The organism is Chitinophaga varians (assembly GCF_014529945.1).
In the GTDB taxonomy this organism is placed as follows: Bacteria; Bacteroidota; Bacteroidia; order Chitinophagales; family Chitinophagaceae; genus Chitinophaga; species Chitinophaga varians.
The window spans coordinates 461,373-576,715 of the sequence record NZ_JACVFB010000004.1 but is presented as its reverse complement, the minus strand read 5'-3'; the positions used below and the strand labels follow the sequence as shown (position 1 = coordinate 576,715).

The window sequence follows — 115,343 nt, the reverse complement described above, 5'->3', positions numbered from 1 at the left end:
CACAGAAGAGGAGTATGAAGCCCTGCGTAAACTGATCCGGGAAACCGGCCTGAATATGATCCAGTGGCGCAACTTCAACATCGATCCTGACTGGTACCTTGGTAAACTGGGCATTACGGAGCCTGGTCCCTGCATGGGCATCAAACAGTTACAGGAAATGATACACGAAGAGTTTCCCGACCTGAAGTTTGGTTATTTCAACCCGCCCATGGAGCGCATCAAAGGCGACTACATGGCTGATTTCGCTCACTAAAGCGCTACTTCCTCCCACTCACTGATAAAGCCGCTCCTCTGCGCGTTCTCTTGCCCGAAACGGTATTGACGCGCATAGGCAGACGGTGACATGCCCGTCACTTTCCGGAATACCCGGTTGAACGTAATGGGATTGTTATACCCCGTAGCATATGCCACCGAGGCAATACTTTCCGCATCGCCATTGATGATTTTCTTGCAGGCCGCGTTGATACGGATTTCGTTGAGGAATTCGAGGTACGTTTTACGGGTGTGTTTCTTGAAGTATTTACAGAACGCGTAGGTAGTCAGATGTGCCACGGAAGCTATTCTCGCCAGAGAGATATTTTCGGCATAGTGTTCCAGCGTATACTGGTAAATGTCATTCATGCGCAACCCTTCTGATTCACTATAGGCATGACGCAGGAAGCCGGTGGACAGTGATTTCCAGTCCTTCACCTGCCGGGAGAAATAAGTCAGCAGCGACATGAAGGCAAACAATCGCTCCGCCCCGGTAAGTTTACAAAGCCGCATAATTTCCGCGGCAGTTTTCTCTTCATAAGCAGCCGGCAGCTGCAGGCTGGAACGGGTCAGTTGCAGGAACTTACGGACAGACTCCAGCTCCGGCAATGCCAGCATGCCTTTCAGCGCGTTATCATGATCAAAGAAAATATGGATGGCGTGGATGTTCTTCTCTTTCAGGTTTTCAAAGTAGCGGGCATCGCCTTTGAACATGTGTGGCTGGTTGGCGCCGATCACGTAAATATCGCCGGCTTTGAACGGCTGGGTATAACTACCTGCAATCAGGGTGCCTTCCCCTTTGATGATGAGGGTAAGCTGCGCCTCTTTATGACGGTGCAGGTAATTGTAGAAATAAGGAAGTATGTCCTCCTGGATGACCACAGACCCTTCCTCAGCTACCGGAACAGTAAATTGAATTACTTTCATTTACCAATTTTACTCCTTTTTGGGCAAAATTAGTTATTCCCGGACAATATCCGTTAAGTGTTGAACAATTACGCTGCTATCATTTTTTCAGCACGCGCCCGCTTCTGTTGCAGCCACCGGAACCCTAAAGCAGACAGGACACAGCCTCCCGCGGTAATGGCCCACCAATACGTAAAGCCTACGTGCTGCACCACAAAAGCCCCGCTGGTAGGCGATACTACAGTAGCCAGTGAATAGGAAATGGTATAGAGCGCCGCATATTGTCCACGGTTATGGTCCTGGCTCCGGCTAATCCAGAAACTGTTCATAAAAGGCAGACAGAGCATCTCCCCAAAAGTGACTACTATCATAAACACCGCGGCGATACCCCATACCGGTGGCAGCACACAGAGCAACAGATAGGCTAAACAGACCATCATGGCTCCCCGGGATACATAAGAGAGGTTGGGAAGTTTACCATCCAGGTGATGGATCATGACCATCTCCACCATCACAATCAGCAACCCGTTGAGTGACATATTGAGCCCGATCGCCCATTCCTGCATACGTATTACTTCTTTGAAATACAACGGGACCATACTGGAGAACTGGAAGAGGCAGATGGCATTGATCATGCCGAACAACAGGAACCAGAGATACAGGCTGTCCTGCCATACATTTTCTGTTTTTCCGGTAGCGACAGTCTTTTCCGGTTTAGCGGGCGCCGGCACCGGCGGCAGGAAAATACGCATCAGCACAGCCGCCACGATACAGGTGCCACCATCCACCCAGAACAGCCATTGGTAGCTGATGCTGGCTAATATCCCACCCAGTGCGGGCCCTACAGACCAGCCCAGGTTGACCGCCAGGCGGTTGAGCGAATAAGACCGGGTACGGTTCTGCGGAGCGCTGTAGGCTGCAATCGCAATGCTGTTGGCCGGCCGGAAAGCATCTCCCACAGAGCTTAGCACAAATACGCACCCGCATATCTGCGGGAAGGTGCGCATCTGTCCCAATAAAATGAGCAATAAACCGTTAGAAAGGAGGCTCCAGAACTGTACCTGGTAAAAGCCGATGCGATCAGACAGCCAACCGCCCAACATGGCGCCTACAATAGCGCCGGAACCGAAACAGGCCATTACCAGTCCGGCCTGGGCGATGGAAAAATGCAGATGAGCTGTCAGATATACTGTCAGGAAGGGAACCACCATAGCGCCGCTGCGGTTGATCAGCAACACCAGTGACAGCCACCAGGTAGCCGGAGAAAGTCCCGTATAGGCGTTCTGGTAAAGACGGATAGTTTGTTTGAGCAAATTCATACAACAGCCGCAAAATAAAATGCAACAATTAGGATTAACAGCATAGTTTTTGCAAAGATGATAAATTCAGATCGCTGTATCTATATTTTTTTTCATTCAAAAGTTTAACTTTGACGCTTACTGGCGCTTAATCAGCTATCATGGAGGAAAACAACCGCAAAAAAAATATTCAGGCATTAGGAGTAACGATCGGCGTACATGCGCTGCTGTTAGTAGCACTGGTATTTGCCGGTTTCTCGGCGCCACCACCCCTGCCCGACCAGGACCTGGGGATGGAAGTAAACCTCGGTACCTCCGATGACGGGATGGGCGATGAACAGCCACTCAACCCCAATCCTCCCAGCGCAGCGGAATCCACCCCTGCTCCCGCGGAAAGCGAACAACCCGCTGCCACTGAAAAAGATAACAGCGCGCCGCAGGAAGTGGCCACACAGGATGATGAAGAAGCACCTGAAATAAAAAAGCCGGAGAAACCGGTAGAAAAACCGAAGGAACTGCCTAAAAAGCTGGAACCCAAGCCGGTAACCAAACCGGTGAAGAAACCGGCAGCAGAGCCCAAACCAACTCCCCCTGCACCCAAACCTCAGCCTAAAGCGGTTTATTCCGGCGGCACCAGCACCAACGCCAATAGCGGCAATGGCGCGCAGGGGTCCAATAACTCCACGGGTGAGGGTAATACCGGCAAGCCCGGCGACAGAGGCCAGCTCAATGGCGACCCTAACGCCAAAGGCTATACGGGCGGTGGCCTCGGTGGCGGACGTTCCGATTTCCGCCTCAATGGACGTAATCTTATCAGCCGGCCGAGCGTTACCTACGACGGCACCGAGTCCGGTTACATAGCTGTCAATATCAAAGTAGACCAGAAAGGAAATGTGATCGCTGCCACGTTCAGCATGAAAGGGTCTACCCTCAGCAATCCGCAACTGATAGACATTGCGCGGAAAGCTGCACTCAACGGTCAGTTAAAATACAATGCCAATCCGGACGCGCCGGAAGTGCAGTTCGGTACCATCCGCTTTTATTTTAAAGCCGAATAGCCAATACGTTGTAATTTTTTGATGGAAGGATTTTTTGATTGGAAGTGAGGAAATCAAAAAATGTCCTTTTTATGTCCTATGCTATCAAAAGTAGATCATAAACCTTTTTGAGAAACCTGTTTTTTTATTCGCCAACGATGAGAATGCACCGAATCCTGTTCAGCACTATGTTATTTTTATGGCCGGCCTATGCCGCCATGGCACAATCATTTCCCGGTTATAATACCAGCAACTACGCCGGTATTTACGGTGTACTCTCCAACCCCGCCAGCGCGGCAGGGTATCGTTACAAGTGGGACGTAAATATTATCGGCGCCGACGTGAAAGGTGGCAACACCTACGTGAAAGTGCCCAAATCCGTCCTGTTAAATCCTCCCCCCCGCAACAAATGGGTACGTAACCAGGACTATTTTCTGGATACCACGGCCAACCGGAAACAGAACGGATGGGTAATGGCCGAAATAGTAATGCCTTCTGTGTTGTATGCCATCGATGAGAAACAATCCGTTTCCTTTGTATGGCGGGTACGCGCCAGCGCCAGCGGAGGTAACCTGCCCACGCCACTCGCCAACTTCTTCGGGAACGACTTCCCCAATCTGCAATACCGCGGAAAAGACATGAGTATAGAAAAAGTAGGCGTAGGCGCACATATGTGGAATGAACTGGGTTTCAGCTACGCCCGCACCATTCATGAAGGATATACCAGTCGCTGGAAAGCCGGTGTTACGGTAAAACTGCTGAGCGGCATTGCAGCGGGTTACTCACAGGCTGCCGACGTTAATTTTGTACTCAACACCAAACGCAACGCAGACATCACCAGTGGCACCCTCCGTTACGCCTACAGTGAAGAGCTGGACCACTGGCAGAAACCCGACACCCGTAATCTGCAGCTCTTTCACAACAACGGCGTAGGCTTCGATCTCGGCGTGATCTACGAATACCGCCCGGACAACGGCGGCTTCGGCAAGTATGAGGGCACCGATGCCGACGACTATAAATTCCGCCTTGGCTTGTCCATCAATGACATCGGCCGGATTAAATATAAAAAAGGCGCTTACAACACCGATCTCGATCTAACGAAAGACAACTTCAATCCGAACGATATCACTTACAAAAACAATGAAAGCCTGAAACAATACTCCCGCCGGTTGAACCGCTATTTCACCCCCATTGCCGGTGAGGACAGCAGCTTTGTGATGGTTTTGCCTGCCTCTCTCAACCTGATGGCTGATTACAACATCGACAGCCGCTTCTTTGTCAGCGCCAACGCTGTCATTGCCCTCAATGCAGGAAAAAGCGGCCTGGCCAGAACATATGCCATGACCCAGTTGTTAATTACACCGCGCTACGAAACAGAACTGTTTGGCGCCTATATGCCGTTTGTTATTAACCACAACGGGCAGGCAGATGTAGGCGCCGGCTTCCGTATCGGTCCGTTGGTGGTGGGTTCTTACAGTCTTTTTACCACGCTTTTCCAACACCGCATCAACCATTCGGATGCTTTCGTAGCTTTGCGGCTCAATCCGGGCATGCTGGGCAAGCGCAATAAAGGCAAAGGCCAGCTGGGATGTCCGGTAAATTATTAATTTACCTTTATGAACGCATATCAGGAAGCACTGGATTATCTCTACGCACAACTGCCCATGTTTACCAAAGTAGGGGCCAGTGCTTATAAAACAGACCTGCACAATACCGTCGCTTTATTAGCGCAGCTCAACAATCCGCAGCATACTTTCAAAACCATACACGTTGCCGGCACTAACGGTAAAGGCTCTACCAGTCATATGCTGGCAGCTATCCTGCAACAGGCGGGCTACAAAACAGGCCTGTATACCTCGCCACACCTGCTGGACTTCCGGGAGCGTATCCGTATTAACGGGCAGGTAGCGTCGGAAGACTTTGTAGTGGACTTCACCAACAATATGCGACCGTTCATTGAAACCATTGCACCCTCTTTTTTTGAGTTGACCGTAGCCATGGCTTTTCAATATTTTTCACAGGAAAAAGTGGACATCGCTATTATAGAAGTGGGGCTGGGCGGCCGATTGGACAGCACGAATGTGATTACGCCGGAACTCTCTCTCATTACCAACATCAGCTTCGACCATAAAAATATTTTAGGAGACACCCTCCCACTAATTGCCTCCGAGAAAGCCGGTATTATCAAAGCCGGGGTGCCGGTGGTGATCAGTGAAACGCAGTCCGAAATACAATGGGTGTTCCAGGGCAAGGCAGCTGAAACAGGCTCCCCTATTCATTTTGCAGACCAGGAATGGATGGTGGACGGCAGCAATATCAAAGACAACCATCTGGATCTAACGTTGCTGGATACACGACAAAACAAGATGTATCATTTCAGGCTGGACCTCAGCGGGCAATATCAGGAAAAGAACGTGATGGGGGTTTTATCAGCCGTCAGGTTATTACAGCAACAGGGGTGGCACATCACCTGGGACCACGTATCCGCTGCTTTATCGCATGTGCGCAAGCTGACCGGGCTGCGGGGGCGCTGGGAAGTAGTGGGCGAACATCCGCTCACGGTGATGGATGTAGGCCATAATGAAGCCGGTATCAGAGAGGTAGTGCAGCAACTGGAGCATGTCAACTACCAGCAGCTGCATATTGTTACGGGTTTTGTAAAAGATAAAGAGGTAGAAAATGTACTGCCGCTTTTCCCTTCTACGGCCACTTATTATTTCTGCAGGGCGCAATTGCCACGGGCGCTGGATGAAGTAGCGCTGGCTGAAATGGGCGCCCAACACGGATTGCAGGGACGGGCTTACGAGTCCGTACAAGCCGCGTTGCAGGCAGCCCGCCAACATGCCAAACCGGAAGATATGATCCTGGTATGCGGCAGCTTCTTTATCGTGGCAGAAGCGATGTAATTATTTCATCTCCATACGTCCCATGTGTAGCAGCGCATACATCAGGCCTGTCACATGCAGGCTGTGAACAATTTTATTGTCCAGTATCAGCTGCTGCACTTCGGGAACGGACATCAGCACCACCTCAATTTCCTCGTTATGGTCCAATTGTTGTTCTTTCACTTTACGGCCGCCGGTAGCGAGGAACATATGGGTGTAGTTGTTACTGGAGGCGGTATTGGCAGCCACTTTCCCCAGTGATATCAATTCTTTGAATTCATAGCCGGTTTCTTCCAGCAGTTCGCGTCCCATCGCAAATTCAGGCGAAGGATCTGTTTTGTCCATGGTGCCACCGGGAATTTCGAGCAGTGTCTGACCGATACCCTGGCGGTATTGGCGGATCATGATCACCTGGCCATCTTCCGTGACAGCCACCGCATTTACCCAATCGTTATATTCCAGTACGTAGTAAGGTTCAACAATTGTCCCCTGTGGGGTAATGCATTTGTCTTTGCGCGCGGTTAACCAGTCGTCTTTGAAGAGATATTCAGACGACAGCAGTTTCCAATCCATATTCATAATAATACTTTACCAGTTCATGCGTTCCTTCAGTCCCTGTATATGGCCGAGGTGGTGCTTTCCGTGCCAGGCATAGTTAGCGGCCACGGTTTTCAGGTTAAAGCGCCGGCCATGTTCCGGGTGAATGAAAGAACGTTCCCATTGTTCGGGCGTCAGGCGGTCCATGAGGTTGGCCCAACGGGTGTGCAGGGCGTGCAACAGTGTGACAGACACATTGATGGGTGTGTTTTTCACGTCTTCCAGCTCCGCCCAGGCAGCTTCATCGTATGGTTTAATAATAGGTTTTTCTTCTGTCAGTGCCATTTTCACACGGGCAATAGCATTGATATGGCTGTCTGCCAGATGATGTACCACCTGTTGGATATTCCAACCGCCGGGCCGGTAAGGCTTCTGCAGCTGGAAAGCGTCCAGGTTTTGCACGGCCAATTCCACCAGGGTGGGCAGGTCGCGGATATCATTGATATATTCCCGCAACATGGCGGGACTATAATCCGGCAGCGGTTCAAAACGACCGATAGGATATTGTAATGCTTCCATAAGCGGGTTTATTAAGACTCGCGAAGATCTTTTCCGGTAAGATGGATGAATACATCTTCCAGATTGGCCTTCTTCACTTCTTTGCTGCGCTCGAACCCTTTAGACACGAGGTTATCGATGAGGGCGTCGGGCGAGTCAATAGCGATCACCTGTCCGCTGTCCACGATGGCGCAACGGTCGCACAGGAATTCAGCTTCATCCATATAGTGGGTGGTGATCACAACGGTAGTTCCCTGTGCCCGTACCTGCAGGATAAGGTCCCACAGATTGCGTCTTGCCTGCGGATCGAGGCCGGTAGTGGGCTCGTCGAGGAAGATGATGCGGGGCTTGTTGATCAGGGTGGTGGCGATAGAGAAACGTTGTTTCTGGCCACCGGAGAGTTCTTTGTACTTGGACCTGGCCTTGTCTTCGAGGTTGAAGAGGCGTAACAGTTCCATGGGTTCCACCGGCTGGTTGTACAGGCCGCCGAACATCTCGATCAGCTCTACCAGGTTCAATCCGGGATAGTAGCCGGAGCTTTGCAGCTGTACACCGATGATTTTTTTAATATCGTTAGGGGCGGCGTCCAGATCGAATCCACCGACGGTCACTTTGCCTTCTGTTTTGTCGCGTAATGTTTCAATGATCTCCAGGGTAGTAGACTTACCGGCGCCGTTAGGGCCTAACAGGCCGAATATCTCATGTTCGTACACATCAAAGCTGATACCCTTTACTGCGGTGAATTCCCCGTATTTTTTCACCAGGTTCTTCACCTCAATGATCTTGTTCTTTTCCATGCCACCAAATTATAAAACATTTACGGATTTACGGATTTTGGAATTTTTTGATTTCGGGATTTAAATTGGGAAGAGATCATATATTTTGACAATCAAATATTTAAATATTGAAATAAAAATTGTTTTCCCGTTTAAATCCCGAAATCAAAAAATTCCAAAATCCGTAAATCCGTAAATCCGTCATTCAGCTAGTGCTTAATAAACACCTGCGTAAAGAAGGTAATTCTGCCTTTTCCGGCGGTGCCTATACCGATCAGGTTATAGTCACCCAGCATGTTGCGCCGGTGGCCGGGGCTTTTGATCCAGCCATCCACTACTGCTTCTGCGTCGAGGGTGCCATAGGCCACGTTTTCAGCGGCGGCTCCTACGCGGCCCATCTTTTTGGAGACGATAGCCACGCGGTCCTCAAAACCTTCGTGTCCAAAACCGGTACTGCCATTGGCCATGTCCCGGCTGTGGCGGCGCGCCTGCTGGCTGATGGTTTCATCCAGCTGCAGGGGTTTCAGGCCTTTGGATTGACGGAATTTGTTCGTGTAATAGAGGATCTGTTCTTCGAGACTTCCTCCTGTTGTGGTGGTGCTGTCTGCACGGCTGGTGGCACGTGAACACGCGCTTACCTGAAATGCGGCAAACAGTGCGAGCAGTAATACCAGGATACTGCGGCTTTTCAAAATGGACATAAAAACTGATGGTTAATAATGATAATATTCAGCATGCAAGCAAGTGCCGTACCAAATTATCGAGCGTGGATAACTTTATTACAGCTTATTAAAAAACGAAGACCCGGACGTTGCTATTGCACGCCCGGGCCTCTTTTGATATGCAATTAACAAAGCGTGTTCCGCTATTTGTTCATGATGTCTTTCCAGGTCTCCATCATATTTTTGGAGCCGATGAAAATAGGCACCCGCTGATGCAGCTGCGCCGGTTTCAGCTCCAGCAGGCGTTGACGGCTGTTGGCCATTGCCATGCCGCCTGCTTTTTCCATGAGGAAAGACATGGGATTACACTCATAACAGAGCCGCAGACGGCCCGACTTGTACTTACCGAAAGCGGGGTACATGAAGATACCGCCCTGTATCAGCGTACGATGGATTTCCGCCACCATACAGCCTACGAAACGATGCCGGTAGATACGGTCGTTTTCATCCCGCGCCATAAAATGATCGATGGACTGGCGTACTCTCTCTTCATACAGGTAATAGTAACCTACATTGACGGAGAAGATGTCGCTTTCCGGCGGGCATTTCAGGTTGGGGTGCGACAGGCAGAACTCCCCGATGGAAGGATCGAGTGTGAAGCCCTGTACGCTACGACGCGTAGCATATACCATCATCGTGGAAGACCCGTAGATGATATAACCGGCCGCGATCTGCTGCGTGCCCGGCTGCAGGAAATCTTCCAGGTTACACTCCTCTCCTTCCGGCGACAGGCGGCGGTAAACGGAGAAGATAGTGCCGATGGAGACATTCACATCGATATTGCTGGAACCGTCCAACGGATCGAGCAATACCACATATTTGGATTTCTTTGAGTGTTCGTCGGTGAAAGCGATGAAGTGCTCCTCCTCTTCAGAGGCCAGCCCGCAGCAGTAAATGCTGGTACGCAGCGAATTGATAAACTGTTCATTGGCAAATTCGTCGAGCTTCTTTACGGATTCCCCCTGAACATTGGTTTTCCCGGCTTCGCCCAGAATATCGGCAATACCGGCCTTGTTTACCTCCACATTTACCCTTTTTGCTGCCAGACCAATATCACGCAGTAAACCTGACAACTGGCCGGTAGCACCGGGATAGTTACGTAATTCCTGGATGGTGAATTCATCCAGCGTCATTACTTTTTCCTTGTGATTCATAATGTTATTTCAGTTTTCCGGAACGAAATTAAAGGAATACGCGCTTATTTTAAGGGAAATGTCATTTATCTGTAAACAGATTTTAAAACAATTCTAAACTTGCCTTACTTTGCCAAATAATTTTTTAAAAGGACAAACTATCATATGAAGGTTTTCAAGTTTGGCGGCGCAAGTTTAGAAAGTGTTGAACGCATTAAGCAAGTAGCACAGATCGTCCAGTCATTTCCGGATGATAAACTCCTGATCGTTATCTCAGCCATGGGTAAAACGACCAATGAACTGGAAAAGGTGGCGCAGAACTTTTACATGCGTAAAAGGGAGATCGCTGCGCAGTTGCTGTACAATGTGGAGCAACACCATATCCAGGTGGCCGAGTCCCTGCTGGGTTCCCGTCAGCATCCGCTTTTCCAGCAACTGCAACAATTCTTCACCGAAGCGGAATGGACGCTGGGCGAAAAACCGATCAGGGCTTATGATTACTACTATGATCAGCTGGTAGGCATGGGCGAACTACTCAGTACCGCTATCGTCAGCGCCTTCTTTAACACCATAGGTTTATCCAATACCTGGGTAGATGTCCGGGACGTGTTCCGTACCGACGATAACTTCCGGGATGCCAATATCGACTGGGCCTTTACCCAGAAACAGGTGACCGAAAAAGTAGTGCCGTTGTTTAATCAGACCAACATCGTGATTGCACAGGGCTTTATCGGCAGCACCGACCAGAACGAAAGCGTGACGCTGGGCCGGGAAGGTTCCGACTACTCCGCCGCCGTATTCGCCAATATGCTCGATGCTGAAAGTCAGACTATCTGGAAAGACGTGGAAGGCCTCAAAAATGCCGACCCTAAACTGTTCCCCAATACCGTCAATATTCCGGAGATCAGCTACGGGGAAGTGATTGAAATGGCTTACTATGGTGCCCAGGTGATTCACCCGAAAACCATCAAACCCTTACAGAACAAACAGATCCCGCTGCTGGTAAAATGTTTCCTCGATAAGAACCTGCCCGGCACCATCATCAAGGAACAGGCAGACACCCGGCAGCTGCCTCCTATCATTGTGCTGAAAAGGAACCAGGTATTGCTGACCCTTACTTCCAAAGACTACGCTTTTATCACAGAAGATAAGATCAGCGATATCTATGAAACTTTCCACCGGCTGAAAGTGAAGATCAACCTGATGCAGAACGGCGCCATCACCTTCTCCTGCTGTATTGACCATAATCCGGAAAAGATTGAGCTGCTGATCAAAGCGTTGCATAACGACTTTAAAATCTCTTACAACGAATCCCTCGAACTGCTGACCGTGCGTTACTACCAGGACGGCCTCCTGGAAGACCTCAGCAACCACCATACGGTGTTGCTGGAACAGCGCTCTCAGGTAACCGTACAACGGCTGCTCAAGAAGTAGGGTTCACGCAAAGGCGCTAAGCAGCAAAGACGCAAAGAATAAATCTTTAAGAATTATAAGAAAGCAAAGGAGCGGAGATCAAATGTGATCTCCGCTCCTTTGTTTTCTCTGTTCGCTTGCATCATCTTTGCGTCTTTGCTGCTTAGCGCCTTTGCGTGATTTCTTTGCGAGAACCAACCGCTTATCCCCGGATTTTAACAACCATACCATTCCCCGTTCCTGAATCAATTCCCTGCTTAATTTTATATTGGTTTCCACTGCTTTGAGATTGGATATGAGCCCCTGCACCCACTGGAAAAAAAATTTTTTGCCCGGAGGTGCAACCTTTTTTCAGACAAGTCGTCTTTAAGATGTTAAATGCGCTATGATATGAAAAAAGTCGCCCTGTTGCTGATTGTTACCTGCTGTATTGCATTGGTTGTGGCCTGTAAGGGCCTGCTGAAAGATATGGCGCCGGTACAGAGCAGTCCGCCAGACATGCTGCCTTTATTTGTGATAACACATGCCAATTGCCCTGGTATTCCACCCACCGCCCAGGTCAATGCCACCGTTAGCCCCGATAATGTGCAGCTGAGGACTGAACCCATTCAAGATGCTGTAAAAACTATATTCGATATATACCGTTCACAAAACCAGATCCGGCAGTAACCAATAGACTGTCTTCCTAATCAACTTGTTGGAATCGCTTCTGAGAAAAATCTAAACGATAGTATGAAAAAGTTCATCGTCGTGCTGGGGATACTCATGTCCGTTATCATGGGTACTTTCGCACAAAAAAATCCTACCGGCACCATCTCCTTTAAAATAACAGACGCCACCGGCAAGCCACTTCCCTTTGCCAGCGTACTTTTGCGCAAGACGCAGGATTCCGCCCAGGTAAAAGGGGAAATGAGCTCCGAATCCGGCGAGGGCCGTTTTGAAAAAATACCCTTCGGACAATACTACCTGCAGGTATCCCAGATGGGCTTTAACACCCATTATGCGGCTAATTTCGCCGTGGATGCCTCCCACAGCACCGTCAGCCTCCCGGCCATCGCCCTGCAACCGCTCTCCAAGAGCCTGCAAACGGTGAATGTGACCGCCACCAAGCCTTTCATCGAAAAAAGCGCCGGCAAAACCGTGCTCAATGTGGAAAGCAGCGTTACCGCCGTGGGCAACAGCGCACTCGACATCCTGAAGAGAGCCCCCGGCGTACAGGTCGACAACAATGAAAATGTGAAAATGAAAGGCCAGACCGTGACCGTAATGATCGATGGGAAACTCACTTACCTCAGCGGTGAAGACCTCACCAACCTGCTGAAAAACACCCCCGGCGAGTCTATCGCACAGATAGAAATTCTGACCAGCCCCTCCGCCAAATACGATGCATCCGGCAATGGCGGTATCATCAACATAAAAACCAAAAAAGGCAAGCTCACGGGCATCAACGGTTCCGTAAATGCAACCCTGTCACAGTCCCGCTACGGCAGCTACAGCGCCAATGGCAACTTCAACTGGCGCACCACCAGATTCAACCTCTTCGGCGATCTCGGCAGAACAGACCGGCCTTTCCAGATCACCCGTAAATACAGCAGAGCGTTCAACGACAAAGGCGTTGTCACCGAACAAACACAGGATATCTTCCAGCGGAACCGATTCCAGCGTAATGCCGCCAAAATCGGACTGGATTATTTCATTAGCGACAAACACACCATCGGTGTATTGGTTAACGGATTTAAGAACCGTTTTAATAACCAGATTTATAGTAAGACCAATTTCATGAACACGCCGGGCGCACTGGCAGATTCCATCGTCAACTCCTACACGACCAACAATAACCACTTCAATAATATCGCCATCAACCTGAACTACAAGGCAGTACTGGATACGGCCGGCCGCGAATACAGTGTGGACGCGGATTATGCCCGCTTCAACGCCGACCGGTCCCTGGTGCTGAACGACAGTATGCTGGACGTAAAAAGCCAACGGGTACGCAATCCCAATGGCATCCGTAACCAGGGTGCCACACAAATCACCATCAAAAGCCTGAAAGGCGATTTCGCCTGGCCGTTGGGCAAAAATGGTAAAGTAGAAGCGGGTTTAAAAGCCAGCCTGGTGACCACTACCAACAGACTGGCCTATGATTCCCTCAAAAACGGCGAATATATCTTTGCGCCCAGCCAAAGCAATGAATTTAAATATCAGGAAGATGTATATGCTGCCTATGCCAGCTATAAAAAACAATTGACGCCTAAAACAAGCATCCAGGGCGGATTGAGGATAGAGAATACCAAATCCGACGGGTATTCCGTAACACTCAAAAGTCAGGTAGTACGTAACTACACCGACTTCTTCCCCAACCTCACCATCGATCAAAAACTGAACGACAACAACAAAATCAGTCTCGCTTACTCCCGCCGTATCGAACGCCCGGAATACAGCCAGCTGAATCCGTTCATGTTCTACCTCGACAGATATACCTTCTTCCGCGGTAACCCTTACCTGCAGCCGCAATACACCAACAATGTGGAGCTGGCGTATACCTTCAAAGACAAATACATCGCTACGCTGGGATACAACCGCACTACTGATGTGATCAACGAATTCCTGTATCAGGACGATAGCGCCAAAACCTCCACCAGCACCCTGATGAACTACAAGAAAAGCCATGTGTACAGCCTCGCGGTGACACTGCCTTTCCAGGTCACCAAATGGTGGATGAGCGACAACAATATGAATGCTGCCTATAACGACTACTTCTTTACCAATAATAAGAACCAGCCGGAAATGACCCACAGCTTTACCTACAGCTTCAACAGCACCAATACCATTACGCTGCCGAAGGACTTTAAGCTGGAAGTAGCCGGTTACTATAATTCACCTTTCGTGTATGCCATCTTCAAAGGATATGCTGAATACAACCTGAACCTGGGCATACAGAAAACCTTCTGGGATAAAAAAGCCACCATCAAATTCAACTACAACAATATCCTGCGGAATGAATCCTACAGAGGTATTGCCCAATACAGCAATCTGGCGCTGCACATCTTCAATACATGGCAATTCAGAACAGCCAGCATCTATTTCAGCTACCGTTTTGGAAACAGTAGCATCAAGGCCGCCCGTGAGAGAAAGACAGGTACCAGTGACGAACAGAAAAGGGCGGGTTAAACAATCATTTTCATCATCTGCTGGATCAGTTGCATCATCGCCGTGGGGTATACCCCCAGTCCTATCAATATCAGTGTCAGCAACATCAGCGTGATATTACCGGCTACAGGCAGCGAGGGTTTGATATAAGTCACCTCCCCTGTAGCCGGTGTTTTAAACATCATGGCAATAATGCGGATATAATAATACAGGCCGATCACACTGTTGATGACCAGCATAAACAACAGGAACCACATGTGTCCGTTCACCCCAGCCATCACGATATAAAATTTCCCGATAAACCCCGCCGTCAGCGGGATCCCTGCCAGAGACAGCAACATGGCTGTGAATACCGTCGCCACCCAGGGATAACGCCAGAACATACCGCGGTAATCGTCTAATGTTTCCGCATCCTGCACACTACTGCTCATCACGATCAACACGCCGAAAGCACCAATGCTGGTAATAAAATAGGCCACCAGATAAAAAGAAATTGCCTCCAGCCCCGTCTGCACACCTGAAAGAAAAGCAACCAGAATGTAGCCCATATGGGCTATTGAAGAATAAGCCAGTATACGTTTTATATTTTGTTGTGTCAACGCCAGCCAGTTGCCCACAAACATAGAAGCCACCGCCACAATCGCCAGCATCCACCATATCATCGAGTAGTCGTTGCCGTGAATATCCACATAAAAGCGAATCAGCACCACCAGCATACCACCTTTGGAGATCGTAGCGATAAAAGCGGATACCGGCAACGGAGCGCCTTCGTAGATATCAGGCGCCCACATGTGGAACGGCACTACTCCCAGTTTGAAACCGATGCCGATCAGCATCATACCAAAGCCCGCCAGCACGGTGACGGGTATATATCCCGCTTGCCGCAACGCTGCGCCGATACCCGGAAAATCCATATGCCCCGTAAAGGCATATACGAGCGCCATACCAAACAACAGGAACGCAGAAGACAAAGCCGCCAGTATCAGGTACTTGATACCCGCCTCGTCTGAGCGTTCACGCGCCCGGAGATAAGCTATCAGTCCATACAAACTGATACTGAGTATCTCCAGACCAAGAAACAAAGACATAAAATGACGGCTCACCACCAATACCAGGGCGCCGGTGGTGGCCAGCGGTAACAACAGGTAATATTCTTCCTTGCGTTCTTCCCGCTCTTCAAAATAGTTGTAGGATAACAGTAAGATGATAAAACCCGATGTCAGTACCAATCCGGTATTGAAGAGTGAAAACTCATCCACTACCAACAGTGGCGGCACCGTATGCGGGATATACAACATCGCCGGTATGATAGCCGTCAGCGCCATCAGGTAGGCCAATAACGAAAAGGCGTACGTAATCCGGTGATTGCGTCTGATAGCAATCAGCAACATGGAAATCACCACGGCGGTGAACAGGGTGATCAATGGCCCGAGGCTTATGAAATCAGCGAACGACATAATCTGTTTTTTGAGAAGTATTCAAAACCGGTTGCGGATGTAATCCCAATAGCAGAATGGCCATCACTAATGCCACAATGATCACCAGCTCCCGTTTGTTGAGGTCCGGTAAAGCATATTGCCGGTCGCCCGGCCCGAAGAACACTTTCTGCATAATACGTAGTGAATAGGCCGTAGCCACCACCAGTCCGATGGCAGCGAAAATAGTGATCCAGCGGTTGGCCTGCCAGCTGCCCAGCAGGATAAGGAATTCCGCTACAAAATTGCCCAGGCCCGGCAGGCCCAGCGACGCCATCACAAATATCATGGCAGCGCTCCCCATCACCGGCATCTTCGACCATAGCCCGCCCATCTCCTGTATGTTGCGGGTATGGATACGTTCGTACAGCGCACCCGCGATGATAAACAAGGCCCCCGTACTGATGCCATGCGCAATCATTTGCATCACTACTCCTTCGTAGGCCAGCACATTGAAAGAAAAAGCACCCACCAGCACAAAGCCCATATGGCTCACACTCGTGTAGGCTATCAGCCGCTTCAGGTCCGTTTGCGCATAAGCCAGCATTCCGCCGTAAATGATGCCCAACACACCCAGGAACATGATCCACGGCGCAAAGTAAACGGATGCCTCCGGAAACAATGGCAATACCAGCCGCAGGATACCATAGGCGCCTGTTTTCAGTAACAGGCCCGCCAGGATGACACTACCCGCTGTTGGCGCTTCGGTATGCGCATCCGGCAACCACGTATGAAAAGGTACTGCCGGCAACTTCACCAGGAACGCAATCAGGAAGCCCAGCATCAGCCAGCGGGCGGTTTCCTGTTGCATAGGTGTATGTAACAGCGAAAAATAATCATACGTATATACGCCGGTGTTAGCGCCATGGATAAAGTACAATGCCAGAATAGCCAGCAACATCAACAGGCCGCCGGCCTGCGTGAAAAGGAAAAACTTATTGGCCGCATATTCCCTGTGCTCGTGTCCCCAGATACCGATCAGGAAATACATCGGTATCAGCATCATCTCCCAGAAAAAATAAAAAAGGAAAAGGTCCATCGTCAGGAACACGCCGGTGATGCCTGCCAGCACAAACAGCAGGTTAAAATGGAAAAAGCCCACACGCTGGTTGATCTCTTTCCATGAGATCAGCACGGCCAGTGCACCGAGGAAAAAGGTAAGTACCAGCATCAGCAACGACAGCCCGTCCATTGCCAGGTTCAGACTGATGCCAAAATGCGGTACCCAGTCTACCTTGTACTGGTATAACCATCGACCACCGGAAGCCGGATGCGTAGCCCATATCTGGCCTGCTATCGCCAGATCTGTCAACAGGCACGCCAGTGCTATATATCTTGACCACAGTGTATTCCGTGCTGCCGCTATCCAGGACAACAGTCCGCCAGCCAACGGAATGGTGATCAGTAACAGGAGAATCATTATTTCAACATTTAGCCGTTAACGTTAGGATACCTCATGCAGTCGCCATATCAATACCGACAAGATGGCCACTGCGCCTAATACCACCCCCATGATATACCATCGGAGGATGCCGCTTTGCGTACGTGCCATCGCGTTATGACACGCTTCCGTCAGCTGCGCCATTCCGGTATATATTTTATCGATCAAATCTTTACGATTGATGTTAGAGAGATACACAAAAGGTTGTACAATCAGGGCATTATAAAGCGCATCCATATCCCAGCCGCGTCGCCAGAAGCCCTGTAACCATACCTGCCCCGGCATGCTGAGAAAATCCACCATGCCCTGTGGCCTTTTCATCACCCATACATAAGCCAGCCATATACCGCCCAGTGCCAATACCGCAGATATCAGCTGCGATAGCCATTCCAGGGCCGTACTTTCCAGCGCCATCTGCACCGTTGGCAACACCGGCGTCAGCCAGTTACTGAACAATGTTACGTGCCCCAGCGTATGCGGCAGTTCTATAAACCCGGCTACAGTAGAGAGTCCTGCAAGGATATACAAGGGCACCATCATCACGGGACCGGGTATATGATGCACGGCCGTTTTGGCCTCCCCATAGAACACGAGAAAAAACATGCGGAAAGTATACATGCCGGTCAACAAAGCCCCCAACACACCTGCCAGCCAGTAAACTTTATGTCCGCCGGCAGCAGCCAGCGACAGCCAGATGATCTGATCTTTGCTGTAGAAGCCTGCTGTCACGAATGGTATCGCCGTCAGCGAAGCGCAACCAATCAGGAATACCCAGAACACACCCGGTAACGTCTTTTTCAGTCCGCCCATTTTAAACATGTCCTGCTCATGATGCAGCGCCACAATCACTGCGCCTGCACTCATAAACAACAAGGCTTTAAAGAAAGCATGTGTCACAAAGTGGAATATGGCTGCCGACCAGGCGCCACAGCCCAGTGCGAGGAACATATATCCGATCTGGCTGATGGTGGAATACGCCAGTACCCTCTTGATGTCTGTTTGCACAAGGGCACTGACACCTGCCATCAGCAGCGTAACCGCGCCGATTACAGCCGTAGCGGTTTGTGCAGCCGGCGATAATTCAAAGATCACATGCATACGGGCTATCAGGTATACGCCGGCTGTCACCATGGTGGCAGCGTGGATCAAGGCGCTGACCGGCGTAGGGCCCGCCATCGCATCGGGCAACCATGTTTGCAGCGGCAGCTGGGCAGACTTGCCTACAGCACCGCCCAACAGCAACAACGCTATGAGCGTCACCATCGGATCACCTTTGGCCCACAATACCGGCGCCTCCTGTAACAGACGCTGGATATTAAGCGTGCCCATATGTTCAAATAAGAGGAACAAAGCGATGGCCATCGCGGTATCTCCTACCCTCGTTACAAGGAATGCTTTACGGGCCGCGTAGTTATTTTCAGGGTCTTTATACCAGAAGCCGATCAACAGGTAGCTGCAAAGCCCCACTCCTTCCCAGCCCAGGTACAACAACAGCAGATTATCTGCCATCACCAGCACCAGCATGGACCCTACAAACAGGTTCATACAGGCGAAAAACCGGCCATAGTCTTCGTCATCATGCATATAACCGGTAGCATATACGTGTATTAAAAAACCGACGATAGTAATCACCAGGGTGAACACCACGGACAAAGCATCCATCCGGAAATCGATGCCTGCAGCGAAGCCCGGCACCTGTATCCATTGCCATACATGTTGTACCAACGGCTCTTTCCCTGCAGCGACCACCGTTGCTGCCACTGCCAGCGCCACTATCGCCGACAGGCCCACGCTACCGCAACCTATAACGGTAACGGCACTACGGCTTACACGTTTCCAGCAAAGCATGAGTATACATGCACTGAGAAAAGGAATGGCAGGTATGAGTGCAGGCAGCATCTGATAACGTTTTAATGGTGATAAGGATTAATTAACCGTTCATCCTGCTGGCTTCATCACTATCCAGCGTACGAAGCTGATGATACAGCTGTAATATCAGCGCCAGTCCAACCGATACTTCCGCGGCAGCCATCGCCAGGATGAACATAAACATCACCTGTCCATCGGCCTGCCCCCAATGGGAGGCAGCTACCACAAAAGCAAGTCCCGCGGCATTGAGCATAATCTCTACCGACAGCAGCATGAAAATGATATTGCGACGGATCAATACGCTGATCAGTCCCAGCACAAACAGGATACCGGCCAATAACAGGCCCGCCGTTGTAGGATGCAGGTTCATGTGTCCAGATTATTTTCAAGAAATCGATGTAAGGTTTTCTTATGTTGCCGTCCCAGATGATAAGCACCTACGATACCCGCCATCAGCAGGATACCGGTCAGCTCTACTGCGATCAGATATGGACCGAATAAGGCCATACCTACCTGTTTGGGTGGCACCACCTGGATACCGGCCGCCGGTTGTTTGTTTTGCAGGATCAGGTACAGCAGTTCCCCCAGCAGCACCACGCAAAATATCCCCGGTACCAGCCATATCCGTGGCCGCAGCCAGGCTTTCTCATGCTCTGCTGTCTCCAGTCCCAGGTTCAGCATCATTACAAAAAAGATGATGAGCACCATGATGGCGCCGGCATAAATGATGATCTCCAGCACCGCCATAAACGGCGCGCCATAGGTATACAATACCACGGCCACCGCCAGCAATGATACCACGAGGTATAACAGCGCGTGCATGATATTGTAACAGGTGATGACCCTCACAGTGGCCGCCACGGCTATCAGCGCAGCAACGATAAATGCGATGTCCATAACACTTCTGATTTATGGTAACAGGCTTTTAATATCTACCGGTGGTTCTTCCTGTTCTGCTTCTCCCTTATCTTTATTCTTAATGGCAAGTCCTGCCACTTTGTAATAGTTATATCCCGGATACTTACCCTGGCTGGGTATCAGCAGATCATGTTTTTCATACACCAGGTTCTGCCGATTGTATTCGGCCATTTCAAAATCGGGCAACAGCTGAATAGCGTAAGTAGGACAAGCTTCCTCGCAGAAGCCGCAAAAGATGCAGCGGGAGAAATTAATCCGGAAAAACTCCGGGTATCGCCGTCCATGTTCATCTTCCGTGGCCTGCAGCGAGATGCAGTCTACCGGACATGCTGCTGCACAGAGATAACAGCCTACACAGCGTTCCTCTCCGTCGGGGTCGCGCGTGAGCGCGATGCGGCCTCTCCACCGTGCCGGCAGGGGCGCCTTCTGTTCAGGATACTGATAGGTGTCCCGCTTATGAAACATGTGCAGAAACACCAGCCACATACTACGCAATAGACTAAACATACATGTTGGTATTTGATATTTAGATATTTAGATATTTAGATATTTAGATATTTAGTTACTTAGTTACTAACCAGAGTTTGATGGCTGCCGTCACCAGCAGGTTCAGCAACGACAAAGGGAACAGTACTTTCCAGCCATATTCCATCAGCTGGTCATACCGCGGCCGTGGCATGGAAGCCCGCAGCAGGATGAACAACGAGATGAAAGCAAACGTTTTGATGGCGAACCAGACAACAGGCGGAAGAAATGATGGTCCCAGCCAGCCTCCGAAATACAGTGTCACCACCATGGCGGAGATGAGTGTAACACCCAGGTATTCGCCGATGAAAAACATACCGAACTTCATTCCGGAATACTCTGAGTGGAAACCGGCTACCAGCTCACTTTCTGCTTCAGGGATATCAAATGGCAACCGGTGTGTTTCCGCAACGCCTGCCACCATGAAGATGAGGAAGCCCAGCAACTGCGGAATCACAAACCAGACAGTACGTTGCGACTCGACGATCTGTTGCAGGTTAAAACTACCACTGAGCACCACGACGCCCATCAATGCCAGTCCCATGAACACTTCATAGCTGATCATCTGCGAAGCGCCTCTCATAGCGCCCAGCAGGGCGTATTTGTTGTTGGAGGCCCAGCCTCCCAGCACAATGCTGTATACCCCTAAAGAGGACATGGCCAGAAAAAAGAGGATACCGATGTTCAGGTCGGCCACGACTATGCCCGGTGCAAACGGCACGATCACAAAACTCATCAGCACACTGGCTACCACAACGGCGGGTGCAAATACAAACACCACTTTGTCCGCGAAGGGCGGAATCCAGTCTTCTTTAAAAAACAGTTTCAGGGTGTCTGCCAACACAATAAACAGTCCGAAGGGGCCTGCCCTGTTGGGACCGTAACGGTCCTGCCAGAGGGCGAGCATCCTGCGTTCCAGCCATATGAGTCCTGCGGCTGTGTTCAACAGTACAAAGAGTACTCCTCCAATAATCCACCAGGCGTTTATCATAGCTTTAAATTTTGACCAGCTGCGGTGCTTCCGCCACCTGCATATGCGGCAGCCCTACCGGAATACCGGCGGCTCCTTTTTGCAGGGTATCGTTGATGACGACAGGCAGCGCATACTGGTGTCCGTTATCCATAAAATAAAGCAGATGTCCGGCTGCCACCTGAAAACGGCGCGCGTCCTCACTGTGCAGCATGATGTAGGGAGCAGGCATCCGCTGGGCAATACCCGGCGTATGGATGCTCAACTCCTCCGAGCCGAAAATATGGTAGAGCGGTACCAGCAACAGGTGTCCTCCCACCGGTATAAACGGGTCGGGTATATTGGTATAAAATTTCGTTGGACCGTTTGGGTTAGGTTCCAAGAGGCGTTTGCCCGGATTGCCGCCGTGCAGGGGACCACCAGTCTCCACCTGGTATTTGTTGACCGACTGTACCGAGTTCCATCCCGGCGCCCAGAAGAACGGGATCACGGAAGAAGGTGGTTCGCCGCGGTATCCTTCCATGGTGAACGACAGTGCGGTATCTCCATCTTCCGCCGGCTTAGGCTCACTCACATTCACATTGGCCTGCATAGCGGTGCGGCCACTATAGCGATGTGGCTCACGCGGTATCTTCTGTCCGGCGATCCTGAAATCAGCCGGCGGCGTGAGGGTATCGATACCTATGAACACCGGATATTTGGCGGCGATGGCTTTCAGCAGATCGTCATAGTGCAACAGCGAGCGGAGGTGCGTATGGCCGCAAATATCCCCCAGTTGCAACAGCCAGCGCCAGCTTTCCTGTATGGCTCCCTGCGGGTTAAATACCTGGAGGAAGCGCTGCGCGCGGCCTTCATTATTGACCAGCGTGCCATCAGCTTCCGCAAAAGTGCCCACAGGCAACACGATGTTGGCTCTTTCAGTAGTAGCATTGTGCAAATGGTCCAGCACGATAACTTCTTTGCAATGCCCGAAGAACTGGTTGGCCGTATGCAGGTCCAGCCGGCGGTATAAATCATTTTCAAGTATCAGCACTGTTTCCGCGCTACCGTTCAGCACCGCGTCCACAGCTGATTCCAGCCGAAGCCCTCCCAGCATTTCCAGTCCCATGCTGTTACATTCCGGCACTGTAAAAGAGAGCATGGCATCAGCGCCTTGCTGCTTCAGGGCCCAGGCCAGGTTGGCTGCGGCCCTGATCACCTGTTCACTTCCGCCTCCATAGCCGGCTATTACCAGCGGTCTCTTCGCCCCCCTGAGCGCAGCAGCGATGGTAGCAGCGGCCTGTTTCCCTTCATCAGACATACCGGTCACTTCCGGCAAGGTACCGTCCAACAGGTGACTAACAGCAAAGGCTATACGCGCAATATTATCAGGCGCGGTATGATAAGCACCGGTAGCCACTTCATCAAGTTTGGTTTCTACTACATGGAGAATAAAGAGCGGTCCTTTGTTTTCCTGTACCGCCTCACGTACCGCAGCATCCTGCCATGCGGGCATATGAATACTGCTGATGGCATGGTCCACCGGCATACGGCGCACCGCCTGGCGTACAGACAGCGCCAGCATCGGCGCGGTGTTGGTAAGGTCTTCTCCCAGTATCACAACTGCGTCAGCAGCGGCTGCCTCCTGCATAGAGGCTGCACGCACCGGACCTTCTTTTAGTAACTTCAGCATCAACCGGATCAACTCATGTTCTATCTCCCCGATACCCAGATAAAAGTTGTTCTCTCCTACCAGCTCCTTCAACACATAATTCGATTCCACAGAAGCCCGCGGAGAGCCAATACCAATCACCTTTCCCGGCTTCATGCGGTTGCGCACGTGTTGCAGCACAGGCAGGCCATTGGCTTTATCATCCGGAGCATGTACCACCAACGGTTCCCGGATACGGTCTTTGCTGTTGACGAACTCATAGCCATAGCGGCCCCTGTCACACAGGAAATAACCGTTTACCGCCCCGTTGTAGCGGTTGGTGATCTGCCGCAGGGAACCATAACGTTCGCCTGCAATAATGTTACATCCTAATCCACACCCCTGACAGATAGACGGCGCCGTGGTCAGGTCCCATTTACGGGTATAATGCTGTTTGAGTGTTTTATCGGTGAATACGCCGGTAGGACAGACTTCCACCAGATTGCCACTGAATTCATTTTCCAGCGTGCCGTCCTGCTGACGGCCAAAATAAACGTGGTTATGTGCCGCAAAGACATCGAGGTCTTTCCCGCCGGCAAAGTCTTTATAGAAACGCACGCAGCGATAACACTGGATGCAGCGGTTCATTTCATGATTGATGAAAGGTCCCAGATGCTGATTACGATAGGTCCTCTTAGAGAAATGATAATCGCGGTAAGCGTGGCCGGTCATGACGGTCATATCCTGCAAATGACAGGAACCACCTTCATCGCATACCGCACAATCGTGGGGGTGGTTGGTCATCAGCCAGCCGATGACATGGCCGCGGAAAGCCACCGCATCACTATCGTTGACGGATAAACGCATGCCGTCTTTCACCGGCTCCATACAGGCCATCATCAGTTTACCGCGGGTATCCTGTTCATCTTTAAAGATTTTGACAGCGCACTGCCGGCAGGCCCCTACCGAGCCGAGGGCCGGGTGCCAGCAGAAGTAAGGCAGGTTGAGGCCGAGCGACAAACATGCTTCCAGCAGGTTTTTGCCTTCCTTCACCTCATACGGAATATTATCAATGTTGATGATGGGCATACGGACATTTTTTTTCTTTGATATGTTGTTCAAAATCTTCCCTGAAATATTTCAGGGCACTCTGCAGCGGCTCCATGGCCCCTGGTGCGAGGGCGCAGAACGTGTTGCCCGGCCCCAGCAGTCTGGCATGCCTTTCCAGCAGTTCCAGATCTGCCGGTTCGCCGGTACCGTTTTCCAGCGACCATAATATTTTTTCCGTCCACGGCAGTCCCTCCCGACAGGGAGTACAGAAGCCGCAGGACTCCTGTGCAAAAAAATGTTCAAGGTTGTGCACAAAACCGACGGGACACGTATGGTCGTCGAGTACGACCATCGTGCCGGTACCCAGCCTGCTGCCTGCAGCAGCCACACCAGCAAAGTCCATCTTCACATCCAGGTGGGCATCAGTCAGAAAATCAGTGGACGCGCCACCTGGCAAGGCCCCGCGAAAGCGATAGCCGTTCCGCATACCGCCGGCATGTTCTTCCAATAGTTCGCGCATAGTAATACCCATTGGGAGCTCCCATGCACCGGGTTTATTGACCCTGCCACTGACGCCATAAATTTTCGTACCTCCGTCGGCTGTATAGCTCAGGGATTTAAACCATGCTTCGCCATTATTGACGATATGGGAAATCCAGCTGAGGGTTTCTACATTATTAACGATAGTAGGTTTTCCGAATAGTCCGCTTACCTGCGGAAATGGCGGCTTGGCGCGAGGGGTAGCGCGTTTGCCTTCTAGTGAATTGAGCAGCGCGGTTTCTTCTCCGCACATATACCTGCCCACACCGGTATGCAGCTGCATCTCCAGGCTGAAAGTGCTGCCAAGGATGTTTTTCCCAAGGTATCCCGCCGTATAGGCGTCGGCGATAGCGCGGCGCATTTCGCGGGCTGCATCTTTGTAGGCCCAGCGCAGGAATACAAACGCATCGGTAGCCTGAATGGCATAGGCCGCGAGGACCATACCTTCCAACAGCTGATGCGGGTTGCCTTCCAGCAGCCAACGATCTTTAAAAGTGCCCGGCTCCATTTCATCCGCATTCGCAATCAGGTATTTAGGTCCCGGCACATCCATCGGCACGAAGCTCCATTTCACGCCCGTGGCAAAACCGGCACCACCGCGGCCCTTCAGGTTGGCATCTTTGATCAGCGTGCTGACCTGCGCCGGCTCCATGTCACGCAGGGCTTTGCGCAGGGCGGAATAACCACCCACTGCCTCGTACTCCCGGAGATGCAGGGCAGCGCCGTTATCAGGAATATGTTGTGTGAGTGGTCTTTCCATTGTATATAAGGTTGGGTTAGTGATATTTTTCCAGTATTTGTTCCAGATCTCCCGGTTTGATATCGCGGTACAGATCGTCGTCTATCATCAGCGCCGGCGCATGGTCGCAGGTACCCAGGCAGGCATTGGGCAGCAGGGTAAAACGCTCGTCGGTTGTGGTCTGCCCATACCCGATCAGCAATATTTCGTTTAACCGCTGCCGTAATACCGTATATCCCATCACGTAACAGCTGATACTGTCGCACAACAGGATCACATGGCGACCTACCGGCTGGCGGAAGATGAGGTTGTAAAAAGTTGCCACGCTATCTACCTCCGCGGTGCTCATCTCCAGTATCGCAGCAATATCCGCCACACTTTCATCTGATATCCAGCGCCGCTCCTGCTGCACAATCTTAAGCGCTTCAATACAGGCGGCCTTTTTGACGGGCACCTGTTGAAGCTCGTGGGTGATTTTTTCTATTTCGATAGCAGACAACATATCATTTACGGATTTTGATATTTTGATATTTTGATATTTTGTTGCGAGGCCATGGTGTCATTTTTAAAGGATATCTCAATAACTCAATAATCAAATAACCAAATAACCCAATGGCTACATATCACCGGTCTATGTCCGCCAGCACATAATCCATTCCTCCCAGTATTGACAACAGATCGGCTACCGTATATCCTTTGCTGATGAGCGGTATCATCTGCATATGGGGGAATGACGGGGTGCGGATGCGGGTACGATAGGAAGCAGTATTCCCGTCGCTGATAAGGTAGTAGCTGTTCCACCCTTTGGTGGCTTCGGTACATACCATGGCTTCTCCCGGCGGAATAACCGGTCCCCAGCTGACGTTGAGAAAATGGTGTATGAGCGTTTCGATGTCGTGCATGGTGTGTTGTTTCACTGGCGGGGTAGCCAGCGGGTGGTGCGATTTAAAATCGCCGGCAGGCATATACTCCAGGCATTGTTGTACAATGCGGAGGCTCTGTCGCATTTCTTCCACCCGTACTACCGCGCGGTCGTAACAATCACCATTATGGGCGACCGGGATCTCGAAAGCAAAGTTCTCGTAGCCGCCATAGGGCCTTTTCTTGCGCAGGTCCCATTCAAGGCCGCAGGCACGCAGCCCGGGCCCTGTAACGCCCCACTCTATGGCTTCTTCCAATGTATAAATACCAATACCTTTGGTGCGTACCTTAAACAGATAATTTTTCATCACCATTTTATCGTACTCCCGCAGTTTGCGCGGGAAGTACTCCACGAAATTTTTGACCAGCGTATCCCATCCTTTGGGCAGGTCCTGTGCCACTCCGCCGATGCGGAACCAGTTGGGATGCATGCGGCCGCCGCAGATGGCTTCGATGATCTCAAATACCCGTTCCCTGTCGGTGAACATGTAGAATACGGGCGACAGCTGGCCGAGGTCCTGTGCAAAAGTGCCATACCATACCAGGTGGCTGGCGATGCGGAACAGTTCGCAAAGCATGATGCGGATCACCTGTGCTCTCAGCGGCACTTCAATACCGGCCAGCTTTTCCACGGCCAGCAGGTAAGCCAGGTTGTTATTGACACCGCCGAGGTAGTCAATACGATCGGTATAAGGGATATAGGTATGCCATGACTGCCGTTCACCCATTTTCTCTGCGCCGCGGTGATGGAAGCCGATATCCGGTACCGCATCGATGATGTTTTCACCATCCAGTTGCAGGATAATGCGTAACACGCCGTGCGTGCCCGGGTGTTGGGGACCGATGTTGAGGAACATAAAGTCGGCATCGTCGCTATGGCGCTTCAGGCCCCATTCTTCGGGACTGAACTGCAAAGCGTGCTGTTCGCGGTCTACTTTTTCATCGAAGAGTTTAAAAGGCCCCATTTCAGTGGCGCGGGCAGGATGTTCCTTGCGGAGCGGATGTCCCTGCCAGGTACGGGGCATGAGAATACGTTGCAGATGCGGGTGGCCGTTGAACCGGATGCCGAACATATCGAATACTTCCCTTTCGTACCAGTTGGCAGCGGGCCATAGGTGGGTAATGGTGTCCTGGGAAGGGAATTCGCCGTGGAGGCCAACTTTCAGGCGTAAGAACTGATTTCTGTCAAAGGAGAAGAGGGTATATACCAGCGTGAAATCATATGGCTTGTGGCCGTTCTGCTCTTTTTTGTACGCACGCTCATCAATGGCCGTCAGGTCATAGAGCATACGAAAGGGCATTTTGATTTCGTGTTTGAGGTATTGTAGTATGGCCACAATCTTCTCCTGTGGCGTCCTGAGGGTGGGCGTCTCATCCCGTGTAGTGAGTGGCGTGATGCTATCATCGCCGAAACGGGAGCTTAATTCCGCTACAATGCTCTCTGGCATGGCGTATTAAGTTTGACTGTGAAGGACAGGATTATTGTTGATTCGTTACTGCTTAAGTATTATTCATATAACCATTACTGTTAGTAAACATTTTATATTTCGTCCGGTGTTTTAAACTGCGTCATTTGTTGTCTGTGATCGTGTAACCGTTCCCGTTGTGAAGTTTTTTCCGGGCGTATCACGCCCTGGTCACCGATGACCCAGCTGAGCGGCCGTTGTTCTTTGCCTACGCTGTCGCGCAGCAGGAGCAGTCCCTGCATGAAAGCATCGGGGCGTGGCGGGCATCCGGGCACATATACATCTACGGGGAGGAATTTATCCACGCCCTGCACCACGCTATAGATGTCGTACATGCCGCCGGAATTAGCGCAGGAGCCCATGGAGATGACCCAGCGGGGTTCCATCATTTGTTCATAGAGACGTTTGATGACAGGCGCCATTTTGATGAATACGGTACCTGCGATGATCATCACATCCGCTTCACGGGGCGTGCCGCGGATCACTTCCGCGCCGAAACGGGCGAGATCGTATTTGGGGGTCATGGCCGTGGCCATTTCCACGAAACAACAGGAAAGGCCGAAGTGAAAGGGCCACATGGAGTTCTGCCGTCCCCAGCCGAGGAGGCGTTCTACGCTGGAGAACAACACACTTTGTTGCACCACGTCTTCCATGGAGGTGTTGCCAGCTATTTTACCAGCGGGATCCCCGGCTTTTGTTAACCACCATTTCATATCATGCAGGTGTTACTGTTGAACAATGAGCACGGAGCATACGGTGTTACATCATGGCCTGTTGCTGTTGAAGCGGCGTAAAAGCATCGTTGTGTGCCTGGCTTTCCTTTTTACGTTTCTTGTATGCGCGTAAAATCTTCCGGCCATCCGGACCGAAGTCCAGCGCACCATTCCGCCACTCGTATATCAATACGGCCAGTAGTATGAGAATAAATACAGATACGCCTGCGAAGCCTACCCATCCCACTTCCTGGTAGGCGATGGCCCAGGAAATGATCAGTACTGTTTCTATGTCAAAAATGACAAACAACATCGCTATCAGGTAGAATTGAGAAGGGAAGCGAAGTCGTGCAGAGCCCGTGGAAACTATACCGGATTCATATGCTTCTCCGGTAGCACGGTCTTTATGCCGTTGCCCAAGTACATAAGACAGCCCCAGTATGAGACTAACGAGTATCAATACTATGCCGCCATATGCTACAAATGGCCAAACAGGGATGGTATCATTAACAGCGCTTTGCAAGGTGTTCGCCCTCCCGAGCGATTGACTTTAAAGTTCCGTTTATTACCAATCTTTTGAGTCTGCTTTTGAAGAATCGTGTCTTTAATCAAAACCGTTTTGGGGTAGGAAGAAAATATCGTTTCATAGTTAGTTATCATAACGTCAGAAACCTCATAACGGTATAGGCTATATGCTAATTTGAAATTACAATTAATCCGGCAATAAAACAAAAATGTTTTCCCTGCATCAGGTATGCGTGCCGGTAATATAACATTCAAGACTGGTAATGATATGGCGCTGATCGTCTATTATAAATTTCACCACGTCTCCAATGGAAATAAGGCCTATCAGTCTTCCCTGCTCATCGGTAACAGGCAGATGACGAATACGTTTGTCGGTCATCTTTACCATACAGTCTTCGATAGAGTCGTCTTCTGTAACAGTAATAGGACGCTCTGTCATGATTTCACGGATCAGTGTTTCCTTGGAAGCACGACCTTTTAAAATAACTCTGCGGGCATAATCCCGTTCTGAAAAAATCCCGAGGAACCTGTCATTTTCGTCTACTACAGTGAGCGCGCCCACATTGCGATCAACCAACATTTGCAGGGCTTCAAAAACGGTGTTATCCGGGCGGATAGAGTAAACTGCATGACCCTTGCCCTGCAGGATATTACGTACTTTTCCCATGGCAAGCCTGTTTTAGAAAGTTAAGAAATATGAAAAACCTGGTTTACCTAAGTTAAGCAATTTAACCGGTAAAATCAAGCCTCAATTCAAACTGCCCTGTGGTCCCCGATTCCGGCGCGAATGATGAAATATGCCCGCATTCCCGCCCCAGTCACAGGACTGAAGCCCTGGGCTACGATGAGATCCAGGCTGTTTTCATGAAAAGGATGCAATATTGGACAACGATGTTGTTTAGTTTCAATGAAAAACCCCGGACTGTTGGTTAGTCCGGGGTCCTACATAACGATATTGTATACTGTTAATACAATGTTTCGGTTCCTTTTACCACAGCGGGCTTGTCCTGGTGTAAATCCAGTACAACGATCTCATTATTGCCTTTCTTCAGCCACGAAGCAGGGCAATACAAGCGATGCTGCGGGCCTATTTCCCAATAGCGGCCCAGATTGTGCCCGTTTACCCACACCAACCCTTTTTTCCATGCAGATACATCGATATAGGTATCGCCGGTTTGCGTCAGGTTGAAAGTGCCTTTGAAAAACTGTCCTGGCTTGCCGGCATTTCCGGACGAAGCAGTAAGGCCGGTCACCTCTTTATCTGTCAGCGGCAAACCATATACGTCCCAGTTCATCAGCGTCATACCGTTGAGCGTAACCCGCTCTGTGATGCCTTTTCGGTCGATGATCGCATCCGCAAAGTTAATGCGGCCCATTCCCTCCACCAGCACTTCCAGTACAGGGTTGGCCACGTCGGTTTTAGGCAGCTCTATTGACTTCTCTCCCAGCCTGCGATCTATTTTACCAACGTATTGTCCATTGAGGAACACCGTTGCATAATCGTGCAGGTCCCTGATCACCAGTTTTCCGCTTTTGTGGCCGATGAGCGTAGTTTTATAGAGCATAAAGCCATAGTCCTGGCCATACGCCTCAAATGGGCGGGGCTGTACATCGTGCACTGCCTGCGGAAGATGGTCCCACAGACTGGTGAACGGTGTCAATGTCACGTCCGGAAAGCTGATTACCGGAATAGGCGCCGGTACTGGCGGTAATTTTTTGCCTTTAGGGAGATAGGAAGCCAGTAACCGGCGCAATGCCTCGTATTTGGGCGTAGCGTTCCCCTGCTCGTTAATGGGCGCATCATAATCGTAACTGGTCACATCCGGCTCGTAGCCTTTGCCGCCGGAGTTGGCGCCGGCAGTATATCCGAAATTGGTACCCCCATGGACCACATACAGATTGAACGAGCGTCTGGTGTCCATGAGAAACTTCACCTCCTTCACGATGCCTTCCACACCCGGCCGCTGCCAGGCTTCGCCCCAATGCGTCAGCCAACCAGGATAAGATTCACTGCTGAAGGCAGGCACATTCGGGTTTTGATTTCTGGCTGCTGCGAAGTCGGCCTCGGAGCCACCGGAATCCAGGCCGATAGCGGCGCCATCTACGGTACCGGCTTCCAGCATAAAGGCAGTGGGACCGTCAGCGGTATAAAAAGGGATGTCGATGCCATTTTTCACCCACAGGTCTTTCAGTGCATGGAGATAGTTTTTGTCATTGCCGTAGCTGCCGTATTCATTTTCGATCTGCATCATCACCACCGGACCACCATGAGTTACCAGCAACGGTTTCACTTCCGCGGCAAGCTTCGTTACATAGCGGGTTACCGCTTCCATATAGCGCGGGTCCATACAGCGTACTTTGATATCAGGTGTCTGCAACAGATAGGGAGGCAGTCCGCCAAATTCCCATTCGGCGCATACATACGGACCGGGGCGCAGTATCACCCACATGCCTTCCTCCCGGGCTATGCGGATAAACTCCGCGATATTATGATTACCCGTGCTGAAATCGAACTGTCCTTTTACCTGTTCATGGTAGTTCCAGAACACGTAGGCAGCAATCGTGTTACAGCCCATGGCTTTGGTCATTTTGATGCGGTGACGCCAGTATTCCTGCGGAATACGCGCCGGATGCATTTCTCCGCTGATCATCTGAAATGGTTTACCATCCAGCAGGAACTCAGATTTGCTGAGCGCGAAAGTGTGTTTTTGTTGTGCAGAGACGGCCTGTCCCAGGCAGCAGGACAAAGCCAGTGCGAGTATTGTCTTTTTCATTGTTCACTTGTGATATGAATTACGAATGGAGGGCCCTCCTATCAGAAGGGTTACTAAATAACCTTTCCAAAGCGGGCCCTCCATTCGTAATTCGTAATTCGTATTTCGTAATTGTATTAGATATTTCCTTTCTTCAATTCACTGACCGCATGGTCGCAGGCTCTTGCTGTCAGCGCCATGTAGGTGATAGATGGGTTTACACAGGAAGAGGAAGCCATACAGGAGCCATCGGAGATGAACACGTTTTTGGCTTCATGTACCTGATTAAAACCATTGAGCACGGAGGTTTTCGGGTCCTTACCCATTCTGGCCGTACCCATTTCGTGGATACAGTGGCCGGGAGGTGGTGCGGAGTCATAACCATGTACATTTTTCAGTCCGGCAGCTTCCAGCATTTCTTTGGCGCTCTCCTGCATGTCTTTGCGCATGGCCTTTTCATTTTCCTTGAATTCACAGTCGATATCAAGGGTAGCCAGGCCATATTTATCTTTTTTCTCTTTGTTGAGCGATACTTTGTTTTCAAAGTACGGGAGGTGTTCGCCCCAGGAACCGATGCCCATGCCCCATTTGCCGAGGCCTTCCTGTGCTTCTTTCAGTGCTGCACCGATGCCGTCGAAGCTTTCGCCTCTTCCTCTGCCGGCGCCGCCCTGATAGCCGAACCCGCGAACATAATCTTTTTGTTTCGTTTGTTCGTTTACGTTACGGAAGCGGGGAATATAGATACCGTTGGGTCTGCGGCCTGCACCGTGGTATTGGTCTTCAAAACCGTCAAACTCCCCGCCGGCGCCTACGCCGAAGTGGTGGTCCATCAGGTTGTGGCCCAGCTGTCCGCTGTCGTTGCCGAAACCATTGGGGAAGCGGTCAGATACGGAGTTCAGCATGATCCAGGTAGTACCCAGGGTAGAAGCGTTCAGGAAGATGATATTAGCGTAGTATTCCACCGTTTGCAGGGTATGTGCATCCATTACGCGCACACCGGTCGCTTTGGCCTTGTCTTTATCGTACAGTACTTCCAGCACGATAGAATCCGGGCGCAGCGTAAGATTACCGGTAGCGGCGGCAGCCGGCAGGGTAACGCCGTTGCTGCTGAAATAACCGGTATACGGACAGCCGCGGGCGCACATGCTGCGATATTGACAAGGGCCGCGGTTATTGAGGCCTTTAGTCAGGTGCGCAGCACGTCCGATAGTCATAATACGGTCGTTGAATTTTTCTTTGATACGGGCAGCCACATGTTTTTCCAGGCAGTTCATTTCCATGGGAGGCAGGAAAATACCATCGGGCAATTGCGGCAGTCCTTCCGCCTGTCCGCTCACGCCGATATATTTCTCCACGTAAGCATACCAGGGTGCTATGTCTTTGTAACGGATAGGCCAGTCCACACCGTGACCATCTTTCGCATTGGCTTCAAAATCGAGGTCGCTCCAGCGGTATACCTGACGGCCCCACATAATAGAACGGCCGCCTACATGGTATCCGCGCAGCCAGTTGAACGGCTTTACCTCGTTGTAGGGGTTTTCTTTATCATTCACCCAAAACTGTTGGGTAGCTTCATCAAATGCATAACAACGGCTCTGGATGGGATGATTTTCCCGCATTTCATTGCTGGTTTGCAGGTGGTGTTTAAACTCCCACGGGTCCATGGTAGCGGTGGTGTAATCCTTGATATGCTCCACGTTACGGCCCCTTTCCAGCACCAGTGTTTTAAGTCCTTTCTCTGTGAGCTCTTTGGCCGCCCAGCCGCCGCTGATACCGGAGCCTACCACGATGGCATCGTAGGTATTTTCCTTTGTCGCTTTTATATTAAGGTTCATGATATGTTGAAGTGTGGTGTGGAATCAAAAATTGAAATGCAGCGGTTTTACCCGCTGCATTACATTCCCTAAATTTTACTAAATCAAAAAAATATCCAAATAGCTAAATGGTTAGATGTTGCCTTTCTTCAGTTCTTTCACAGCATAGTCTGCAGCGCGTGCGGTGAGGGCCATGTACGTGAGAGACGGGTTTACGCAAGCCGCGGAGGTCATGCAGGCGCCGTCTGTTACGAACACGTTTTTCACTGCGTGCATCTGGTTGAAGCCGTTGAGGATGGAAGTTTTCGGATCGCGACCCATGCGGGCGGTACCCATTTCATGGATGGCCATACCCGGGTAGGAGCCGTTATCGTATGTTTTCACGTTTTTGAGACCGGCCGCTTCCAGCATTTCGGCAGCGTCGTTCATCATGTCTACGCGCATTTTCTTTTCGTTCTCTTTGAATTCGGCATCGAATTTCAACACTGGCTGGCCCCATGCGTCTTTCACAGACGTGTCGAGGGTCACCATGTTGTCTTCGTATGGCAGGCATTCACCGAAACCGCCGAGGCCCATGCTCCACTGGCCTGGTTCGGTGAGCATTTCCTTGAAGTCTTTGCCCACGCCCATTTCAGCGATGCCACGGCTCCATCCGCCGCGACCGGCGCCGCCCTGGTAACCGAAGCCACGGAGATAGTCGCGTTTGTCGTTACCGATGTTGCGGTAGCGGGGCACGTAGATACCGTTGGCACGGCGACCGAAGAAATATTTATCATCATAGCCTTCTGCGGTACCGGAAGCGCCTGTACGGAAATGGTGGTCCATCAGGTATTTGCCCAGTACGCCACTGTCGTTGCCCAGTCCGTTCGGGAAGCGGGAAGAAGTGGAGTTGAGCATAACAAAAGTGGAACCAAGCGTAGAACCGTTGATGAAGATGATTTTAGCGTAGTATTCCACCATTTCTTTGGTGTTTTTGTCGATCACTCTCACACCGGTTGCCTTACCTTGTTTCTCGTCGTAGATAACGGAGTTCACGATGGCATCCGGGTGCAGTGTCAGGTTACCTGTCGCCATGGCTGCCGGCAGCGTAGATGACTGGGTACTGAAGTAAGCGCCGAACGGACATCCGCGGCTGCAGAGGTTACGGAACTGGCAGCTTTCACGACCAGGCAGTGGCTTGGTAATGTTTGCCACACGGCCCATGGTGATGATACGGCCTTTGTATTTGCCTTCGATGGCTTTCTTCACGTCTTTCTCCACGCAGTTCATTTCCATGGCTGGCATGAACTGGCCATCGGGCAGCTGAGGCAAGCCTTCTTTCTGACCGCTGATACCAGCAAATTTCTCTACGTAGTCGTACCAGGGTGCAATCTCTTTATAACGGATCGGCCAGTCAACAGCGATGCCGTCTTTCAGATTGGCTTCGAAATCGATGTCGCTCCAGCGGTACGACTGACGGCCCCACATAATGGATTTACCGCCCACGATGTCCGGACGGTACCAGTCGAAGCGTTTCACTTCGTTGTAAGGGCTCTGAGAGTCGTTGATCCAGTATTTTTCGTTGTGCTCACTATAAGGGTAGTCGCGGCTCAGTTTAGGATGGGTTTCGCGCTGATCTACCGTAATGCGGCCTCTGTGAGTAAATTCCCACGGGTCTTTGGTGGCTGTTTCGTAGTCCTTCACGTGTTCCAGCTTCTTGCCACGGTCCAGCATCAGTACCTTCAGGCCTTTTTCTGTCAGTTCTTTGGCAGCCCAGCCACCGCTTACACCGGAGCCGATAACGATGGCATCGTAGGTGTTTTGCTCCTGTGCTTTGATATTTAAGTTCATGGAAAGTCGTTATGGGTTTGAAAAGAAAGATACCGGCCGGCGCGGGCCAGCCATTCCGTCTATCTGTAAGAACAGCTTAAACGGCCCAGGCCTTGTCACCTTTTTTATAGGGGATGCAGCCTTCATACTTGCCTGGTACCGGCACATAGCGTAATGCCTGTGTAGCGCCTTCCTTGGAAGTAAAGTAACCCAGCAGGGTCAGTTCCTTCAGGTACTGGAAGTAATGGGTAGGATCACCTTCTTTCTTGTCTTTCCGCTTGTTGTACTCCACCCGCTCTTTGTCGATCTGGGTCAATAATTCGGTGCGCTGCTCAGGGGTAATGTCCATAAAGTTCTTTTTGAACTGTTTCTGGCTGGCAGCATCAATTTTTTTCAGGCCATCGAGGAAGACCTCCTGGTCGCTTTTTTTGTAGCAATCGTTCATCATCACTACAATAAAGTCATCCACTTTGGCGGCTTTGGCACCAGGAGTACTGGTGGTGGGTATGATGGTTTCCGCTATTTCAGCCAGTAACGCTTTGGTTTCAGGCTTGTGCAAATCATAGTTTTTCGGTGCGGAACCGGTGCAGCTTTCTAATGCTGATAACGTGGAAGCGGAAATGGCAGTCCCCAACAAAATCGCCACATTCCTGATTGCGTCTCTTCTGTGCATAAATAGTATATTGATTTGACCTTCGGACAAGTTTCAAAAAAAAATTCTAAAAAACAAATAGAATAATGATGAAATACGCTTGATGGATGCCGAATTGTTGAAAAAAACGAAGATCCGGGCAAATTATTATATGCCCGGATCTTCGTTTTATTTTTTCAGTGGTCAGGATGGCCCCCGGCCTACATAATATACTTGCCTCTGTCGTCTACCATGACTACCGGCAGACGGTGGTGTTTCTCAAAATAGTCGTACGCGCTCCTCAACTCTGTCCAGAACTGTTTGGAGGAATTGTCTGTCAGGGAGAAGTTACCCAGGTACTCCAGTGACCGGACGTTACCGAATTTTACCGGAAATACATGCACCGGAATAAAGTCCTGCCCGGCATTTTTAGCATTTACGGCCAAAATGTACACTTCATCAATGAATTCATTGGTCAGCGGGATACAGCCTACGGTGATGCAATCGCCATGGATGTATATTTCACCGCCCGGTTTTTTCGGATCGCTCAGGATGCGGTCGGAGAAGTTGGGATAGTTGATACCCAGCGACAGGTGATAGTTGCTGTTCGGATTGAAGTCGTTGATATAATAGAATCCTTCCGGCACCTGGCGGTCGCCTTCCTTTCTTTTAGGTCCCATTTTACCGGACAGGGTACATACCCGGTACGATTTAAACAGGCGGAACGTATCGGCAACACTATTTTTCACCCAAATTTCCATTTCACTGTCCAGCTTGAAAGAGCGGACAAAAATGTACTTGGCGGGATAAGTAAGCCCTTTTTTCTCAAATTCCTTCTTTAGCAATTCTTCTTTTTCCCGGTATGCCTCCCCTACTTTAGGGAACATTTTCTGATTATCCAGGAAAGACTGTTGAGCTGAAAGAGTACCTACCCCCAACAACAACATAGCCAAAACAACAAGTCGCTTCATATCAGATTTTCACAAAATTTTAAGAATTACACCAGATTTATGTAGGCAAGATAAAACAATAACAATGATAAAATGAAATATATCACCATGCTTACTTTTCTGTTGGCTATCTTCAGTATATAGTGCTTGTGCCCCTGATAGATCAATATCGCCGTAAATGCCTGAAAAATCCCACCTAATAAAAACAGTACGCCAAACAGTGTTTGTAAGCTCATAAAAAAAACGAAACAGTTAATATGAATATTGTCCTGTAAAGTTACACGAATATTGTTATCGTTAGAGCTTTGTCCATTCCAGTTTAACAGTTCCTTCATCCATACCGTTGCGGAAGGTGCCACGTACCGGATATTTGCTGGCATTGTAGGCGTAGGTATAGGTATGGGTGTAGGTACGTGAAGAATGGGCGGTGCTGATGCTTTCGGACAGTACGTTATGGGCCGACAGGTTGGCGGGCGTCATATCCATCATATAAGCCAGTTCCTGGCAAAGCTGTTGCGGGTTCTGCTGGCGGTCGTACGTATAGGTGACGGTGGAGGTCAGGTTAAAGCGGTTTTGTCCGGGCTGTTTGCCATAATTGTCCATCTGTGCCACGTTTCCTTCCTTGTCCCAGGTGTATTGCTGGTATCCGGTAATTTCCCGTTTGGCTGGCTGCACCGCCAGATGGTACCGGGCAGTGATCTTCCCGTCGGCGTTGTATACAAGGGAATCCTGGGTATATACCGCATTGTTCCGGTAGTAACTGATGGTTTGCAGTTGATGGCTGTCCGATGCATAGCTGAATGTCGCGTTCAGGTCGCCGGTGAGGGCCTTGGCATCGTCGGTGGAGAGTGTTTTGACAAGGCGGCCGTTTTCATATACCGGCAGCTGAATGTCCTGCCAGGTAGAACCATCTTCCGCCTGATGTACCTGAATGATCTTACGGAGTGTTTTGTCCGGATTATACTCCAACATTGTGTTCCCTGCAGGGGATGATATTTTGTGGAGATAAGTGCCGCCGGGCGTGTCTTTGTCTGTCCGGAAGGCAGTAGTAAAGGCCATTGATGTTAACAACAAGGCACAGGTAGCCCATTGGGCTTTGGCATAATGTAGCATAGGTGTATATATTTAAAAATTTATCTATCTAAATATTTTAAAATATTATATATACAAACAGGGAAAAAGCCAGGAATATGGTTTTTATTTAAAGCATTGATTTTCGTCGGATATATCTACGGAAAACGACGTAAAATGGTTTTAGTGAAGATAATAAAAATATATTATGAATTATAACATATATATTATTTCTATCAGGCTTTTAGACAACATAAGGACAGGGGCGAAAGTCACCTGATGAGTACGCTTAAGAAGGACAGAAAAAAACCGCACCACGGGAAACGCGGTGCGGTGCAGGAGTTGTTTTTGTTTTAGCCTTCAGCAATATAGCAGGCCTAAAATCGAAGTTGTAACCAAAGCCGGGCAAGGGGCTTCTATGCTATCTTAACAATTATAAATTACCGCGCAGGGCCTGTTCTCTTTCGATTGACTCAAACAGTGCTTTGAAGTTGCCTTTACCGAAAGACTGGGCGCCTTTACGCTGTATAATTTCAAAAAATACGGTGGGACGGTCCTGAATAGGTTTGGTGAAAATCTGTAACAGATATCCTTCATCATCACGGTCGACCAGGATACCGAGCTTACGCAGCGGCTCGATAGACTCATCGATCGTACCGACTCTTTCCAGCAGCGTATCATAATAGCTGCCGGGCACGGTCAGGAACTCTACGCCACGGGCCTGCAGATCGGAAACGGTTTGGATGATATCATTGGTAGCGATCGCGACGTGCTGTACGCCGGGACCACCATAGAAATCCAGGTACTCTTCGATCTGGGATTTTTTCTTTCCTTCCGCCGGTTCGTTGATCGGGAATTTCACACGACCGTTACCGTTACTCATTACTTTACTCATGAGTGCCGAGTATTCAGTGGAGATATCGCTGTCGTCGAACGAGATCAGGTTTTTGAAGCCCATCGTGCGTTCATAGAAAGATACCCAGGTATTCATTTCATTCCAGCCTACGTTGCCCACACAATGGTCTACATATTGCAAACCGGCATCGGCAGGATTGTAGGCGGTTTTCCATTCTTTGTAACCCGGCAGGAACGGACCGTTATAGTTCTTGCGTTCTATAAAAAGGTGTACGGTATCGCCGTAAGTCTGAATACCACTGCGCACCACTTCGCCGAATTCATCTTTTTCCACGATCGGCTCCAGGTAAGGAGTAGCACCGCGTTTAACAGTCTCCTCGAAAGCAGAACGGGCGTCGTCTACCCAGAGCGCCAGTACTTTCACACCGTCGCCATGTTTGGCCACGTGGCGGGCGATGTCGGTATCGGGCAACAGGGAGGTGGTCAGCACGAAGCGCAGTTTGTTTTGTACCAACACATAGGAAGTCCGGTCTTTTACACCGGTTTCAGGACCGGCATAGGCCACTGACTGAAAACCGAAAGCGGTCTTATAATAGTGGGCTGCCTGTTTTGCGTTTCCTACGTAAAACTCAACATAATCAGTACCGTTCAATGGCAGAAAGTCCTGCTGACCGGTCAGGTTGGAAGCGTTTGCTACTGCGGTTTCCATAATTCAGTGTTTTAGATTTTTGTTGTTTAAGTTGTTTTGGTGTTTATCTGTTGATCTTTTTCTGATTCAGCATTTTATTCTGCCCAGCTCATCACATAACCGCCGTCTTCAATGCCCAGCGCTGCTTCGGTGATCTGCAACGGATGGAAGGTGTCCACCATTACCGCCAGTTCTTTGGTTTCTTTAGCGCCAATGCTCTTCTCTACAGCGCCCGGATGCGGGCCATGCGGAATACCGGCCGGATGCAGGGTGATCATGCCACGGGTAACGTGCTTACGGCTCATAAAGTCGCCATCTACATAATAGAGCACCTCGTCGCTGTCAATATTGCTGTGATTGTAAGGCGCCGGGATGGCCTGCGGATGATAATCGAACAAACGCGGACAGAAAGAACATACCACGAAATTGTTGCCTTCAAATGTCTGATGTACCGGCGGTGGCTGATGCACCCTACCTGTGATAGGTTCAAAATCGTGAATAGAGAAAGCGAAAGGATATTCGCAACCATCCCATCCGATCACATCAAAAGGATGATGTTTATAATGAATGGGGTAAATCACGCCTTTCTTTTTGATGTTGATCAGGAAATCTCCCTCCTGGTCAATGGTTTCCAGATTCTTCGGCTGGCGGATATCGCGCTCGCAATAAGGCGCGTGCTCCAGCAGCTGCCCGTATTTGCTGAGATACCTTTTCGGGTAACGCATAGGGCTAAACGATTCCACGATAAAGAGACGATTGTTTTCCGTCGCGAAAGTGATCTGATAAATGGTACCGCGGGGAATCATGAGATAATCGCCGTAGCCGAATTCCAGTTGCCCGTATTGTGTTTTCAGCAGTCCGCTGCCTTCGTGCACAAAGATCATTTCATCGGCGTCCGCATTCTTGTAGAAGTACGTTTCCATGCTTTTCCGTGGCGCGGCCAGCACAATATGCAGGTCGTTATTTACCAGTACTGCTTTACGGCTTTTCAGAAAGTCGTCTTCCGGTTGGATGTTAAAGCCCTGAAAACTGCGATGCTTCAGCATCTTTTCTTCCGCTACCCTGGGCGCCACAGAATATGGCTCGTCCACTTTCACAATTTCGGTAGGCGGATGACAATGATACAAGAGGCTGGAATTGGAAGAAAAACCTTCCGTAGAAAACAATTGTTCCGAATACAGTCCCCCGTCCGGTTTGCGGAACTGGGTATGCCGTTTATGTGGGATTTGTCCTAGTTGATGATAATGTGGCATAACGCGTATCGATTAAAAGATTGTTTTGGTGTATGTAATATTGAATTGGTGTATGACTGCAAAAACTTGCTGTATTGGATATTATCGCGCAGCACAATAAAGGCTGATGCTAAAAGACAAATTGCCGGTAAAACGAGGTGCGCACATGCGGCAATAGCGATAGGAAAAAGCTATTACAAAGTTACGCGTTATAAACAGGAAAAGCAGCCGGAAGGGGCTGTTTCGGAAGGGTTATGCCAAAGCCGAATCCATGGCGAGGGTGGCCATGAGAAAGTAGTAGTTCAGCTGACTGTTGCTTGTATATTTCAGTGAAACGGACAAGTGGCAAATAATTTAGTCAGCTAAAGTTAAGGATATTTTATTTCCTTCCAAGTAAATTATTGTTTTAGCACAAAAATGTTAGCACCTGAAACCGTACATCCCGCTTTTATGGAAAACCATAAAAAACTATCTTAGTGTTCTTTAGACTATATATCATGAAATATTTATTGTTATTGTTTTTGTTGCCCCTCACCGTACTGGCACAGACAAATGCACCCAACCAACCGCTGCATGTCCCCAAAAGTTATAAAAAAGTGGCCGAGGCCACCGGCGATCTGGATAAAGACGGCAAAGACGAACAGGTAATGATCTATGACACTGAACCCGATAAGGAAGATAATTTTAAGCGGATATTATATATCTGCCGGACCACCAACGGGGAATTAAGTCTCTGGAAACAAAAAGTGCTGGCCATTCTGCCTGCCCACTCCATGCCGCAGTATACCGAGGTGAAAGACCTCGCCATCAACCGTAATACTATCGTGCTCAAACAGGAAGAATATCCAGGCGGCAGAAACCTGACACAATACACCCATATCTTTCGCTTTCAGCAGGACAACTGGTACCTGATTGGCTCCCGGACCTCGCTGAACACGAACTGTTGGGGTGCGCAGATCTTCGAAATCAACTTTTCTACCGGCGACGTGGTGATATCAGTCGTTCCCGACGGCGGCTGTGATGAAGAGCCTAATACCCAGCCAAAGAAAAGCCGCAAACAATATAAACACACCTTTACGACCCTTCCCCTGCTGGACACCTTTGAATTCGGGGAAAATAAACTGCATATTCCGGGATGTAAGGAGACGATTTATTATTGATCTCCCGGGGGCTACCATGCGTTTTCATTTATTCATCAGCGGCTGATCAGGATGATCACCGCTTTTTTGTTTGACGTTGCCATTGTCACGCTTTTCATGACAAAACAACAGGTATAATTTGCCTTGTTTTTGTCCACAATTGTCATAAAAATGTCTTTAAAATATCTTTCAGATAGTACAAACCGTATAAATACGCATCAATCTCCATCAAATAAATCGCAGTAAACAACATAAAAATTCAATACAAATAACAATAATTAAACAAAATCTAAACAAACAAACATTATTTAGATTATTTAAAAATATCCCCACTGCACTTTTATTTACCGGTAGAATTCCAGACTTTTGTTACACAATCGTCATAATAGTGCAAGCAATAGCTACATATCATCTCTCCTCCGCCACTCCCTCCTTCCAGCGGGAATGCCTGAGCACTATTATTACGACCACCACCATTACAACCCCAAGGCGGGGTTAATATACACATATCATCCAGCGACCACAGCCGTGGTAACCACCGGAAACCCGGAATATCCATTCGTATAAACTTTATTCACTATGCAAGTACTTAAGTTTGGCGGCACTTCTGTCGGAAGCGCCAAAGCCATAGACCAGGTTTGTCAAATCCTCCAAAAAAATAAGCCGGCCGGCCGTTATGCTATCGTCGTATCTGCACTGGGCGGCACTACGGACAAGCTTATACGCTGCGGACAACTGGCCGGTGAAGGCCAGGAACAATACAAGTCCGTATTACAGGAAATAGAAAACAGACACCTGGACACTATCCGCGAATTGTTCCCTATCACTGCGCAAAGCAGCATGATCAGCCAACTGAAGAAAAAACTCAACACCCTGGAAAACCTGTGTGATGGCATTTTTCAGGTAGGCGAACTAAGCGCCCGCTCACTCGACAAAATCATGAGTTACGGCGAACTGATCTCCTGTGTGATCGTTGCCGAAAAACTCAAACAGCTGGGCTTCTCCGCTACCTGTAAAGACAGCCGCGAACTGATTGTTACCGATAATAATTATGGCCACGCCGCCGTGAACTTTCAGGCCACCAACCACCACATTACTGAATATTTTGCCCAACATCCGGCAGACTACGTGGTGCTGCCAGGCTTTGTGGCCGCTGCCCCCAACGGCGACACCACTACCCTGGGCCGCGGCGGCTCCGACTATACCGCCGCCATCATCGCGGCAGCCCTCCACGCCGACTGCCTCGATATCTGGACAGATGTCAGCGGCATGATGACCGCCGATCCGCGGCTGGTATCCCAGGCGCTCCCCATCGCACACATCTCTTATGAAGAAGCGATGGAACTGTCGCACTTCGGCGCCAAAGTAATCTACCCCCCTACCATACAACCGGTGATGGATAAACGAATTCCCATCTGGATCAAAAATACTTTTGCCCCGGAAGATTACGGCACCCTGATACAGGACACAGAAGAACGTTCTTTCCCGGTGACCGGCATCTCCGGCATTCAACATATATCACTGCTCACCCTCGAAGGGAGCGGCATGGTCGGTATCCCCGGCTTTTCCAAAAGACTGTTTGAAGCGCTCTTACAGGAACGCATCAACGTTATTTTCATTACGCAGAGTTCTTCCGAACACTCTATCACAGTAGGCATACACGAGGCAGACATGCTGAAAGCCAAAACCGCCGTGGACAGCGAATTCGCGCAGGAAATACACGAAAAACGCATCGAGCCGCTACAAGTCGAAAAAGACCTGTGCATTGTGGCAGTGGTGGGCGACAAAATGAAAAACCATCACGGCACCAGCGGCAAACTGTTCGGCACCCTCGGCCGCAATGGCGTCAATGTTCGGGCTATCGCACAAGGCTCTACGGAGAAAAACATCTCCGCAGTGATCAACAAACCCGATCTCAAAAAAGCGCTCAACCTGATACATGAAGCGTTTTTCGAGGCACCGCTCAAACAGGTCAACCTGTTCGTGGCCGGTGTAGGCAACGTAGGCAGCAAACTACTGGAACAACTGCAACAACAGCAACATTACCTGCAGGAAGAACTGGGATTACAGATAAGAGTGGCCGGTATGGCCAACAGCAAAAACGCCCTGTTCAGCGAATACGGCATCGGTCTCAACGACTGGAAAAACCAGCTGGCACAGGGCGACGCCATGGACTTGCCTACCTTCGTGGACCGCATCAAATCCATGAACCTGCGCAACAGTGTTTTTGTAGACAACACCGCCAGCGGCGAAGTAGCGGCCGTATACCATGAGTTCCTTCAGCATGGCATCTCTGTGGTGACCTGCAATAAAATCGCCTGTTCATCTGACTATGCCTACTATAAAAAGCTGAAAGACCTGGCCCGTAAATACAATGCCTCTTTCCTTTTCGAAACCAACGTCGGCGCAGGCCTGCCTGTTATCAACACGCTCAATGACCTTGTCAGGAGCGGCGACAGGGTACAGAGCATCGAAGCAGTACTCTCCGGCAGCCTCAACTTTGTATTCAATCATTTTGTGAACGGCAACAGCTTCCGTAGTGTGGTAAAAGCCGCGCAGGACGAAGGGTACACTGAACCAGACCCACGTATTGACCTCAGCGGCAAAGACGTGATGCGTAAAATCCTCATCCTGGCCCGCGAAAGTGGCGCCGCTATCGAAATGAACGATATCACCAATCACTCTTTCCTGCCGGATGCCTGTCTGGATGCACCATCTGTAGCGGACTTCTACGAAACACTGGATGAACACGCCGATCATTTTCAGCAGTTGTACCACGAAGCTGCCAATGCCGGCAAAAGACTGAAGTTCGTGGCCCGTTATGCCGATGGCCAGGCTTCCGTAGGCCTGCAATGTGTAGCACCTGATCATCCCTTCTATAAACTGGAAGGCAAAGACAATATCGTGCTTTACACCACCAACCGGTATCAGGAGCAACCACTGATTGTAAAAGGCGCAGGAGCCGGTGCAGACGTCACCGCCTCCGGGATTTTTGCAGACATTATCCGGTCCGCCCGCTTGTAATGGCCTGTTAAATCTCTGTCACCTCGTTGCACAAGCAACACTAATGATTAAATTAATGAACGCAACCCTTCCCATATGGAAAGCATAAAAGTATTCGCACCCGGCACTGTTGCCAACGTAGCCTGTGGCTTCGACGTAATCGGTCTGGCGATGGACGCCCCCGGCGATGAAATGATTCTTCGCCGCACCAGCGCACCCGGCATCCGTATCAAAGCCGTGCATGGCGCCGACCTGCCCGTTGACCCCGCCAAAAACGTGGCCAGCGTGGCTGTTCAGGCATTACTACAGAAATATGACCATCCTGATACGGGCATCGAAATAGAGATCTTCAAACATATCCATCCCGGCAGCGGCATCGGGTCCAGCGCCGCCAGCAGCGCCGGCGCCGTAGTAGCCGCCAACCACCTGCTGGGCGAACCCTTCACCAAAAAGCAACTGGTACGTTTCGCCATGGAAGGAGAAAGACTGGCCTGTGGCTCTGCGCATGCCGACAATGTGGCACCGGCCATCCTCGGCGGATTTACGCTGGTACGCAGCTACCGCCCGCTGGACATCACCACGCTGCATACGCCCCCTGAGCTGTGGGTGACCGTTATCCATCCACAGATAGAAGTTAAAACTTCCGATGCCCGTGAGATACTCAAACAAAAAGTACTGATGACAGACGCCATTCGCCAGTGGGGCAATGTAGGCGCCATGGTAGCAGCACTCTATCAGGAGGACTATGACCTGATCAGCCGTTCACTGGAAGACGTGATCGTGGAGCCGGTACGGTCTATCCTTATACCGGCCTTTCAGGAGCTGAAGCTCAAATGCAAGGAAGCCGGCGCCCTCGGCGGCGGAATTTCCGGCTCCGGCCCTTCCGTATTCATGCTCAGCAAAGGCGAAGCCAACGCCCGTAGCGTAGCCGAAACCATGAACAACGTATATGCGCCACTGGGAGTGGACTATAAAATATATGTGTCACGCATCAACACCGCCGGCGTTAAAATCATTGACTAATTTCACCAATCCATATCGCATGCAGTATTACAGTTTACAGGATTCAAAGTACCAGGCATCATTCGAAACCGCCGTTATACAAGGCATTGCACCGGACAAAGGATTATATTTCCCGGAGCAGATACCTTCGCTGGACCCGGAATTTATCACGCACCTGCACAAATATACAGACCAGGAGATCGGCTATGAAGTGATCCGCCCTTTTATTGGTGATGAGATACCCGAAGCCGCGCTGAAAAAGATAGTGAACGATACGCTGCATTTTCCTTTTCCGGTACAAAAGGTCACCGGCCACACTTATGCACTCGAGCTTTTTCACGGCCCTACCCTTGCTTTTAAAGATGTAGGCGCCCGTTTCATGGCCGGCTGCCTCGGCTATTTCCGTCGTAGCAGCAACCGCCCGGTAACCGTGCTGGTAGCCACCTCCGGCGACACCGGCGGCGCTGTGGCCAGCGGCTTTTATAATGTTCCCGGCGTAGATGTGGTGATCCTCTACCCTTCTCAAAAAGTCAGCACCCTACAGGAAAAACAACTGACCACCCTCGGCGGCAATATCCGCGCGCTGGAAGTGCAAGGCACCTTTGATGACTGTCAGCGTATGGTGAAAAGCGCTTTCCTTGACGCCGATATACAATCACGCCGGCAGCTTACTTCAGCCAACTCCATCAATGTGGCCCGCTGGCTGCCGCAGATGTTTTATTATTTCCTGGCTTACAAACAGATGAAAGCGGCGCATCCAAGGCTGGTGTTTGCCGTGCCCAGTGGCAATTTCGGCAACATCTGCGCCGGCATGATGGCCGCCGCCATCGGATTACCCGTGTCTCATTTTGTTGCCGCCACTAATGTCAACGATACCGTGCCACGCTTCATGCAGAACGGCCAGTACGAACCAGGCAAAGCAGTGCCCACCCTGTCCAACGCCATGGACGTGGCCGATCCCAGCAATTTCGTACGGATATTACAGTTATTCGGCAACAGCCTGCCGGCGTTGAAAGAAAAATTCACCGCCTACTCCTACACCGATAAAGATACCGCCCGCACTATGGAGCAGGTATGGAAAGAACACCACTATATGCTGGACCCTCACGGCGCCGTAGGCTACCTCGGTTTGCAGCAATTTCTTGCGCAGGCCCCTGAGCTCACCGGCGTATTTCTGGAAACAGCCCACCCGGTAAAATTTGAAGATACCGCGCCCAAAGCCGTGCGTGAAGAGATCCACACACCGCCCCGCGTGATGTCGCTTTATGGTAAAGAAAAAAATGCCACGTTACTGCCGGCAGATTATGATGCGTTCAAAAACTGGTTAATGCGCTAAGGATTTCTTAGTTTTGGCGGTGTATGAAATATTTACCTATCCTGGTGGCCATGGCTGGTGTCGTGGCCTGTAATAACCAACACCAAAAGCCCGAAGCGCAATCAGGCGCTGACTCCGTGCTGTACAGCGATATTATCCGGCCGGTGACAGACTCTATTCAACATTTCCCGGACCAGGATGCGCTGTACTACCGCCGCGCATTGCTGCTGTTTAATACCAATCCCAACCTCGCGCAGCTGGACTTTGAAAAAGCTGCCAGCCTGAAGCCGGCGAATCCCGACTATTGGGCCGGCGCAGGAGAAGCCGCGCTGTTGGAAAATCATTACGACAAAGCGGAGCATCATTTCAGCCAGGCGCTGGCTAACGCTCCCACCTATACGTACCTTCAGTACAAACTGGCCACCGCCATGCTGGAGAACAAACACGCTACGCAGGCCGACAGCCTGGCAAACGTACTGGCCGGCACTGCCGAAGGAAGGGACAAAGCTTTTTACCTGAAAGCGCGCATGGCAGAAGATCGTCATGATATCACCGCCGCCATTGCGCATCTGAAAACAGCCATTGCCGCCGCAGGCCCACATCCGGAATACGAAGCGATGCTGGAACTGGCCGATCTGCTGCGCACCCGCAAAATGCCGGAAGCCGTTCGCTACTATACGGAAGCCTGGCATCAGGACTCCCTGAATGCAACCCCGCTCTACGATGCCGGCCAGGTGCAGGAAGAACTGGGAGATGTCAACGCGGCCATGAACACTTACCGGAAATGCATTGTAGCCGATCCGGGGTTTTCACCGGCTTACATGGCGCTGGGTAACATCTACAGCAGCAGGAATCAATGGAAGGAGGCTTACAACTTCTATAACCTTGCCGCCAAAGCCGCTCCCACCGACGCACAGGCCTACTACCAGCGCGCCCGGAGCCAGGAACAGCTGGGCAATAAAAAAGAGGCGATAGACGACTATGCGAAAGCTGCGTCTTTCAAAAAAGATTTTAAAGAAGCAAAAGAAGCCATGCAACGGTTGAGCCACTAACAGCGCTACCCGTATTTATGTGCCCTGCAATGCTTACATTTAGTATATAAAACTGATTACTATTGGAAAACGCTCCCGTAATGATAGCGCCGTCCTTGCTGGCGGCCAATTTCCTTGAACTGGGAAAAGAAGTGGAAATGGTGAACCGCAGCGAAGCTGACTGGTTTCACCTCGATGTAATGGATGGCCGTTTTGTGCCCAATATCAGCTATGGCCTGCCGGTGATCGCACAGATTAAAAAGGTGGCCCGCAAACCATGCGACGTACATCTGATGATAGAAGAGCCGGAGAAATATGCGGCCGATTTCAAAAAAGCCGGTGCTGATATCCTCACTGTGCACGCAGAAGCCTGCATACACCTGCACCGCAACATCCAGCAAATTAAAAGTCTGGGCATGAAAGCCGGCGTGGCCCTCAATCCGCATACACCGGCAGTGGTACTGGAAAACGTGATCCGCGATATTGATGTGGTGCTGGTGATGAGCGTTAACCCGGGGTTCGGCGGACAAACATTCATAGAACAAACCTATCAGAAAATAAGACAGGTACGTCAGTTGATCAAAGACAATCAGGCTACAGCCCTGATAGAAGTGGATGGTGGTATCAGTACAGAAAATGCCGGCCAGCTGGTGCAGGCAGGCGCTAATGTGCTGGTGGCAGGCAGCTCCATCTTTGCTTCAGCAGATCCTGAAAAAACAATTGCCGCACTTAAGAGAGGTGGTCAATAATCTCTTTGGACAGGGGTTTGGTAAGATAGCCATTTACCACCGGATAGTGACGGACACGCTCTTTGTCTTTCTCATCGATGGAAGAAGTCAACACGAAGATGCGGATTTGTTTGGGCAGCTGGTCATGAAAAACGCTGTACTCGTCCAAAAACTCCCAGCCATCCATAATCGGCATATTGAGGTCCAGCAGAATAAGGTCGGGCAGCTCGTCCACCTTATCTGCATGCTGCCGGATATGATCCAATACATCCTGCGCATCTGAAAACACCCTGATATTGGTGCATATCCCCTGCCGTTCTATCATGATTTTAGCAATTTGCTGGTGAATTGGGTCGTCGTCTACTATAAAAATCATATTGATCAGCTTCATAAAAGGGATTATTCCGGCCTAAATGTAATAATAAATTTGGTTCCTTGTCCCGGCCTGCTTTCCGCCCTGATACTTCCACCCATTGCTTCCACCTGTGTTTTAGTGATAAACAACCCGATGCCTTTTGCATCTTTGTTACGGTGAAAAGTTTTCCGGAAGCCAAACAGCTTGTTGCCGAAACGTTCCATATCGATACCGATGCCGTTGTCCTGCACCGTGAGCACGATGTTATCGTTTTCCTTCGATGTCTGTAAATGCAACTCCGGTTCCCGTTCCGGTGAACGATAGCGGATCGCATTGGTAATGAAGTTTTGCAGGATACTGTCGAGATACACCCGCGGATACTCTATCTGCGGCGCCTGGTCAAAATCATAGGTAATTTTGATATTACTGGTTTCGATATCTACCAACAGAATATCTTTCACTTTTTGCACCCGCTCTGAGAACAACAGTTTTTCTTTTTCCACATTCACATCTTTCCGTATCTGCACCACCTCCACCAGGTCGTTGAGCGTTTCATCAATCTTTTTGATCACCTCATGCAGCATGCCCAGATACAGCTCTCTTTCCTGCTGGGAAGATGCTTCGTTGTGCATCTGCATCAGTGCGCGCAGGTTAGCGATTGGCGCACGCAGGTTGTGCGATGTAATATGGGCGAAGTCTTCCAGCTGCTTGTTCTGGTTGACCAGATTTTTGTTTAGGTTAGACAGCTGGTCGTTCGCTTTGCGCAGGTCTTTCTGCATCTTACGGCTTTCTGTGATATCGCGCATGAAGACCGAGATACCGCCGTCCTGCATGGGTGTCAGGAGGAAGTCGTACCATTTGTCCGGTTTAGGGAAATAGATACCGAAAGATTGTGACTGTTGCAACTGTATGCATTCCTGCAGGCGTGCATAGAACACGGTGCCGGAGAGTCTGGGGAACACTTCAAAAATATTGCTGCCCATTTCCACTTTCTGGCCGATCATTTTTTCGGCTTTCTGATTGAGGAAATTGAGTTTACCATCTTTTTCCATGGCCGCATAGCCCATATCCACCGTATCGAAGAAGAGGCGCATCAGCTCCGTGTTGCGGGTCAATGCTTCCCGGATGGCCGATTGCTCGGTTACGTCCTGCACCACTCCGAAGAGGCGTGTACGTTTGCCGTTGTCATATCCCGGCTGTCCGATGCAACGGACTCTTTTGGTTTGTTGTTTGGCGGAGATGATGGTCAGTTGTGCGTCGAATGGTTTTCCTGTTTCGATACACTGCTTCACCAGTCCTTCCAGTACAGGCTGGGATTCCGGCGAGAAAAAGCTGATAGCTGCCCGGTAATTGATTGGCGTATCCGGTTCCGCATCGTGTATTTTGTATGACTCGTAGGACCAGCGTACCTCTTCTGTATCGAGGTCCAATTCCCAGCCGCCTATTTTTCCGATTTCGCCTGTCTGTAGCAGGAATTCCTGGTTTTTGACATTTTCCAGTTCCTGCATTTTTTTATCGGTGATATCGTTTACCAGCGCTACCACGATCATCTCTTTATCCACGGGTTCCACTACCGGGAACACGGTGAGGTCGAGGTATACTTCGCGGCCTACGGTCGTCCATCGTTCATCCTGGCTGAAATCTATTTTCTTTTCCACGCGCAGCGGGTTCCCTTCTTCGAGTGCCTGGAGGAATAGTTTGTCCAGTTCAAAGCGGGTGGCCAGTTCATCGTTCATCACGTTGAAATTCCGGCGGGCTGCAGGATGCGGGCTATTAAAGAAAAATCGTTGTGTTTGATTGATGCGGCGGATAAAGCCGAAGTTATCAAACTGTATATAACCGATGGGGAGGTTTTCGATGATATTATCGAGTAGTCTTTCGCTTTTCTGGAGGCTGATTTCCGCTACTTTTTTCTCCGTGATATCGTCGAGGATCAGGAAGTAGTTGGCCATTCTGCTCTGGCGGTCTGTTACCGGGAAGATGGTGGCTTCGTAGTACAGCGGGAACAGGCGGGTGACGTTGCCATAGTTCTTTTCCGCGTAGTTGAGCAGGATTTCGCGTTTCAGTGTTTTACCGGTATCGCGGGCTTCCTCGAACATGCGGGCGAGGCCATTGAGCCGGTAGAACGGGTCTTGCAGCCATTTGTATTCCGGATTGGTGAGGAAAGCGTGTTGGGCGCCCCATATCTGGCGTTGACGGCTGTTCATCTCCACGCAGGTGCCGTCTGGTTCGAACTGTTGCAGGCCTACGGGGAGGTTTTCGAGTATCTGACGGAAATATTGTTCATCTTCCATGACCCGGAGTTCGGGCAGTTTACGGTCGGTGATATCGAGGCCTACGAGGAGGCATTCCTGTAGCCGGCCATCGTTGCCCATTACGGGGTAGATAGCCGATTCCAGCCACAGTTGGGTGTTCCCATGCAGCAGAAAGCAGATTTGCTCCTGTACGGATTGTCCGGCCTGTAGCTGTTGCCAGATCCGGGCCCACTGTTTTTCATCGGCGGGCAGGAGTAATTCCCTGAAGTAGCGTCCGGAGATCAGTTCCGATGGTTGCTGCAGCGCGTTGGCCATTCGCGGGTTCAGGGTAGTAATGCATTCAGCGGCATCCAAGTTCACAGACAATGCGCAGGCATTGATGGCAGCTTCCAGATGCTGCAGATGCCGGTAATGCTGTTCCAGCATAACGTCCTTCATTTAACTAGCGGGATTCTAAGATCGTTGTGTATTTAAGCTCAAAATAGACATTATATGACAAAAAAGCGCCATTACAGTATCAAAAGGTACAACTTCCGGTATGATTTTCCCGTTTTTTACACCCGATTGTTTTCCGGTAGTGCTTGTTGTTCAGAGAATTATCCACCAGTTGTGGATTTTCAGTTTTCAGATTTTGTTGATTGATCAATATCTTCGCATTCATTTCCGGGCAGAGCCGGGGCTACAAATAAACTAATTTTCACATAAAATAAAACATCAATTAATGAAAGTTCTGATTATCATGGGATCCGAGAGTGACAAACCTGTAATGGAAGAATCACAGAAATATCTCCAATACTTTGGCATTGAAGGTGAAATGGTAGTAGCATCCGCCCACCGTAATCCGGAGCAGGTACGTGAGTTGTGTATGACTGCGAAGGAGAAAGGTTTCGGCGTGGTGATTGCGGCAGCTGGTATGGCGGCGCATCTGCCTGGCGTAGTATCTGCGTTCACTTCTTTACCTGTATTGGGTGTACCGTTGGAAGGTGGTTTGCCTGGAGGTATCGACGCGCTGTATTCCATTGTTCAAATGCCGTCAGGCGTTCCTGTAGGCACTTTAGCCGTAGGTAAAGCAGGTGCGCGCAATGCTGCGGTACTGGCTGCGCGTATGTTTGCGTTGACCAACGATGCCATTGCTGCGAAAGTAGAAGCATTCAAACAAAACGGTTACAGAATTTAGTGATTGCTTAACAATACTGCTCTCCAGGTTGTCTTTAAATTCATATATTCGGAGTGAGAATTTTCGAATATTTTCCTGGACTTTAAATCATTGAATCATTGACTGAATCCATTATTAACTTAGACAGTATTAATCCCATTGAGTTTTTCGGTGTTAACAACGGAAAGCTGGATTTGCTGAAGAAAAAATTCCCGCTGTTGAAGATCCTGTCCAGGGGTACCCAGTTAAAATTGAGTGGGGCACCGGAAGAAGTGGCCACAGCGGAGGAAAAAATCAGTCAAATCGTAAAATATCTCGAGCGTAATGGTAATCTGACGGAGAATTACTTTGAGCAGATTCTGGGCGATGAAGAGGGAACGGCAGTGGATCATTTCAGCGACCGTAACCCTAACGAGGTGCTGGTGTTTGGTCCGAATGCCCGTACGGTACGGGCCCGTACAGCCAACCAGAAAAAGATGGTCGCACTGGCGGACAAGAATGACATTGTATTTGCCATTGGACCGGCGGGTACGGGTAAAACCTATACCGCTGTGGCGTTGGCAGTACGTGCATTAAAAAACAAAGCTGTTAAAAAAATCATTCTTACCCGTCCGGCAGTGGAAGCAGGTGAAAGCCTCGGGTTCCTTCCCGGCGATCTGAAAGAAAAAATCGATCCTTATCTGCGGCCATTGTATGATGCGCTGGACGATATGATCCCGGCAGAAAAGCTGAGTTATTATATGACCAATCGCGTCATAGAAATAGCGCCGCTGGCTTATATGCGTGGCCGTACACTGGATAATTCCTTTATTATCCTCGACGAAGCGCAGAATGCCACTGATCTGCAGATCAAAATGTTCCTGACACGTATCGGTGCCTCCGCCAAAGCTATCATTACCGGCGACCTTACCCAGATTGACCTGCCGAAGAACCAGAAATCGGGCCTTGAAAAAGCGACCCGTATCCTGCGTAACATCGATGGTATCGGGTCTGTAGAGCTGGATGAAGAAGACGTGGTGCGTCACCGCCTGGTGAAAGCCATCATCCGCGCCTATGACGCAGATAAAGAGAGAGAAGGATAATTGACAAATTTTTTCATTTAGTTATTTATAAATTGAAAGGTCAATATTGTAGCCTCTTAATTTATAAATGACTAAATGAAAATTTTTTTGAATATTAACGCTTTTTTAACGGTCTTTGCAGTAAGTTACCTGTTTTTTTAAGGGGATAATTCAGTTCGGAAGCCTGTGATTCAGCATTGCGGTGATAGTACTTTGCAGATTTGAATGTTTAACCCTATTTTTGTTCTGATATAATAATTATCGACCGCATGACCAATTATCGTCGAATTCTGACACTGGCAGTGATGGGAATGATGCTGCTGAGCAGCTGTAAGAAACGGGCCACCCCTCAAGAGGTAGCGCTGGCATTTATGCACGCTATACAGGATTCGAACTTCGACCAGGCAAGAGACTACGCCACCAAAGAATCTCAGCAGGTAATACAGATTTACTCAATTTTTGACGGCCGCCGCAGCGATGCGGAAAGAGAAAAAATCCGGAAGGCCAAAATAGAAGTCGTTGGCGTAGAGGAAAACGGCAACAAAGCTTCGGTGACCATTCAGAACTCCTCCGCCAATCAGCAGGAAATCCTGCAGCTGGTAAAGGAAAGTGGTCAATGGAAGATTTCACTGACATTTGAAAGTATCATACCTAACTATATTCCCCCGGCCAGCCAGGGCCTGGACTCCACTACTGTACTAACGCCGGACACTACTACCGGCGGCATGGGAGTTCCTGCTGTTAAATGATTTTTGCCTCTTTCCATGCTTTTTTGGGTAAGAAAGGGATAATTTTTAGCTATTAATCATCAGTTGCCTTAATTTTGCCGATGCATGAATGGGCAGGGGCAATTGATTTCCAAGGGCCAACAAGGGAAGCCACTGACCATATCTTCATGAAAAGTGAGGTGAATACTGTATTCACTTTTCAAACATTAATACAATATTGAACAATAAACCTTAAAAGCAGAAAAGTAGATTATTATGATGACAAATCCCTGGCACAGTGTGAGTCCCGGATCTGAGGTACCACACATTGTAAATGCCATTATCGAGATTCCAAAGGGATGCCGTGCCAAATATGAACTGGACAAAGAAAGCGGTTTGCTGAAGCTGGACCGCGTTTTATATTCCTCTGTATACTATCCTGCCAATTATGGTTTCATTCCACAGTCTTACTGCGATGACCATGATCCACTGGATATCCTGGTACTGTCTCAGGTAGAATGTGTACCGATGTGCATCATTGAAGCCAAAGTGATTGGTGTAATGCAGATGGTAGACGGTGGCGAGGCGGATGATAAAATCATCGCCGTGGCAGCAAACGATATGAGCGTAAACCACATCAATGATATCTCTGAACTGCCGCCTCATTTTATTGACGAAATGAGACACTTCTTCGAAGAGTACAAGAGACTGGAGAAAAAATCTGTAATCGTGGAAGAATTCCAGAACAAGGAAAAAGCGGAACAGATCATTCACCAGAGCTTCGAAGATTACAGGAAGATCTTCAAACAAAGCTAAATAACCTATTTTTTGATTTTCGATTTTTGAATTTTGAGATTTTGTCGGACATCTCCCGAAATCTCAAAATTCAAAAATCGAAAATCAAGGAATTTTAAAAGAATCTTTTGATAATCCGCAGCTGGTGCGTTCTGAGGTGGGTATCAGCATTAATGATACCCTGGTTGTCGATCGGATCTATGCGTACCTTACCGGAAGAGTGGATGATTTCGTGATCATTGAGCAAGAGGCCCACATGGGTAATTCTTCCTTCCGGGTTATCAAAAAAGGCGAGGTCCCCCAGCCTGGCTTCCTGTAGAAAGTCGACCGTGGTACCCTGTGTAGCTTGTTGCGACGCATCGCGGAGTAAAGGTATCCCCGACAGTTTAAATACATTTTGTACAAAACCGGAGCAATCCACCCCAAAGACATTCCTACCGCCCCAGAGATAAGCCGTATTCAGAAATTTCATCGCATCTGCCAGCAGATGTTTCACATTCACCGGCGTTCCTGCTGCAGGCAGTATAGGAGGTTTCTCTAATAAAGTCACCTGTGTATTTCCCCATTTTGCGGAAAGGTTGGTATACCCTTTCAACAAACAACCAAAGGGTACGATCATAGGTTGACCGTTGAGCAGGATTTCATTGTTCCATTCCTGCAGGTAGTGGGTAGCCGGGGCCAGGTATATCTCTTCGGAAACTTCTTCGAGGTGTGACTGGGAAGCCCAGCCGGTATAGCCGTCGTACTGGTTAACCACTTCCACCCATCCGTCGGGGGCTGTGTTGATGATTTCCACCCCTTCGCCCCAAAGCAGCTGGGAAATCATTTCACTTCTGTGTGCGGCGGTTGCCCTGAGGGGTGCTACGGGCACAACAACGATCGCGTATGGCATATTAATTGTATAATTCCGTTTTTTAATCCAATAATCTCGCGTCTGAATGAACTTTTTCCGCTTTTATACGTAAATATAGAGTATTAAGTTTATGCACCAACAGTTAACCAATTTATCAGATAAGGAACTTATATCCCGTGCCCGGAAACAAGACCGGGAAGCAGAAGGTGTACTAATGGACAGGTATAGTCATTTACTGGTGGCCATTACACTACCTTATCTGGATAAAGCCCCAAAGCCAGACCCCAACATCGTATTTCCCACCCTGTTGCAACGGCTCAGCGCCAGTCTTAAAACCCAGACTATTTACAAAGCCAACGAATGGATATTACACATTCAGAAAGGATATTTCAATAATCCTGACAAAAATATCCCCTTCTACCCGTCACGGGATGGCAGGGACCTGTTGCATATTGAGAACAAAGTCGAAAAAGCAGGTACCAATATCATCGACCGTCAGGACCTGGCCGTAAGGCTCGAACAGGCCCTTCAGCGGATGAATGCCGACGACCGTGATCTGATAACGCAGTTCTATATTGATAATAAAAGCTTTGCCGATCTGACCGCTGCCATGGGAATAACACGTGAAAAACTGAGGAACCAGCTGAAAGCAGCCAAGGGGAAACTTGCCAAGCTATATATGAATCAGGGTTATGTTTAGTAGTAAACCAAACAATGAAAAAATTTTAAAGGTATTTTCCGGTATCCGTTGTCTCAGCAAAGATCAGTTACCCCGATATATGGAAGGGCGACTGACAGACATTGAAAAACACCTCGTAGAGCAACATCTTGCCGACTGCGACCTTTGTTTTGACGCCCTTCAGGCGCTGGAACGGGAAGCAGGTAACGAGCAGTACCAGGAATTGACCGGCAAACTCCAGCGTTATATACATGACAGTATACAACCGGTATCCCATGTCCATAAGGTAGCCCAGTACACCAAAAAGGAAAAGACCAAAGAAAGCCTCCTGGTGTATTTCTGGCTGATCGCCTTTCTGGTAATCGGGATAGCGAGCGTATATGTATTGCGCGGTCATCTGCGCAACCAGCCGCCGCCCCCACCCCGTATGCTGTCCGCTGCCCAGCCTCCCGCGAAAGATTCCGCCACTTCCCCTTCCGGAGAAGTGACCAATCAACCTATTGTGACAGCGGAACAACCGGCACCGGCGCCCGGGCATCATACTGCTGCCACGCCTGCCACCACCACGCCGGCTACCAAACCGGCCGCACCGGCCACCACCGCCGGTCAGCCCGCCACGGCCATACCGGTTCCGGTACGCCCTACTGCAGCCGATTCTATCGCCAAAGCGAAAGCCGCCGCGTTGAAAGCGCAGCAGAAAAAACATGCGGCTGACAGCATCCGCAAAGCCCTGGCCCTTCAGAAGCAACAGGATTCCCTGAAAAAAGAAAAGGAAAAGGGCAATGACAGCGACAACAAAAAACCGGAACCGCAGCCTGAACCCAAACAAGAAGTAAAAGAACCGGCGCCGCAGCCCAAAAAAGAGACCCCTCCTGCCGCCGAACCTGTCAATAGCGACGAATACCTCTATAAGGCAGCCATGGTATACCAACAACAAGGCAACCTCGGCGAAGCCATCGACAGATACAAACGAATTGCCGCCAATAGCTCCGGCAAATACGCGGAAATGGCCACCTATCAGCTGGCGATCTGCTACCGCAGCAAAGGGCAGATGGGCAAAGCCCGCCGCCTGTTCCGGGAAGTAATACGGATGGACGGCTCTCTCAAAAACAACGCACAACAAGCGCTGGACAGCATGTAATATTTAGGGATTTTGATATTTAGCTATCTACTGATTTTGATAACTGACTTTGGAATTATCTTAAGTACGCATATTTACAATCCATAATTTCTTAGCTTTATGGATTTTCCGGCTGTCTGCATCTTACAGACAGCATTCTTTTTAGCCTGTGAATAATCCAGCGATACAACAACTAACAGACCAGGAGTTACTGCAACGGTTCAAAACTGATCAAAACAGTGAATGGATAGGTGTGCTTTTTGACCGCTATGCCCTGTTATTACTGGGTATGTGCATGAAATACCTGAAAAATGAAGAAGACGCACGCGACGCCGTGCAACAGATCTTTCTGAAGGTGTTATCTGACGTCAACAAACATGAGATACAGTTTTTTCGCGCCTGGATATACCAGGTGGCCAAAAACTACTGCCTCATGCAGTTACGGCAGCAACACCTGAAATACCGGGAAGAGATTACCGACAAACATGCAGGGGAACTGGCCGCAGATCCCGAAGATCAGCGACAACATCAGGAAAAAGACCTGATGCTCAGCAACATGGAACAGGCCCTGGGTTTTCTGAATCCGGAACAGAAAATCTGTGTGGAACTCTTCTACCTGCAAAAGAAATCTTACCAGGAAATAGCCGACCAAACAGGTTTCAGTCTGTTGCAGGTAAAAAGCTACATCCAGAATGGTAAACGTAATCTCAAATTAATACTGGAAAAACAACAACGCGCAAACAAGCGTTAATTTGCATCAAATAGCGATATGAACGAGCATTTCAATGATATATTTGTCACTACGGGCTGTCCTTCACAACAGCAGCTACTGGACTATGTGCAGGGCAAGCTGTCAGCGGAGGAACAACACGAAGTGGAAATGCACCTGACTGATTGTGAGTTTTGCAGTGAAGCCCTGGAAGGCCTGTCTAATATCAAAGACAAGGAAAAAATTCCCGGATGGATCAGCGAAATGAAGTGGGACCTCCTGAAAAAATTGCGGAAGAAATACCGCACCCGCAGGAAAACAGAAAATTATATACCCCTCGCCGTTATTATCCTCTGTATCATTTTCCTGCTACTGGCGATGTTCTGGGCATACCACTTTTCTCATTGAGCAATTTAGTTATTTAGTTATTTTTTCATTTTGATGTAGTGATTTTGGAATTTCCTGATGTAGTGATTTGGCATACAGCGAATGATATAAGGGAAAAAATACCAAAATCAGGCCATTCAAAAATCCGTAAATCCAATCATTAAATGATTAAATAACTAAATGATTAAATAACTAATGCCTCAATGCAGGGTTTTATTATTCAAAGCTTCCCACTGTTGGAATACGCTCAGTGCATCTTCATCCCGCAGCGCTATCAGCGGGATTTTCTTTTCTTCATGCGGCACTGCGATCTCCCGGTAAATGAAGGAGTCATCGAAATTGATAGCAGCAGCATCTTCCTTGGTATTAGCGTAATACACTTTTGAAGGCCTCGCCCAATAAATAGCGCCCAGGCACATGGGACACGGTTCACAGGATGTATAGATTTCGCAGTCTGTCAGCTGGAAAGTGCCCAGCCTTCTGCAGGCATCGCGGATGGCCATTACTTCCGCATGGGCGGTAGGATCATTTTCGCATAGCACCTGGTTCCATCCCTGCCCCACGATCTCCTCTCCTCTCACAACGATAGACCCGAAAGGGCCACCATCTCCCTGCTCCATTCCCTTGCGGGACAAGGCCACTGCATATTGCATGAATTTCCGTTCTCTTTCCCCTATCATAGCACTACAAATATTGATTCATTCAAATTTACCGAAAAGAAGGCATAAAAAAACCCCGCGAAGAATCGCGGGGTTTATCGTTAACTATGTATCGTCGTATTTAGAATTGCTCTTATTATTTGTTTCTGATGACTACCACGCCGTCGAACACGTCGATCAGCACAGGTTTGGATTTATCAATGTCCCCTGCCAGTATTTTTTTGCTGAGCAGGTTGATGATTTCTTTCTGTATTAATCTTTTCAGTGGCCTTGCTCCAAACTGCGGATCGTAACCCTGTACAGAAAGATACTCCAGTGCATAATCAGAAAATTCCAATATCATGCCATTTTTTGCCACCATGTCCTTCAGTTGTTGTAACTGAATGTTAATTATTCCTTTAATCTCATCTCTCATGAGTGGCTGGAACATGATCACTTCATCCACCCTGTTGAGGAACTCTGGTCGAATGGTGGTCCTCAGCAGTGCCATTACTTCTTCTTTCGTCTTGTCAACTACTTCCTCTCTGTTAGAATCGTTAATGTTTTCAAAATTCTCCTGGATAATATGGCTGCCCATGTTGCTGGTCATGATGATGATGGTGTTTTTGAAATTCACCACGCGGCCTTTGTTGTCGGTGAGACGGCCATCATCGAGTACCTGTAACAGAATGTTAAAAGTGTCCGGGTGCGCTTTTTCGATTTCATCGAGCAGTACCACAGAGTATGGTTTACGGCGCACAGCTTCTGTCAGCTGACCGCCTTCATCGTATCCTACATATCCCGGAGGCGCGCCCACCAGGCGGCTTACGGAATGTTTCTCCTGGTATTCACTCATGTCGATGCGGGTCATCATCTGATCATCATCGAACAGGTATTCGGCCAGTGCTTTGGCCAGCTCGGTTTTACCTACGCCGGTTGTACCCAGGAAGATGAAGGAACCGATAGGTCGGCGCGGGTCCTGCAAACCGGCGCGGCTGCGACGGATAGCGTCGGACACGGCGATGATTGCTTCTTCCTGTCCTACCACGCGGCGGTGTAACTCTTCTTCGAGGTGCAGCAGTTTATCTTTCTCGCTCTGCATCATCTTCGCTACAGGGATACCGGTAGCTTTGGCCACATTTTCCGCGATGTCTTCCGCATCTACTTCCTCTTTAAGAAGACGTTTGTTGTGCGCAGATATTGTACTCAGTTCTTCTGTAAGGTCCTGTACCAGTTTCTCTTGTTCTTTCACTTTACCGTAGCGTATTTCAGCAACCCGACCGAAATCACCGTTACGCTCTGCCTGTTCAGCTTCGAGTTTCAGGTTTTCGATAGCGGATTTAGCGCCCTGGATCTTATCAACCACTTCTTTTTCTGCCTGCCACTTTGCTTTGAACGTATTCCGTTCTTCGCTGAGGCGGGCTATTTCTTCACTCAGCTCCCTGAGTTTATCTTCATCATTTTCTCTTTTAATCGCTTCTTTTTCAATTTCCAGCTGCCGTATCCTTCTTTCCAGTTCATCCAGTTCTTCCGGCATGGAGTTCATTTCCAGGCGCAGTTTAGCTGCACTTTCATCGATCAGGTCGATCGCTTTGTCGGGCAGGAAACGGTCGGTGATATAACGGTGCGACAGTTCCACTGCTGCGATGATCGCTTCGTCTTTGATCAGCACATGGTGATGGCTTTCATATCTTTCTTTCAGGCCACGGAGGATAGAGATAGCGTCTTCCACACTGGGCTCATCCACCAGTACTTTCTGGAAGCGGCGTTCCAATGCCTTATCTTTCTCGAAGTATTTCTGGTATTCGTTGAGCGTAGTGGCGCCGATAGCACGGAGCTCACCGCGGGCGAGCGCTGGCTTCAGGATGTTGGCAGCGTCCATAGCGCCTTCCATGGCGCCGGCGCCGATCAGGGTATGGATCTCATCAATAAAGAGGATGATGTCTCCATCACTGTCGGTCACTTCTTTTACGACTGCTTTCAGCCTTTCTTCAAACTCACCACGGTACTTGGCGCCTGCCATGAGTGCGCCCATGTCGAGGCCATAGATGGTTTTTGATTTCAGGTTCTCCGGCACGTCGCCATTGAGGATACGGTGTGCCAGGCCTTCTACGATAGCGGTTTTACCTACGCCCGGTTCACCTACCAGTATCGGGTTGTTTTTAGATCTGCGGGAGAGGATATGCAGGGTCCTGCGGATTTCCTCATCACGGCCGATCACCGGGTCCAGCTTGCCTTCGCGGGCCAGCTCGTTCAGGTTTTTAGCGTATTTCTGTAAAGTATTGAATTGGGTGCCGCCGCTTTGGGAATTAACGGTTTCGCCCTTACGTAATTCTTTGATGGCTGCTTTGAGGCCTTTCTCGGTGAGACCGGCATCTTTCAGCAGTTTGGAGGTATCATCGCTACCACCGAGGAGGGCCAGCAGCAGATGTTCCACACTTACAAACTCATCTTTAAATTCCTTGATGGTGGCGCCTGCACGCAGTAACGTGTTATTGGCGTCGCGGCTCAGTACCTGTCCGGCTTCGCCGCCCGCGATCTTAGGATATTTCTGCAGCTGCTCATTGAGTTTGGTGTTGAGCAGACTGGTATTTACAGCGTTCTTTTTCAGCAGGTATTCTACCGGGCTGTCGTTATCTTCCAGCAGAGCTTTCAGGATATGCCCTGTTTCGATCGCCTGGTTTTGGTTATTAAATGCCAGTTGCTGTGCCTGTTGCAGTATTTCCTGCGATTTTATAGTGAAGTTATTCAAGTTCATATAGTAATATTTTGCTCCTTTTTTAGTGATTTACAAACGTGCTGTTGTATTAACAAAGCCTGCACCAATGTTGTTTTTCGGAAATTATGACATATTACGTATAAGTTTCCTGCATTTTTAGCAGAAGATAAGCTTATTAACTGCTAAAATTGCATGAAAGACTTGGAATCAACGCCGTATATTAGCGTTTCTCTAATATGTGAGCGATGAAATCTATCAACCTCTATCTCTTCCTGCTGATGGCCCTGACCGGGCCGCTGGCTACTGTGGCCCAGGAACGTGTTTCTAATGATACCGCATATATCTATGCAGACATCCCGGGCTTCCTGCCACCCCTTTACAATAACACAATCAGGCTGCAGCAGGCTATCCGGGAGAGACGAGCAGCTTATCCGGGTAAAACACTGGCCATCGTGTTTACAAAGCCCGGCACCTATTACCTGGATACCACGCTGGTTATCACACCGGAAATGGCTACCGGCAGCGGCGGGATCGTTTTTATGCCTGCCAACCCGGGAGACAGCGTCACCCTCAGTGGTGGCCAACCGGTAAAGGTAAAATGGCGGCGCTGGAAGCGAGGTATCTATAAAGCCTCCCTGGACCTGCCTTACAACTTTGATCAACTGTACATCAATGATATACAACAGGTACGCGCCCGCTATCCCAACTATGACAGCAGCGCACGACATTACAACGGCAGCGCCGCCGACGCCCTCAGCCCGGAGAGGATAAAAACGTGGAAACATCCGCAGGGCGGTTATGTTCACGCTTTACATAGAGGAGAATGGGGCGGTTATCATTACCGCATCACCGGCGTAAACCCGGACTATACCCTTCAACTGGAAGGCGGTTATCAGAACAACCGGCAAATGGGCATGCATGCCACCCATCGTTTTGTGGAGAATATTTTCGAAGAGCTGGATACGGCCCGCGAATGGTTCTATGATCAACCTAATAAAACACTGTATTATAAGCCGGCAGCCGGCACGCGCCTGTCCAAAGCCAGCGTAGTGGTATCCCGGCTGCAGCAGGTGATAGCGCTGAAAGGCAGCGCAGACGATCCGGTACGGAATGTGACCATTGCCCATCTGCGCTTTGCACATACCGCCCCCACGTTTATGGACACACGCGAACCGCTGCTGCGCAGCGACTGGACCATCTATCGCGGCGGCACCCTCCTGCTGGACGGCACCGAGCATTGTACCATCCGGGATTGTGAGTTTGACCATAACGGCGGCAATGCCGTATTTGTGAGCAACTACAACCGTCACGCACGCATCAGCGGATGTCATATTCATGATGCCGGCGGCAGTGGTATCTGTTTTGTGGGTAATCCGGATGCCGTTCGTTCCCCGTTGTTTGAGTATAATGAGTCGCAGCCATTGGTGGCCATCGATACGGTACACGGTCCTAAAACCAGCCACTATCCAGATTCCTGTACAGCCTACAACAACCTGATTTACCGTACCGGCACCATCGAAAAACAAACGGCCGGCATACAGTTATCCATGGCGATGAATATCAGCGTACTGCATAACACCATCTACGATGTGCCACGTGCAGGCATCAACGTGAGTGAAGGTACTTTCGGCGGCCATGACATCGCCTACAATGATGTATTTAACACCGTGCTGGAAACAGGCGATCATGGCGCATTTAACTCCTGGGGGCGGGACCGCTACTGGCATCCTAACCGTCACATCATGGACAGTCTGACGGCCGCTCATCCCGAGCTTATTCTGCTGGACGCCATCTATACCACCCGGCTGCACAACAACCGCTTCCGCTGCGATCATGGCTGGGACATAGATCTGGATGACGGCTCTTCCAATTATTATATCTACAACAATGTGTGCCTCAATGGTGGCCTTAAACTACGCGAAGGCTTCTACAGGACCGTGGAGAACAATGTTATCCTTAACAACTCATTCCACCCGCATGTATGGTTTGAGAACAGCCATGATATCTTCCGGCACAATATCGTTACCAGCGCCTACAAACCCATAGGCATCCATTTCTGGGGCGATGAAGTAGATAACAATCTTTTCCCGGAAAATACAGACCATCCTGTGGAAACCGACAAACATTCCCTTTCCGGCGATGCAGGATTTGTAAATCCGATTGCGGGCGACTACCGGGTGAAATCCGGCTCCCCTGCCCTTCGGATCGTGTTCAACAACTTCCCCATGGATAGTTTTGGCGTAGTGTCCCCAGCGCTGCGGCAGCTGGCGAAAAAAGCGCCATTGCCCGTGCTGGTGCAACAGCGGCTGCTGAGCACTTCTGAAACTACCTGGCTGGGCGCCCGCATCAAAAACATTGAAACGCTGGGAGAACGCTCCGCAGCCGGGTTACCGGATGATAACGGTGTATATATTATGAGCGTGCCGGACAACTTTCCTTACCGGTTACAAGCGGGTGATGTGATCTTAAAAGCAGGAGATACCGTTGTGCAAAAGGTAAGTGATCTTCTGAATACGTATAGCCGTCAGGGAGATAAACCTAAAAAACTGACGATCTTCCGGAATCAAACACAACAAATCATTTTTTGATTTTCGATTTTTTGATTTCAGCATTTTGGGAATTTAAAAGCGAAGACAATAGCGATTTTCATTTCCGCTACCGTCTTCGCTTTTAAATTCCCGACATTCCAACATCAAAAAATCGAAAATCAAAAATCTACATCCATTCTTTTACCAGTGCTTCGTGTTGGCTGATCCATTGTTTCACCGCAGCGTCCTCTCTGCCGTCGGCATCGGCCATGGCATTCATGAGGGAACTTAATTCTTCTGAATTGAGTTTGAATTTGCGGAAGAAATTAACGGCTACCGTATCTTTTACGGTGAATTCGCTGTTAGCGATCGTCATGATCTTTTCCATTTCCCCGAACACTTTTTTAGGATCTTCCAGGAAACGGAGTTTGAAACGAGCAAACATGTGATGCGGCGCCCATCCTGTTACCACCACGGGCTGCTTCTCATCGATGTTTTTCTTCAGCGTGGCCATCATAGCGGCTTCGCTGGAGGATTGCAATTCATAGTCCAGGTCGTATGCGCGGATAGCATCTTCTGCTTTCGTCATGATACCGGCGCCGGCATCGATGCCTACCACTTTACCGCCGAAGGCAGCTTTCTGTTTAGCGAGATCTTCGATGGTGCGGGCACTGACATAGTCAGGTACTACCAGGCCGATTCTGGCACTGTCAAAGTTGGTATTGAGTACGGTGACCTTATCACCGAATGTTTCCATGTATGTTTTATGCGTAACGGGCATCCAGGTGTCCATGAACACGTCAGCATCGCCACCGGCTACAGCTGCGAAGATGGGCGCCACATCCGCATTTTTCAGCGTAACGGTATACCCTTGTTGTTCGAGGAGCACTTTAGCCAGATGGGTCATGGCTACCCCTTCCGCCCAGTTGACATAACCGATGGTAATTTTCTTACCGCTTTTTTTATCGCCCTGCTGGCAGGCTGCGAAGGTTAACGTTACCGCTGCCAGCGCGAGGAGGAGAATCTTTTTCATACGTCTGTTTATTTAGCGTTTTTCTTTAGTTTCTTTTTACCGAATGACTGTGTAATACGGTCGAGGATAATGGCCAGTATCACCACAGCGATACCACCTTCGAAGCCCAGTCCTATTTTGAGCTGGGTAATCCCTTTCAATACAATTTCCCCGAGGCCGCCGGCGGCAATCATTGCGGATACCACCACCATGGAAAGCGACATCATGATCGTCTGGTTAACACCTGCCAGAATAGTCGGCAGTGCCAACGGCAGTTCTACTTTAAAGAGCAATTGCCGCGGCGTAGCGCCAAAAGAGCGGGTAGCTTCCACGATGTCATCGGGCACCTGACTGATACCCAGCGTGGTCAGCCTTACGGCAGGCGGCATAGCAAAGATAATGGTCGCAAAGACACCAGGCACTTTACCCAGTCCAAAGAAAAGTACGGCAGGGATAAGGTATACGAAGGCCGGCATGGTCTGCATGAAATCGAGCAGCGGGCGCATGATGCGACCGGCCGTTTTGCTTCTTGCTGCCCATATCCCCAGCGGAATACCGATTATTAATGCAATAAAGGCAGACACCAATATCAGGGAGAGTGTTTCCATGGTAGGCGCCCAATAGCCCATCGCATAGATCAGGGACAGGCCCAGTGCGGTCACCACACCGATGCCCCATCCGGCTCTTCTCCAGGCGAGAAGCGCTACCAGTGCGATCACCACGTAAAAGGGCAGGAAGGTGAATAACCCCACCACCCCATCTACCATGGTTTCCACGCCCGCTTTCACCATCTTGAAGAAGGGATTGAAATTGTGCGTGAGCCAATTGATAAATTGTTCAATATATTTTCCGATTCTAATCATACAAAATTCGTTTATGCTTGCGGGATAGACTGGCTACCCGTGGTTTCAATTATCAGGGAGGTCTGGGATATCAGTCCCAGCAGCTTATTATTGGCGGGGTTAACCACAGCCACCGGTTTATCTGTTTCCGCAATGAAGGGCAACATTTGTTCTACGGTGGTATCCGGATGTGCTACGGGCACATCGCGATGGATGACTGCTTCGATGGTTTTATCGCCGCGTTGTTTTACTTCGAGCACTTCGTGGAGGTACACAAAGCCGAGGAAGTGTTTATCTACCGTCACGGCCGGTAGTATTTTAAGGCCGGTGGCCCTCATTTTACGAAGGCTGCCTTCGGGACCGTCTTTCCGGAACACCGCCACGGTGGGTTTGGTGTCCATCAGGGAAGAAGCGGTGATGATCGCTTTGCGGTCTACTTTTTCCACGAAGGAGCTCACGTATTCATTGGCCGGTGTGGTAAGAATTTCTTCCGGGGTACCGATCTGGATGACTTCTCCGTCTTTCATGATAGCGATACGGTCGCCCAGACGGATAGCCTCATCAAGGTCGTGGGTAATGAACACAATGGTTTTGTGCATTTTCTCCTGGAGGTCCAGCAGTTCATCCTGCATTTGTGTGCGGATGAGTGGGTCCAGCGCCGAGAAGGCTTCGTCCATCAGCAGCACTTCCGGCTCGTTGGCCAGTGCGCGGGCCAGGCCTACGCGTTGCTGCATACCGCCGGACAATTCTGCGGGCATCATATTTTCATAGCCTTTGAGGCCAACCAGTTCGATCACATTACGTGCTTTCTCTCCTCTTTCCGCGGGTGGCAAGCCTTGCAGCTCGAGGCCGAATGCTACATTCTCCAATACAGAGCGATGCGGCAGCAGGCCGAACTTCTGGAACACCATGGCTATTTCCTTGCGACGTACCTTTTGCAGGTCCGCTTCAGCGAGCGCCGTGATATCCACGTTGTTGAGCAGCACCTTGCCCGCACTGGGTTCTATGAGGCGGTTAAGACAGCGCAGGAGGCTGGATTTACCACTGCCGGAGAGACCCATGATCACAAAAAACTCTCCCTTTTCGATGTCGAAGGAAGCGTTTTTTACGCCTACAGTGGCACCGGTATGTTCCAGTATTTCCGCCTTTGATTTGCCCTGTTGGAGCATCTGCAGCGCTTCTTGCTGTTCACGACCGAAGATCAGCGTAAGGTTTTCTATTTTTAGTTTAGGCATCATCATGATTTTAGTTTAGAAATAGTACCCGATGTTCAGGTTGAGGCGACTGTGCCATCGTGCATCGGGCGTACCTGTTGCCAGCGCTTCATCCCATACAGGCCCCAGCCAGGGATGATTTTTACCGGTGGCCCAATCGATATAAGTAAAGATGTGGCCTGCAGTGATCATACATCCCAGTACGTTCATCTGCGAGTTGTGAAACCCTTTGGCTTGTTTCTGCATATAGGAGTAGTCGTTATAAAACGTCAATGCGCTGACAGGCCCCCAGTGTACCGGTTGCGTATAGGACAAGGAGGCCGTGTGCAGAAACGCTTCCGACGCCACCTGATAGGACGAGCCATAGGCGGCCATTTCCACATGCTTTTCCAGTTGAGCCGAATCGGCCACATTGTACCGGTAATACATGGATTGCAGTTTAAGGTTCCAGCGGTCTTTATTCAGATTGCTGTGTACCGCTGCAGCCCAGTGGCTTCCCATGTTTCCGGAGGGGATGTTATACAATCCGCCCAGCATTACGGAAGCGCCTATACTGTTATTTTTATTCAGGAAATATTCCACGCGGGCATTTCCCTGATTGACTTCTTTGTTACGGCCTGCCACATCGTAGGAATAACGGCCGGGGTCGATGGCCGACTTATCGCCGAAGTTGAGTTCTTCTGCATTTTTGAAGAAGGCGAGCTGGTATAGCCAGCGGTTGGCGCGGCGTTCGAACTTAATCCCCATGTCGTAATCGTCTTCCTTTCCCACGTAGTATGGCAGGTTAAAAAACCAGCTATGGGAGTTGTAGGTAACATTACCGAAGGGCACCTGTGTAAGGCCTATATCGATGTGCGTACTGTCGTTGAAGTGGTACCGCACGTATCCTTCTTTGAGAAAACTGCCACCAAAATCTTTAGCGTAGAAGCGGTATTCAGCGTGCAGTGATAATTTTTTCCAGGAGGCGTCCGCATTGATGCGGAACATATCGAATCCGAAGTCGCCTCCTCTTTTCATTTGTTCCTTTTTCCAGGAAGAGAGGTTGTAATTGAACCGTAATGCACCTCCGATGTGAAAGGTGGGTTTATCTGTTTTTCTGGTGTCCGTACTATCCTGTGCAACAATAACCAAACTAGGCAAGAGAAGCAATAAGCATAGCAACAACCAATGCAATGATTTAATCATAGTCATCAATTATTTAATATGTTTAAGCTGATCTATTCCCGGGCGACATAGGGGACCTATGGGCATGCCACTGTACTGTTGACAGCGAGCGTAAAAGGAAAACCGGGCGCGAAATGGCCCGACAAATGATCAAATTTCCAATAAATATTGACCGTTATAGCGTAATGCGTTGTGCTCGGAAGGCACTTTAAACAGTCGGATTTTGCGTTAAGCTTTGCAAAAATACAAAAAAATGGCTCAGCTGCCAAGCATTTTTTAAAAAACATCAAACAACCTCGCAGAAGAGATTGTTATAAGGTCAGTTGAATTCCAATCTGTTCCAGCACAATTTCTTCATCATTAAACCCTACAATTATGTCATTTGACTTACTTGAAAGTGCAAAAAGTATTTTTAACAGTAATGTCGTTAGTCAGGCTTCCTCACAACTGGGAGAAAGCGAAGGCGGCATACAAAAAGCATTAAGTGGGATTATACCGGTCGTATTAACGGGGCTATTGAACAAAGCCGGTTCTGGTGGGGATGCCGGTGGTTTATTGAATATGATCAAAGGCGTGGCAGGCGATGCCAATCCATCTGCCGTGGCTGGTGCATTACAGAGCGGTGGCGGCGGTCTGCTGGCCAAGGGTGGCGATCTGCTGCGCAGCCTCTTTGGCGACAAAATCAGCTCTATTACCGGGATGTTGTCCTCCTTTGCAGGCATTAAGGAATCTTCTGCCAGCACGCTGCTGCAAACGGCCACACCCGCTACATTAGGCGTAGCCGGGCAATATGCGGCACAAAACAACCTCACTCCCAATTCTTTCCTTTCCTTCCTGAATACACAAAAAGACAGCATATTAAACGCCGTGCCCGGCGGGCTAAACCTGGCCGGCATGCTGGGCCTTTCCAGCCTGGGCGACCTTGGCAAAAAACTGGGTGGCATTGCCGCCGGTATCGGAGGCGCCGGCCTCGGCGCAGCTACAGCCGCCGCCAATACCGTTAAACAGGCCAGTGGCGGCCGTTGGATATGGTCGCTGCTACTGATTCTGGTGGCCATCATCCTGCTGTGGTACCTGATGAGAGGCTGTGGCGGCAACAAGCCGGAAAGCACCGCCGTTACGGACAGCATCACTACCAGTCAACTGGCCGATTCTGCTGCTACGCATGTAACAGAAGGTGGCCCGGTGGTGAGCCGCGAAAATATTCAGGTCACCCTCCCTGACGGTACCGTACTCCAGGCTTACAAAGGCGGTATTGAAGACCAGCTGGTAACGTTCCTCAAAGACGACACCCGCCCGGCCGGAAAAGATGTATGGTTTGATTTTGATAACCTCAACTTCAAAACCGGCAGCGCAGAGATCACCCCGGAAAGCATGCAGCAGGTAAAAAACATTGCTGCTATTCTCAAAGCTTTCCCTAAATCTAAAATCAAAATCGGTGGTTATACAGACCGCACCGGTGACAGCACCAAGAACCTGAAACTGTCGCAGGAACGCGCTACCGCTGTAGAAACGGCGCTCAAAAATGAAAAAGCAGATATGAAACAACTGCTTGGCGCTGAAGGCTATGGCTCGCAGTTTGCCAAAGCTGCCGCCACTGCTCCTGATGAAGAAAGGAAAAAAGACAGACATATCTCTGTGAGCGTTCGCGAAAAATAAACCACTATACAAATTACGAATTAGGAATTACGAATTACGAATTGAGGGCTGTCTTATAGAGCGGTTAATAAGTAACCTACCTATGAGACAGCCCTCAATTCGTAATTCGTAATTCCTAATTCGTAATTGACTTTATTCCTTTACCAGCACCATCCGGTTGCGGTCTGCCCGATAGATGGTAGTATAGAACTTAGCAAAGTCGTTGTAGTCAGCAGCCGGGAAAGTACCGGCTTTTCTTTGCAGTGTACGGATATACGTGATGGTATTGCCTTTCATCGTGGCCGTGGCGGTGTAGCTACCGAATTTTGTTTGCAGGGAAACCGGCGCCGGCAGGGACTCTGCTTTGTAACCGTCTGGCACGGTGATACTGACAGAATCGGTATCTGCAAATGCAAATTTCAGCACTACATCGGACTTCCGGGTACTATCAGGTTCCAGTTTACCGATCCCCCTGTTCAGGATATTGGGCACAATAAAAATACGTTTACCCGTCACCGTTGCATAGGCGTTACAATTGAGGTCCAGCTTTTCTTCGATCTCTGGAACAACGGCTGGTAGCTCCCTACACTCATATTTAGCCACATCATAGCTCGACAGGTCCAGGGATTTACGCATCACCTCCAGTTGTTTGTCTTTGCTGAGCGTATGCAGGACGCCATGCAGCTCGTCTTGCTGCTCTCCGCTGCGCATCGTCACCGCAGTCACCTTCAGGTTGCCATTATCCTGCATCACAGCATTCACCGTACGTATCTGCCGGTTGTCCTGCATCCCCAGTGCGGGCGTGCGCACCAGCTTTCCACCTTCTTCTGTAAGCAGTAATACGGCGCGATCTGATGTGAAGCTGCTCAGGTACCCGGCGGGGAGCGTACCACTGGTACATTCCAGCCAGGTGGTATCCTTGTCCGGTACACACAGGATCACGTGATCGAAGGCATCACGGGGAAACTTTTCATTGAGATATTTCTCACCCTCTCCTGAGTTGACCCAGGCGCAATACGATTTAATACCGGCTTCTTTCAGCAGCGCCATCATGTAGTTAGACAACGCCTTACAATCGCCATACCCTTTCGCTGCCACAGTTTTGGCATCGAAAGTTTGCAATCCGCCGATACCCAGTTGAATACTGATGTAACGGTAATTTTGCTGCATCCATTTATAGAGCGTCTGTATCTTCTGTGCTTTGGAAGACTGGCCGGCAGTCAGTTCCTGCACTTTCTGTTTGATATTGTCCGGCAACTCATCTCTGCCGGCATTGAGGATGTAGCCGAATTTGCCCAGTTCTTCCCAGCTGGAGCTATTGCCTTCGTAATCATCTATTTTAAAAGCGGAAGGCGATATCAGCACGTTGGCGCTCAGTTCCACAAACTCCCTGGAATAAGGCTCTTTCGTAAATGTAGGAACATTCTTTACCTCCCAGGTATATACCAGTTTCCCTTTTTCCGTCACGGCTGGTTTGTCGCTAACGCCGGAAGCCAAGTAACGCAGTTTGTAATCTGCCGGCGTTATCACAACGAACCGGGACGATTCCACCGTACAGTCTCTTTTAGGCTGCGGCATCCAGGAGCGGAGGTTTAGGGTGTTATTGAGCCGTTCTTCCACTTCATATTCCACCGTGTAGGGGTAAACGTTATGATAGAAGCGGTGCACTTTGTACCGGGTATCGGTCATCAGGCTACCATCACCGTCCACGCTCAGGTCTTTGATATCTGACTGTTTCAGCCTTTTCACGACTTTACCGTCTGCATCGTATAATGCGCCACTGATAGACCTTACATCGGTCTGTTTGCTGTAGGCCCGTACCAGCGTGGTAGCATCGGCACCTTCCTCATCCAGCACCGTGAGCGCATAACGGGTAACGATGTTTACTTCTTTGACGCCGGAGATGGTCTGGGTGATCTCCTCAAACCGTTTTACCAGGTGGGCATTTTTCTGCATAGCATCCGGAATGGCCTTTACAGGATATACCGGATCACCGGCCATCAGCCTGGTACAGCAAAACAATGTGGCTGCAAGGGATGACAATATTTTATACATGGAGATTACTTTTTCTTTTTTAACACGATCTGTTCTGCCTGTTTTTTCACGATCAGATCAAAAAACTCACGCAGGGAAGGATAGTCTTCCGGTGCAAAGTTGGCTTTGTTGAGTTTCACGCGGCAACGCAGCTGGATATGGTTGTCCTGCTGCTGGATCAGGTACTGGAAAACGCCTTCGTCTTCGTTGTACTTCGCCATAGCTGATTTCGGGATTTCATCTACTTCGTATCCTTCCGGCACTTCCATGTTAAGCGAGTAAATCTCATCGAACACCGCTTCCATTTCAACCGGGAATTTGCGCTCCGCTGATTTGAAGGCATTCGTGCGGTTGGCTTCCGTAAACATGGGGTTGAGGTATATCAGTTGATCGTTGTCCAGTTTGATTTTAAAGTCAAACTTCAACATCACCGGAGACTCCAGTACTTTCAGGTCTTCAATCTCTTTATTGGCCAGTTCTATTTCACCTACAAAACCCTTGCGTACTTTGTCGAAGAACTCGTCCTGATTTTTCTCCTTTACTATTTTGCGGACCTTGTAGGATTCAAAGTAGGTCGGCCTTTGCTGGAAAGAACCTTCCAGCATACCATTTTCCACCTTGCCGAACATCACGCTGGTAAATTTCTGCTCACGCAGGGAGTCTGCTTCGAAAGACACGCCATTAGCTTCTTCATCCACAATACGGGCAGGCCCGTTGTAGCAGCGGGGAGAGAGGCGGGCGTACCCCAGCATCGGGTCGGAAGCGTCGAGGCTGACGAACTTATCATCGTAACGTACCCCGGCGATGGTATAGTTAAAGCGGGACAGCAACGGATAAAACGGATAGATATGGCCATTATCACGGGTACTGAGGATCACCGGATAAGCATTCAGTTTGGCTCTTTTCAACATGGCTACCAGCAACAGGTTTACTTCCGCAGCCGTACCGTTTTTACTATTGAAGATGGTTTTCAGGCTTCTGTAAATCCATACGCCCGAGTGCTCCGTACAGGTAAAGTTGCTCCTTACCCAATGATAGATGGCAGTCGCTTTTTCTTCCTCTGTTTTGGCGTCCTTTATCAAACCGTCCACCACATCGCCCAGGAAGCCGTTGTTATTACCCAGTGCGGAACCGAAGTTTTCGTCTTTCATCAGTTCTTCCATCAGTTTGGGCCAGGTGCTTCTGATGGGCTTGGAAGGTGAATTAGGCCAGTTGATGGAAGACAGCTGGAATTCCATCCGGTTGACATAGTTATCCGTAGTAGTGATAAAATCTTCGTCGCGGATAGCCGGTGCATCTTTCAGCGACCATTTATAAATGGTGACATTGGGCGTCAGCGTTGTCACGGTAGTAGGACCGGTATTGCCGCCATAACCATTGTTGCTCTGTGATCGGAAAGTCAGGGTAGTACGGCTTTGTTCTTTGGAGGACTCGAACTTCTCGTATCCCTGCGGGATCTGGATATAGTCGAAATATTCCGGGATGCCCACGCTGTATTCACTATAGCGGACAGGGTATTCTCCCTGGAAGTCCCAGGCACGCAGGTATTGGTAATAAGGAGAATAGATGGTGTAGGTGTACTCGATAATGGAGCCTTCTTTCACAGCAGGTATCGCGAATTTTTTCACGACGATATTTTTATCCTGTTTGTCGGTGAAGATGTTTTTGCTCTCCATTTTTGTTTCCACTACTTCTCCATTTTCGAGGTTGTAGGCAGAGGCTTTCAGGTTGCGCACTTCTTCCTCGTCGGAGCTGCCTTTATACAGGTTAATTTTTACCGTAGCCAGGTCGTAGGCATTTTTGTCGATGATTTTGATACGGGCATGGACTTTAAACACCATGCGGAACCAGCTTCCATCGGATTCAAAGCGGGACGAGCCAATCCTCGAGAGGATGATAGCGTGCGCTCCGGAGTCGCCGGCGATGGGGGCTACAGTAAAATCTTCTTTGGAAACTTTGCCATATTTAATTTTAGCGCCATCCTGCGCAAGGGTTGTTACGGCACACAGACAACCCAGTACAAAGGTTAATAAACCGGATTTGCGATTCATACAGGTATAGGGGATTGAGCAACGAAGATAACGGAAATTATGAATCGCTTAAATGTTATCCGTAATTTTGCGGGGATGAACAACACCTTATATATCAAACAGCTGGCGACCGAACTGGGCTTCGACCATTGCGGCATTGCAAAGGCGGAGCAGTTGGACGATGATGCGCGCCGGCTGGAGCGCTGGCTCAATAAGGGGATGCATGGCAACATGCAGTATATGGAGAATCACTTCGACAAGCGGATAGATCCCCGTAAACTGGTAGAAGGTGCGCAATCCGTGATTACGCTTTTATTCAATTACTTCCCTTCAGAACGGCAGCGGCCGGACGCGCCGCAAGTTTCCAAGTATGCCTATGGGCAGGACTATCACGAGGTGATAAGGGCCAGGCTCAAAACCATGTTGTTGCGCATGCAGGAACACATCGGGCCGGTGCAGGGACGCGGCTTTGTAGACTCCGCACCGGTGCTGGAGCGCAGTTGGGCACGGCGCAGCGGCCTGGGCTGGATAGGCAAGAATGGTAACCTCATCCACAAGCAGGCAGGCTCTTTCTTTTTCATTGCCACCCTGATCACGGACATCCCGCTGGAATATGACAGTCCGGTGGGCGATTACTGTGGCACCTGTACCCGCTGCCTGGATGCCTGTCCCACCGGCGCGCTGGTAGCGCCCGGCGTGGTGGATGGCAGTCGCTGTATCTCTTATTTTACGATAGAGCTGAAAGAGCAGCTTATCCCTGAAAAGATGCAGGGACAGTTTGACGGCTGGATGTTCGGGTGCGACACGTGCCAGGATGTTTGTCCCTGGAACCGTTTCTCCAAGGCGCACTCCGAAGCGGAGTTCACGCCGGTGCCGGCCATTCTCAATTTCAGTACGCAGGACTGGGAAGACATGACCGAAGAAGCTTTCCGGGAAATTTTCCGGCATTCCCCGCTAAAACGCAGTAAGTACGCCGGTATCCGGAGGAACCTTCACTTCCTGAACCCGAAGCCCTAACGTTGGGCTGGTAGCTGTTTTTTGAGCCAGGCCGTGAGCGCAGCGGCTGCCTCGTAGTTGCGGTATTCGGCCGGCAGTCTTTTTCCGTCCACATATTCGTTGTAGAACCAGGGATCGCCGACGGCGAAAACGGTGCCCTTCCCTACTTTGGCCACTGCCATAATGTTGTAGCCGTTATCTTTAAACACGGCTTTGGCAGGCGCTTTCAGCGTGAGCGTGGATAATTCCTTAATATATACTTTCCCTACTCCGGGGAAGATCTCATGGTTTGGTGGCAATATAAATGCGCCCTGTTCCCAGTTGCGCCCCTGCACGCGATTGCGGCTATCGCCGTTGAAATGAATGCCAAACTGCTCACTCAGCAGATTGAAATGATCAAATTCCGCATTGAGCGAATCGTTCTGCAGCAGTACCAGGACACCTCCCGCTTTTACCCAGTTGTAGATAACTTTAGCTGCCGCCGCATCCATATAATGAGGAGCGGGCGATTCCTTGTCGGTATCCGGGTCGATGATCATATAGATATCTGATCCCTGAAGATTGGCAGCCGTAGGTGCGTCATGGAGGGTATCGCGGCGGATGCCGAGGGAGTCGAAGATATGGCCCCATATGGACAGGCCGCCACTGTCATCTTCGTCCCAGATGTAGTGCCAGCGGACAGTATTACCGGCTTTATCTTTTTTATGTTCGTAATTGTAGTGGTAATCCAGCGTCACCACCGGTTGACGGTGGGCCTGTTGCGCGCTGGCAGCGAGGGTTGCCAGCAGGCAGCCGGATATGGCAAAGAGGAAACGTTTTATCATCACATGGAATTAGGCCTAAAAAGTACAGATTATCCTGATCAAAGGTTGATACTATCGTATTAAATTATCCGCATATATTGTTAACAAGATTCATTCATCTTTTAACAAAATAATATCTGCTAAATACTTGACAATAGATTTAGCATGACCTACTTTTGTACCCGATAAATGCTTTCAATCAATTATATATATCCCGGCTTTCGCCGGAAGATAATCTGATTCAACTTTTTATGGACCTGAGTGCCATAACGTGGAATTTTAGAACTTATCGCTACGATCAAATATAGTACAGCATTTCGAAAGACATACTTTTGTGTATGTCTATTTTTATGTCAAAAAAACGATAGTAAATGACAGTACAGGAGTGGGAAGAGTACTTTTCCGGCAAACAGCTTCCGGAAGAAATCAGGCTCGACGACGCTACGGTAATTAAGAATCCACGGCAGTGTATAGATAGCCATCTCGCAGTTTTGAAGAATAGCGGAAACAACTCCACCTTTTCAGGATTTGAAGTCCGGCTTGAAGCTATCAGAAAGCATTTAGAGCAGCAGGGCTAAGACACGGTGATCGGCGGGAGGTCCGGCACTTCAATAGCATTTAGAATTTCTTGAACATTTTCATGAGCTTTTCTGACTGAGACAACTGGGTGAAATGTGAACACCTCATTCGGTGCCTGGTAGCTGGTCACTCGTTGAATGCCAGCATCGTCGAGATCTGGGTTAATCCACTCCATTGCCAGTTCTTCTGTAAGGATTAATGGCATCCGGCCGGCAAAATCCCCGGAATTATGTATTTGGCGAAGCACACTGTTAGCTTCGGTGGTAGCCAGATTAAACGTTTTGGCTTCAGTAGTCGTTCCATAGTCCCATTTCCCCTCGGGATTTTTCGTCGGAACCATTGACTTCGCCCACAGACCTGCTATAAAGAAGGGCTTACCTCCCTCTGATATATAATAACAAACTTTAACTAGTTCTGTCTTGGGCCCTTTCTTCGTCTGCTTTTCCTGTTCGATTTGCCGGTATTCAAAGAAGCCGGTAATAGGAACGATGCAGCGTTGATGCCGGATAGCACTCCACATACTCTTACCATCCAGAAATTTTTCGGAACGAGCGTTTAAATACTTCTGGCGTTCCATTCTCAACTTGTCTGGCGTGTCAAGTATTTTCGGTACCGGTCCCCAAATAAATTCGTCCAGCTCCGGACCATCCCCCTCGTCTACAACTACCGGCCATGGATTAAATGACATTCCCAACTGATGATAGGTCGGCTGAAACTTGACCAGTTTCTTTGCTTTGACGTTTGGAACGAAGTCCAGAAATTCGCGGATGCTAATTTTCAGGGAGATGTCGTAGCACATGTGTTATAGTTTTAGGAGGTCTTCTAAAGATACCACTTTTTCGGAGCCATCCGGTCCGGACAGCAGAACAGAGAGAACACCATATTGTAAGATGATTTCCGCTGAGATGTGCCCATCCCCGCTGCGCCATTTGGTCTTGGTACGGACGTATTGCTTTATGATCGGAAGCAGCTCCTTTCGAGGGGCCTTTTGGTGAGGTGCCAAGATTGCGATGTACACCCGGTACCCTTCTGGTTGGCCTGCTGCCTTTCTCAACCGCTCTACCTCTTCAGGGTGGTGGGTCTGGTAAATGTACTTCCGCCGATCAAACTGAATGTGCTGAAAATGAGCGTTGGCCTCAGCTATATCCCTGTATGGGCTTAACAACAGGCTATCTTTCGCCCCTGCAACCATTCCTTGCGGGTAACTCTGAAGAACAAAAAACCGGTATCCCGCCTGCAATAGCGCTTCCAATATCTCGGCCGTAAGCAACAGGAGAGGATTTTCCATACAAAATTGTTATTCAGGGAAATGAATGATTTTGAGATCTTCAACCCTCTGGTTAAATTGTGCTGACCAGTACCAGTCCTGACGAGTACTATAATACACCCATCTTTTTACAGGTACCCCATTTACAAAGAAATCCCAGTCGCTTTCAGTGGTCTGCCTGGACCGCCTCAATTCTACTCCACAAAGTGTGGTTAGAGTTTCATCGATTAAATCCAACTCATAGTCGATAAGAGCTGTCACATGATCAATGTCCTCAAGGGTTAATGCTTCGTTGTTACTAACTTCCCAGCCAAAGTATTTGTTCCCAAATTCGTCTATTTTCTCGTTCTTCCTTATCTCGCAAACGACTCGCTTTTCAATACTGACATGGAAATAAAATTGATGCCAAGCACCTGTTACCTGGGATATTTCAATGTGCTTTTTCTCTCCACCAAAGAAGGCGTAATAGCGAATATCAATCCTACACATGCTAATAATATTAGTACCAAACAAAGACAAAAGCCCCGGAACCATAGGTTAAAAAACACATAGGATTCCGAGGCCTTAGATACGTCTTTGGCGAAAATACTAAAATATTTAGCAAGTCAAAGGAAATATGTTTCGATAGCGTGAGCAATGCCGTCCACCAGGTCTTCCATGCCTTCAGGGAGATCAGCGGACACTGCTTTAAGATGGCCGTTTTCAGGCTTAAACAACATCTCGCGCCCATTCACATTGGTACTGTAGGTAATTTCTCCCCCCTCTTCTTTAGGGGAAATATGGTAGGAAACACCATTCACGATAAGTTCAAACGTCTCCATGGTCGAGATCTTTGGTAAGTTCGGAGATAGTCGTTTCTAATCCATTGGCTAGTTTACATATCGTTAAAAACTCCACATCTTTCAATCCTCTTTCTATCTTGGACAACGAGGTATTTGGCACACCAGTGCGCGCTTCGATATCCCTCAAGGAAAGTCCCATTGCCTTCCTGAGCCTACGAAGTTTAATTCCAAGCTGTTTTAATACTTCCTTTTCATTCATCTGAACGAAAGATGGAAGAAATAATCATAAATTTTGCGATACTAGAGTATCGCAATTCGAAATTTTACTATATTCGTTTATCTTTGCCTCCCCAAAAAAACATTGAGGCATCGCTTTTAACCTGTCCTCACCGACCAAGTATTAAGGAAACAGGGTACAAAGTGAGGCCCGCGACCTCTGTGCGCGGGCTCTTCTTTGTCGTTTCCTGCCTTGGTCGGTGAGGGCGACACTGTAAGAGTTCCGCGCATTTTTTATTTCTTCCCGCGCGGAGTTTATAACCATAAACTCCCTCAAAAATGTCCAGCGAACATAAAAATGACCCATTTTACTTTCTCGGAATAATACAAGGAATTTGCATTGTACTGGTTCTTTGTGCTTTAGCAGGGGCTGTCCTATATGGCGTAATCAATTCATCCATAAAAAAAGAGAACGATAGATCCGGGGTGTCTACCCAGGATAATAGAAAAGCCGCCCTGAAAAGAGCGGCCGAAATCTGACATTTAATATGTTAACCCGGCGCAATATACTTTACTGTTAAAGTATGATTCTGTCCATTTTTGTTCACTGATTTACGACTGTTCACTGTGTTCACTGACGGCCAAATGCGCATCTGTGTTATAATTTTGGTAAAATCCTAATCGTATGAAAAAGCTATTCTTTCTATCTGTACTCTCCCTTTTACTGGGGTTCACTCCATTTTCAAATGCTCACTCTGCAGAAACCACGGCCGGCCTGACAAAAAGAACACAGGATATTTGGTTTGAGATAACATATAAAACATCTGGATTATATGTCATGAGTGGTCATATAACCATAAATGGAGTTTGGAGAAACTTTAGCTACGGCGGAATAATTGTTCAGGCCAATATTGGTGACAGTTATACAGCTAGTGATTTATTGTACTACTATAGCGATAGTGGTACTATAACTAGCGAATCCATGTTTATTCAACTTCGTTAAACAAAAAAATCCGCCGGTCATGGTCGGCGGATTCTTTCTGCAGCGCCTTTATACACGGTACAGGGTGGTAACCGCCGCTAAGGTGCCGCACTGGTACGCAGCGTATATGCGTTAAAAGCAAAACCCGCTAAGAATAGCGGGTTACTATGTATCATCATGTGAATTTTGGAATATAATTCCGACCATTCCAAAAGTACGTTGGCGGTACGCATGGTATGTGCGTTACTGAAATATCGTGATTGCCTGTTTATACATGCTCCTAAATCCTTCCAAATCGTCCTCAGTTGGCTCTGCGTTTTTATTACCGGCCGCCCAGCTCTTTTTATAGCCTCTGGTAAATTGGTCGATATCCGGGATGTTCATATAGATACCCAGTTTATCCATGTCAATGCGACCACCGACAAATAACCCGCGGGCCAGCAGCCGGTCCATCAGCATATACAGGCTATCGGCCAGGGTGTTGAAGGCAATGAACAGCCGCACTTTGCCGGTTCCGTTTTCGGTCTTCTGCACCACTCCGGAGATAAGATGGTCATATTCATCGGGCCATCTGCCGGCGTCCGCCTGCAATCCGGAAAAGTTGAAGTTGATGCCGGATTTGCCGTTACCGCTCTCCTTCCGAAATACCATGTATGCCGCCCGCTTCACTTCCACCGGGAAGCTGGTGTTCTTGATCTCTTGAATCACCACAGGCATTTCAACCTGGGTTCTTTTATAAGGTACTACCGGCTTTTCGCTATAATAATTCTTCACGTTTGGGCTTTTTAAAGTATTTGTAAATAAGGTACAGGAACACAACTACCGCAATGCTGCCGATAACAGCAACGGCACCGGCCATATTGAACCGGAACGCGGTTTTGTTCGTGGTTGTGGCGGTCACGGTTGTCTTGTCCTGAACTGCTTTATGTTCCTGTTCTTTTCCGGTTTCCACTACAGTGGTCTGCCGGCTAACCGGCGCGGTGATTACCTCCGGCGCCTTCGTGGCCTTGCTGGTGATATCATAACCGGTTGTGCGGCCATGGACACGCCGCGGTGTCACCATTGTCTTCATGGTGATGGCGCCGGCGGTAACCGTTTGAGAGAACCCCACGGTATCGTCTGCCGGCATATATCCGGAAACGGCGGCAGAATCCGGCCGGGTGGATACCGGCACACCTGCCGTCTCGGTGACCGTTGTAGTTTTGGACTGCTCCTTTTGCACCGTGCTATTGTCGGTATGCTGGTTGGACGATTCTATCCGGCTACTGCTTTTTTTGACGCTTGCACAGCTGCAGGCGAGAAAGACTATTGATAAGGCTATGTTTTTCATCGTCCCAAAGTGTTAATTTTGGCCTCCAGCAAGGCAGTTCGAACTTTCAGATCAGCGATATCTGCCTCTATTTTAGCCTTCCATATTTTGTTATCTGCAGCCTGGGCCTCCTGATTTCGCTCAATCCTTGTGGTGGATTCGTTAACGCTATCGATCTTACTGGTCTGCCGGCTAACATACCCCACGACCGCAATAGTTTGCCCAATCACCACAGCAACCTGAATAACATTCAGCCGTATATCTCGTATATCCATGGTTATTTATTGTCAAGTTTTTTAATGAGGCCCGCTAACCGATCAATGGAGAAACCTATCACGAAGGCCAAGTACATGGTAAGCTGCTGCCCCAGCAATTCCTGGCTAAATCGAACACAAATCAGGATCAGTAGCGCACCTGTTAAAATTCGACTGCAGTTGTCTCTGATTAAAAACTTCCAGCTGAAATTGGCTGGGCTGCCAGGTGCATTCACGTCACGTTTGTTGGCATGAAGCAGCAGGTTTAATATTGCGCCCACAAATGCATAAAAAACGGCCACTGTGAATGGTATTAACTCTATTCCGCCAAGCAACTGTTGAATTAATTCTTGTTTCATTGTTCACTGTTTAGAAAGTTGATAAAGCTGCTCTTTTCCATCCAGCAGCGGTTTTTATATAGAAGTAATTGGCATCCCAAGAGAAATCACCCGTATTACCATTGGCATCAGCTGTTGCGGTAGGTGTGTATGATGTCCTCAGCCGTAACTGATTGTACCCGGAAGAACCCGAAATGTCGACTTTACTTGTTGGGGTTGTAATTCCTACGCCCATATTACCACTTCCATCGACAGTTACACGCCGCTGGGCATTGGTGGCGATGTGGAAGCTGTTGCTTCCGTAAACGAACGCAAGACCATCCGCGCTTCCACCTCCAAAGGCCGCCTTGTCTGCTCCGAGAAAAAGCAGATTGCTGCCGGCGCCGTCCTGTGCGACGAACGCTCCGCCACTGGCGTTATTTGCCATGGGATTGTTTAGGAATGTCTTTGTACCTGCAAAGATTTGTGTACCGGTGGTTACTACACCGCGGACGGTGCTGCTGGCAGAGGGCACATTGAGCGTCACAGCCCCTGCAGGGTTAAGGTTGCCGGCAATATTCACATCTGTTCCACTGGTTCCTATCGCTATCTGAGTAGCAGAAATGACATTTTTCACGAACTTGGTGCTGGCCAGACTATCGTTGGTTGTGGCAGTTAGTTCGGTGGTGCCTACAATGGGATTGTGATTGCTGCTTATGATGCCACCGACATGCAGCTTATACAGCGGTGTTATTGTGTCCAATCCCACAGCCACATTACCGTTCTGCCGCACGATTCGCAAGTCAATTTTAGCACTATCCGCCCTGCCTGATTGTGGATAGTGCGCTATGTAAAAATCTGACCCTACACCCTCAGCACCGGTCTCTGGATTAAGGAGGCCCATGGTGTTCCTTAGATTCCCATTGGACAGGTAATAGTGACTTGCCCCTATATTAGTGGGGGGCACATTGGTTTTGATGTAGTTCGCCACAGAAACAGGGCCGGATACGTTAAGCCCGTATGCCAGGTTATTACCCATATCCACGGTAGGCACACCAGACATGAAAGTATTGTCAAACCACTTGGTGCTACTGCTTACGTTATCAAGGTATGGTGGGGAGAAAAATAGATTGCCTGAAACTAATAGCGAATCCGATTTTTTAAGATGGATGCTATCAATTTTCACGGTACTACCGATAAGCCTGATGTACCGGCTGGTGTCCAGCTTGATATCACCAAAGAAGATCTGGCATCCTGTAAAGAGGAAGCTGCCAATTATCTTACGGGCGCGGATACTGTAGTCGATGTTATGATTGATGGTCACCCCGGAAAACACGCTGTGCCCATCATTGAGGGTTGAATCCAGAAACACGGCCGTACGATTGCTATCCAGCGTGCCGCCGATCATGCTGTTGTTACCGCCCCGGTTCAAAAATCCATACTGGTTATGGCTTATATGACAGTTCGCTGTGCTGAAGTACTCCGTCAGACTATCCAGATATACCCCGTACATGCTGTTGGTAAACCGGGAGTTTGTTATCCGGCCACCAAGTCCCGGCACAATATAACCGGTTGTGTTCTTCTTTGCGTATACCGCTGCACCGCCCAAACTATCAGCCGATACCCGGTCCACAACCAGGTTGTAGAGGTTCTGAGATACACTGATACCGTGCTGGTTCGGGTAAAGGGTAGCGTAGTTGGTCATGGTCCCCCGGCCGGTGCCCTTAAAGTTCATGCCGGTGAACTGGCACCCACTTGCGTTTACGACAAATGCAGGACCATTGCTGGTAATACGGATTACGGCGTTGTTGCCGTAAATAAGCGTCGCACTGTTTAATAATATGCTTCCGGATATCGAATAGGTTCCAGCCGGGAAAAACACAGCCGGCGCACTGTTTACCGCCGCCTGAATTGCCGCTTTATTATCTCCAGTGCCATCAGGATTCGCACCGAACCACTGCACATTGACATAGCCCAGTTTTATTTTGGTGGTAGTTGAATCCCAGCGAGCAGCAATTCCATCACCGCTGGCTAGACTCTCCCATTTACCAGGCTTCTTTATGTAGACTGTGTTGTCGGCTGGACGGAAGACAATTGTTCCTATTGTATCGGGACTAATAAGATTAACGGTATCTCTATGTGGTAGCTGCAATACAGACTCAACACGCAACATGTCCAAATTCTTTGGTTCATAGTCAGGATCTAAGAACTGTGCGCTCGTAGCGAGCGAATAAATCAAAAATTGGGTAACAAACAATATTCTTTTCATTTTTAGAAATTATTTTTACTGATATTATGCTTTACTGTCGGCAGGAATCAAGTCCCTATTCTCGGGTAAAACCCTACGTCCTTAATAGTTGTTTCTGTAGATGTTCCCGAATCCCTATTAATGCCAGATTCTCTTTCAAATTGGCCGGCGTTAAATGTACCTCCTCCGACAAAGTTGTCAGTCCCCATGAAAGGACCACCAGTGTCTATATAAGGATGGGTATGTGGTCCTGTGTAATCCCGACGATATCCGCCAGCGTTATTATAAGGCCTGGGGGCTGTGGATAACCCTCTGCCTAAATCTAAAAACCGAATTGAGGTACCACGCAGATCCGGCAATCTGAAAGTCGTTGAACCATCTCCAGTTGAGAAGCAGCCACAGTAATCAATACTAGAAGTCCAAGTCGCATCGCTGACCAGGCTAAGACCAAATTCCTGTACAGCTTCCCACAACCGAGGCTCTGAACTTCGCATTATTAAAGAACCATTTGCTATCACAGAATTTAAAAAATTACCGTATGCTGCAATTGGCTGACCCACTCTTAAATAGCCGTCAATAGGGTCTATACAGTACCAACCGTCGGTAGCGCGATATAACCTACAAGTTTCTCCGGGCCCTAAGAATATTTTAAGTTTCGCGGACCCGTTTATGTAGATAAACTGGCCGTTGGTACCTTTAATAGTGGTTTTGTAGGTATTGTTAACCATCGCACTGAAGTGATAAACACCATTCTCTTCAATAGCTGCAACATCATCCAAAGTGACGGTAACTTTACCCGAACCAGTTGAAAAATTGATCAGCTTATTGATGTCCGAGTTGGTCAGAATTTTATCACCGGTAACCGGTACAATACCTTTGATGAATGAAGAACTACTTCCTCCACCTGGTATTGAGGTGTTGCCGCCTTCATATTCGTAGATATGCGCTACATATTTATCATTCTGCCTAAAAACATCGTTACCCCTTGTCAACTCAAAGCCGCCAGTGGAAATAACGTTGTACCAGCTAGACCATAGTCGGCCGGATCCAATACGCTCAATATAGTAGGTAAGACCTGCGAGTGCCGGGATATCGATACGCTTCTGACCAACAAGCGTACTGGGAATGGTAATTTCCATGTCCGCACCGGAAAGTACAGGCGGGGTAGTTGTCCCGGTACCGGTTAACTTATCACGGAGCTGAGCAGCTGACATCTTCTTGGTTTTGTTCTCAGAAGTATCAAAACCAGTAATTATGTCATCATCAGCGATGTCAGTAAATGCCGGATATTCTGGCTGCCGAGCTGTGGGCAGTGAAATGGTTACATGTTGCCCGGTTTCGTTTATTATGCCCTGGTAATCTGCCATTGTTAAACCTTTTTATACACTTTGCCATTTGCATCAACAAAAAGCTGATTATAACCTGTAGTATCCGTGATTGTTGGAATATCTGCCATAACTACCGGTCCTACAAAGTTGTTTTCACTTGTCCGGTTGTTTAACCGTTGGTTGATATTGGATATTTCACGCGAATTATCCCCAGTGTTATTATACAGCTCCTGCACCGGCTGGACAGCCACCCCATCAGAAAGCGTCAGCTTGAATGTATACTCATCTTCAAACTCCCTAGTAAAAGAAGTCACGCGAGTGCGCTTATTAATTTCAAGGTTGGCATCAACTACCCAAATCAGATCACCGATGTTAGGCGTCAAATTGTACTTCCGGAAGTAAGCAGGATCACATGTCATGTCAAATTCAATTAGGGGTTCGCTTTGAGCATTCAGAACATCCTGAGCCGCGGTTTTCAACGCCGCCTCAGCTGCATCAATATACGTCTGCGGCATTTTGATATCCACCAACACGTATTCGTCCCCGATCGCCGGCCGCTGTATGGCGCTTGGTACATCGACTGCTTTCTCATCCTTATTTTTTAAGATGGTGAACTCTTTGGCAATATTGTCAAACTTCTGGATATCGAAAGTGTAGCCGGCCAGTTCACCTGTATTGAATGTAACCTTAGCCGATACACCCGGAAGTAGCTGATCATTGACGTTGAAGTCAATAGCCGCGTCCTTAAATGTGAACACATTCCCTGCGTTAACTGCAGTTACCTTTCCTGTACGATGCGGATAAATGTCGTCCCATACCTTGGCCGCCTCAATTACCCCGTACTTGGATGTATTTTTCTCCAAATACTGAATCCCTCCGGTCATAAGAAGCCTACCGGCATAGTTTCGATAATCAGGAGGCAGATTGGTTGATGCCCCGAATGCATACAGCCGGGTAATCACACGACTGTCTGAAAAATTCTTCCGGGTGATATCATAAAGCCCTTTGTCCTTTCCCTGGCGTAAAGTGACTCCGGTGTCTACCTGCCGCTTATCAAGACTAATCTTTTTACCCTCTATGGAATACTCTGTGCCAAACTGCTGAGCCAACCGGCCCAACACCGTCAGGCATGACTCAGAATTGAATGTCATATTCTGATATGATGTTCCGATCACTGTACCGCGGGTCCAGCCTGCGCCGACGCGGTTCGCATTTTTGATCAAAAGATCCATGAATGTGTCGGCATTCCCCATGAGCGAAAACACACCGCTTCGTACATTTTCAGCAGTGTCATAGTCCATGAACTGCACCTTAGATAGGTCAAAGTACTCGGATCGCATTGTGAGCGTGTATTCATACCGGTATGTACTGACTTTCTTTTCGGTAGGCACATCATTCAGGAAGTAATTTTCACCATAGACACTACAGAAGTCGCCCAATTTAAAGGCCACTGCACGGTTCAGGCTAAACTGAAGGGTAACCATGTTATCACCCATGATAGTTTTCTGCTGATTACTACCGCTGTCAGGCTTAATGGTCACCACCTCGGCCCCTGCTCTCAATATGGTGATAGGGAAACTCATGTGATCATCAATCTATTGTCATCAGTAATCATGAAAACGTTGCTTGAATCAATGGTGGGAGACTTCTCCACCAGCACCAACGTGAATTTTGCGGCTACTTTGCCGGCATTGGGGCCCGCTTTAATCCGTGTAGCCCGAACGAAAGACGAGCAATCTTTATAGTAGACAAAAAAACTGCTGGATAGCTCAGAACTCTCCAGCCGGCGAAGTTGTGGCTGGGCAATTACCGCTTTAAACGCGGTAAACTTGTTATGAAAGTCAGCCTCATCATTGGCGATCATGCCGCATTCCAGGTTGATTTCCCGGCTTTCAAAAAATACTCTGGACAGATCAACATCAGTACCGTTTTCGTCTAGCCAGTCGTGGCTGATGCTGTCCTTTCTGGCCGGCAGTTTCAAAAGGTCGTCGGACCCTGCAGCAACGATGATGCTGAAGACCACCCACAGGTCCATTCCATCAATAAAATATTGTCCGGTAGGATATGCCATTACTTCACTATTTTAATTCCTTTGTCTTTTAAATACCGGATATCGGCACGTACATCAATAAGGGTCGCTGTGTTGAACTCTATTTTAGTAAGTACCGACAGTTGCTGCGTACAGATCTGTACCTGCTGAATCATGTTGATCCGGAGCCCACCAAACTGCCCCGCGAGGAGTTCCGCTGTCTGCTCTGTCATGCTTGAGAATGCCCCTTTCAGACTGTTTTGGCTATTGCCGCTTCCAGATGCTAAGTTCAGCCCGGTAATATCCTGAAGCTGCTGGAACTGGTCGCCGGCAGACTTGATAATCTGGTTGTATTTCTCCTGAAGCTGCTGAATCTCGTCTTTGGTTAACACACCGTCCGATTCGGAGGCTTTCGCAAATTGATTATAGAAGTCCTTCAGTGGCCCTTCCAAATACTGGTACTTCAGAGCATTGAGAGCGGCGCCGCGCATAAGTTCTTCGAAGTTGTCCGCGAAGCTCTCAGCCGCATACTGACCATTTTTGAACCCTTCGACAATGCTGTCGGTAATGGAATCGGCTGTTGTCCCGGTAAATACCTCCTTGGCCTTATCTGCCAAGGCATCTAATTGGGACTGTATGTCTTTACCTTCCTGCTGTAGCTGCTGAAGTTGTTCAAATAATGCCTTTGCTTTCCCGTCCAGCTGGCCGGATTGATACAGCGCTTCTATCTGGTCGAAGGTCATGCCTAATAGCGTAGAATACTGATTTACCGGCATGCTTTTACGCCATAGACCCAAGAAGCCGCCGTACTTCTTCTGATCAACACCGGTGATGTAACTCTCCTGCTGAAGTAACGCCATTATGCGATCCTGGTCGGATTGATTCTGCTTTTGGTTCAGCGTCAATGCCTTCTCCTGGGCCTTCATGTTGTCCAGCGTGAGCTTGAGTTCTTGGGCTTTGATCAGATTCCGCTGACGGAGAAGCGCGTTAATGCGGTACTCACCTAGCTCTTGGTTTATCTGGAAGGTGTAAATTGCCTCATAGGTTTTTTGGAGGGATTCCCGCACCTTTTTGCCGCCTTTAAGAATAGCAACAACGGCGCCTGCAATAGCACCTATTGCTGCACCAACCGGAGCGCCAATGCCACCGAAAAATGCACCAATTGTTGCTCCAGCTGCTACTAACCCACCTACTGCACTAAAGTTACTATTGCCTTGGCCAGCATTTCCTTTTGAGTAGGCACTGATACCTTGAGCCGTTCCGACGATAGATGAAACCTGATCTGTTAAATCAGCCATCGTATTTAAAGTATCAGCAAGTCCATCATTGATTCCTGCCAAATCGGATGCAAAACTGCGCAAAGCACCGCTTGAACTGCCGAGAACCTTCTGAAGATTCTCAAACACTTCAATCAGGTGGCTCTTGGTTAGATTATTACCCTCTGTGGTTACATCGGAAAGATTTCTGTATAGTTGCTCAATCTGCTTATTCAGTTCAGTAGCGTTGCCCAATCCAGTTTTTTCAAAGGCTTCGAGCGCCGCGATCATATCTTTTATGGCCTTTTTATTACGCTCCAATATTCGTTGTTGTGCCTCGTACCGTTGATTTACTGTTGATGTCGGGTTGTTAACGATTCGCTGATCTTGGATGTTTTTTATATCTGCCTGATCTTTAATTGCCTGTAATTGAATATCAACAGCTCTCTGCGCATATTCCCGGTCGAGATCTAACGCCTCACGGCGTCCAGCTGCTTTAATCTCATTGGTTTTAGCTTGTAGTGCTTGCTGGCTTTTTATGTCATTAGCGTACTGCTGCTTGGTGGCTTCGATATCTAGCTGTACACGTTTTGCAATACCTTCCTTCCTCAGCAAAAGTTCTGCTTCTGTGTTAGGTTTTGATTCAGAAAGATTAATATTTATGTTAGAAAGTTCAGTATTGAGTTGGTTTTGAACATCCCTCGCGGCCGCTTTTGCAGTAGCATCGTCGATCAGGATTTTACCAGCCTTTTGTATTCGGAGAACTACACCATCACTGGCTTTAATTGCTTTAGCTTTCTCAGCAAGTTTGCTTACTTCACCCTGGAGCTTAGCAACCGTACCATCTTCTTTTCCTTCATTGACAGAAGTGGCACGGGCTTCAAGTTCAATAATTTGATCAAGCAAAGCCTTCAATTTTGACTCAACTTTGAGTGCCTCTTTGCCTGATTTTGTCCGGGCAGCATAGATATCAATTTCAGCACGTCGTTTATCAGCAGCAAGGAGGTCGTTCGTCAACCGTATTTGTTCTTCTTGTGATGTAGCAGCTTTACGGTCTTTGTCAATCTTATCCCTCACGGCGTCGATATCATCAAGAGATTTGGCCTGGGCAATCAGTTGGGCGTTCGTCAACTTCAATGCCACCTGCCGCTTTGCTTCTTCCTGAACCTGTCCAGATGCCAGCTCTTTGGTTGTCGCTATCTGCTTTTTAAGTTGTTCCTCCTGTTCCTTTAACTGACGTTCGTATACAGGGCCCAAATTTTCATTCTTTTCAACCCCTGTGGCATTCTTGGCATCCTCTATTGCCTTCTGAGTGTATTTAATTTGTTCGCGAAATTTCTCTTCAAGCTCAATAGATTCCTTAATTTTTTCCCCTAACGCCTCTACTCTATACTTTTCGCGAAGTGAATCAATGTAGGCGTCAACATTCTGTTTCAACCTTTCCTGCGAAATTGACTGCGCATTTAACCCATCAACTATCTTCGGGCTTATTTCAGCCAGCTTCTTAAGTGCTACTTCACGCTCTTTCTCGGTAGCATTAGCATTTTTTAGGATTGAGATATATGGGGATATAGCTGCAGTTTGTTTGCTGACACCTTGGGTAACTTTGTCGTTTGCATCCTTCAGAAGGTCTTGTGCAGACTTCGCCTTGATAGTCTCCTCTTTCATCACTATCATTGCAGTAACAAGAGCCGCAAGCAATGTCGCAATTGCTACATATGGGTTTGATAGCATTGTAGCATTGAGTAATTTCTGAGCTTTCTCTACAGCAACCAATGATTGTAAATAAAGGTACTCCCATATGGTCATCGCTCCGACTCCCGCCGTATTGGTTGCGTTAATTACTGTATTTGCAGCAGTCACAACATTCACAGCAATAACAGCGGCTCTATAAGTACCGTAAGCAACAATCAACACCTCCAATACATCCAAAACTGCTTGGTAGTTTTCGACCAATGTCGTCAGTCCCTGTATGGTAGTAGATGCAATGCCTTGAGTTTGCTTGCCCATATTATTGAGCATCATATCAAAAGCATCACTCAAGTTGCTTATCTGACCCACGAGGGTTTTGGACTGTTCCTGCATTAGATTAAAGAACATCCCGCCTTCAGAAGTCATGGACTTGAATGCCTTTTCTATATCAGGGAAACCGACTTTTCCAGCGGCTACCAGGTCATTAACCTCATCAGCCGCTACGCCATATTGTTTCGCCAGCTCCTGAAGAATGGGAATCCCCCTCCCGGTGAACTGCTTTATATCTTGTGAATAAGCACGCCCCTGTGTCTTTAGGGTGCCATATAGGTACACTACATCATTTAATGGGGCAGAAACGCCGGATGCTACGTTTCCAAGGCGAGTAAGGGTATCTACTATTTCGTCAGCCTGAAATCCATAGGCCAACAACTGCTTTGTTCCCTGAGCAGCATCCTGCAATCCGAAAGGCGTTTTCGCTGCGAGGTCGGCTACGTCAGCTAATAGTTGGTCGGCTTTTTCCTTGCTTTGGAGCATAGTGGTAAAGGCTACTTCCAACTGCTGAAACTCTCCGCGCACCTCAATCATTTTTTTAACGAAGTTGGTTGCTGCTGTGATGGATAGATAACTGCCTATCGCAGCAGCAGCTTTTTGGGCCAGTTGCTCCAAATCGGATGATTCTTTCTTAGCTCTCTCCGATAAACTACGAAGCTGACGCTCCATAGCATTAATTTGCGCCTGAAACTGTGAGCCATTGATGATGGCATCAAATTCTAAAGCTCCCCCATTTACATTCAGCGCCATAATCTGCCTTTACATTCCTAAAAACGCAGCCAATTCGCTGCCTTCGATGTCTTTAACCGGTGTATCCGGATTACCTTCTTCGTCATACTTGGGGATAGTAGCTGACAGCATCAATAAATTTGCCCAGCTGATTTCCCATAATATTGCCTGAAATGAAAACCGGAAGTACTTGGCAATTCCGCCAATCATTCCCCAGAGGCTATTGTCCCCTCTGTGTTTAGTAGGCTCATCCCCCTTAGAGAGATGATAGTACTCATAAAACCCATCACATTGAGCTGCTGTAAGACGATCTTGATAACGGCCATAAGTTCACTGGCTGACAGGTTATTTTTGATAAATGCCACAAGCTTTTCAGAGGGTACTGCCTCCCGGTTCTCAATTGCCGCCGCCACTACACGGGCAATATTGTCTCCGTGTGCACCGTACAACTGATAATTTGAGTCTAAGGCTGTACCTTCAGATTTGAAAATGTTGGGATCAATTTCCAGTAGTAGTTGAGAAATCCGGATCATTGTCCCCAAAGTGGCCGGCCTGATTTCAAACCTTTTCGTCGCAGGCAAGATCCTCATCCTGATTGCCATCTTTTCCCACCAACAGGCGGAAATATGATCAATCTCCAGGCTTACGGGCTTGGAGTTGATCGCATCTGCTGCTTGCTTCAGAACTTCGGTCATTCGTTACGCAGGGGTTTTGATAGTGATGTGGGGTGTATTGGCCTTTGTTGGCATTAGCACAGTGCAGGTAAAATCAACCTGAGCCAGTTTATCCTTCTGGAAGTTCCATTGGAAAACTGTATCGAGCTTACCGCGAGGGATCTCTATAATGGTACCATCCTTAGTCGTCAGTCGTATAGATTTTTCGATGTTAGGAGTTTCTGTCGGAGCCGCCCAGGTTGTGCCGCTGGGATCGGTGGTAACAGTACCACCTTTTACCAAAACAAGAGATGAGGGTTCAACGTTGTATGAGCTCCATGTGAGGGTGATTTTTCCATCAACTGATGCTGTGTAAAATGGAGTGCTTTGTTCTTCAATGTTGAAATCAGTCACATTCGGCGATTCGTTTTGAAGTACAGCAGTTTGGGACACAGTAGCCCCAAATTCAGCCAGGGAAGTGCCCATGCCACCATCAGCGGCCACGTCCCCCATTTCCAACTTCTTTAATCCAATACGGGCTTTTGCTGCCATTGTGTAAAAATTATATGGGTTAACAAAAATTATAAGTTGATCGCGTAAAATTCCAGGCGGAAGTTTACAAAGTGTTCTCTCAGTTCAGCTTCTTCGATGACGGTGTGCTGTTGGACATCAAAATGCCATTCATCATTCCATGAATCTGTCAGCAACGGAGCCGCTATACTGGCAAGCTCACTGAGTCGGACAAAATCAGGCTGAGTTGTATCCTGTATTCCGTTGGCTGTAATTACCAAATTGGGAACGTGAATATTCACGTTGATGATGCCTTTCTGTAACTGAAGAGAGTCAAACGGAAGCGAGTTAACGACAACATCTTCTCTCTGCGAGTTTATTGGGCGTTTCAGCTTATACACGCCGCCAGATACCTCTGTTCTCAGCGCACTATCATTAAGAAGTTTCCAAATGGCATCAATCGCTTTTAATGTTGTTATCATCTCATCCTGGTCATTTTCTGTTTAATGCTCTTTATCGCGTTTTGAAGATCTCTTTTCGCAATTTCAGAAGAGGCAGTAAGTACATCATATCCCATCGCTTCAACGAAGGCGGCATATTCCATACCAGCAACCACTATAAGCACGTAGCCATTTTGGAAATTCCCTGCAGCATTTGCTGCGACTTCCCTGGCTGCTTCCATACCTCTTTTCCCGCCTTTGGTGTTGCGCTTTTGACCTCTGTTTCGACCACTCTTTATGCTTACCTCTACATTAGCCGTCCTCCGGAAATTCTCGTACATCTGTACCCCGTTTTTCAGTATGATGTAACCAATTGAGTTACGGAGGTTGCCGGTCCTGTCAGTAAAATCAGCTTTTTCGCGAGCATTTTTCACAAAAGACTCCCCGATATACTGCAGCCGGGTTAATATTGCTGAGTCGATCCTTTTCAATCGCTCCGTAAGCATCTCTTGTATTTGCCCGTTGCTGAAGCGAGGGCGTATTACAGCCATAGCCGTGTGTTAAGTTGGCCATTGGAAAAACGGCGCACTTTACCAACTGCTACAGGCGCTCCATTAAACCGAATATCCACCAGTGTCCCTTCTGGAATCGGGAGTACACCCACCTGCATGTACACAGTCCAATCGAATTGTATTTTCACGCCGTCAGCGCCACTTAGCTGATATGATGCCCTTATATTTGGCTCCGCTCGACACTCTTCAGCCCTTTCTACTTTCGTGCCTGGTACCCAATTGCCATTAGCGTCCTGATGTGAATCAGTAACAATTGTCGCCGTGAGGGTATGTGGATACTGCTTTACCATGGGGAGGCTCCTGTTATCGTTGGCTTGGGGAATAAATCATCTGGAAGTCCCAGCTCTTTGGCCAGTGCGGAATACCAAATCTTGATACCGTCCAAGTTCCATTTGATGGAATAGCCCCCCTCCGTAATATCCTGAACACCTGCGAGCAACTGCGGCAATTGGTAATAAATGGCGCGCTTTAATGCGATGATATCAGCTTGGCCAGTAACCTCACCTGTTGGGACAATGCCCCGCTCCAGCATGATCAGGTCTATTTCATCGGGGGATACTCCGAATTTTCCCAGGATGGTATTTAGGTATTCTTTATTGGTCATGGGTAAACAGCTGTCAGCAGGAAAATACCGTCAATTGTATCCAGTGATGGGAATGCGTTCAGGTCCCCTTTAGTCCATTCACCAAACGGCTCGTTTGCGCTCCACTTGGAGATCAACGCCTGCTGGAACTTAGCGTAGCTCACTCCTTCTACAGGCTTAGCTTCTTCGATAGCGATGGCGTTTTTGATTACTCCAAGCGGGCCAGCAGGGATAAAGACTGCGTTGTTGTCACTGAATGGGCGTTGCGGGGAGATGATGCCATTTTTTTCGATACCAATCACCTGATCTACAATCTCGATCACCGGCAGCAGGTTTTCTGACAAATAGTTGTTAACATTGGTCAGAGACGTAATAGCTGTAGGGTTGAATCCGGATCCGGGCTTTGGTCCATAAAGAAAGGCCGCCATGGTATCGATTACTTCTTTGGCTTTTTTAAATTTTGACCACAGCAACTTTGACATCAGAATTTTGCCGATTGCCCTGCCTGCCTCGGTTGCTTTCTCAACCGTGGCCTCAATGTCGGCAATCGGTGTTGCCGTAGTCGGATTGGACCAGCTTACTGCAGCCTGTGACTTATTACCTGATGGCATCAATAAATCCAAAGGTTCGTTCAAAATGATACCATCCGGGTTATTCAGCGCGGATAGATCAATTTCGCCTGTAGAAACGGCCTGAAGAGTCATGTAGTCAAGACGCTTCATGACTGCTTTGCCACACTTCAACACATCATTGAATATCATGTCCAGCATTTGATCGCGGCGGGTTGTCTCCGGAACTGGCATGTTTTGCATTACCAAATAATCACGGTAGTCAGATTCCTCCATCTTAAACATCTGACGGATAGCCGGAATTTCACCAGACAATTTGGTCAGCTGCCCTCTTGATCTTAACGGTGTTTCAGAATCACGAGAGACAACAGAGGCAGCGGCTTCGATACGAGACGCACCAATTATGGATGTGAAAGTCAGGCCGACCTGTGGCGGTGCCCATGTGAAGTAATTCTGAAACCAAGTAGGGCCGAATCTGTCCTGGCTTCTGTCGATCATAAGCTGCATAGATTCAGCATACTGACCGAAAATTGATTTTAATTTTGCCATTTCTATATCCTCCTATGGTTTAGAATGATTGTGAGAAAATGATGAGTGGCATGAGCGCCTTGATTTCGGCTGTTGCTCCAGGTGCGCGCCGAGCATATACTGTCCCGCGGACAACAACCGACAGATCAGAATTTGTTGCAACTACTGTGTCTTCGTACAGTAGACCCTGCGGTGTGATATTGAATGCTGCGGCCGTTGCACCTGTCGCACTAGATTGGAAAACAGCATCACCCTTGGAAATAGCACCAATGGACGTACCGACATTGATAGTGTCGTAGTCATTTGAGCCTGAAGCGTCGATACTGGTAATCGCAAAGGCTTTGCCTCCTTTTACATTAGCGATGTAATCACCAACATTGAACAAGGAGCCTTTTTTTACCTGGTATGCGGTCGCGGATGCGCCGGCATTTTCCACCACCTCTGCGGTTTTCAACACCTTGGCCTTACGAGTGGATTCATCGTAAGCAATAGGTGCGCCGCCTGGAATAGTAGCACCTTTGGTCAAGCCGGTAGAGTCCAGTGTGAAACCACCTCGGGCGGTCTCCAACACCTTCTGAAATATGGGCGCACCAGAGGCAACAACTTCTTTAGTGATTTGTAAACTCACGGTTTATTTTTTTGTGGTTTGTGAATCTTGAGGCTTGTGCTTATCGGCCCATTCGCCGATTGCCGCCTCAACTTGCGTCTTCGTAGCATCGCCACCGGTTCCGCCTAATGGAGGTTTTCCGCCGGCAAGGCCCTGATTGATCAGTTCCTGCTTCAGCGCGGTGTGATTTGCTTCAATTTCAGCGACTGCTGTTTCCAACTCTTCATCTGACTCAACCGATATATTTTTGGCCAGGATTGGGGAGATCTTTTTTTCTGCAAGCCGGGCATGAAGCTTTTCGGTGTAGGTCTTTTTCGTGCCATCTTTTTGCATGTTGGTCACCTGTTCCGTGAGGGTAGCTACTAGGCCGGTCAGCTTAGCAATAGGATCATCTGATTCCTTCTTTTTGCTTTTTGCTGTTGTATCCTTCGTGTCTTCCCTTTCCTGATCATCATCAGGATCATCTTTGGACTTGTTTAAAGCTTCGGTGACACGCCGGTCAGATTCCTGCTGCAAAAATTTGGCATATTCCGGGATGGGAATTGGTAAATCATCGAGTGCGGTGATGGCCCCCTCGATTTGGTCTTCTTCTGTTACTTTCGCTGCAAGCTTGTCGGCGATAAGTCCCAGCAATTGCTTTGACAACCCTGGGAACTTCACGCCCAGTTTTGCCAAAATCTGGCTTTTGTACTTCATACTGAAATTGGGTTAACGAAATCAAACCCATTGCCTGCGAGAGAGAGAATAAGTGGGTTAACAAACAATGTTTTTGATTTCTGAATACAAAATTATGCGTCTATGTGGTTCCCAAATTATTTTCTGGGAATAAAAAAAGGCGGGAATTATCCCACCTTGTAGCCACTCGAACCATCGAGTACATTTTTCAATGTGCGGGATTCGAACCCGCTTCCCCTTACCTAACCTCGGCCAGCGATCGGGACTCGAACCCGCATTTGTGAGGCATTTGGAGTCGAACCAAATTACCACTTTGCCTCAATATTTTGCGACAGTACGTCTATCACCTTCTGAACATCGTCTTTTTCATAAATAACAAACAGCGAATCCTCACTATCAGAAACGTCTTTCCCGTCCCGATCGAAATCTATTTCAAGCGGATAAGATGACCCTTTGTCAACCATATTCCAAAATGCGTCATCCTGCCTTATTTGATCCGGCGTTTCCACTGATGTGAAATCGGTGTAATTATATGATATGCCATCATTATACGACTCCCCCTTTACACAAATACCAGTAGTAAACAATAAAGGCTCAAATTTGCAAAATACTGTGCCGGCCGGCAATTTTACAAATTCAGGATATTTAACTATTCTCATGCAAACCTGTATTCAATGTCAGCTCTTGCCCAGTCAGTGCAAAATAGATGTTTTGTAATTGGTGAACATGTCGACATGATCCACCTACTGTTTGATGTTCAATACTCGTATTGCCTGGTTGTAATCGATAATCGCCGTAATACTCCATATCAATAATTAATTCATCACCGAATATTTTAAAAAGATCAATCCTATACTCGTATCTTTGTCCTTTACTAAACCCCAAATTAAGCAACCATTCTTCGGTCAATGGGATTGGATTAACAAAAATAACTCCCACCTGTTTTTGGTTCTGAAAATATACATTATTGGGAGAAAACATACTGACTCTTATCACCTCATTTTTATAATAAAGTAGATTACCTATTCTTAATTCAGATGCGTTTACCATGTTGCAAATTTACATATTATTTGTTCAGCAAAGCGGTATACCCCTTGTTATCAATGACCCAATAAGGTGTATTGCTCAACCGGTTAATCTTGTCTTTGTTTTCCCGTAGGTACTGGTAAAACTCTGGTGGGGCTTTCGTCACCTCGTTTTTGCTTTCTCCATCCCACTTACCGATGCCCAATATATGATCCTCGTATTTGTCCATCTCGTCGGAAGTGATCAAAATAGGTTTAGCATGGCACCTGCATTGTGGGTGCCAGCCGCGGAATAGGAAGTCTTTAGGGTACTTCCCGGCCAGTTCGTCGCAGATATCATAATCTGGGTGATTATTGCTGGTATCAACCTGCACTCCTACAACAAAGGGTTGGCTATTCCAACGCTCATAGTCGGCAGTCCGGTAGGCCATGTTAGTTTCTGTTCGAGTAAGTCGGAAAGCGTTGGCCCGCGCCGACCGGTATACACCGCGGCCGGGATAAGGGTGCCCTTTCGGGTTCAGTAGGTAATTATGTAGGTCTTTTTGAAACACGTTAGATGCTTTACCGACCTCCAAACCTTTCTGAATACCTGCTTCAAGTTCTTTTTTGACAGATTTTGTTAGATTCCATACCCGGTCTGACAAATTCATCCCATCCTCCACCCGGTTGATAAATTTTTCACGTGCCGGTAGATTAGAGTTGTACAGCTGCTTACGGAATTTGGTAGGTACGGTATCCGCGAACCGCTGTTCTACGAAAATTTTATTCTTTTGGTCGGACAACCCCCATGCTCCTTCAATGCCGTTAACAAGTGTAATTTCCACCTTCGTTTTCATGGTGGATAATATTTCGTCTACCTTCTTTTGCAGTCCAGGGTACCGCCGGATGTTGATGACCTTATCACGGTAGCGCACCTTCGACGCGGCGGCAGCCAAGTCGAAGAAAGACCTGGACAAAATTGTGTCCATTTCGAACATGAGCTTCCGTTGCATCAGCAATAGTCGCTGCTCATACCGCTTGCTTATGTTGGCCATTAAGTTCATAGCGGACGATTATGCAGTTTGAACATCGGAAGTCAAGGCCCCTTCTTCCTGCATAAGTACAAATTCCTGATCCGCATCGGCTACTAGTGGGTTGTTTCGTACCGCAGTTTTTTGGGACATTACAGGCTTGCCGGCTCCGACCCCTTCTGACAACGTTTGAATGATTTCCTGAATGTTCTTAGGCAGATAGTATTCGAAAACAGGCTTAATCGAAAGGGAAAGCGCCGGCTGAAGCCTAACATCAATAATCGACATGGCAGTTTTCATGAAATTGATGCGTCGCTGAATGCCCTTACCGAAAATCCCTTCCTTCCTTGCGGCTTTCAGGTGAGCGCCAAGGAAAAGCATTCGAAGGGCGGCGCCAGAGAAGGTGCTGAGTCCTTTCATTTCCTCAAAACTGATGTTTGGCGTATCCGTCATGCTGTAAATCAGCCGCTGCAGAGTGTCAGACTCGTATCGGATTATTTCGGGGGCATGATCCCATGTCAAGTAGCTGGCTTTGGCGCCAGCTTTCGCCTGTAGCACCTTGCCACTTTCGCCTTTGTCTGCAAACCCCTGTATTTCCCCTTCTACAAACACGATAGGGCTACCGAAATAGTCATTGGTATCAGCGTTGTTGCTGACATTGGTTTCCAGGCGTTCGATCAGAGCTTCTACGTCAGACCATTCCGGGAGTGGTTGGGAATAATAAATCACTGGTATCTTTCCGATCATGTTATTCTCGGAGGTTGTTACCCATCCGCTGCTTTGTTTTACCCCTTTGATGATCTGGGTGTCTGTATAGAGGTCAAAATGCTCTTCGTTGTTGTCGCCGTTTTTGATGGAGTATCCTCGTCCGAAAGCGATCATATCGCCCGTAGCGTCAAAAACCGGGTTGAGCTGGTCTCCGAGAGAATTGGCGAGAATGCGCATTCTCAGACGGAGTTTGCTCCCTTCCGATGGAGTGCCAATCCAGTATTCTTCCGGAGCATCTACCACGTACCAAAGCTCCGCTACTTCCGTTTCTGCCATCATTAGCTCAGCTTCTCCCATGCTCTCATAGTCCAATTTATTATCGTCCCATAACTTCTTAATCCCAGCCAGTAGTCCCTTTTGGGTATCGTCGATGGTTTGGGCGCTTAGCTGGATCGGATTTGCGCAAAGGAAAGCCGCGGCCAAGTTCACAATCTTCTTCTGCATCGGGATAGGCAACCGGGCAACAAACACAGGGGTTGTTTGGCCGTTTACCTGTTTGGATTTATCCTGGCGAAGGCTTTTGTCGGTAACGGGGTGTTGCGTAGGATCCAGCTGTTTAAGGGCGTCAGCAATTGGCACCTTCTTTACTGGCTTCGCAGCCTGCACTTTTTTTATAAGTTCATCATAGGTGCCGATAAGCGCCTGCAGATCTACTAATTCCATGGGTTAACAATTAATGGGGTCAACTATTTATAATATGGGTGTATAGTTCGAATCTTGTTTTATTATGATCAAAAATGTTGTAGTTACTCACAGCCCAATCGTGAAGCTGTAAGCCAAGATCTTCAGCGGCGCTCCTGTTGGCAGCGAGGTAGCGGATGTGTTTATACCAGTCTGTTTGTCTTTCAACCCACAAAACCGGCGCGTCACAGTCGCTATATGGTGGCACTTTCTGGCAGATAACTGGTAGTGTCTTGGCCCCAGCCTCCAGCAACTTCAGGTTTGATTTATGAGCATTGAATGCATTACCTTCCAGCGGCACCAGGCAGGCATCGGAATTTTCATAGACGGTCATATACTCGCCAAGTGGTTTATTTTCCACTCGTTGGTATCCAATCATTGCCCCGCCGGCGCTGAATATCTGTTCCATCTTCGGCCATGTACTGGTTCTATCTTCGGAATGGTGATTGTATCCGGCAAGAGTAAAGCCCATGTTTCGGTGCTGTTCCGATGCAATGCGGCGGAGTGGTCCCTGCAATTGTTTCAGGTCATGTAGGTGTGACCGCTGGCCAGCATAAATAAACCGGAATATATCCGCCGGCACCCTCTTAGCCTGAAACTGGCCGAATCCATACGGCAGCGCGTTGGGGATAACGTGCACATTGGGATTTATCGGCTTTACCTTGTCGGCGAGGCGAGAAGTGGTCACTGTGATAGCGTCGGCCAGCTGTAGGTTTTTAATGATCAGTTCCGGAATGCGCTGGCGCTGGTAGCGATTGTACAGGTAATGATGTGGGTAAAGCTCCCAATGGTCGTCAAGGTCAACCACCACTTTGAACCCGTAACGCGCCTTTAGTTCTGTGATATAGGATAACCCTATAGGACAATCACGGTTCCACACCACCAGCTCGGAAGCGGCCAACTGCGTATCCATATCAAAATCCGACCTGTTTTTGTACTCATGATCAATGTATCCATCCTCGTACTGAAACGGTAAAACAAGGCGGTGGTAATCGCAGCCAGAACCATCCTGATATAGTGCCAGCGCTTTAATCATGACTACACAACTTTTTAAACATCCCAATTAGCCACAGGCCTCCATCGTGAAACTCCTTAAACAATTCATATTTAAGGTCTTCAATTGCTTTATCAAACCTGAAAACACGCTTAAAGTATGAATCTTCGCGCATCTCCCGTACCAGCTTTTTATCGATACCCAATGCATCCATTTGAGCGTCTGTTGCCCACAATAGGTTAATCTCTTCCATCTTCAAACTGTTTCATGTTGATTGTACATTCCCCCGACGGCGGTATATAGGCCGTTGTTGGGTCTTCCAGATACCGGTAGACATTTTCAACGTGCCGCGGCCATGTTTCCTGCACTACGGTGCCCTTATCATACCCGTAGCCGGGATTATCGTCTCCCAGGTGGATGGACTGGCCGGGAATGTAGTAGTTCACAAACCCTTTGGCAGCACAGCGGACGTTATAGTCGTTGTCGATTGGTCCGTAATAGCCGAAATCCTCACGGAAAGCGCCAACAGCTTCGTATACTTCGCGCGTGATCAAGAATTGGCCGATAACGTCACCTGGGTAATACCTTATAGGCCCGACGATGTTTGGTCTATCAGAAGCATCGAAACATGGTGTTACTTCCGGATAATTGTGTTCTCCGGGAGGTATAGAAACCATACCGCTCGAAACGGTAGTATGGTTTGGGCTTCCGAGCAGTTTCCCGTTTACCAATGGTATATGTAGTTTCCCCAATAACTTGATAAACTCCACCTTATCACTCAACCAGTTGTCCGGCTCCAATATGTCATTGGCCATCACATGAAAGGCATCATATCCAAGACTATACGCGAACCTAATCATATCGTTTAATGGCGCCGCGATGCCTTTGTTTTCCTTAGCCGGGTAAAAATGCTTAGGTTCATGCCATCTTATCAGTTCAGGTATACGATCATCCTGACTGCCATTATCCCAGACGAACAGGTCAAACGGATAGCCGGCATTGGCCAGGTTATGCTCCAGCACATGCTTCAATGTTTCATACCTCTCAAAACTGAGCATCAGCACCGCTACTTTCATAGTTCCCCGTCCTCCTTCCGTTCTTTTATTTCAAGCTCCAATTGTGTGTTAAAGTTTTGATCAGCAGATGCGATTACAACTTCCGCTGGATACATAACCTTTGATAATACACCACCTGTTACGTGACAGTACACTTTAGGGACTTGATCCATCACAAATTTGAAGTCAGCCAATTCTTTTTTGACCTGTTCTGAGTTTAGTGATCCATCAGGATTACATACAATATCTCTCCAGAAATCATCAAACACTTTGTTATAGTCATTCATCATGGTATTATTTAAACAAGAAATGAAAAATCACCACCGAGCAAACAAACAAAATCGTATCATGACTTTGATTTAACTATGAGATTCTTAGTGTGTTCATCCACATCTTGAAATATGCCAGAATAAATCAGCGTGCGGTCTCCACATCTTATCCTCACATCAACAGGGCCTATTACATGCGGAAAAGACTTAACATTCTCTGTTTGATAGCTTCCAGGTAAATTTGTTTTGTAAAAAGGGGCTTTTTTATTCCTTCCCTTCTCAACCGCTGGATTGCCGGCGTACATGTACTCCTCACGGGTCTGGCACTTCAGTGTGACCACGGCCCCCATGGCGATCATTACGTTTGCTGCGATTGAGTGTTTTTGATGAATCACTGCATTCAAGCCAATATTCGCACCTACTTGTACGATAGTATGTCCGCCTATCTTGGCACCGCATGAAATTGTAACGTTGGGGTAGATAACAACATCATGACCGACGTGCGCGTGTTTCATAATGAAAGCGTTGTCGCCGATCATCGTACGGCCTTCAATACCGGCGTCAATAGTTACATGCCCGGTGAATTTACATCTGTCACCGATTAATACACCCTTGTCTTCTCCCCACTTCTCCCGGTGCTCACCAGGCATACCGATTACACAGTAAGGACCGATGTAATTGCCGGTACCCATGGTCACGTTAGGTCCTATCACCGCTGTGGGGTGTATGTCATTACCGGGGAAACGCTGTTCATAGTCTTCTATCATGTTAAAAGAATAGACCGGAAAGGTTCTGTGCAACCACTTCCAGAGGTTCAGGGTAAAATGTGTTTGCCAGCGCATCGGACCGGTCCGGAGACCTGCCGAGGCGCTTTTTAATGTCTTCTTTGGGTTCTATAATGATCTTGCCATTGCTTTGAAACTTCCACTCTCCTTCTGTCAGTTCTGCGAATAAATCGTCATCCGGCGGCAGCATTGCCTTTCCGTTTTTCGTAGGGTCTAACCAGTCCCGGACTGCCCAATACAAGTAAGCGCGCATGTTAGCAAACTGAAACTGGCCAGTTACGTCTGTCAGTGGTTTGCCACCGCTGTCTACTGCCGCCTCTGAGTATTTACAGGAGACGATGCCGGGTATATTTTGTTCCAGCAAACGAGAGTACACACCGGCACCCTCTCCAATGGTGTCAATGAAAGCCTTGGCCGCTTTGCCGGTAAAGGCGTCGTTGTGCTGTTTGATTTTGTTCAGCGTCAGGCCGGCGATCTTCATATGCTCTGCCTTGCCGGCAGATTGTACCATTTCGAGATGATCCACGAAATCGCCGTACCGCGGGCAGAAACAGGAACTATCACGGCCCATACCGGCAACGTCCACCCCTAAACTGAGTTTATTGGAGAGAGGAAATTTGTTGGCTACAAACTCCTTCCAGCGCCTATTCGCCAGCTCTATCCAGGCGCCTGGGATCAGGGCGTCGCCGCTTTCTTTCGGGAACAGGCCCAATACCTTTTTCCGAAATAGGTCTGTAGGCCGGTAACAGGCCCCCTCCCACCAGAAGTCACCCTCGGCCTCCTGGAAGTCAGACTGCTGAATAGGGGTGCACCAGGATTCCACCTTGTCTTTCACCCACTCGTAGTCTACCTGACCGGGGATGGTGGTTTTCTTCTGGACCACATTGGGGGCATTCAGGCTATTGAGCCGGAACCGGTTCCAGCGCTTTGATTTTTGAGAACGCGCAGCATACCCCACGTTGGTATTGGGGTTGAACACTATAAGGATTCGTGAATTGCCCTGCAGGTTACCCTCTATCGCTTCAAATACGTTTTCCGGTATGCCTGATGCCTCTGTGATCACAAACATGGTGTTGGCGGCGTGGAAGCCAGACCATGCCTCATGATTGTTTTCATCCGCCTTGAACCCGGTAAGAAACCACTCTTCGTTGTCGGTCTTCACGTCGTAAGCAGTGAGCCGGCCCGCCATGAAGCGAAAACCATTTCGGATCATCTTCCGGTGAAGCCGGGAGATCTCCGGCATCATGATGTTTTTTACCTGGCGGTCTGTGGGAGCGGTAAGGGCTACCTTGGTGTTTTCCGCCAGCTCCCCTTTGTGGAACACTGGGGTAAGATACAGAAAGCAGAGGGCCGCCACAGCGCTCACAAAGTCTTTTCCCCGTGCGGTGCCCGATGCTACTGAGGTCATCTTGTTTACCTGGACAGAGCGCAAGACGGCTTCCTGCTCCGGGTCCAGCGTGACTCCAAATACCGTACGCGCGAAATATGGCCAGTCTTCACGGCCTTTGCGCAGCACCTCTGCCAGTCCCTGTTTCAGTTCCTCACTTACTTCCATCCATCACGGTTTTATACAGGTTTTTCAGTTCTTCATCTGCCCCAAGCTGTAGCTTATCATTCCACATACCCAAATGCCGGCCAATCAGCTCCAAGGCCTTTTCCTTGCTATGGAGTTTTACTTCAATGCCAGAACGTCCCTGTTTTATACTGGCCAGCGCCCGCAGCTGGTGTTCGGGGACATTGTCGGTTTCGAAGATGGTGACCACGGTTTGCAGCTCAGTTTCTTCCTCTTCGGGGATATCATCTTCCCCTTTGTCTTCATCCTTCCCGAAGCCTGAAACGCGAGCAGGTTGGTACCTCGCAGGCACTTCCTGCTTCTCTACCCTGACAAAGTCCGTCACCTTGGCGAAAGCGATACAGGCCAGCTCCTTCAGCACATTGTCCGCTGTCACCTCCGTACGGCGAGAGCGGGCATCGTTTAATTCGTGGATGTAGTCTTGGATGTAAGGCCTCGTCAGCAGCTCACTGCCGATGTTCCTTGCGTTGGCTTTTGAGTACTTGGAACGTATAGCCGCCTGAGTTGCATTGAGATCAATGACGTATTCCTCACAGAAGCGCTTCTCCTTCGCGTCCATTTTACGAGGAGCACCTGTGGTATTTGTTGAAAAGTTGGCGATTTCCACTAAGGGGACCACTGAATCGGAAGAAAGCCGCGCGATTTCAGCAGCGATGTCTGGCTTTTTCAGCCATCTTTTGCCGCAACTTGCGGCTACCTTGCGGTTTGTTCCGGGAACAGCTTTCTGATAAGCGCCAATATGGTCGCCTGTTTTCACATAGTGCTTGATGAAAATCTTCTGCTTCTGCTCCAACGCCACGGGATCAACTTCTTTTCCACAAAATTAGTCCCGCATGTGGTTCCCAAATCAATAAGACATAGATAGCAGCCCATTGACATCAAACATTCCGTTCTCCCCTTCCCAGGGGGCATTGTCTGTCGCTGGCTTAAAGTTTCGTTTGAATTGCTCCCCCATTTTGAATACTGCGCCGTTGAGAAGCGCATGGGTGTCGATCGCCTGAAGAATGGTATAATGGCGCACCTTTTCTGTTTTGCGCGCCTGGCGAATGCTCTTGTAGGTGTGGACGAGCTGCCCGGATTGGTCGTACTTATAAACCACTGTTCCCCCTCTCATGTTCTGTAACTGTTTATGGTACAGGAATAAAGTTACATATTTTTCAGAAATATTTGAACTATCGATAGTTTTAGAAATATAGGTAGCTAAAAAAACCGGAATTGTCCGGTTTTTAAATTCTATCTACCACAAACGGCACAACGATTTTGCGCTGATGGACCGGTTGCCCTTTTTATACTTTCATTGAATGTTTCTCTATTCTGTATTTTTTTGAGCCCAGATAGAGCCTCGTCGTCTTTAAGAGCTTTTTGAAAATCACTCTGTTCTGATGGAGTTAATTTGAAATAACCAGCTAGAATTTGTTTTACATTTTCCGTCATAGTTGTATAGTTTAAAAATTACCACATGTATTACATTCAGACGACTCCAACGAGTCAGGAACCTCATGACAAGTAGCACACTCTAATTGAAATCGCTTCAGTCCGATCCTGTGTGCACGCCTTGTCTCCTTATCGGAAAAGGGGTATTTATCATCCAGGTCGTTTCTTCTTCTATCTTCTTCTTCTATTTCTCGAAATTTTTGTACTTCAAAAGTCGCATTCATTAAAAGGTCGTTATACCTCTCCGAAAACCGCCGGTTTGCTATGGCTGATTCTAAGTAATAAGATTTGCGAGCTTCCCACCCGAATGTCAGACTTATAATAGAAATTACCAGCTGAGTTCCACCAAGAACCACTGCAAAAACAGACACAATAGCACGGGTGGTTTGATCATTGTATGTTGATAAAATAACCCCTATTAAGACAGGAACAACAATACCAAGTGTTGTATTGAAATTTATCCACTTCTCAAGCAACTGCATTCTTTTGGAATAAATTTCCGCAGTTCCGAAGGCGTGCCCCGCTTTATCATAACAGGTAGCCCGCCAATTAAAATCGTTTGGGTCAATCATACCAGAGTGACTTTTTCGTGGTGGCGTATAATATTGGCTCTCTTTTGGGGTTCGATCATTTTTACTTAATTAATAATATCTCCCTTAAAACCCGACGATTAACCAAATATTTTAATCCCTCCGCACCTTCGCCGTTTGACTTTTTCTCTAACCCCGTCATTGCTTTGTTCAGCGATACTTTTGCATCATCACTATTGTATAACCCTCTATTGCAAATAATTTTAGCATATTTATACACAGAGTCAGTCGAACGCTTTAACTGATACAGTGAATCATCAAAACTACCATTAAAATGCTTTATGCTCGTTAAGTCTAATTTGAACCATGGCGAAACTAAATCACGATAACCGCTGAGTGGTTTATTGATGAAGTTTACCGCCGTGCGATCCTCTTTAGAATAGAGCGAAAAAATGCCATCAAACAGTATAGTGTCACCTTCCTTCAAATTTGCTTCACTCAACTGCTTATAAAGGAAATTTGTTTTTGAACTATCTTTATTGATCACAACATCGGATGAAAAAGAATAAGTAACATTTGAAGCTAATGGATTTACCCTGATGTCAAAACTCACGCAATTTTTTACTCCGGGCAGCACCGCATCAAAATCCGCCTTGAAATCACGAACAACTCCCACCCAACCAATTACTATAGACGAATCTGCAATCTTATTTAGGACATTAATTATACTATCAATCCCCTCTGCCCTTTTAAATTCGTTGTCCAATAGACAGTAGGCTTCAGCACGTTTGATGATGGCTGAAAAATTCTGCTGGTCAATCGGTAGATCATCATAGACCTTCGGATTAGGTTCAAGTTGATAATTGTTACAACAGAAAAAAACAATCGAAAAAATGGTTAAAAGCAACCAAGAAAGTGCCTTCATATTTGGAATTTATCTCTAATACTACAATCTCATTTGGTTAAACCTTCAATGGTTTTAAGCAAAGATCTATCAACAATTTTATTTACCACTCTAACCTTGGGATTCTGTAGCCCGTTATATACAGTTGACACGGCACTCTCCTGCTCTGTTTTTGCCGCTATTTCACCTGTTTTTGCGTTGGTAATAAGCAGGTACCCGCGTGCCTTATCGCGCCTCACCTCATTTATTATAGGCTTTATGATGTAGTCAGCGGAATCTTCTTTGAATACAAGCTTTATGTTTTTCTCAAGCAGCTTGTTGATTATAGGGCGTTCACAGCCTTCGTCATTCTTTTCAACAAAAAATTTCTGAGCTCTTACCAGGTAGGGGGCGAATAGGATCGCCAACAGTACAATTCTTTTCATAGTGGATCTAAAATTAATGGTGAATACTTTATTCATAAAACTGCATAAAATATTCACGGTGAATTAATTATACATTCTTAAATTAGCTTTCACAATTTGCTACCATAACAATCACTTAACAACTGTTACGAAATTGAATTTTCAATGATCTTAAAAACCGGAGTAGCTTGCACTCATATTCTTAACCGACACAACCCGTTTATGATGAATATTTGCGGATACGCCGCAGTACGCATATACGATGCGCACCGGAAATTTAATTTCAGTACTGCCGACCAACCACTATTTCCGAAAATTTATTGCTTAACTCAAAAAACTACATCACATGTAGCTATTACCGTACACTTACAACCCTCTATTATCCCAACACCCTAAATTGCAACCGATATGCAGCGCAAGAAATCGAACCAAAAGAAAGGGCCTGTAAAACCACCTACCAAAACAACCAAAGCGAACAACAACCTACAACCAACGCAGATTACTATTCCTGCATATTCCGTAATGCAGCTGCTTCAATCTCGTTCTCTAAAGCCTCGATGACCTTTTCATTCATTGGATGCTTCACTATTTCGCTTAACCACTCATCAGCAGGTAGATTCTGCCTGCTGGTGAATCTGGTTTCAAATAGGTTCACAATGATCTTTTTTAGGGTTTGGTTTTCTGCCCTTATTGCCTCCAACTCCACTAACACCTTCTCAGGGCTAAACTCACGCAGCGCAACACCAGTCAAGTGTGCCCCGAACTTCACCATAAAAATATCCTCAAAATTCTGAGAAATTGGCTTGACTCCGTTCACAACATGAGATAGATAGGCAACACTCATCCCCAATTCCTTGGCGACCATTGTCTGGGTTATCTTCTTAGTTTTTAAAATCCTAAGGGCCTTTTTGAGTTCTTCCTGATTCATTTATCAACAAATACGTAGAAAATTAGACAAAATCTAAATTTTTATCTTTTATATCTTTTTATACCTTTTTCTATCTTTTTATATCTATATTTGTATTGTAATCGCGAAGGTACACTACGCGGTACAGTATAAAAAGAGTAAATATACGCAAAATGAGAATCGCAGTATCAAAAACGGCACAGCAGGAAGAGAAGGTTCTTTTGCGGAAAGAGATGAAAAATTACAGGGTGCTGTTGATCCACGTGAAAGCGAGAGTTCCCTACCACATCCAAACAGTAAAATCGGCGCTTAATCCCGAATCAACACATTGGAATCAGGATATAGTAAACGCCGGTTGGGAACTGATAGAAAGCAAAAAAGCACTCGAAACAGTAAGTATTTAATCACCACTTTAATCTACCATCATGAAACAGACTTTCACCAGCCTGCAGGCGGAGCTTTGCCCACAAGTATGGCTTTTCACCGAAGAAGAGGGTATCGTAATAGCGATAGTGACCCTGTGCGGTGGCCGCCCGGAAGAGGTACCATATTATATGGAGAAAGGAGCTGAAGAGTGGATGGAGAAAGAAGTGGTTAATCAGCTGCGCGCCGGTGGTAGGTACTACCCTGCTGACATGGATGATTCCCGCGTGAAACTGTCTGATTTCGCCATCGATCTGGAGGCACTGGAAGATGTAGACGACCTGAATCAACCAGAACTGGCCGCTGCTGTCCGCGAAGCACTGGACGAAGAAACCAAACACGATTACTCACCTGCCCGTAGGGCGTAAAATAACCACTGTTATGAAAGACAAAATTGAACAATACATAAAGGCCATTAAAGCAGCTGAGGAGGCATCCTTATCAGCCAACAAAAACGAGGATGGCGGCACCTGCAATATAGACACGGTTATAATAAACTTCAAAGGCTGGCGTCAGGCAAACATAGACCAAGTGATAAAATCCAGCGGAATAAACATCAGCTCCCCTTTATCTGGCCTGTACAAAGGATACAGATTTGTAAACTTCTCAGCGAATGGTCAGGGGAATAACAGAAGTCGAATGGTAATAGCAGCAAAGAGAAAGCTTGTTGAAATGGATATACCGGCAACAGTTTATCACCAAATGGATTGATACAAAATATCCCCGAAAGGCAACGAGTAGGGGACTATAAAAATGCCCGACGTGGCGCGCCGGGCAACGAATAGCGTAACGAAATCAGAATAACAACTATTCACAGCGAAAATACAGCTTTTTATGAAACTTTTTCTTTCACATATAGATAGCGAGGGCGGATTGATGGTAATGTACTACCTGCCGGACGGTCAAATGGAATGCGCCCACTTCTACATTCTGGATCTAATGGACCTACTGGAAGAGTGCAACATGATCCACGGCAGCACATTCTATCTGGGACACCCAGAGTGGTACACAGTAGATATACCCGAAAGAACAGTGATGGGAAAGAGGAAGATGACTAAAAAGAACTACCTGACTTTCCTTAATGACCAGCTGAAAAGCAACTCTACCAAATTTCTTAAAAAACTTATCACCACTGCAAAACACCCAAATGCATGAAAACTTTATACACACCTCAGTACGGCTTCGCTGTCATGGTAGCCTTTGTTGCTGCCGGTATTGGCCTAGCTATCTATCACCATGATGCCGGATATGCGATGCTAGGTTTCGCTATCCCGGTGGCTATACGTAGTCTTTTCTTCTTAACCTTCAAAAAATAACGTTATGACACTCCTTGAAATAAGCCAGCTGCTGGCAAAGGCAGCAGACCAGATGTACAAAGCCCAGCAATTTCAAGATGCCGCACTTTCTGCTCATCTGAATGACTTTGATACAGTGGAAGCTTATACTGCTCATTTAGACTTTAATGTCTCCATGTGCAACCTTTCAAAAGCGAAAGCTGATGAGCTTATGGAAAAGGCAAATGCCGCGAACTTGTCGCTCACCATTAAAGCGCTGGCAGCATGATCATGGCACTCTTTATCATAGCAATGGTTGGCGTCTCTATTTACTGCGTGATACTCTTTACCAAATACCTTTTAAAAGCTGGCGATGCAAAAATCAGTGATAGACTTCCTACACACCTTCCCTGCTCAAGTTGTAGCGATAGTTATTGTGGGTGTGGCATTCGGGATTTTGATGCCGAAAAAAAACATTGACGGAGAGGACCGGTATAAAGACCGGACAAGCTTCCGGAAAATCGGGAGTGGTGTTCATAACGAAACAGCAGAAGAGTAACAGGTTTAATCATCGGCGGGTTGTATCCACCTCCTGCCCTTCTTTAAAAACATCATTTATTAACCTTTAACTATATACGATAATGTCTGAAAACGTTGTAATCAATGGGGTTGAATGTACCCCATTTGACCGTCAAAAAGCAGCAGCTGGACACCCGGTAATTTCACGGTCCGGACGCAAGTTGCTTGACCAATACTTCTTTAACACTGTAGATGGACAGCAATTGTATGGCCCGCTCGAAGGAGATGCCTATCCTCGCAGATGGACAGTAGACGGTCACTACTTTCTCGATGGGACAGAAAGCGAATACGACCTTTTTATGCTCACGGAAACAAGGACAATGTATTGCAGCGTCTACCTTGAAGGTGATCGTTACATAACAGGGAACACCCTTTACGATACACCAGAAAAAGCACGATTCGGCAGTACTGATGATTCAGTTGTTGGCGAAGTAACATTTCCAGTATAACACAACCTTTTTCATAACGTGGAACACATGACACGCGGCCGGTATCCACCGGCGGCATTTAAACTGAAGCTATTTGATAAAAAATACTGCGGGTGGTGGAAGTAGACACCCTTCAAGTGCTCCCGGGAGTCAGTCGGTCGAGCTGGTTGAGTTGAAACAGTAGCACGTGAGCTGTAGTAGAATGCAGGTACTCAAGCCTGCCCCGCAAACTTTTCACCCTGTATAACAACACTAATAGCGTTGGGCGCAGCCAAAGCCGGCATACTGGGTAGACGCGATCCGACAGCCTCGGCTGAAGTTCGGAGGGTAGAGGTGAGATTCCTCTACTACCTGACCGGGAAGGGTATTTCCTTCTGTTTTCACAGGAAGATAGGCTGTTCGATCCAGTCCCCGGTAGCAACGCCTTATAGATGGACCGCCGAAAGTAAAATGATCACCAAGGCCGACAGGGGCAGCTGGCTCTGCTCTGACTTCATGGAAAGAATAGCGATATGACATGACAGACGCGTTTTCGGTACAGTAGCATTTGAGGATAGGCTGACTGATGGAAAGGACATCTGAATGAAGGATAAGTCCTTCCGCAAAGGGTGCCAGTGACGACTAAGTCCCTTGCAAGGGCTGGCAGCCCCTCACGGAAAAGAGCTTGTCGGGTGGCTACCCGAGCGCGCCGGCGACTACCGGCAAATGATCAGGTGGCGGAATGGTAGACGCTATGGCAACGGTTCATCCGGTATACACATCTTGCAGGTTCGATTCCTGCCCTGATCACAAACGAGAAAGGCGTTCTGCGTAAGTGAAGCCAAAATTTTCAAGCTGAAATTCAGAGATAGAGCCGGTAGACAATCATTTCCGGCTTTATGGGGAAGTAGCTCAACTGGTAGAGCGCAGGGGGCACCTTGTAGTTGGCTGTTCGAATCAGTCCTTCCCGGCCAGGGGTGCCAAGAATCGAGTTATACTCGCTGATTCGCGGCACGGCCCCGATGTCTTGGAGAACGGCGTCCTGCCTGAGTGGACACCATCATTTTGAGTTTGAATTGTGAACAAACGAACCGTAATCCCTCTTGAGGGGGCAGTTTGCAGCCGGGGCTGTCTTGAACCGAAAAGAGATTCACCAAAACGCAAATCATGAAGTAGTAGCGAATGGGCCCAAATCCTGATTACGTCCATAAGACAGATGAATATACACCCGTTAAGGCCCGCGGGAAATGAATATAACAGCCGGGTGGCTGGTTCTCGTCACCCGGTTTTAAAAAAGCATCTTCTTCACACAGCAAAATATTAAACAATGTCCACAGAGCTACACCCTTATCAGATAGATGCAATTTCCGAAATACTGGAATGCAACGGCATCAACGTTTCCAGTGAAACGGTAACGGCAATAGCAAAAGACCTATATACATACCTAGAGCTGGAACAAGAAACTGGCGCTTACCAACATTCTGCATATAAACCGGAATGTGAGAACTGCAAACACGCTGCATCTGAGTTGAAAAGAATCACCCAAGAACGCAATGAATACCGAGAGAGCCTACAAATAATGCGAAAGGTTGCTAAGTGATCCTAATGCGAGCAGCGAAAAACCATAAAACATGCACACTATTTACAGAAACATACGCACTTGGGGAGGCTTCATACGGATGGCGATCACTGCCGGAATTGCGGTAGCTGCTTACCTAGTGTTTCACAAAAACTAAAATCAACTAAAATGGAAAATTCAACAAATGAAATCATCGAGGACGTATCGCCTCAAATCGTTTACCTGCAAGACAAGGCGGCGATAGACATGCAAATTGCCACCGCTAAGGCATATCCGCGGAACATAAAACGGTCGCTAGATAATGCCATTGCAATTGTCACAATGGATCAAGAGACAGCGAAGACTTGCACATATTCAGTACCACGAGGTGGCAAGCCGATCACCGGCCCATCTGTCCACTTGGCCAAAATACTTTCCCAGGTATGGGGTAACCTGCGGATAGAATCAAAGGTTGTATCAATCGACAATAAACAGGTCACTTCAGAGGCAGTTTGTTTTGACCTTGAAAACAACCTTGCAATCAAGGCTCAGGTAAAGCGCTCTATAATGGGTAAAACCGGAAGATACAGTGACGACATGATCACAGTGACAGGCAACGCGGCAAACTCTATAGCCTTGCGAAACGCGGTACTGTCTGTTATTCCTCGTGCCATCGTGGACAAAGTATATGCGGCCGCAAAACAAGCCATAACAGGGGATGTATCCGATGAGGCTAAATTAATAGCCAGACGGAAACAGGTGGTTGACGGCCTGAAAGACACCTTCAGTGTGACAGAACAGGAGATACTTGGAGCAATAGGGAAAGCAGCAATAACACACATCACATCAGATGATCTTGTAGTATTGATTGGTATAGGCACCGCAATTAAAGACGGCGACACTACTATCGAGCAGGCATTTAGGGGGGGAATCAAGCCGCAAACAAAAACCCCGCAAGAGATCGAGGCCGAAAGAATCATGCACCTTATCAACGATGCTGATTCAGCAGATACCTTGGAAAAAATCAGACAGTACGTAATGCCGGCGCAAATGGAGACATTCAACGCGAAACTAAAATCCTTCGAATCATGATGTTTGACGATCAACGTTTTAGATGTTCATCCCTGGGCCACATTATGA

Annotated in this window: 117 protein-coding genes, 1 tRNA gene and 1 pseudogene (2 of these 119 cut by a window edge); 38 read left to right on the top strand and 81 right to left on the bottom strand. The window is 48.4% G+C overall.

What is annotated here, in order from left to right; genetic code table 11:
• On the top strand, positions 1-253 hold the end of the coding sequence (locus ICL55_RS22715) for a radical SAM family protein (protein WP_188101656.1). Its footprint begins 1,043 nt before the window's first position; 253 of the gene's 1,296 nt are visible here — the last part of the coding sequence; its start codon lies off the left edge, out of view; it ends in the stop codon at positions 251-253.
• On the opposite strand, the gene ICL55_RS22710 is transcribed toward ICL55_RS22715, so the two are convergent.
• Both ICL55_RS22710 and ICL55_RS22705 read right to left on the bottom strand, forming a co-directional pair.
• Entirely contained in the window at positions 250-1,179 is a 930-nt protein-coding gene (locus ICL55_RS22710; RefSeq protein WP_188101654.1) for an AraC family transcriptional regulator, read from the bottom strand. The genes ICL55_RS22715 and ICL55_RS22710 overlap by 4 nt on opposite strands.
• Before the next feature lie 68 nt (positions 1,180-1,247).
• A complete protein-coding gene (locus ICL55_RS22705) occupies positions 1,248-2,477 on the bottom strand; it encodes an MFS transporter (protein WP_188101652.1) in 1,230 nt (409 codons plus the stop codon).
• Between the two features lie 140 nt (positions 2,478-2,617).
• Between ICL55_RS22705 and ICL55_RS22700 the strand changes: the two genes are divergently transcribed.
• From ICL55_RS22700 to ICL55_RS22690, 3 genes are all read left to right on the top strand, one after another.
• Positions 2,618-3,514: an energy transducer TonB gene (locus ICL55_RS22700; RefSeq protein WP_188101649.1), complete on the top strand. Its 897-nt coding sequence runs from the start codon at positions 2,618-2,620 to the stop codon at positions 3,512-3,514.
• 137 nt (positions 3,515-3,651) lie between these two features.
• Positions 3,652-5,100, top strand: a complete 1,449-nt coding sequence (locus tag ICL55_RS22695; protein WP_188101647.1) for a DUF5723 family protein — start codon at positions 3,652-3,654, stop codon at positions 5,098-5,100.
• Positions 5,101-5,109: 9 nt separating this feature from the next.
• Positions 5,110-6,399, top strand: a complete 1,290-nt coding sequence (locus ICL55_RS22690; RefSeq protein ID WP_188101645.1) for a bifunctional folylpolyglutamate synthase/dihydrofolate synthase — start codon at positions 5,110-5,112, stop codon at positions 6,397-6,399.
• On the opposite strand, the gene ICL55_RS22685 is transcribed toward ICL55_RS22690, so the two are convergent.
• The 5 genes from ICL55_RS22685 to fbp form a co-directional block, all read right to left on the bottom strand.
• On the bottom strand, positions 6,400-6,951 hold the full coding sequence (locus tag ICL55_RS22685) for an NUDIX hydrolase (protein WP_223151552.1): 552 nt from the start codon (positions 6,949-6,951) through the stop codon (positions 6,400-6,402).
• Between the two features lie 15 nt (positions 6,952-6,966).
• The gene (locus tag ICL55_RS22680) at positions 6,967-7,494 is read right to left on the bottom strand and encodes a YfiT family bacillithiol transferase (RefSeq protein ID WP_188101643.1); all 528 of its coding nucleotides are present in this window, start codon (positions 7,492-7,494) and stop codon (positions 6,967-6,969) included.
• 11 nt (positions 7,495-7,505) lie between these two features.
• Positions 7,506-8,270: an ABC transporter ATP-binding protein gene (locus ICL55_RS22675; protein WP_188101641.1), complete on the bottom strand. Its 765-nt coding sequence runs from the start codon at positions 8,268-8,270 to the stop codon at positions 7,506-7,508.
• 188 nt (positions 8,271-8,458) lie between these two features.
• Positions 8,459-8,950, bottom strand: coding sequence for a CAP domain-containing protein (locus ICL55_RS22670; protein WP_188101638.1), 492 nt, complete (start codon positions 8,948-8,950; stop codon positions 8,459-8,461).
• A gap of 164 nt (positions 8,951-9,114) precedes the next feature.
• Positions 9,115-10,125 (bottom strand): class 1 fructose-bisphosphatase, encoded by a 1,011-nt coding sequence (gene fbp / locus ICL55_RS22665; protein ID WP_188101635.1) that lies wholly within the window; start codon positions 10,123-10,125, stop codon positions 9,115-9,117.
• Between the two features lie 144 nt (positions 10,126-10,269).
• Between fbp and ICL55_RS22660 the strand changes: the two genes are divergently transcribed.
• From ICL55_RS22660 to ICL55_RS22650, 3 genes are all read left to right on the top strand, one after another.
• Entirely contained in the window at positions 10,270-11,538 is a 1,269-nt protein-coding gene (locus ICL55_RS22660; protein WP_188101633.1) for an aspartate kinase, read from the top strand.
• Between the two features lie 369 nt (positions 11,539-11,907).
• A complete protein-coding gene (locus ICL55_RS22655) occupies positions 11,908-12,186 on the top strand; it encodes a hypothetical protein (RefSeq protein WP_188101632.1) in 279 nt (92 codons plus the stop codon).
• 63 nt (positions 12,187-12,249) lie between these two features.
• The gene (locus tag ICL55_RS22650; RefSeq protein ID WP_188101630.1) at positions 12,250-14,688 is read left to right on the top strand and encodes a TonB-dependent receptor domain-containing protein; all 2,439 of its coding nucleotides are present in this window, start codon (positions 12,250-12,252) and stop codon (positions 14,686-14,688) included.
• Here ICL55_RS22650 and ICL55_RS22645 read toward each other — a convergent pair.
• The 22 genes from ICL55_RS22645 to ICL55_RS22540 all read right to left on the bottom strand — a co-directional run bounded on the left by ICL55_RS22645 (position 14,685) and on the right by ICL55_RS22540 (position 41,273).
• Positions 14,685-16,124 (bottom strand): NADH-quinone oxidoreductase subunit N, encoded by a 1,440-nt coding sequence (locus ICL55_RS22645; RefSeq protein WP_188101628.1) that lies wholly within the window; start codon positions 16,122-16,124, stop codon positions 14,685-14,687. The two genes, ICL55_RS22650 and ICL55_RS22645, sit on opposite strands and share 4 nt — an antisense overlap.
• Positions 16,111-17,562, bottom strand: coding sequence for an NADH-quinone oxidoreductase subunit M (gene nuoM / locus ICL55_RS22640; protein WP_188101626.1), 1,452 nt, complete (start codon positions 17,560-17,562; stop codon positions 16,111-16,113). The genes ICL55_RS22645 and nuoM overlap by 14 nt, the downstream gene beginning before the upstream one ends.
• A 24-nt stretch (positions 17,563-17,586) precedes the next feature.
• Positions 17,587-19,482: an NADH-quinone oxidoreductase subunit L gene (nuoL, locus tag ICL55_RS22635; protein WP_188101624.1), complete on the bottom strand. Its 1,896-nt coding sequence runs from the start codon at positions 19,480-19,482 to the stop codon at positions 17,587-17,589.
• A gap of 31 nt (positions 19,483-19,513) precedes the next feature.
• On the bottom strand, positions 19,514-19,822 hold the full coding sequence (gene nuoK, locus ICL55_RS22630) for an NADH-quinone oxidoreductase subunit NuoK (RefSeq protein ID WP_078670908.1): 309 nt from the start codon (positions 19,820-19,822) through the stop codon (positions 19,514-19,516).
• The gene (gene nuoJ / locus ICL55_RS22625; RefSeq protein WP_188101622.1) at positions 19,819-20,349 is read right to left on the bottom strand and encodes an NADH-quinone oxidoreductase subunit J; all 531 of its coding nucleotides are present in this window, start codon (positions 20,347-20,349) and stop codon (positions 19,819-19,821) included. The genes nuoK and nuoJ overlap by 4 nt, the downstream gene beginning before the upstream one ends.
• 12 nt (positions 20,350-20,361) lie before the next feature.
• A complete protein-coding gene (gene nuoI / locus ICL55_RS22620; protein WP_188101620.1) occupies positions 20,362-20,877 on the bottom strand; it encodes an NADH-quinone oxidoreductase subunit NuoI in 516 nt (171 codons plus the stop codon).
• A 55-nt stretch (positions 20,878-20,932) separates the two neighbouring features.
• Positions 20,933-21,886, bottom strand: a complete 954-nt coding sequence (nuoH, locus tag ICL55_RS22615; RefSeq protein WP_169225299.1) for an NADH-quinone oxidoreductase subunit NuoH — start codon at positions 21,884-21,886, stop codon at positions 20,933-20,935.
• A 4-nt stretch (positions 21,887-21,890) separates the two neighbouring features.
• Positions 21,891-24,584, bottom strand: a complete 2,694-nt coding sequence (nuoG, locus tag ICL55_RS22610) for an NADH-quinone oxidoreductase subunit NuoG (RefSeq protein ID WP_188101617.1) — start codon at positions 24,582-24,584, stop codon at positions 21,891-21,893.
• The gene (nuoF, locus tag ICL55_RS22605) at positions 24,565-25,845 is read right to left on the bottom strand and encodes an NADH-quinone oxidoreductase subunit NuoF (RefSeq protein WP_188101615.1); all 1,281 of its coding nucleotides are present in this window, start codon (positions 25,843-25,845) and stop codon (positions 24,565-24,567) included. The genes nuoG and nuoF overlap by 20 nt, the downstream gene beginning before the upstream one ends.
• 16 nt (positions 25,846-25,861) lie before the next feature.
• Positions 25,862-26,326: an NADH-quinone oxidoreductase subunit NuoE gene (gene nuoE / locus ICL55_RS22600; protein WP_188101613.1), complete on the bottom strand. Its 465-nt coding sequence runs from the start codon at positions 26,324-26,326 to the stop codon at positions 25,862-25,864.
• Positions 26,327-26,447: 121 nt separating this feature from the next.
• A complete protein-coding gene (gene nuoC / locus ICL55_RS22595; RefSeq protein ID WP_188101611.1) occupies positions 26,448-28,193 on the bottom strand; it encodes an NADH-quinone oxidoreductase subunit C/D in 1,746 nt (581 codons plus the stop codon).
• Between the two features lie 92 nt (positions 28,194-28,285).
• Positions 28,286-28,924 (bottom strand): NADH-quinone oxidoreductase subunit B, encoded by a 639-nt coding sequence (locus ICL55_RS22590; RefSeq protein ID WP_168868955.1) that lies wholly within the window; start codon positions 28,922-28,924, stop codon positions 28,286-28,288.
• A 46-nt stretch (positions 28,925-28,970) separates the two neighbouring features.
• Positions 28,971-29,447 carry an NADH-quinone oxidoreductase subunit A gene (locus ICL55_RS22585; protein WP_223151551.1) on the bottom strand — a complete coding sequence of 159 codons (477 nt, stop codon included), beginning with the start codon at positions 29,445-29,447 and terminating at the stop codon, positions 28,971-28,973.
• A 225-nt stretch (positions 29,448-29,672) separates the two neighbouring features.
• On the bottom strand, positions 29,673-30,116 hold the full coding sequence (locus tag ICL55_RS22580; protein WP_188101609.1) for a CBS domain-containing protein: 444 nt from the start codon (positions 30,114-30,116) through the stop codon (positions 29,673-29,675).
• Between the two features lie 298 nt (positions 30,117-30,414).
• A complete protein-coding gene (locus ICL55_RS22575) occupies positions 30,415-32,223 on the bottom strand; it encodes a glycoside hydrolase family 35 protein (protein ID WP_188101607.1) in 1,809 nt (602 codons plus the stop codon).
• 116 nt (positions 32,224-32,339) lie between these two features.
• On the bottom strand, positions 32,340-34,037 hold the full coding sequence (locus ICL55_RS22570; protein ID WP_188101605.1) for a GMC oxidoreductase: 1,698 nt from the start codon (positions 34,035-34,037) through the stop codon (positions 32,340-32,342).
• 111 nt (positions 34,038-34,148) lie between these two features.
• Positions 34,149-35,846, bottom strand: a complete 1,698-nt coding sequence (locus ICL55_RS22565) for a GMC oxidoreductase (protein WP_188101603.1) — start codon at positions 35,844-35,846, stop codon at positions 34,149-34,151.
• Between the two features lie 76 nt (positions 35,847-35,922).
• The gene (locus tag ICL55_RS22560) at positions 35,923-36,498 is read right to left on the bottom strand and encodes a gluconate 2-dehydrogenase subunit 3 family protein (protein ID WP_168868959.1); all 576 of its coding nucleotides are present in this window, start codon (positions 36,496-36,498) and stop codon (positions 35,923-35,925) included.
• A gap of 179 nt (positions 36,499-36,677) precedes the next feature.
• Complete coding sequence (locus tag ICL55_RS22555; RefSeq protein ID WP_188101601.1) at positions 36,678-37,427, bottom strand: L,D-transpeptidase family protein; 750 nt, start codon at positions 37,425-37,427, stop codon at positions 36,678-36,680.
• Positions 37,428-37,703: 276 nt separating this feature from the next.
• Positions 37,704-38,519 carry a hypothetical protein gene (locus tag ICL55_RS22550; protein WP_188101599.1) on the bottom strand — a complete coding sequence of 272 codons (816 nt, stop codon included), beginning with the start codon at positions 38,517-38,519 and terminating at the stop codon, positions 37,704-37,706.
• Between the two features lie 391 nt (positions 38,520-38,910).
• Positions 38,911-40,041, bottom strand: a complete 1,131-nt coding sequence (hppD, locus tag ICL55_RS22545) for a 4-hydroxyphenylpyruvate dioxygenase (RefSeq protein ID WP_188101597.1) — start codon at positions 40,039-40,041, stop codon at positions 38,911-38,913.
• Between the two features lie 74 nt (positions 40,042-40,115).
• Positions 40,116-41,273 carry a homogentisate 1,2-dioxygenase gene (locus ICL55_RS22540; protein WP_188101596.1) on the bottom strand — a complete coding sequence of 386 codons (1,158 nt, stop codon included), beginning with the start codon at positions 41,271-41,273 and terminating at the stop codon, positions 40,116-40,118.
• Positions 41,274-41,749: 476 nt separating this feature from the next.
• Here ICL55_RS22540 and ICL55_RS22535 point away from each other — a divergent pair, with 476 nt between their 5' ends.
• The 6 genes from ICL55_RS22535 (at position 41,750) to rpe (ending at position 49,491) form a co-directional block, all read left to right on the top strand.
• Entirely contained in the window at positions 41,750-42,412 is a 663-nt protein-coding gene (locus ICL55_RS22535) for a hypothetical protein (protein ID WP_188101593.1), read from the top strand.
• A gap of 558 nt (positions 42,413-42,970) precedes the next feature.
• Entirely contained in the window at positions 42,971-45,415 is a 2,445-nt protein-coding gene (thrA, locus tag ICL55_RS22530; RefSeq protein ID WP_188101591.1) for a bifunctional aspartate kinase/homoserine dehydrogenase I, read from the top strand.
• A gap of 75 nt (positions 45,416-45,490) precedes the next feature.
• Positions 45,491-46,417 carry a homoserine kinase gene (locus tag ICL55_RS22525; RefSeq protein ID WP_188101589.1) on the top strand — a complete coding sequence of 309 codons (927 nt, stop codon included), beginning with the start codon at positions 45,491-45,493 and terminating at the stop codon, positions 46,415-46,417.
• A gap of 19 nt (positions 46,418-46,436) precedes the next feature.
• Positions 46,437-47,732, top strand: a complete 1,296-nt coding sequence (gene thrC, locus ICL55_RS22520; RefSeq protein ID WP_188101587.1) for a threonine synthase — start codon at positions 46,437-46,439, stop codon at positions 47,730-47,732.
• Positions 47,733-47,755: 23 nt separating this feature from the next.
• Positions 47,756-48,763 (top strand): tetratricopeptide repeat protein, encoded by a 1,008-nt coding sequence (locus ICL55_RS22515; RefSeq protein ID WP_188101585.1) that lies wholly within the window; start codon positions 47,756-47,758, stop codon positions 48,761-48,763.
• 62 nt (positions 48,764-48,825) lie between these two features.
• The gene (rpe, locus tag ICL55_RS22510) at positions 48,826-49,491 is read left to right on the top strand and encodes a ribulose-phosphate 3-epimerase (protein WP_281392588.1); all 666 of its coding nucleotides are present in this window, start codon (positions 48,826-48,828) and stop codon (positions 49,489-49,491) included.
• Here the strand turns inward: rpe and ICL55_RS22505 are convergent.
• Entirely contained in the window at positions 49,472-49,861 is a 390-nt protein-coding gene (locus ICL55_RS22505; protein WP_188101583.1) for a response regulator, read from the bottom strand. The two genes, rpe and ICL55_RS22505, sit on opposite strands and share 20 nt — an antisense overlap.
• Before the next feature lie 8 nt (positions 49,862-49,869).
• On the bottom strand, positions 49,870-52,518 hold the full coding sequence (locus ICL55_RS22500) for a PAS domain-containing protein (RefSeq protein ID WP_188101581.1): 2,649 nt from the start codon (positions 52,516-52,518) through the stop codon (positions 49,870-49,872).
• A 283-nt stretch (positions 52,519-52,801) separates the two neighbouring features.
• Between ICL55_RS22500 and purE the strand changes: the two genes are divergently transcribed.
• The 4 genes from purE (at position 52,802) to ICL55_RS22480 (ending at position 55,820) form a co-directional block, all read left to right on the top strand.
• A complete protein-coding gene (gene purE, locus ICL55_RS22495) occupies positions 52,802-53,257 on the top strand; it encodes a 5-(carboxyamino)imidazole ribonucleotide mutase (protein ID WP_188101579.1) in 456 nt (151 codons plus the stop codon).
• 98 nt (positions 53,258-53,355) lie between these two features.
• Positions 53,356-54,318, top strand: a complete 963-nt coding sequence (locus ICL55_RS22490; RefSeq protein WP_168868971.1) for a PhoH family protein — start codon at positions 53,356-53,358, stop codon at positions 54,316-54,318.
• A 248-nt stretch (positions 54,319-54,566) separates the two neighbouring features.
• The gene (locus ICL55_RS22485) at positions 54,567-55,046 is read left to right on the top strand and encodes a DUF4878 domain-containing protein (protein WP_188101577.1); all 480 of its coding nucleotides are present in this window, start codon (positions 54,567-54,569) and stop codon (positions 55,044-55,046) included.
• A gap of 234 nt (positions 55,047-55,280) precedes the next feature.
• Positions 55,281-55,820, top strand: a complete 540-nt coding sequence (locus ICL55_RS22480) for an inorganic diphosphatase (protein ID WP_223151550.1) — start codon at positions 55,281-55,283, stop codon at positions 55,818-55,820.
• Between the two features lie 94 nt (positions 55,821-55,914).
• Here ICL55_RS22480 and ICL55_RS22475 read toward each other — a convergent pair whose 3' ends face one another.
• Positions 55,915-56,691 carry a C40 family peptidase gene (locus ICL55_RS22475; protein ID WP_223151549.1) on the bottom strand — a complete coding sequence of 259 codons (777 nt, stop codon included), beginning with the start codon at positions 56,689-56,691 and terminating at the stop codon, positions 55,915-55,917.
• 91 nt (positions 56,692-56,782) lie between these two features.
• On the opposite strand from ICL55_RS22475, the gene ICL55_RS22470 reads away from it, so the two are divergent.
• From ICL55_RS22470 to ICL55_RS22455, 4 genes are all read left to right on the top strand, one after another.
• Entirely contained in the window at positions 56,783-57,352 is a 570-nt protein-coding gene (locus ICL55_RS22470; RefSeq protein ID WP_188101574.1) for an RNA polymerase sigma factor, read from the top strand.
• On the top strand, positions 57,345-58,472 hold the full coding sequence (locus ICL55_RS22465) for a zf-HC2 domain-containing protein (RefSeq protein WP_281392587.1): 1,128 nt from the start codon (positions 57,345-57,347) through the stop codon (positions 58,470-58,472). The genes ICL55_RS22470 and ICL55_RS22465 overlap by 8 nt, the downstream gene beginning before the upstream one ends.
• Before the next feature lie 148 nt (positions 58,473-58,620).
• A complete protein-coding gene (locus tag ICL55_RS22460; protein ID WP_188101572.1) occupies positions 58,621-59,202 on the top strand; it encodes a sigma-70 family RNA polymerase sigma factor in 582 nt (193 codons plus the stop codon).
• An 18-nt stretch (positions 59,203-59,220) separates the two neighbouring features.
• On the top strand, positions 59,221-59,568 hold the full coding sequence (locus ICL55_RS22455) for an anti-sigma factor family protein (protein ID WP_188101570.1): 348 nt from the start codon (positions 59,221-59,223) through the stop codon (positions 59,566-59,568).
• A gap of 179 nt (positions 59,569-59,747) precedes the next feature.
• Here ICL55_RS22455 and ICL55_RS22450 read toward each other — a convergent pair whose 3' ends face one another.
• Positions 59,748-60,227 carry a nucleoside deaminase gene (locus ICL55_RS22450; protein ID WP_188101568.1) on the bottom strand — a complete coding sequence of 160 codons (480 nt, stop codon included), beginning with the start codon at positions 60,225-60,227 and terminating at the stop codon, positions 59,748-59,750.
• A gap of 115 nt (positions 60,228-60,342) precedes the next feature.
• Complete coding sequence (gene clpB, locus ICL55_RS22445) at positions 60,343-62,943, bottom strand: ATP-dependent chaperone ClpB (RefSeq protein WP_188101566.1); 2,601 nt, start codon at positions 62,941-62,943, stop codon at positions 60,343-60,345.
• Positions 62,944-63,149: 206 nt separating this feature from the next.
• On the opposite strand from clpB, the gene ICL55_RS22440 reads away from it, so the two are divergent.
• Positions 63,150-65,492, top strand: coding sequence for a PDZ domain-containing protein (locus ICL55_RS22440; protein WP_223151548.1), 2,343 nt, complete (start codon positions 63,150-63,152; stop codon positions 65,490-65,492).
• A 127-nt stretch (positions 65,493-65,619) separates the two neighbouring features.
• On the opposite strand, the gene ICL55_RS22435 is transcribed toward ICL55_RS22440, so the two are convergent.
• The 4 genes from ICL55_RS22435 to ICL55_RS22420 are packed head-to-tail and all read right to left on the bottom strand — an operon-like array spanning position 65,620 to position 69,640.
• Positions 65,620-66,465, bottom strand: coding sequence for a glycine betaine ABC transporter substrate-binding protein (locus ICL55_RS22435; protein ID WP_188101564.1), 846 nt, complete (start codon positions 66,463-66,465; stop codon positions 65,620-65,622).
• An 8-nt stretch (positions 66,466-66,473) separates the two neighbouring features.
• Positions 66,474-67,307: an ABC transporter permease gene (locus ICL55_RS22430; protein ID WP_188101562.1), complete on the bottom strand. Its 834-nt coding sequence runs from the start codon at positions 67,305-67,307 to the stop codon at positions 66,474-66,476.
• 11 nt (positions 67,308-67,318) lie between these two features.
• Positions 67,319-68,521, bottom strand: coding sequence for a quaternary amine ABC transporter ATP-binding protein (locus ICL55_RS22425; RefSeq protein ID WP_188101560.1), 1,203 nt, complete (start codon positions 68,519-68,521; stop codon positions 67,319-67,321).
• 15 nt (positions 68,522-68,536) lie between these two features.
• Positions 68,537-69,640, bottom strand: coding sequence for a porin (locus tag ICL55_RS22420; RefSeq protein ID WP_223151547.1), 1,104 nt, complete (start codon positions 69,638-69,640; stop codon positions 68,537-68,539).
• Between the two features lie 399 nt (positions 69,641-70,039).
• Between ICL55_RS22420 and ICL55_RS22415 the strand changes: the two genes are divergently transcribed.
• Positions 70,040-71,323, top strand: a complete 1,284-nt coding sequence (locus ICL55_RS22415; protein ID WP_188101557.1) for an OmpA family protein — start codon at positions 70,040-70,042, stop codon at positions 71,321-71,323.
• 132 nt (positions 71,324-71,455) lie between these two features.
• Here the strand turns inward: ICL55_RS22415 and ICL55_RS22410 are convergent, their stop codons facing one another.
• Positions 71,456-73,357 carry a DUF3857 domain-containing protein gene (locus tag ICL55_RS22410; RefSeq protein WP_188101554.1) on the bottom strand — a complete coding sequence of 634 codons (1,902 nt, stop codon included), beginning with the start codon at positions 73,355-73,357 and terminating at the stop codon, positions 71,456-71,458.
• A gap of 5 nt (positions 73,358-73,362) precedes the next feature.
• The gene (locus ICL55_RS22405; protein ID WP_188101552.1) at positions 73,363-75,387 is read right to left on the bottom strand and encodes a DUF3857 domain-containing protein; all 2,025 of its coding nucleotides are present in this window, start codon (positions 75,385-75,387) and stop codon (positions 73,363-73,365) included.
• A gap of 75 nt (positions 75,388-75,462) precedes the next feature.
• On the opposite strand from ICL55_RS22405, the gene queG reads away from it, so the two are divergent.
• Positions 75,463-76,383, top strand: coding sequence for a tRNA epoxyqueuosine(34) reductase QueG (gene queG, locus ICL55_RS22400; RefSeq protein WP_188102000.1), 921 nt, complete (start codon positions 75,463-75,465; stop codon positions 76,381-76,383).
• On the opposite strand, the gene ICL55_RS22395 is transcribed toward queG, so the two are convergent.
• Positions 76,380-77,186: a DUF4350 domain-containing protein gene (locus tag ICL55_RS22395; protein WP_188101550.1), complete on the bottom strand. Its 807-nt coding sequence runs from the start codon at positions 77,184-77,186 to the stop codon at positions 76,380-76,382. The genes queG and ICL55_RS22395 overlap by 4 nt on opposite strands.
• A gap of 350 nt (positions 77,187-77,536) precedes the next feature.
• Between ICL55_RS22395 and ICL55_RS22390 the strand changes: the two genes are divergently transcribed.
• Entirely contained in the window at positions 77,537-77,743 is a 207-nt protein-coding gene (locus ICL55_RS22390; protein WP_188101547.1) for a DUF6965 family protein, read from the top strand.
• Here ICL55_RS22390 and ICL55_RS22385 read toward each other — a convergent pair.
• From ICL55_RS22385 to ICL55_RS35660, 5 genes are all read right to left on the bottom strand, one after another.
• Positions 77,740-78,543 carry an SOS response-associated peptidase gene (locus ICL55_RS22385; protein WP_188101545.1) on the bottom strand — a complete coding sequence of 268 codons (804 nt, stop codon included), beginning with the start codon at positions 78,541-78,543 and terminating at the stop codon, positions 77,740-77,742. The two genes, ICL55_RS22390 and ICL55_RS22385, sit on opposite strands and share 4 nt — an antisense overlap.
• A gap of 3 nt (positions 78,544-78,546) precedes the next feature.
• Entirely contained in the window at positions 78,547-79,032 is a 486-nt protein-coding gene (locus ICL55_RS22380) for a hypothetical protein (RefSeq protein ID WP_188101543.1), read from the bottom strand.
• 9 nt (positions 79,033-79,041) lie between these two features.
• Positions 79,042-79,500: a hypothetical protein gene (locus tag ICL55_RS22375; protein WP_188101541.1), complete on the bottom strand. Its 459-nt coding sequence runs from the start codon at positions 79,498-79,500 to the stop codon at positions 79,042-79,044.
• 116 nt (positions 79,501-79,616) lie between these two features.
• Positions 79,617-79,832: a hypothetical protein gene (locus ICL55_RS22370; RefSeq protein WP_188101538.1), complete on the bottom strand. Its 216-nt coding sequence runs from the start codon at positions 79,830-79,832 to the stop codon at positions 79,617-79,619.
• Positions 79,819-80,052 (bottom strand): helix-turn-helix domain-containing protein, encoded by a 234-nt coding sequence (locus ICL55_RS35660; protein WP_188101537.1) that lies wholly within the window; start codon positions 80,050-80,052, stop codon positions 79,819-79,821. The genes ICL55_RS22370 and ICL55_RS35660 overlap by 14 nt, the downstream gene beginning before the upstream one ends.
• 642 nt (positions 80,053-80,694) lie before the next feature.
• Here ICL55_RS35660 and ICL55_RS22360 point away from each other — a divergent pair.
• Positions 80,695-81,012 carry a hypothetical protein gene (locus ICL55_RS22360; RefSeq protein WP_188101534.1) on the top strand — a complete coding sequence of 106 codons (318 nt, stop codon included), beginning with the start codon at positions 80,695-80,697 and terminating at the stop codon, positions 81,010-81,012.
• 222 nt (positions 81,013-81,234) lie between these two features.
• On the opposite strand, the gene ICL55_RS22355 is transcribed toward ICL55_RS22360, so the two are convergent.
• From ICL55_RS22355 to ICL55_RS22190, 34 genes are all read right to left on the bottom strand, one after another.
• The gene (locus ICL55_RS22355) at positions 81,235-81,765 is read right to left on the bottom strand and encodes a hypothetical protein (RefSeq protein ID WP_188101532.1); all 531 of its coding nucleotides are present in this window, start codon (positions 81,763-81,765) and stop codon (positions 81,235-81,237) included.
• A complete protein-coding gene (locus tag ICL55_RS22350; protein WP_188101530.1) occupies positions 81,749-82,321 on the bottom strand; it encodes a hypothetical protein in 573 nt (190 codons plus the stop codon). Before ICL55_RS22350 ends, ICL55_RS22355 begins: the two co-directional genes overlap by 17 nt.
• Positions 82,318-82,575, bottom strand: a complete 258-nt coding sequence (locus tag ICL55_RS22345; protein ID WP_188101528.1) for a hypothetical protein — start codon at positions 82,573-82,575, stop codon at positions 82,318-82,320. The genes ICL55_RS22350 and ICL55_RS22345 overlap by 4 nt, the downstream gene beginning before the upstream one ends.
• Positions 82,576-82,577: 2 nt before the next feature.
• Positions 82,578-82,913 (bottom strand): hypothetical protein, encoded by a 336-nt coding sequence (locus ICL55_RS22340; protein ID WP_188101527.1) that lies wholly within the window; start codon positions 82,911-82,913, stop codon positions 82,578-82,580.
• A gap of 10 nt (positions 82,914-82,923) precedes the next feature.
• On the bottom strand, positions 82,924-85,140 hold the full coding sequence (locus ICL55_RS22335; protein WP_188101524.1) for a glycosyl hydrolase family 28-related protein: 2,217 nt from the start codon (positions 85,138-85,140) through the stop codon (positions 82,924-82,926).
• Positions 85,141-85,187: 47 nt separating this feature from the next.
• The gene (locus tag ICL55_RS22330; RefSeq protein ID WP_188101522.1) at positions 85,188-86,486 is read right to left on the bottom strand and encodes a tail fiber protein; all 1,299 of its coding nucleotides are present in this window, start codon (positions 86,484-86,486) and stop codon (positions 85,188-85,190) included.
• Positions 86,487-86,488: 2 nt separating this feature from the next.
• Positions 86,489-88,030, bottom strand: a complete 1,542-nt coding sequence (locus ICL55_RS22325; RefSeq protein ID WP_188101520.1) for a hypothetical protein — start codon at positions 88,028-88,030, stop codon at positions 86,489-86,491.
• Positions 88,027-88,518, bottom strand: a complete 492-nt coding sequence (locus ICL55_RS22320; RefSeq protein WP_188101518.1) for a hypothetical protein — start codon at positions 88,516-88,518, stop codon at positions 88,027-88,029. Before ICL55_RS22320 ends, ICL55_RS22325 begins: the two co-directional genes overlap by 4 nt.
• A complete protein-coding gene (locus ICL55_RS22315; RefSeq protein WP_188101516.1) occupies positions 88,518-92,507 on the bottom strand; it encodes a tape measure protein in 3,990 nt (1,329 codons plus the stop codon). Before ICL55_RS22315 ends, ICL55_RS22320 begins: the two co-directional genes overlap by 1 nt.
• Positions 92,508-92,692: 185 nt before the next feature.
• A complete protein-coding gene (locus ICL55_RS22310) occupies positions 92,693-93,181 on the bottom strand; it encodes a hypothetical protein (RefSeq protein WP_188101514.1) in 489 nt (162 codons plus the stop codon).
• 3 nt (positions 93,182-93,184) lie between these two features.
• On the bottom strand, positions 93,185-93,691 hold the full coding sequence (locus tag ICL55_RS22305; protein ID WP_188101512.1) for a hypothetical protein: 507 nt from the start codon (positions 93,689-93,691) through the stop codon (positions 93,185-93,187).
• A gap of 29 nt (positions 93,692-93,720) precedes the next feature.
• Positions 93,721-94,131, bottom strand: a complete 411-nt coding sequence (locus tag ICL55_RS22300; RefSeq protein ID WP_188101510.1) for a hypothetical protein — start codon at positions 94,129-94,131, stop codon at positions 93,721-93,723.
• Positions 94,128-94,640, bottom strand: coding sequence for a hypothetical protein (locus ICL55_RS22295; RefSeq protein WP_188101508.1), 513 nt, complete (start codon positions 94,638-94,640; stop codon positions 94,128-94,130). The genes ICL55_RS22300 and ICL55_RS22295 overlap by 4 nt, the downstream gene beginning before the upstream one ends.
• Positions 94,641-94,944: 304 nt before the next feature.
• Positions 94,945-95,265, bottom strand: coding sequence for a DUF6706 family protein (locus ICL55_RS22290; RefSeq protein WP_188101506.1), 321 nt, complete (start codon positions 95,263-95,265; stop codon positions 94,945-94,947).
• Entirely contained in the window at positions 95,262-96,362 is a 1,101-nt protein-coding gene (locus ICL55_RS22285; RefSeq protein ID WP_188101504.1) for a major capsid protein, read from the bottom strand. Before ICL55_RS22285 ends, ICL55_RS22290 begins: the two co-directional genes overlap by 4 nt.
• A 19-nt stretch (positions 96,363-96,381) precedes the next feature.
• Positions 96,382-96,969 carry a hypothetical protein gene (locus ICL55_RS22280; protein WP_188101502.1) on the bottom strand — a complete coding sequence of 196 codons (588 nt, stop codon included), beginning with the start codon at positions 96,967-96,969 and terminating at the stop codon, positions 96,382-96,384.
• A gap of 3 nt (positions 96,970-96,972) precedes the next feature.
• Entirely contained in the window at positions 96,973-97,644 is a 672-nt protein-coding gene (locus ICL55_RS22275; RefSeq protein ID WP_188101500.1) for a hypothetical protein, read from the bottom strand.
• A gap of 284 nt (positions 97,645-97,928) precedes the next feature.
• On the bottom strand, positions 97,929-98,282 hold the full coding sequence (locus ICL55_RS22270; protein WP_188101498.1) for a hypothetical protein: 354 nt from the start codon (positions 98,280-98,282) through the stop codon (positions 97,929-97,931).
• Positions 98,269-98,673: a hypothetical protein gene (locus ICL55_RS22265; RefSeq protein ID WP_188101496.1), complete on the bottom strand. Its 405-nt coding sequence runs from the start codon at positions 98,671-98,673 to the stop codon at positions 98,269-98,271. Before ICL55_RS22265 ends, ICL55_RS22270 begins: the two co-directional genes overlap by 14 nt.
• A gap of 16 nt (positions 98,674-98,689) precedes the next feature.
• Positions 98,690-99,691 carry a hypothetical protein gene (locus ICL55_RS22260; protein WP_188101494.1) on the bottom strand — a complete coding sequence of 334 codons (1,002 nt, stop codon included), beginning with the start codon at positions 99,689-99,691 and terminating at the stop codon, positions 98,690-98,692.
• Positions 99,692-99,700: 9 nt separating this feature from the next.
• Positions 99,701-101,089 (bottom strand): phage portal protein, encoded by a 1,389-nt coding sequence (locus ICL55_RS22255; protein WP_188101492.1) that lies wholly within the window; start codon positions 101,087-101,089, stop codon positions 99,701-99,703.
• A gap of 19 nt (positions 101,090-101,108) precedes the next feature.
• Positions 101,109-102,143, bottom strand: a complete 1,035-nt coding sequence (locus tag ICL55_RS22250) for a glycosyltransferase family protein (protein WP_188101489.1) — start codon at positions 102,141-102,143, stop codon at positions 101,109-101,111.
• A complete protein-coding gene (locus ICL55_RS22245; RefSeq protein ID WP_188101486.1) occupies positions 102,136-102,354 on the bottom strand; it encodes a hypothetical protein in 219 nt (72 codons plus the stop codon). The genes ICL55_RS22250 and ICL55_RS22245 overlap by 8 nt, the downstream gene beginning before the upstream one ends.
• Positions 102,341-103,177: a glycosyltransferase family 2 protein gene (locus tag ICL55_RS22240; protein ID WP_188101483.1), complete on the bottom strand. Its 837-nt coding sequence runs from the start codon at positions 103,175-103,177 to the stop codon at positions 102,341-102,343. The genes ICL55_RS22245 and ICL55_RS22240 overlap by 14 nt, the downstream gene beginning before the upstream one ends.
• Complete coding sequence (locus tag ICL55_RS22235) at positions 103,174-103,446, bottom strand: hypothetical protein (RefSeq protein ID WP_188101481.1); 273 nt, start codon at positions 103,444-103,446, stop codon at positions 103,174-103,176. Before ICL55_RS22235 ends, ICL55_RS22240 begins: the two co-directional genes overlap by 4 nt.
• A 56-nt stretch (positions 103,447-103,502) precedes the next feature.
• The gene (locus ICL55_RS22230) at positions 103,503-104,192 is read right to left on the bottom strand and encodes an LbetaH domain-containing protein (RefSeq protein WP_188101479.1); all 690 of its coding nucleotides are present in this window, start codon (positions 104,190-104,192) and stop codon (positions 103,503-103,505) included.
• A gap of 1 nt (position 104,193) precedes the next feature.
• Positions 104,194-105,765 carry a hypothetical protein gene (locus ICL55_RS22225; protein WP_223151546.1) on the bottom strand — a complete coding sequence of 524 codons (1,572 nt, stop codon included), beginning with the start codon at positions 105,763-105,765 and terminating at the stop codon, positions 104,194-104,196.
• On the bottom strand, positions 105,752-106,576 hold the full coding sequence (locus ICL55_RS22220; protein ID WP_188101476.1) for a terminase small subunit: 825 nt from the start codon (positions 106,574-106,576) through the stop codon (positions 105,752-105,754). The genes ICL55_RS22225 and ICL55_RS22220 overlap by 14 nt, the downstream gene beginning before the upstream one ends.
• A 54-nt stretch (positions 106,577-106,630) precedes the next feature.
• On the bottom strand, positions 106,631-106,897 hold the full coding sequence (locus ICL55_RS22215; RefSeq protein ID WP_188101474.1) for a hypothetical protein: 267 nt from the start codon (positions 106,895-106,897) through the stop codon (positions 106,631-106,633).
• A 119-nt stretch (positions 106,898-107,016) separates the two neighbouring features.
• A complete protein-coding gene (locus ICL55_RS22210; RefSeq protein WP_188101472.1) occupies positions 107,017-107,217 on the bottom strand; it encodes a hypothetical protein in 201 nt (66 codons plus the stop codon).
• An 11-nt stretch (positions 107,218-107,228) separates the two neighbouring features.
• Positions 107,229-107,789 (bottom strand): mobilome CxxCx(11)CxxC protein, encoded by a 561-nt coding sequence (locus ICL55_RS22205; protein WP_188101469.1) that lies wholly within the window; start codon positions 107,787-107,789, stop codon positions 107,229-107,231.
• Positions 107,790-107,850: 61 nt separating this feature from the next.
• A complete protein-coding gene (locus ICL55_RS22200; protein WP_188101467.1) occupies positions 107,851-108,672 on the bottom strand; it encodes a hypothetical protein in 822 nt (273 codons plus the stop codon).
• A gap of 29 nt (positions 108,673-108,701) precedes the next feature.
• Positions 108,702-109,076 (bottom strand): hypothetical protein, encoded by a 375-nt coding sequence (locus ICL55_RS22195; RefSeq protein ID WP_188101464.1) that lies wholly within the window; start codon positions 109,074-109,076, stop codon positions 108,702-108,704.
• A gap of 481 nt (positions 109,077-109,557) precedes the next feature.
• The gene (locus ICL55_RS22190) at positions 109,558-109,983 is read right to left on the bottom strand and encodes a helix-turn-helix domain-containing protein (RefSeq protein WP_188101462.1); all 426 of its coding nucleotides are present in this window, start codon (positions 109,981-109,983) and stop codon (positions 109,558-109,560) included.
• 152 nt (positions 109,984-110,135) lie between these two features.
• Between ICL55_RS22190 and ICL55_RS22185 the strand changes: the two genes are divergently transcribed.
• The 7 genes from ICL55_RS22185 (at position 110,136) to ICL55_RS22155 (ending at position 112,687) form a co-directional block, all read left to right on the top strand.
• The gene (locus ICL55_RS22185; RefSeq protein WP_188101460.1) at positions 110,136-110,366 is read left to right on the top strand and encodes a hypothetical protein; all 231 of its coding nucleotides are present in this window, start codon (positions 110,136-110,138) and stop codon (positions 110,364-110,366) included.
• A gap of 21 nt (positions 110,367-110,387) precedes the next feature.
• Positions 110,388-110,753 (top strand): hypothetical protein, encoded by a 366-nt coding sequence (locus ICL55_RS22180; RefSeq protein ID WP_188101458.1) that lies wholly within the window; start codon positions 110,388-110,390, stop codon positions 110,751-110,753.
• 13 nt (positions 110,754-110,766) lie between these two features.
• Positions 110,767-111,096 (top strand): hypothetical protein, encoded by a 330-nt coding sequence (locus ICL55_RS22175; RefSeq protein ID WP_188101456.1) that lies wholly within the window; start codon positions 110,767-110,769, stop codon positions 111,094-111,096.
• A 123-nt stretch (positions 111,097-111,219) separates the two neighbouring features.
• Positions 111,220-111,540, top strand: coding sequence for a hypothetical protein (locus ICL55_RS22170; RefSeq protein WP_188101454.1), 321 nt, complete (start codon positions 111,220-111,222; stop codon positions 111,538-111,540).
• Complete coding sequence (locus tag ICL55_RS22165; protein ID WP_188101452.1) at positions 111,537-111,701, top strand: hypothetical protein; 165 nt, start codon at positions 111,537-111,539, stop codon at positions 111,699-111,701. Before ICL55_RS22170 ends, ICL55_RS22165 begins: the two co-directional genes overlap by 4 nt.
• A gap of 4 nt (positions 111,702-111,705) precedes the next feature.
• Positions 111,706-111,948 carry a hypothetical protein gene (locus tag ICL55_RS22160; protein ID WP_188101450.1) on the top strand — a complete coding sequence of 81 codons (243 nt, stop codon included), beginning with the start codon at positions 111,706-111,708 and terminating at the stop codon, positions 111,946-111,948.
• Between the two features lie 352 nt (positions 111,949-112,300).
• The gene (locus ICL55_RS22155; protein WP_188101448.1) at positions 112,301-112,687 is read left to right on the top strand and encodes a hypothetical protein; all 387 of its coding nucleotides are present in this window, start codon (positions 112,301-112,303) and stop codon (positions 112,685-112,687) included.
• Positions 112,688-112,918: 231 nt separating this feature from the next.
• On the opposite strand, the gene ICL55_RS22150 is transcribed toward ICL55_RS22155, so the two are convergent.
• Positions 112,919-113,185: a hypothetical protein gene (locus tag ICL55_RS22150; protein ID WP_188101446.1), complete on the bottom strand. Its 267-nt coding sequence runs from the start codon at positions 113,183-113,185 to the stop codon at positions 112,919-112,921.
• A 188-nt stretch (positions 113,186-113,373) separates the two neighbouring features.
• On the opposite strand from ICL55_RS22150, the pseudogene ICL55_RS22145 reads away from it, so the two are divergent.
• The 5 genes and pseudogenes from ICL55_RS22145 to ICL55_RS22125 form a co-directional block, all read left to right on the top strand.
• A pseudogene (locus ICL55_RS22145) lies at positions 113,374-113,455 on the top strand.
• 91 nt (positions 113,456-113,546) lie between these two features.
• Positions 113,547-113,619, top strand: a tRNA-Ala gene (locus ICL55_RS22140).
• A gap of 353 nt (positions 113,620-113,972) precedes the next feature.
• Positions 113,973-114,245 (top strand): hypothetical protein, encoded by a 273-nt coding sequence (locus ICL55_RS22135; protein WP_188101444.1) that lies wholly within the window; start codon positions 113,973-113,975, stop codon positions 114,243-114,245.
• Positions 114,246-114,392: 147 nt separating this feature from the next.
• Positions 114,393-115,295 (top strand): hypothetical protein, encoded by a 903-nt coding sequence (locus ICL55_RS22130; protein WP_188101441.1) that lies wholly within the window; start codon positions 114,393-114,395, stop codon positions 115,293-115,295.
• 44 nt (positions 115,296-115,339) lie between these two features.
• Positions 115,340-115,343 carry the beginning of a hypothetical protein gene (locus tag ICL55_RS22125; RefSeq protein ID WP_188101439.1) on the top strand. It continues 701 nt past the right edge of the window, so 4 of the gene's 705 nt are visible here — the first part of the coding sequence; the start codon lies at positions 115,340-115,342; its stop codon lies beyond the right edge, outside the window.

Coding starts and splice junctions, on each gene's coding strand:
- ICL55_RS22710 (WP_188101654.1), bottom strand. CDS start 1,179: ATGAAAGTAATTCAATTTACTGTTCCGGTAGCTGAGGAAGGGTCTGTG.
- ICL55_RS22705 (WP_188101652.1), bottom strand. CDS start 2,477: ATGAATTTGCTCAAACAAACTATCCGTCTTTACCAGAACGCCTATACG.
- ICL55_RS22700 (WP_188101649.1), top strand. CDS start 2,618: ATGGAGGAAAACAACCGCAAAAAAAATATTCAGGCATTAGGAGTAACG.
- ICL55_RS22695 (WP_188101647.1), top strand. CDS start 3,652: ATGAGAATGCACCGAATCCTGTTCAGCACTATGTTATTTTTATGGCCG.
- ICL55_RS22690 (WP_188101645.1), top strand. CDS start 5,110: ATGAACGCATATCAGGAAGCACTGGATTATCTCTACGCACAACTGCCC.
- ICL55_RS22685 (WP_223151552.1), bottom strand. CDS start 6,951: ATGGATTGGAAACTGCTGTCGTCTGAATATCTCTTCAAAGACGACTGG.
- ICL55_RS22680 (WP_188101643.1), bottom strand. CDS start 7,494: ATGGAAGCATTACAATATCCTATCGGTCGTTTTGAACCGCTGCCGGAT.
- ICL55_RS22675 (WP_188101641.1), bottom strand. CDS start 8,270: ATGGAAAAGAACAAGATCATTGAGGTGAAGAACCTGGTGAAAAAATAC.
- ICL55_RS22670 (WP_188101638.1), bottom strand. CDS start 8,950: ATGTCCATTTTGAAAAGCCGCAGTATCCTGGTATTACTGCTCGCACTG.
- fbp (WP_188101635.1), bottom strand. CDS start 10,125: ATGAATCACAAGGAAAAAGTAATGACGCTGGATGAATTCACCATCCAG.
- ICL55_RS22660 (WP_188101633.1), top strand. CDS start 10,270: ATGAAGGTTTTCAAGTTTGGCGGCGCAAGTTTAGAAAGTGTTGAACGC.
- ICL55_RS22655 (WP_188101632.1), top strand. CDS start 11,908: ATGAAAAAAGTCGCCCTGTTGCTGATTGTTACCTGCTGTATTGCATTG.
- ICL55_RS22650 (WP_188101630.1), top strand. CDS start 12,250: ATGAAAAAGTTCATCGTCGTGCTGGGGATACTCATGTCCGTTATCATG.
- ICL55_RS22645 (WP_188101628.1), bottom strand. CDS start 16,124: ATGTCGTTCGCTGATTTCATAAGCCTCGGGCCATTGATCACCCTGTTC.
- nuoM (WP_188101626.1), bottom strand. CDS start 17,562: ATGATTCTCCTGTTACTGATCACCATTCCGTTGGCTGGCGGACTGTTG.
- nuoL (WP_188101624.1), bottom strand. CDS start 19,482: ATGCTGCCTGCACTCATACCTGCCATTCCTTTTCTCAGTGCATGTATA.
- nuoK (WP_078670908.1), bottom strand. CDS start 19,822: ATGAACCTGCATCCTACAACGGCGGGCCTGTTATTGGCCGGTATCCTG.
- nuoJ (WP_188101622.1), bottom strand. CDS start 20,349: ATGGACATCGCATTTATCGTTGCTGCGCTGATAGCCGTGGCGGCCACT.
- nuoI (WP_188101620.1), bottom strand. CDS start 20,877: ATGTTTAGTCTATTGCGTAGTATGTGGCTGGTGTTTCTGCACATGTTT.
- nuoH (WP_169225299.1), bottom strand. CDS start 21,886: ATGATAAACGCCTGGTGGATTATTGGAGGAGTACTCTTTGTACTGTTG.
- nuoG (WP_188101617.1), bottom strand. CDS start 24,584: ATGCCCATCATCAACATTGATAATATTCCGTATGAGGTGAAGGAAGGC.
- nuoF (WP_188101615.1), bottom strand. CDS start 25,845: ATGGAAAGACCACTCACACAACATATTCCTGATAACGGCGCTGCCCTG.
- nuoE (WP_188101613.1), bottom strand. CDS start 26,326: ATGTTGTCTGCTATCGAAATAGAAAAAATCACCCACGAGCTTCAACAG.
- nuoC (WP_188101611.1), bottom strand. CDS start 28,193: ATGCCAGAGAGCATTGTAGCGGAATTAAGCTCCCGTTTCGGCGATGAT.
- ICL55_RS22590 (WP_168868955.1), bottom strand. CDS start 28,924: ATGAAATGGTGGTTAACAAAAGCCGGGGATCCCGCTGGTAAAATAGCT.
- ICL55_RS22580 (WP_188101609.1), bottom strand. CDS start 30,116: ATGGGAAAAGTACGTAATATCCTGCAGGGCAAGGGTCATGCAGTTTAC.
- ICL55_RS22575 (WP_188101607.1), bottom strand. CDS start 32,223: ATGAAAAAGACAATACTCGCACTGGCTTTGTCCTGCTGCCTGGGACAG.
- ICL55_RS22570 (WP_188101605.1), bottom strand. CDS start 34,037: ATGAACCTTAATATAAAAGCGACAAAGGAAAATACCTACGATGCCATC.
- ICL55_RS22565 (WP_188101603.1), bottom strand. CDS start 35,846: ATGAACTTAAATATCAAAGCACAGGAGCAAAACACCTACGATGCCATC.
- ICL55_RS22560 (WP_168868959.1), bottom strand. CDS start 36,498: ATGCACAGAAGAGACGCAATCAGGAATGTGGCGATTTTGTTGGGGACT.
- ICL55_RS22555 (WP_188101601.1), bottom strand. CDS start 37,427: ATGAAGCGACTTGTTGTTTTGGCTATGTTGTTGTTGGGGGTAGGTACT.
- ICL55_RS22550 (WP_188101599.1), bottom strand. CDS start 38,519: ATGCTACATTATGCCAAAGCCCAATGGGCTACCTGTGCCTTGTTGTTA.
- hppD (WP_188101597.1), bottom strand. CDS start 40,041: ATGGAAACCGCAGTAGCAAACGCTTCCAACCTGACCGGTCAGCAGGAC.
- ICL55_RS22540 (WP_188101596.1), bottom strand. CDS start 41,273: ATGCCACATTATCATCAACTAGGACAAATCCCACATAAACGGCATACC.
- ICL55_RS22535 (WP_188101593.1), top strand. CDS start 41,750: ATGAAATATTTATTGTTATTGTTTTTGTTGCCCCTCACCGTACTGGCA.
- thrA (WP_188101591.1), top strand. CDS start 42,971: ATGCAAGTACTTAAGTTTGGCGGCACTTCTGTCGGAAGCGCCAAAGCC.
- ICL55_RS22525 (WP_188101589.1), top strand. CDS start 45,491: ATGGAAAGCATAAAAGTATTCGCACCCGGCACTGTTGCCAACGTAGCC.
- thrC (WP_188101587.1), top strand. CDS start 46,437: ATGCAGTATTACAGTTTACAGGATTCAAAGTACCAGGCATCATTCGAA.
- ICL55_RS22515 (WP_188101585.1), top strand. CDS start 47,756: ATGAAATATTTACCTATCCTGGTGGCCATGGCTGGTGTCGTGGCCTGT.
- ICL55_RS22505 (WP_188101583.1), bottom strand. CDS start 49,861: ATGAAGCTGATCAATATGATTTTTATAGTAGACGACGACCCAATTCAC.
- ICL55_RS22500 (WP_188101581.1), bottom strand. CDS start 52,518: ATGAAGGACGTTATGCTGGAACAGCATTACCGGCATCTGCAGCATCTG.
- purE (WP_188101579.1), top strand. CDS start 52,802: ATGAAAGTTCTGATTATCATGGGATCCGAGAGTGACAAACCTGTAATG.
- ICL55_RS22485 (WP_188101577.1), top strand. CDS start 54,567: ATGACCAATTATCGTCGAATTCTGACACTGGCAGTGATGGGAATGATG.
- ICL55_RS22480 (WP_223151550.1), top strand. CDS start 55,281: ATGATGACAAATCCCTGGCACAGTGTGAGTCCCGGATCTGAGGTACCA.
- ICL55_RS22475 (WP_223151549.1), bottom strand. CDS start 56,691: ATGCCATACGCGATCGTTGTTGTGCCCGTAGCACCCCTCAGGGCAACC.
- ICL55_RS22470 (WP_188101574.1), top strand. CDS start 56,783: ATGCACCAACAGTTAACCAATTTATCAGATAAGGAACTTATATCCCGT.
- ICL55_RS22465 (WP_281392587.1), top strand. CDS start 57,345: ATGTTTAGTAGTAAACCAAACAATGAAAAAATTTTAAAGGTATTTTCC.
- ICL55_RS22455 (WP_188101570.1), top strand. CDS start 59,221: ATGAACGAGCATTTCAATGATATATTTGTCACTACGGGCTGTCCTTCA.
- ICL55_RS22450 (WP_188101568.1), bottom strand. CDS start 60,227: ATGATAGGGGAAAGAGAACGGAAATTCATGCAATATGCAGTGGCCTTG.
- clpB (WP_188101566.1), bottom strand. CDS start 62,943: ATGAACTTGAATAACTTCACTATAAAATCGCAGGAAATACTGCAACAG.
- ICL55_RS22440 (WP_223151548.1), top strand. CDS start 63,150: ATGAAATCTATCAACCTCTATCTCTTCCTGCTGATGGCCCTGACCGGG.
- ICL55_RS22435 (WP_188101564.1), bottom strand. CDS start 66,465: ATGAAAAAGATTCTCCTCCTCGCGCTGGCAGCGGTAACGTTAACCTTC.
- ICL55_RS22430 (WP_188101562.1), bottom strand. CDS start 67,307: ATGATTAGAATCGGAAAATATATTGAACAATTTATCAATTGGCTCACG.
- ICL55_RS22425 (WP_188101560.1), bottom strand. CDS start 68,521: ATGCCTAAACTAAAAATAGAAAACCTTACGCTGATCTTCGGTCGTGAA.
- ICL55_RS22415 (WP_188101557.1), top strand. CDS start 70,040: ATGTCATTTGACTTACTTGAAAGTGCAAAAAGTATTTTTAACAGTAAT.
- ICL55_RS22410 (WP_188101554.1), bottom strand. CDS start 73,357: ATGTATAAAATATTGTCATCCCTTGCAGCCACATTGTTTTGCTGTACC.
- ICL55_RS22405 (WP_188101552.1), bottom strand. CDS start 75,387: ATGAATCGCAAATCCGGTTTATTAACCTTTGTACTGGGTTGTCTGTGT.
- queG (WP_188102000.1), top strand. CDS start 75,463: ATGAACAACACCTTATATATCAAACAGCTGGCGACCGAACTGGGCTTC.
- ICL55_RS22395 (WP_188101550.1), bottom strand. CDS start 77,186: ATGATAAAACGTTTCCTCTTTGCCATATCCGGCTGCCTGCTGGCAACC.
- ICL55_RS22390 (WP_188101547.1), top strand. CDS start 77,537: ATGACAGTACAGGAGTGGGAAGAGTACTTTTCCGGCAAACAGCTTCCG.
- ICL55_RS22385 (WP_188101545.1), bottom strand. CDS start 78,543: ATGTGCTACGACATCTCCCTGAAAATTAGCATCCGCGAATTTCTGGAC.
- ICL55_RS22380 (WP_188101543.1), bottom strand. CDS start 79,032: ATGGAAAATCCTCTCCTGTTGCTTACGGCCGAGATATTGGAAGCGCTA.
- ICL55_RS22375 (WP_188101541.1), bottom strand. CDS start 79,500: ATGTGTAGGATTGATATTCGCTATTACGCCTTCTTTGGTGGAGAGAAA.
- ICL55_RS22370 (WP_188101538.1), bottom strand. CDS start 79,832: ATGGAGACGTTTGAACTTATCGTGAATGGTGTTTCCTACCATATTTCC.
- ICL55_RS35660 (WP_188101537.1), bottom strand. CDS start 80,052: ATGAATGAAAAGGAAGTATTAAAACAGCTTGGAATTAAACTTCGTAGG.
- ICL55_RS22360 (WP_188101534.1), top strand. CDS start 80,695: ATGAAAAAGCTATTCTTTCTATCTGTACTCTCCCTTTTACTGGGGTTC.
- ICL55_RS22350 (WP_188101530.1), bottom strand. CDS start 82,321: ATGAAAAACATAGCCTTATCAATAGTCTTTCTCGCCTGCAGCTGTGCA.
- ICL55_RS22345 (WP_188101528.1), bottom strand. CDS start 82,575: ATGGATATACGAGATATACGGCTGAATGTTATTCAGGTTGCTGTGGTG.
- ICL55_RS22340 (WP_188101527.1), bottom strand. CDS start 82,913: ATGAAACAAGAATTAATTCAACAGTTGCTTGGCGGAATAGAGTTAATA.
- ICL55_RS22335 (WP_188101524.1), bottom strand. CDS start 85,140: ATGAAAAGAATATTGTTTGTTACCCAATTTTTGATTTATTCGCTCGCT.
- ICL55_RS22330 (WP_188101522.1), bottom strand. CDS start 86,486: ATGGCAGATTACCAGGGCATAATAAACGAAACCGGGCAACATGTAACC.
- ICL55_RS22325 (WP_188101520.1), bottom strand. CDS start 88,030: ATGAGTTTCCCTATCACCATATTGAGAGCAGGGGCCGAGGTGGTGACC.
- ICL55_RS22320 (WP_188101518.1), bottom strand. CDS start 88,518: ATGGCATATCCTACCGGACAATATTTTATTGATGGAATGGACCTGTGG.
- ICL55_RS22315 (WP_188101516.1), bottom strand. CDS start 92,507: ATGGCGCTGAATGTAAATGGGGGAGCTTTAGAATTTGATGCCATCATC.
- ICL55_RS22310 (WP_188101514.1), bottom strand. CDS start 93,181: ATGACCGAAGTTCTGAAGCAAGCAGCAGATGCGATCAACTCCAAGCCC.
- ICL55_RS22305 (WP_188101512.1), bottom strand. CDS start 93,691: ATGGCAGCAAAAGCCCGTATTGGATTAAAGAAGTTGGAAATGGGGGAC.
- ICL55_RS22300 (WP_188101510.1), bottom strand. CDS start 94,131: ATGATAACAACATTAAAAGCGATTGATGCCATTTGGAAACTTCTTAAT.
- ICL55_RS22295 (WP_188101508.1), bottom strand. CDS start 94,640: ATGGCTGTAATACGCCCTCGCTTCAGCAACGGGCAAATACAAGAGATG.
- ICL55_RS22290 (WP_188101506.1), bottom strand. CDS start 95,265: ATGACCAATAAAGAATACCTAAATACCATCCTGGGAAAATTCGGAGTA.
- ICL55_RS22285 (WP_188101504.1), bottom strand. CDS start 96,362: ATGGCAAAATTAAAATCAATTTTCGGTCAGTATGCTGAATCTATGCAG.
- ICL55_RS22275 (WP_188101500.1), bottom strand. CDS start 97,644: ATGAAGTACAAAAGCCAGATTTTGGCAAAACTGGGCGTGAAGTTCCCA.
- ICL55_RS22270 (WP_188101498.1), bottom strand. CDS start 98,282: ATGAGAATAGTTAAATATCCTGAATTTGTAAAATTGCCGGCCGGCACA.
- ICL55_RS22265 (WP_188101496.1), bottom strand. CDS start 98,673: ATGGTAAACGCATCTGAATTAAGAATAGGTAATCTACTTTATTATAAA.
- ICL55_RS22260 (WP_188101494.1), bottom strand. CDS start 99,691: ATGAACTTAATGGCCAACATAAGCAAGCGGTATGAGCAGCGACTATTG.
- ICL55_RS22255 (WP_188101492.1), bottom strand. CDS start 101,089: ATGGAATTAGTAGATCTGCAGGCGCTTATCGGCACCTATGATGAACTT.
- ICL55_RS22250 (WP_188101489.1), bottom strand. CDS start 102,143: ATGATTAAAGCGCTGGCACTATATCAGGATGGTTCTGGCTGCGATTAC.
- ICL55_RS22245 (WP_188101486.1), bottom strand. CDS start 102,354: ATGGAAGAGATTAACCTATTGTGGGCAACAGACGCTCAAATGGATGCA.
- ICL55_RS22240 (WP_188101483.1), bottom strand. CDS start 103,177: ATGAAAGTAGCGGTGCTGATGCTCAGTTTTGAGAGGTATGAAACATTG.
- ICL55_RS22235 (WP_188101481.1), bottom strand. CDS start 103,446: ATGATGAATGACTATAACAAAGTGTTTGATGATTTCTGGAGAGATATT.
- ICL55_RS22230 (WP_188101479.1), bottom strand. CDS start 104,192: ATGATAGAAGACTATGAACAGCGTTTCCCCGGTAATGACATACACCCC.
- ICL55_RS22225 (WP_223151546.1), bottom strand. CDS start 105,765: ATGGAAGTAAGTGAGGAACTGAAACAGGGACTGGCAGAGGTGCTGCGC.
- ICL55_RS22215 (WP_188101474.1), bottom strand. CDS start 106,897: ATGAGAGGGGGAACAGTGGTTTATAAGTACGACCAATCCGGGCAGCTC.
- ICL55_RS22210 (WP_188101472.1), bottom strand. CDS start 107,217: ATGACGGAAAATGTAAAACAAATTCTAGCTGGTTATTTCAAATTAACT.
- ICL55_RS22205 (WP_188101469.1), bottom strand. CDS start 107,789: ATGATTGACCCAAACGATTTTAATTGGCGGGCTACCTGTTATGATAAA.
- ICL55_RS22200 (WP_188101467.1), bottom strand. CDS start 108,672: ATGAAGGCACTTTCTTGGTTGCTTTTAACCATTTTTTCGATTGTTTTT.
- ICL55_RS22195 (WP_188101464.1), bottom strand. CDS start 109,076: ATGAAAAGAATTGTACTGTTGGCGATCCTATTCGCCCCCTACCTGGTA.
- ICL55_RS22190 (WP_188101462.1), bottom strand. CDS start 109,983: ATGAATCAGGAAGAACTCAAAAAGGCCCTTAGGATTTTAAAAACTAAG.
- ICL55_RS22185 (WP_188101460.1), top strand. CDS start 110,136: ATGAGAATCGCAGTATCAAAAACGGCACAGCAGGAAGAGAAGGTTCTT.
- ICL55_RS22180 (WP_188101458.1), top strand. CDS start 110,388: ATGAAACAGACTTTCACCAGCCTGCAGGCGGAGCTTTGCCCACAAGTA.
- ICL55_RS22175 (WP_188101456.1), top strand. CDS start 110,767: ATGAAAGACAAAATTGAACAATACATAAAGGCCATTAAAGCAGCTGAG.
- ICL55_RS22170 (WP_188101454.1), top strand. CDS start 111,220: ATGAAACTTTTTCTTTCACATATAGATAGCGAGGGCGGATTGATGGTA.
- ICL55_RS22165 (WP_188101452.1), top strand. CDS start 111,537: ATGAAAACTTTATACACACCTCAGTACGGCTTCGCTGTCATGGTAGCC.
- ICL55_RS22160 (WP_188101450.1), top strand. CDS start 111,706: ATGACACTCCTTGAAATAAGCCAGCTGCTGGCAAAGGCAGCAGACCAG.
- ICL55_RS22155 (WP_188101448.1), top strand. CDS start 112,301: ATGTCTGAAAACGTTGTAATCAATGGGGTTGAATGTACCCCATTTGAC.
- ICL55_RS22150 (WP_188101446.1), bottom strand. CDS start 113,185: ATGTCATATCGCTATTCTTTCCATGAAGTCAGAGCAGAGCCAGCTGCC.
- ICL55_RS22135 (WP_188101444.1), top strand. CDS start 113,973: ATGTCCACAGAGCTACACCCTTATCAGATAGATGCAATTTCCGAAATA.
- ICL55_RS22130 (WP_188101441.1), top strand. CDS start 114,393: ATGGAAAATTCAACAAATGAAATCATCGAGGACGTATCGCCTCAAATC.